A 114,885-nucleotide genomic window follows, 5' to 3' on the forward strand; every position below is an offset into this window, starting at 1 on the left:
TGCTGGATTCCGTGCGCAATCCTGATACCGATACGCTGGCGCTGCACAGCCTGCAACGATTGCCAGGCTGGTCCGCAGACGTACGCCTTGAAGTGCGCGGTCAAGATCCCCAGGGACAGCTGATCGACAGCACCGGCCCGGTCGATGCCGCCATTCAGAAGGTGCTGGTGCTCAAATCCGATGGGCTCTGGCAGCCGTACGACGAGCAGGGACTACAACTGCACGGCTCCACCGATTTCTACACTGCCGTCCTGCAAGCCCTGCCGGACGCGCAAAGAAACGCCTTGAACCTGCAGATCGGCGAGGGGGGAAAACTCAGACAAGCCATCAGTGACAATCCGCTGCCACGTACCGAACTGCGGCTGGCAATCACGCCCGATCCCGTGCCGCCTCCCGTCGTGGACACCTTGCGGTTGCTGGGCACGGACGGCTATTCACGCAACCCGCCACCGGGGCTGCGAACGCCCCGCACGCTGGACAACCGGATCAGGCAGATCTACCCGAGAATGCCTGAAGTCGAACGAATCGCTATGGCGCAGCGCCTGGCCAACCATCCGAACGGCGCGATCGCCGAACTGTCACGGCTTCAACTGGAATACGCGCAACTCGACAGCGATCTCAATCAATGGCTGTTCGACCTACCGGAGATCAACCCGGCTGATGGCCTCCGTCGAACGGATGACCAACAGATGGCCGCCATCCGTGATCGCCAGACGTTCGCCAACGACCTGCGCAGTTGCTGGCGCAGAGAGATGCATGGCCCGCATGGTTACCAGATGCGTTTTTCACAGCCGATCGTGGGTGACCTTCCCGCCCTGACGGCCGACTTTTCCCACGTCGACAATCTTGAATTGATCGGCAGCGGCGAGCCGGGTGCCCTTGACCACTTCCTCGAAAGGTTTTCGGGACTTGTACGCATGGAACTGCGCGACTTCGACCTGCACAATCTGCCGCAGCGCCTGACAACGCTCGCAGGTCTGAAACAGCTGACGCTGCAAAACTGTGGCGTCGTCCTGACACCGGAAAACCAGTCGATCATGTCGAGCCTCAACGGGCTGACCGCACTGGATCTGGAAGGCAATCCACTGGGTGTGACGTTCGACTTCACCTTCATGCCGAACCTGTCGCATCTGAACCTTTCCAGTACCGGCCTCTCCGAAATCCCCAGCGGTGTCCTGGATCACCCGCGCCTGACCAGCGCATGGCTAACCGATAACCAGATCACCACACTGCCCGATGCCTTGTTCGAACAGCCGGCCGCTTCCACCGCGGGGTACGATTTTTTCGGCAACCCGCTTTCTGCTGCAACCCGCGAAAACGTGAAGATCTACTTCAACCGGACCGGCAGCGATCTGGGCGTTCGTCCCGAGCAAACGGATATAAACCGGATCAAGGCACTGTTTACCGACCTGAATGACCGTCAATCCAGCGAACTGATTTACAGCCTGCCCGGCTCGCTCTTACAGGGTCGGCTTCAACTGGATCGCTGGGAGAGCGAAATAACCCGGCTGACCAGCGAGCTGGCCACATGGGCGCGGGACACACCCAATCGTGATCCGTCCACGGGTGAACTGCTGACCCCCAACGAACATTTCAATCAGTTTTATGAGCGAGAAATTTTCGCCGGAAGAATTGAGCGGCTGTGGCGTCACCGCTCGACGGCACACCCGCTGACGAGAGCGGATGTGTTATCGGCGCAAGCCAATTTCATCGGTGACATGCCGGAGCTGTCGGCGGATTTCAGCCACATCACCGCACTGTCGCTCAACGGGAACAAACAAATACGTGCCACCTCAACCTTTCTGCGCAGCTTTCCCCGGTTGAAACGCCTGATCCTGCATGACTTTGCACTTGAACAACTGCCACAGTCCCTGGCGGCCCTGCCCGTGCTCGATACCCTGGTTCTCAACAACTGCGGCGTGACCTTGACTGGCGAGCTGCAGCTTGCACTGGCGGGGATGCGCGAGCTTGAATCACTCGAACTGCCCAACAACCCGCTGGGCAGTGCGCCCGACGTAGGCAGTCTGCCAGCGCTCATGTATCTGGACCTCTCTCGCACAGGCATCAGCGATGTTCCTCCCGGATTGGCCGGACATCCGAGATTGAAAACGGCCATTGTCAGTGATAACCGGATCAGCGAATTGCCCGAGGCGCTCTTTGACCAGCCCGCCTTCGCCAGCGCAGGATTCGATTTCTCCGGCAATCCGTTGACCGCCGACACACTGGAACGGATCAAACGTTACTCGCGCGACACCGGTATGGATTTCGGCGTGGTCGCCAAACAGGCTGACATCGATGCCACCCAGGCGCTGTTTCCCGACCTGGACGGCGAAGAGGCCAGCGAAGTGTTTTACGGGTTACCCGGTGACCTGGAACACGGACGCCGCCAGCTCAGGCACTGGAAAGCCGAGCTCGAGCAACTCACCGCCGATCTGTCGCAATGGAAAATGGCAATACCCCACGAGCATCCTTTCAGCCATCAACCCCTCTCACCTCGGGAGTTCCTCGCCGAACATTCGGCACGAACAGCGTTTGCCGAACAGTTGCAAACACTGTGGCGCTCACGAATGCCGGAAAACCCCAGGCAGCGGGGCGATTCACTGGTAGCGCGTGTGACATTCATCGGCGAATTGCCCACCCTGACGACCGACTTCAGCCACATCCGCGAAGTCTCACTCACAGGGCATGACGCTCTCGGCAACGTCGACGGTTTCCTGCAACCCTTCAACACCTTGCGCCACCTGGAACTGCACGATTTCAACCTGGGCCAGAACCCGCTGACATCCATGCGCATGCCTTCACTGCAGCGCCTGGTTCTGGAGCATTGTGGATTGACGCTGACCCCGCAAAGCCGCGCATCCCTTTCGTCTCTTGAAGACCTTCGGTATTTGAATCTGAGCCGAAACCCGCTGGGCGCCCATCCGCCCCTCGAAGCGCTGCCGGCCTTGGTGCAACTGCGCATGATCGATACCGGGATTTCGAGCCTGCCCGACGGTTTGCTCGGTCATCCACGACTGCTCGTCGCCATGCTCGAACGTAACCGGATCCGCGATCTGCCCGACATCCTTTTCGATATTTCCGCCCGCCCACCCAAGCAACTCAGCCTCGCCGACAACCCGCTGTCATCGGCCACGCGCGAACGCATCAAGCTCTGTTACCAGCAGTTCAGGCAGCAATTCGGCGTTTCAATGCCTAGAGAAGACCTCGAGCGGATCCGTGAGCTGTTTCCATCCCTGAGCGATGATGACGCCAATCGAGTGCTGTACCTGCTGCCGGGAACTCTCGACTTCGGTCGATTACAGATCGGGCGCTGGGAGACCGAACTGCGGCAGCTTGAAGACGACCTCGAAAAATGGGTGACTGACATCCCTGATCGTTATCCGGCAAGCGGCATCGAGCTGACCGCCAGTGATCGATCCGCAGAGCATGCCAGTCGCAGGATGTTCCGACAGGAGATCGAATCGTTCTGGCGCGAAAGGTCTCGCGAACACCCCGAGAGGCGAAGCACGGTGCTCAACCTCAATCCGGCCTTCATCGGTGACCTGCCGGACTTGAGTGCCGACTTTTCTCACGTGACAACGCTATCGATCACCGGCAATGCTCAGCTACGGGCAGGCACAGGCTTCCTGCGAGGGTTCACCGGCCTCGACTCGCTCGAATTGCGAGATCTGGCATTGACCGAGGTGCCACCCGCACTGACCGCAATGCCGGATCTTCAGCAACTGGTGCTGAGCAACTGCGGGGTCGTACTGGATGACAAGGGCAGCGCCACGCTGGCGTCACTCAAACAACTGGTCAGACTCGATCTTTACAGCAATCCGCTGGGCCGGCTGCCGGATATTCGCGGCCTGCCGGAACTGGAATTTCTCGATCTGTCGAACACCGGGATTACCCGGCTGCCATCGAGTTTGCTGGATCCTCCCTGGCTGGAAACCGCCATCCTCAGCGGCAATCGCGTGACCGAACTACCCGCCGAGCTCTTCGATTTGCCGGCCTCCGCCAGCAACGGCATTGACCTGGGCGACAATCCGCTGGACGCGGCCACCCGCGAGCGCATCAAGGACTACTTCCGCCGAACCGGGGAAGACCTTGGCGTGCTGGCCGAGCCGTCGGACATCGCACGCGTCCAGACGCTCTACCCGGCCCTGAGCGATAAACAGGCCAGTGATTTCATCTATCACCTCGAAGGCACACTGGCCGATGGCCGGATCGAGCTGGCACGCCGGGAAGCCGAACTCGAGCAACTGCTGGGTGATCTTGCCGCCTGGGAAAACGACATACCCGTTCACCCGGTCACCGGGCTGCCACTCCCTCCGGACCAGCGCCTGATGCAAGAGCAAATCAGAACGGCATTGCGAGAAGCATTGCTGACTTGCTGGCGCAAACCCCCGGTGGAAGGAGCAGACGCCAGTGACCACCAGTTTGCGTTCAGGCTGCCGATCATGGGGGAGTTGCCAACACTGACCGCCGACTTCGGCCACGTTTCGGATCTCTATCTGGTCAGCACCAGTAATCACTCGCCGCGGATAGGTCGATTCCTCGAGGCCTTTACCCACCTTGAAAGCGTCGATATTCAAGGTTACGACCTGCCCTCCATCCCCGAAGCCGTGTTCCGGATGAAGCGACTCACCACCTTGAGCCTGCCGACCTGCAATCTCAGGTTATCGCCGCAGGACGTGGCCGGGCTGGCGAGTCTGGACCAACTTGATCTGCTGCATCTGCACAATAACCCGCTCGGACTGACACCTGACCTCAGCAATTTGCAGAACCTCACCGACCTGGACCTGAGCACCACCGGTATCAGGGAAATTCCCAAGGGTGTACTGGAGAATTTCAACTGGATGGAAGTGGATCTGTCGGGCAATGAAATCACTGAAATGCCCGATGCACTCATGGAGGTGCCTGCCCACGTCGGCGATCGCTACGACCTGTACGGCAATCCCTTCTCCGCCCAGGCCATGCAGCGAATTCGGGCTTACTACCAGGAAACGGGGATGACCCTGAACGTTGACGACGTCATGGAACATCCACAGGTGCAAACTCGCCCCAGTGCCGAAATCGAAGATTGAAGGACATTTGAAACGACAGCGCCATGGAGTCGATCTCCATGGCGCTGCGGCTCACCGGTCAACCGCGCTCTGGCGGCACCGACGACAGTTCGAAAGGACTGCTGCTGCGCCGCTGGTTGCGGTCTTCCCGCGGCGTGGCGCCGAAGAAGTTGCGATAGGCGCTGGAGAAATGCGGCCCCGACGAGAATCCGCACGACAGGCCGATCTGGATGATCGACTTGCTGGTTTGCATCAACATCTGCCGGGCCTTGTTCAGGCGCAGTTCCAGGTAGTACTGGCTCGGCACGCGGTTGAGGTATTGCTTGAAGATCCGCTCCAACTGGCGACGGGACACGCACACGTGCTGGGCGATTTCGTCGGTGGTCAGCGGCTCTTCGATGTTGGCTTCCATCAGCAGCACCGCCTGGGTGAGCTTCGGATGGCTGGAGCCGAGGCGGTTCTGCAATGGAATGCGCTGACGCTCGCCGCCTTCGCGGATGCGCTCGACCACCAGTTCTTCGGAGACCGCACCGGCCAGTTCAGCACCATGATCACGGGCCAGCACTGCCAGCAGCAAATCGAGCACCGACATGCCGCCGCACGCGGTCAGGCGATCGCGATCCCAGTCGAACAAATGGCTGGTGGCGATGACTTTCGGGAAGCGTTCGGCGAAATCGTCCTGCCAGCGCCAGTGCACAGCGGCGCGGTAGCCGTCGAGCAGACCGAGTTGCGCCAGCGGATACACACCGGCCGACAGACCGCCGATCACACAACCGGCACGCACCAATTGCTTGAGTGCGCTGCTGAGTGCCGGCGCCAACGTGGTCGGTGGCTCATCGGCGAGCAGGAACAGTTTCTGGAAGTTCTCGAGTTTGCCGGCCCAAGGTTCGCCGGGCAGTTGCCATTCACCTTCGGTCGGTGCTTCGGCCTGCAGGAACGACAGTTCGTAAACCACGTCCGGATGCACACGCTGGGCAACACGCAAGGCCTCCTCTGCCAGCGCCAAAGTCAGAGCTTTAGTGCTGGGCCAAATCAGGAAACCAATTCGATGGGCAGTCATGGGCGGGCGATCCGAAGCGAATAACGGTGATGAAGGCAAGGGCCAATGCTAGCCCGAAAATGAACACAAATCGCGAAACCAGCAAAGATCAATTGTGGGAGCTGGCTTGCCAGCGATAGCGGTGTGTCTGTCCCAGAAATGCAATCTGGCAGGACGCCATCGCTGGCAAGCCAGCTCCCACAAGAATCGAGACCGGCCTCAAGGCTGCGAAGCATGCACTATCTCGGTGCGCAACGGCAGCCCTGATTACTTGAGGCTGCCCGAGAGGAATTGTTGCAAACGTTCCGATTGCGGATTGACCAGCACCTCACGCGGGTTACCGCTTTCTTCGACGACGCCTTTGTGCAGGAACACCAGCTGGTTCGACACTTCACGGGCGAAGCCCATTTCGTGGGTCACCACCACCATGGTCCGGCCTTCCTGAGCGAGGGCCTGCATGACTTTCAGCACGTCGCCGACCAGTTCCGGGTCGAGGGCCGAAGTCGGTTCGTCGAACAGCATCACTTCCGGCTCCATCGCCAGCGCACGGGCGATTGCCACACGCTGCTGCTCGCCACCGGACATGTGCCCCGGGAATGCATCCTTACGATGAGCCACGCCGACCTTGTTCAGGTAGTGCTCGGCTTTCTCGCGGGCTTCGGCCTTGGACACACCCAGCACGTGAACCGGCGCTTCCATGATGTTTTCCAGCGCGGTCATGTGCGACCACAGGTTGAAGTGCTGGAACACCATCGACAGGCGCGAACGCATGCGTTGCAGCTGTTTCGGATCAGCGGCTTTCAGCGCGCCGTCCTTGTTCGCTACCAGTTTCAGCTCTTCGTTGTTGAGCAGGATCTTGCCCGCGTGCGGCTGCTCGAGCAGGTTGATGCAGCGCAGGAAAGTACTTTTGCCGGAGCCACTGGAGCCGATGATGCTGATCACATCGCCGGCGGCCGCTTTCAGGGAAACGCCCTTGAGCACTTCGTGACTGCCATAGCGTTTATGCAGGTCTTGGACTTCAAGTTTGTACATGCGGTCGGTTCTCACAAAAACAGTCAGTCGTTGAGCAAAGGGCCGTCGCGCAGCGCATCGCGCCCCGCCACTTTGGCCAGCCAGAAACCGGGTTGGGCGTAACGCAGCCGCTCAATGGCAAACAGCACCCCGGACGTACCAGCACAGACCGTGCTGACCCGATCCGACAGCGGATCGATCACTTCGAAAATCTTGTCACCGGCTTCAACCCACTCGCCGGGCTTGCGCAGAAAACTCACCACACCGGGATGCGGCGGCAGGAGCATTTCGGTGCCTTCGAACGGCATGCCTTCGCATGGTTCGTGCGCCGCGCTCGGCCACTCGCCACGGATCAGACCCTGCTCGGCGAGGAACGCCAGAATGCCTTCAGCCCAGGCTTCGGCCTGCGCCGGCGTGGTGTCAGCCTGACCGCCGAGTTCGACGGTGGTTGCCAGGCACGCCAGTGGAATTTGCGCGTCCGGGAACAGGCGCGACAGACGCAGCCACGGCAACGAACAGGCTTCATCGAACGAGCTGCCGCCGGAATCTTCCGCCAGCAAGCCGACCTTCACGTCCAGGTGCGCAGCGAGCGAACGCCACTGCGGCCAGTGCTGCGGCAACGCGTACATGTGCAGCGCGGCTTCACAGTCGCAATGCAGATCCAGCACCACATCGGCGGTGGCGGCATGTTGCAGCAGGATGCGTTGCATGCCTTGCAACTGGCTGCCGGCCTCGGGCAATGCGGCCAGGTGATCGGCCATCGCCTGACGGATCAGACGGATGTTGGCGTGCGTATCATCACCGAGTTGTCCTTCCAGCCTGGCGGCCACCGGGGCGCTGAGCTCGACGAAGTCACGGTTGAAATTCTTGCCGCTGCCGGCCTCGAAACGGCCCTGATGGTTGCCTTGCAGCAACTGGCCAAGGCCCAGCGGGTTGGCCACTGGCACCAGCTCGATGACGCCGTTGAGCAGGCCCTTGGCTTCGAGTTCGCCGAGGCGTTTTTTCAGTTCCCAGGCGGTGCGCATGCCGGGCAGTTCGTCAGCGTGGAGGCTGGCCTGGATGTAGGCCTTGCGCTCGCCGCTACCGAAGCGAAACACCGAAATCCGGCGCTCGCTGCCCAGGTGGCTCCACGGCAGAACGTGGTCGATGCGTTCCATATCAGTGCTTCCTCGGGGCCAGGTAGCTCAGCCAGCGACGCTCGGCCAGCTTGAACAGGCGCACCAGAATGAAGGTCAGGCACAGGTAGAACACGCCGGCGGTGATGTACGCCTCGAACGGCAGGTAGAACTGCGCATTGACGGTGCGGGCCGCGCCAGTGATGTCGATCAGAGTCACGATGGACGCCAGACTGGTGGTCTGCAGCATCATGATCACTTCGTTGCTGTACTGCGGCAGCGCCCGGCGCAGGGCCGATGGCAGCAGGATGCGCTTGTACATCTTGACGCGCGACATGCCCATGGCCTTGGCCGCTTCGATCTCGCCGTTCGGCGTGGCCTTGAGGCTGCCGGCGATGATTTCGGCGGTGTAGGCGCTGGTGTTGATCGCGAACGCCAGGCACGCACAGAACGTCGCGCTGGACAGCCACGGCCAGAGGAAGCTCTCGCGCACGGCTTCGAACTGGGCCAGACCGTAGTAGATCAGGAACAGCTGAACCAGCATCGGCGTGCCGCGAATCACGTAGGTGTAGAGCCAGGCTGCGCCATTGACCACAGCGTTCTTGGATACGCGCATCAGCCCCAGCGGCAGGGCCGCGAGCAGACCGAAGAACAGCGACAGCGCGAGCAGCTTGAGGGTCGTGACCAGACCGCCGAAGTACAGCGGCAGGGCCTCCCAAATGACGTTGTAGTCGAAGATCATAGATCAGCCGCCCTTACGCCTACCGAGTAGCGCTTCTCAAGGTGACGCAGCGCCAGCAACGAGACACTGGTGATCACCAGGTACATCGCCGCCACTGCGAGGAAGAAGGTGAAAGGCTCGCGGGTGGCGTCGGCCGCCTGCTTGGCCTTGAACATCATGTCTTGCAGACCGACCACGGAAATCAGCGCGGTGGCCTTGGTCAACACCAGCCAGTTGTTGGTGAAGCCCGGAATCGCCAGACGAATCATCTGCGGCACCAGCACCCGGAAGAACACCTGGAAGCTGCTCATGCCGTACGCCATGCCGGCTTCGGCCTGACCTTTGGGGATCGCCATGAACGCACCGCGGAAGGTTTCCGACAGATACGCACCGAAGATGAAACCGAGGGTGCCGATACCGGCGGCCAGCGGGTTCAGGTCGATGTAGTCGTCATAGCCGAGCATCGGTGCGACGCGGTTGAGCAGGTCCTGACCGCCGTAGAAGATCAGCAGGATCAGCACCAGGTCGGGAATCCCGCGAATCACCGTGGAATACAGATCGCCCAGCCACGCCAGCCAGCGCACCGGCGACAGGCGCAACGCGACGCCGATCAGCCCGAGAACGATGGCCAGGGCCATGGACGACAAGGCGAGCTGAAGCGTCAGCCAAGCGCCATCGAGGATGACAGCCCCGTAGCCTTTCAACATGATTCAGGTCCTCGAAAGTTGGGATGAAAAAATGGCGCAAACCGCAGAGATCCTGTTGCTTGCGCCATTTCGGACGGGTCGAGCGACGTCTTTACTTGCCGTAAATGTCGAAGTCGAAGTACTTGTCCTGGATTGCCTTGTACTTGCCGTTCTCGCGGATGGCCGCGATGGCGGTGTTTATCTTGTCTTTCAGGGCGTCGCCCTTACGCACTGCGATACCAACGCCGTCGCCGAAGTATTTGACGTCGGTGAAAGCCGGGCCGACGAACGCGAAGCCTTTGCCGGCGTCGGTTTTCAGGAAGCCGTCATTCAACAGCGTAGCGTCCGCCACGGTGCCGTCGAGGCGGCCGGCGGCCACGTCGAGGTAGATTTCGTTCTGCGAGCCGTACGGCTTGATCTCGGCACCCAGCGGGGCCAGGACTTCGCGGGCGAAACGCTCGTGGATCGAGCCACGCTGCACGCCGATGTTCTTGCCCTTGAGCTCAGCCAGACCTTCGCTGACCTGAGTGCCTTCCTTCATCACGAGGCGGGCCGGGGTGTTGTAGTACTTGTTGGTGAAGTCCACGGACTTCTTGCGGTCTTCAGTGATCGACATGGACGACAGGATCGCGTCGATCTTGCGCACTTTCAGTGCCGGGATCAGACCGTCGAACTCTTGCTCGACCCACTGGCACTTGACCTTCATTTCTTCGCACAGCGCGTTGCCGATGTCGTAGTCGAAACCGACGATGCTGCCGTCCGGCGCTTTGGAGGCGAATGGAGGGTAAGCCGCTTCGATACCGATTTTCAGAGGCTTTTCATCGGCGAATGTCGGCAGGGACAGCACGGACAGTGCCAGGGCGCCAAGCAGCACAAGTTTCTTCATCTTGGGACTCCATCGGTAAAGGGCAAAAACGGCAGAGTGAGCGACAGCCCAATATGCGAATGGGTGTAACGAAATCGGTTGCTGCGTGCGTGGGACATTTCCAGTCAAAACCGCGAAGGCTTCAACGCAAGCCACGACGAGCGAGTGATCGGCATTCTAACGACAGGCCCGAAGCCGATATTTCTTCAATGCGACAACTAATTACAGATGCACCGAGAAACCCGCCTGAGCACATTGACAGCCCTGCAATTTCATGCAAGAGCAAAAGATAGTGAACCGATCTATGCTGCAAATTGCGGGCCTATTATTCGCAAACCCTTCTAATCCGGCAAGCGCGGGGTTATGCCTTATTTTTCACAGAGCGTTTTGAGGCCCAAAAACAGGGCATTGCGTTTCCGGACGCCCCGTTGCGGAGCGGGCGGTTACACATTCAGTTACTTGAAGGTCGACGGGTAACAGTGGGAATTAGCTGACGGGGCAATTCGATAATTATTGGCTGCCGATTTTGTGTTCCATCAAAGGGTTGCACCTTTGCATGACAAACCGCTTTCGCTGGCAAGCCAGCTCCCACAGGGATCAGCGTTACTCCCGCCATCTCCCGCACACCACGAAACCTGTGGGAGTTGCGGTGCGACGATTCGACTTGCCAGCGAAGGGGTCGGCACTAGCGACCCACAAACCACAGGCAACAAAAAGCCCCGCCCGGCGCAATGCCGGACGGGGCTTTTCAGCCTTCAGACCCGCCGCTTACGCGACGTTCATGGTCTTGTGCGTATCGATCAGGTGTTGCACCACACCCGGATCGGCCAGGGTGGAGATGTCGCCCAGGCCTTCGTATTCGGCGGTAGCGATCTTGCGCAGGATGCGGCGCATGATCTTGCCCGAACGGGTCTTCGGCAGCCCTGGCGCCCACTGGATCACGTCCGGCGAAGCGATCGGTCCGATCTCCTTGCGCACCCAGTTCTTCAGCTCCAGACGCAGTTGCTCGCTCGGCTCTTCGCCGTTCTTCAGGGTGACGTAGACATAAATGCCCTGCCCCTTGATGTCGTGCGGCACACCGACCACCGCCGCTTCGGCGACTTTCGGGTGAGCGACCATCGCGCTTTCGATCTCGGCGGTGCCCATGCGGTGGCCCGATACGTTGAGCACGTCGTCCACACGACCGGTGATCCAGTAGTAACCGTCAGCATCGCGACGAGCACCGTCACCAGTGAAATACATGCCACGGAAAGTCTTGAAGTAGGTGTCGACGAAACGGTCGTGATCGCCGTACAGGGTGCGCGCCTGACCCGGCCACGAATCGAGAATCACCAGATTGCCTTCAGCCTCGCCCTCGATGATGTTGCCGAGGTTGTCCACCAGCGCCGGCACCACACCGAAGAACGGACGTGCGGCCGAACCAGGCTTGAGCGCATGGGCGCCCGGTAGCGGGCTCATCATGTTGCCGCCGGTTTCGGTCTGCCACCAGGTGTCGACGATCGGGCAACGGGATTTGCCGACGTTCTTGTAGTACCAGTCCCAGGCTTCCGGGTTGATCGGCTCGCCCACCGAACCGAGCAGACGCAGGCTGCTGCCGTCCGCGCCTTCAACAGCAGCGGTGCCGGAAGCCATCATCGCGCGGATCGCGGTCGGTGCGGTGTAGAGGATGTTGACCTTGTGCTTGTCGACGATCTTCGCCACCCGGGTGATGTCCGGGTAGTTCGGCACGCCTTCGAACAGCAGCGTGGTCGCGCCGTTGGCCAGCGGGCCGTAGACGATGTAGCTGTGACCGGTAACCCAGCCGACGTCGGCGGTGCACCAGTAGATTTCGCCCGGACGGTAGTCGAACACGCGCTCGTGGGTCATCGCTGCGTACAACAGGTAGCCGCCGGTGGTGTGCTGCACGCCCTTCGGCTTGCCGGTGGAGCCGGAGGTATAAAGGATGAACAGCGCTTCTTCGGCGCCCATCTCTTTCGGCGCGCAGACAGTGCCTGCCACTTTCATCAGGTCTTCGTACCAGATGTCGCGATGCTGGTTCCACTTGATGTCGCCGCCGGTGCGCTTGCACACGATGACTTTCTGGATGCTGCTGGTTTCCGGGTTGGTCAGGGCGTCGTCGACGTTGGCCTTGAGGGAAATCTTCTTGCCGGCGCGGATGCCTTCGTCCGCGGTGATCACCACTTTCGAGCGGCAGTCGATGATGCGACCGGCCAGGGCTTCCGGCGAGAAGCCGCCGAACACCACCGAGTGAATCGCGCCGATCCGGGTGCAGGCCAGCATGGCGACCACGGCTTCGGGGATCATCGGCATATAAATGGTCACCACGTCGCCGCGGTGCACGTCCTGACCACGCAGGGCGTTGGCGAGCTTGCACACTTGTTCGTGCAGTTCGCGGTAGGTGATGTTGCGGCTTTCGGAAGGATCGTCGCCTTCCCAGATAATGGCGACCTGATCGCCGCGCTCGGCCAGATGGCGGTCGAGGCAGTTGTAGGAAACGTTCAGGGTGCCGTCGGCAAACCACTTGATGTCGACATGGTGATCGTCGAACGAAGTCTGTTTCACCGTGGTGAAAGGCTTGATCCAGTCGAGGCGCTTGGCTTGTTCACGCCAGAAGCCGTCAGGGTTGACGACCGACTGTTGGTACATGGCTTTGTAGGTCGCCTCGTCGGTCAGCGTATTGGCCAGAACCTCGGGACGAACGGGATACAGGGAAGCCGCACTCATCTTTCCTACCTCGGTGTAATAGTTGTTTTTGTATGACCCTGTTGTAGCCGGGGCGCCCGTATAGAACCATTCGACGATGGTAGTAACAAGCCCCTACAAAATATCCAGAAATGCCCTGAACACCCCTGAAGCAAACCCCGCAACCCTTGTGGGAGCTGGCTTGCCAGCGATTCAGACGCCTCGTTTTCCCGGGAAAGCCGCAGCGCCGGCAACACGTTCTCGACGGATTGTTACCAAATCTGCCAAAGGTGTTTATCAAAACCGGGTCTGTTTACCCCCACCCCGCCTCCCTAAAATTCACCTCGCCGACAAGGCAAAGCGATTAACAAGGTTACAGCCCCCACGAAGGCCGTTAATCCAGTTCTGAAGTAACAAAGCAAAACGATGAAGTTCCACACGCAACCCCAAAAAGGTTGCGTGACCCCACTCGACCTCAAGAAGGTAAATTTCAGATGAAAGCTTTATTGGTTCTGGCCCTCAGCAGTCTGTGCGCAACCGCCATGGCAGACGAGGTTCCGACTGATGTCGCCCAGCAACAACCAGCCATCGAGGAATACACTTACTCCACTCACCTGGACATCGCCAAAGTTGTATCGATGAGCGAAGTGCCAAATGTCTGCGAAGTTGTTCCGGCGAAAATGGAGTACGACGACTCCAAAGGTCAGCGTCACATCCTGCGTTACAGCATCATGGGCAACGGCTGCACCAATTGATGCGTTGAGACTGCACCGAATCGGATCACTCAGCGCAACATCGAGGGTCGATTCCAGCCCGGCTTCGGTCGGGCTCAGTTGTGTTTGAAGCGGCGCAAAAGGGTTGCAAAACACAAGATATAGTGAAAACCCCGGTTTTTTGCTCGTTTTTTGAGCAATCAATCACACGCCAAAAAATTAATGAAAAAAATTTCTCCGGGGCCAATCCCGGCGAAAGCCCTGTAAACCCTCGCTCCGATCGAAATCACCCGCGCGCTCGACCGCCCTGCGCTGTTTCGCCCTCCCCCACGCCCGTGTTTTTTTCCCTATAATGCCGCCCTAATCGGGTCAGCAATATTCCCTTACAGGGATCAAAGCCATTCTGAAGCCCCGCAGCAGCGACAACGCTGACCTGCGCCCGTCAGAGGCTCTCGGAAACCCGAAAAAATTTTCTGTTTATTGCCTGCGTAGCACCGCTGCAAAAAACGACATCCAACGCGGCCTGTACGGCCGTGTGAAAAACAACCAATCAGTTTTCACACGGGCACAGGCCCTCACGCAGGAGACGACACGTCATGCTGAGCTGGGACGAATTCGACAAAGAAGACAGTGAAGTAGCAGCAGTGAAAGGCGCCAACGCCGGCCACGCTAGCGAAGCCAACATGGACCGCCTCGACAGCGCCGGCGGTGCCGCCGCCCTCGAAGCCCGCGCCGTGACCGCCGAAGACTCGGCCGCCGTGGCCCGCGCTAAGGCTGCACTGGATTCCCTCGACGTCGCCGAAGGCCTCGCCGAACTCGAAGGCTCCGCCGCCCGTGTCGCCGTTGACGAAAAGCGCATGATCAACTGCCGCGCCGACCTCAACCAGCTCGTGCCATTCAAGTACGACTGGGCCTGGCAAAAATACCTGGATGGCTGCGCAAACCACTGGATGCCGCAAGAAGTCAACATGACCGCCGACATCGCCCTCTGGAAAAACCCGGAAGGCCTGACCGACGACGAGCGCCGCATCGTGATGCGCAACCTCGGCTTCTTCTCCACCGCCGACTCCCTGGTTGCCAACAACCTGGCCCTGGCCGTGTACCGCCTGATCACCAACCCGGAATGCCGCCAGTACATCCTGCGCCAGGCGTTCGAAGAGGCGATCCACACCCACGCCTACCAGTACTGCATCGAATCGCTGGGCATGGATGAAGGCGAGATCTTCAACATGTACCACGAGATCCCGTCGGTCGCGAAAAAAGCCGCCTGGGGCCTGAAATACACCCGCGCCATCTCCGACCCGGAATTCAACACCGGCACCGTCGAAACCGACAAGGAACTGCTGCGCAACCTGATCGCCTACTACTGCGTGCTGGAAGGCATCTTCTTCTACTGCGGCTTCACCCAGATCCTCTCCATGGGTCGCCGCAACAAAATGACCGGCGTCGCCGAGCAGTTCCAGTACATCCTGCGCGACGAATCCATGCACCTGAACTTCGGCATCGACGTGATCAACCAGATCAAAATCGAAAACCCACACCTGTGGGATGCCGAAATGAAGGAAGAAGCCTCGCAGATGATCCTGCAAGGCACCCAGCTGGAAATCGAATACGCCCGCGACACCATGCCTCGCGGCGTACTGGGCATGAACGCAGCGATGATGGAGGACTACCTGAAGTTCATCGCTAACCGTCGTCTGTCGCAGATCGGTTTGAAGGAAGAGTACCCAGGGACCACTAACCCGTTCCCTTGGATGAGCGAGATTATGGACTTGAAGAAAGAGAAGAATTTCTTTGAGACTCGTGTGATCGAATACCAAACTGGTGGTGCTCTGAGCTGGGACTAATGGTCTCGCTCGCCACGATTTGACGATTGCTGTTTGAGTCGTCGAATTGAGAAAGCCAAAAGCCCCGATTTTATCGGGGCTTTTTTATTAGCGGCTGTTTGTACTTTTCCGTCCCTACGTTACAGCGCTCAATCTCCTACAGCACTTACAGCCGCTTCGCATTGAAGCCAACTGCAAGCACCTCTAAGCTCCGTTGCAGGTGCCTAAGAAACACCCAACGTAGAAAGTTTGGTCAGTCACACAGACGCATATGCCGTCGGTGGAGCTGCCTCGCTTGTTGGGATTTCTTAAGTCCACTCTACGTTGGGGTCAGGCCCTCCAAAAATCTAAACGTAGAGGTAATGGATATGCCCGATCCTTTTTCTGTAACTGTCTTTTCGCGTCACAACCTCGCTCTACATGCCCTTCTGCTCGAAAACCAAACGTGGTTCTGCGCTCGCGATGTCGGCCGCTTGATGGGTGTCCATCTGTGCGAACGCATGGTCAACAAGCTAGATAAGGATCAACGTCGCGTTTTGTGGATTGAGTATTTTCGACAACCCGAAAAGCAATTGATGCTCAGCGAGTCCGGTGTGTATGCGCTGCTGGTGTATCACTACGTTCCAGGTAATCGTTTGTTGCGTGAGTGGTTAACTCTTCAGGTGGTGCCGGCCTTGCGCGATGCAGAGCACTCAGGAGATTCAGAACGGCCGATGTTGAGTTTGTTGGATTGGCCGGAGATGTCATTGAGTCTGCTGCATTGGCAGGATGAAGGCTGGATTCGGCTGCGGGATATGCCTTATCTGCTGAACGATCAGACGCAACGACGGACACCGGGCAAGCCTTGGTGGAGAAAGGTTGCGCAGGTGTTTCAGGCTTCAAAGCATTCGATGGGCTAGTGATGGTGGTCGTAGGACCTCGCAAGATCCGTCGATATTTTCTGTAGGAATTTTCGTAGACAGCTGTGGTGGCCACTCAGTATCGTCCGAGGGTTTTCAACCCTCGGCGACTGTATGGACACTTCGAAAGAAAAAACTGGCTGGAGTGATGAGGAGCTAGAAGCTTCTGTAGACGCTTATCTAAAAATGCTGGTTCTTGAACAACAAAATCAGCCATTCAATAAAGCGGACGAGAATCGACTCTTGCGAAAAGGCCCGCTGAGCAAACGCAGCGCCTCTTCAGTCGAGTACCGCATGCAGAACATCTCTGCCGTGATGGATTTATTGGGGCTGCCGCGAATTACAGGCTACGTTTCGGCGAAAAATCTCGGCTCCGGTGTCATTACGCGTATCAAAGAGATCCTGACTAAAAAAGACATGGAAGCGATACGAAACGGCTCACGAAGAGGCGCTCAGCTGACTCGACTCCGGCTGATCGAACCTTCCGCACCTGAATTGAATGATGCGCCCCCGGGTGTACTCAACCCGAAGCAGACTAGCGCGACGGTAGTTAGGCTTTCGCGCAAATTAAATGTGAAAAAATGGGTTCTGAAACGTTCTCAAGGCATTTGCGAAGGGTGTGGCCAAAAAGCGCCATTCCAAGATGCTGATGGCAAACCTTTTCTTGAAGTTCATCATCTGAAACATCTCGTTAACGGGGGGACAGACCGTACGAGCAACGCAGTAGCCCTGTGCCCAAACTGCCATCGACGTTGCCATTACTCGAGCGACAAAGAAGAGTTCACTGCTAAGTTTTATAGGAGCGTCGAGGGGTTAGAGGCTGAATAGCTAGAAGGTATTTGGCAGTCAGCCAGTTAGAACGCATAACCCAGTTGTCCGTATTGGGGCAGCTTCACAACCCATCGGGGATAATTCTCCTCCCCCCACTCAAGGACCCGAGCCCTACCATGAAATTCGATCTCGCCTACTGCCTCAGCCTCGACGACAAACTGTCGATCTATGACGTTCGCGATCTCAATTTTGATGAGACGGTGGCGTTCGATTCCGCGAAGGAACACTTCCAGTGCCCCAACGACGCCTGTCGTGCGGCGTTCGATGCCTCCAACGAGTTGGGTACGTTCAACGCCAAGAACGTGAATTACGTGCGCACGCCGCACTTCAAGAATCTGCCCGGTACGCAGCATGTGGCGGGTTGTCCGTATGTGAGTTTGAAGACGTCGGCGTCGGGGGTTGAGGCGGCGGATGGGGAATCGGATGACGGGCGGGAGGAGCATTTCCCGTCGGAGTTGTTGCTGACGCGCCGTGAGTACGTGCGCAAGCCTGCCGCGCCAGCGGGGACCGCGGATGTGTTGCGGGATGATCCGGTGCGAGTGGCGACTAATCCCTCAAAAGAATCGCCGAGTCGTGAGACGACGCCGGACAAGACCAGTGTCTTCGCTCACCCCGTGGAGTGTTTTGTGTCGAACTTCGCGGACAAGGATTTGCTCAAGCGTATGCCATTGAAGATTGGCGAACACACGGCGCCGTACAGTTCGTTCTTCAAGAAGATTGAGTATTTGATGGACAACAAGGGGCTGATTTATTGGGGCCGGATCAAGAAGATCGAGGACTTTCACAGCGCCAGTTTCCGGATCGATTTCGAGGATAAGGTCTGGTTCAAGAAGCCGGATGACAGCAAGAAGAAGCCTTATCCGGTCAGTGTCTATCTCAACAAAAAGCTGATCGACAACTACCGCAAGCGCAAGGCGTTTCTGGAAGAGATCAAGCACGCCATCGACAGCGATAAGGCGTTGTTCTGCTTCTTTTATGGCGTGACGCCGGAGTTGAAGCAGGTGCCGGGCAAGAAGAACCCCGAAAAGCCTTTCGAGGTCTTCAATGCCAATATCGAGAATCTGGATCACTTCATTATTCGTGAAGCGCCGGGGCTGGCGTGATGGTCAGCCCTGGGGCAGTTGCAGTTTGACGGCGCCGGGGTGTTGTTTGATGAGGGAATACGGCAGGACTGACCAGTCTGGCCTATCGCAAGAGCGTTGTACGCGGGCGAAGTAGGCGCCCAGGTACAAACCTTTCGCGGTGAAGTACCACGGCGAAGAACCCCAAACACTTTCTTCCGTGAAGTCGCAATCGTCATCTTGCGTCGGTTTCTTCATTTCTGCGGGGTACAGGGCGGTGAATTGCTTGATCAGCCAAGGCACCAGTTCTTTGTTTTCATACTGATAACGCGCGTCACTTTCGGCTTGGCTCAAGGGTTTGTCACCCAGACTGTCTCGTTCGGCATGCAGCAGTGGCTTGCCCTCACCTACCCACAACACATCTTCGAGTGATAACGGATGGCCTGTGCTTACATCAATGTTGAGGGGTGAATCACCGAAGTCCGGATGCGCGCCACCGCAGAAATAGCTGGTCGAGATGTTCAGGCTGACCACGGCTGGCGAAATCATTTTGGGTTCTGCGTCCTGCATGAACTCGACGTATTCCCCACCATGCAGTTGGCAACCGTGATATCGGATGACCTCATTCCACAACCGTCCAAGCAACTGCTGGTTAACCCGTTGCAGATCGTCTTTTGGCAGACCGGACTCTACGCTGAACAGCGAGATCTTTGACTCCGGCTCTGTCCACCATTGCAGGGTGTAACCCATGAAGTCTTGTTTCTTCAGCGGTTTGAGCTTGAGTCCCTGTAGTCGCAAATATTCATACGGCTCGCCGTTTGGCAGCGCGGCGATGAAGGGCAGCGTAGAAGTTGTCGGCGCTGGAAGCCTGGCCTCGGAAAGTTGCACTGAAAGCTTCTTGCCCTTCGGACTTTGCCACTCGCCCTGCCAGCCAGTGGCAGTTTCTTCCAGTTTCAAAGTTGGCAGTGGCTTGTCATCGCCGTAGCGATTGTTGCCCTCGACCAGCGTCAGCGTGCTGTCCAGCAATGCGCCACTGAGGGGCAGATCACGGTGATACTTCTCGTAGAAGTAACGGCCGGTCACTTCGTCCTGCTGCTGGGTGTTGAGCTCCACCACAATCGGCGTCTTGCCCAGCGTGCCGGTGAACACACGTCTGCCGTCGTCAGCTTGAGCGATGGAAAGCAGTGAAAACAATGCGGCGGCATATGGCGCCAGGCGCAACAGTCCCTTGAGCATGGATCGATCCCTGAGTGAGTCGGAGGTCGCGCCGGGACGTGAGTACCGGCGCTGTGAATGCGGGGCGGATTATGGCGAGGGTTGCTTAAGTAATCGAGTTTCGTCGGTTGTATTCTTCCAGCCAGGCTGCGCGTTCGACTGCTGCGATCTCCCGATACACTTGCTTGCGCCGGTCCTTGGCCGCTTGAACTTCGTCCTCATCCAGAGCGCAATAACGACGAAGCCAATGAACGGTCATCTCCTCATCCGGGTAGTAGTAACCCTTGGCGCCCTTGCTGTTTCTCGGGGTGTCGTTCATCTGCGCGTCGAACACCATGGCTGCGACTTCATCAGGCGGTAAACAACCGGCCCCTGCGGCCTTGTCCCGGAAGACCCAGGCAATTTCACCGATGTGTTTTTGTGCGCTGCGATGGCTGCGGCGATAGAACTGCTGCGGTCGACACATCCACTGGAATCGCCCAATCAACGGTTCAATATCAATCCACTCGGAGAGCCCGTGATGGGTTGCATGAAGCATGACACCGTTGAACCAGCGATCAGCGAATTGCCCCACAAATGCATCCAGATCGGCCTTTTTCATGTCGGCGAAAACCATGCAATAGCGAGTCTTGATATGCATGGCGAACAGCACATGCTTTCGTTGCACGGTGATCGCATGCACCAGCCACTGTTCGACACCACTGTCCATCTCATCATCTTCGATGGTTGATGACGGCGGGGCGAAATCCACCGGGGTGATCTTTTTTCCCTGGTGGACACGACTGAAGAACTTGCTGGCAGCTTCGGTGCAATTGAAGATCAGCATCCTTGATCTCTGATAAATACTGGGGACGATGGATTATGGGTCTGTCGGTAGACGATTACTTCACCGACATTCCCAACATCACAATAACCAACAATCCAATATAGACCCAAGCATGCACCCGATCCGCTATCCGCCCGATCCACGGCGTGGCCAGTCGAATCCCCAGCATCGAGCCCAGCGTCAGCACCGCAAATGCCAGCAGATCCAGATACCCGACAAACCACGGCCCGAGGTCTGTCTCGCTGAACACTGCCATCAGCATGTACGTCAGCGTTCCCGCCAATGCCACCGGCACGCTCAACGGATTGGCCATGGACGTCGCCTGCGACATGCTCAACCCGCAACGCCGCAATAACGGCACGGTCATGACGCTTCCTCCTACGCCGAGAAAGGTTGCGATGGCGCCAATACCTACACCGCCGCCAGATGTTTCCACCGTTCCCAGTCGCCGTGGGATAACGCCTTCGGATCGCGTAAGAAAGCCGCGTCGCAGCAGGCAATCGACAATCGTCACGCCAAGGTAGGCGATGAAGGCATAACGAATGACTTCGCCGCTGACCCACACCGCTGCGATTGCACCGACGACCGCGCCCATTCCGATGAACCCGCCCAAGGGCCACAGGTAATCACGGATGAGGTTGCCGGCGCGGCGGTGTTTGTCGGTGGCGACCAGGGCGTTGACGATCATCACGCAGGTCGAGGTGGCGACGGAGATGTGCATGGCGGATTGGCTGATCAGATCGTCGGCGCCGTGACTGGCGGTGAGCATCCGATATAGCAGCGGGACGACGACGAAGCCGCCGCCGAAGCCGAAGAGCACGGCGGTGACACCGGTCAGGCAGCCGAAGAGTGTCAGCAGGAGGTAGAACATGGCGCGTCGTCCGTTATTGGGGAGCGGTCGACGATAGTGCGGTGGCGCTTGGCCTGCTTCAGCAAGTCAGCCAATAATGTTGGCGTTTACGCCAACAGCTGGGTGCCGCTCGATGCGCAATGTTTCGATCAATCTGCTGGATGACACGCCGCGCCCGGTGGTGGCGATCGGCACGGATTATTCCCACGGCCATCTGTTGCCACGTCATACACATCGGCGGGCGCAATTGTTGTACGGCGCGACCGGGGTGATGCAGGTCAGCACGCATGATGGCAACTGGGTAGTGCCGCCGCAGCGGGCGGTGTGGATTCCGCCGGGAGTGGCGCATGAGGTTTTGATGCTCGGGGTCAGTACCCGCAGTTTGTACATCGAGCCGGGGGCGGTGGATCTGGGTGAGCGTTGTCAGGTGATCAGTGTGTCGCCGTTGATGCGGCATTTGCTGATGGAAGCCGTGGAGTTGCCGCTGACTTATGACCTGACCGGGCGCGATGGCGTGCTGATCGATCTGTTGCTGCATGAATTGGTGCGCAGTGCACCGTTACCGTTGCATATCCCGCTGCCGTCTGACGGACGACTGCTCGAACTGTGTCAGACCTTTCTGCATCAACCGAATGCCCATCAATCCCCCCAGCAATGGGCCGATCACCTGCACGTAAGCTTGCGCACCTTCAACAGATTGTTTCGTCTACAGACCGGCCTGAGTTTCAGTCAATGGCGCCAGCGCGCCTGCGTGGTACTGGCGCTGGCACGGCTGGCGGCGGGTGAATCAGTGACGCGGATTGCCCTGGATTTCGGCTATGACAGCCCGGCGGCGTTCTCGACGATGTTCCGTCGAATCCTCGGTCAGGCACCGTCCGTCTGGTTGGAGGCGGCGAACTAGGGCAAATCAAAAAATGCGTTTGATCCCGGCCGAAAACAACTGTACAAAAACACAGTAAATTTTCCATCAGCACTCTCGAGCCCGGAGCACACCATGGCCTCTTCAGCGATGAACCTCATCCTCGAACGTATCGCCCTTTTCCAGTTCACCCCGACCCATTGCGTCCAGGCCAGAGGGATGTTGGGCTGGAGCGTTGAACAGTTGTCGCGAGAGGCCAAGGTTTCAGTAGACGACATTCAGCGATTCGAAGCGCAGCAGGACGTGGCGGATTCGGTGCGGCTGGCGTTGACCTATCGGTTTGAGGCGCAGGGGTTGGTGTTCTTCCCGGGGTTTGCGCCGGGGCGTGGGGGGAATGTCGGAGGTGCGATACCCACGTCGGTTGATCGCGAAACTTATGCAATGGCTGATTGAAAAGACCCGTTGAGGTCGGCCCACACGCGGAAGGAACTCGAAATTGATTGGAATCGAAGAAAGCAGAGGGAACATCTACGAGGATCTAGAGATACCAAACGCCAATGAGATGAGGATCAAATCACAGCTTTCCTCAAAGATCGGTGAAATCATCAAAGCGCGTCATCTCACTCAATCTCAAGCTTCTGAAATCTTGGGGTTATCACAACCCAAGTTATCCGAAATGCTGAGAGGAAAATTCCGCGGCATCAGTGAGGCCAAGATGATGGAATGCCTTTCCCACCTCGGCCGAGATGTGCAGATTGTGGTCAAACCGGCCCCCCGCTCTCGCAAAGAGGGCCGAATTGAGGTGGTGTTCGCTTGATACGGCAGTGCTTCAAATAATCGAAGACAACGCACGCCAACAAGGTGTTTACTCCTTGAACCCCGGATGACGCAATTCCATCGAAGCCTGTTCGTAGCTGTAAGCCATGGCAAACAACTGTGGCTCGCTCCACTGCTGGCCGTAGAAGGTCACGGAGGTCGGCGTGGCGTCATCGTTCATGCCCGAGGGCAAGGTGATTGCCGGGTAGCCTGCGGTGGCGGCGGAGAACTGGGAAAAGCCGTCCGCTTCGGCGAACAGTGCATCCAGATTGTGCTCACGCACCTGCTCATCGATAGCGTCTTTGAAGTTCTGACTGATAGTAGTAAGCAGTGTGCTCGACTCTTGGCGGGAAAGCGCCGATGCGTTGATGGCCTCAAGCGTCTGCTGGCCGAATGAATCGTCAACGGGGTTGGCTTGATTGAAATCTATCAGTGCCTGCAAGGAGTCAATCGGCAAGCCTTGGCGGCTGGCCAGATATTCGGGCAGCTCATGCTTCATCGCGCCCATCAGACCGTTAATGTAGTCATCGATGTCCGGCAGACGCACAGTCAGCGGGACCAGCGTAGCGCCTTGCTCTTCCAGCGTGGCCATTGCAGCAAGCATCTCCAGACTCGGGTTCAGTACCGTAGCGTGGGATCCGGTGTATGCAATCGGATAACCGATCCGTTTGCCTTGCAGCGCTTCACTGGAGAGCAATGCGGTGTAGTCGACGCCAGTGGGCGCGTCAGCAGTGGCGTTGTCAGAGGCATCAACGCCTTGCATGACGTTGAACAACAGCGCGGCATCCCGCACGGTTCGGGTCATTGTGCCCGGCGTGTCTTGCAAGCGGGTGATAGGCACGATGCCGGAGCGGCTGAACAATCCGAGCGTCGGTTTGACGCCAACCACACCATTGGCCGACGCCGGGCAACTGATCGAGCCGTTGGTTTCAGTGCCCAGGGCCAGTGGAGCGAGCCCTGCGGCAACCGCTGCCGCCGAACCTGAACTGGAACCACAGGTACTTTCGCTGAGGACATGAGGATTTTTCCCCTGGCCACCACGTCCGCTCCATCCCAAGGGCAGCGACAAGTCCCGCATCCCCGACCACTCGCTCATGTTGGCCTTGCCCAGCAGGATGGCGCCGGCATCGCGCAGTTGTTTAACCGTGAACGCATCTTGAGCCGCCGGTTGCCCGACCATGGCCAGTGAGCCTGCACTGGTTTGCATGGTGTCGGCGGTATTGAAGTTGTCTTTCAGCAGCACGGGAATACCGTGCAGCGGCCCACGGATCTTGCCTTGCGCACGTTCTTCGTCCATCGCGGCTGCGATGTCGAGAGCCTGGGAATTCATTTCGATAATGGCATTGACGGTCGGACCTTGCTTGTCCAGATCCGCAATGCGTGTGATGAGGTGCTGAACCAGCGCGACTGAAGTCAGTTCGTTGCTGACCATCATTGCACTCAGCTCGCTGGCGCTTGCGTACTCAAGGGGGGCGCTGGAGGGCGCCGCGAAGGCGCCGCTGCTGGTGAGCGAAAGCAGGAAGGCCTGCGCGAGCGCATTCTGTCTGCCGTTAAAGCGGAATTTCATTTTCTAATCCTTGTTTAAGCCAATCACGAGTGAGTCATTTCACTCGCGACCCAGCCTACCGAAGCCGCAGGAATCGGCTGTCAGCAACAAGAACCAGTACAGGTAGGAAAACTCACCCTGCCTTGTAGCCGCTACAAGCAATGCTCCCTTTTTCTGACATCTCTTGTTCCATTTCCAACCACCACGCGTCCCCACGCTGCGGTTGCATCAGGTTAAACGCCTCGCCCATTCTCGGCGTGGTGATCGACACGCTGCGTTCCCATGCCAGCGCAAGAATGCGGTCGAACGGCTCATGCCAGGCGTGCATCGCCAGATCGAACGTGCCGTTGTGGATCGGGAACAGCCAGCGGCCCTTGAGGTCGAGGTGAGCCTGCAATGTTTCTTCCGGTTGCATGTGCACGTGAGGCCACTCGACGTTGTAGGCGCCGGTTTCCATCAGCGTCAGGTCGAACGGTCCGTACTCTTCACCAATGCGTTTAAAACCGTCGAAGTAGCCGCTGTCGCCGCTGAAGAAGATCCGTTTGTCACCGTCGATGATGACCCAGGATGCCCACAGCGTCTGGTTGCTATCGAACAGACCCCGCCCGGAAAAGTGCTGCGACGGGGTGGCGATGAAGCGGATGCCGGCGACTTCGGTGCCCTGCCACCAGTCGAACTGGCGGATCTTGCTGCCATCGATGCCCCATTTGATCAGGGTGTCACCGACGCCCAGCGGGGTCAGGAACACATTGACCTTGTCCGCCAGTTTCAGCACCGCTTCATAGTCGAGGTGGTCGTAGTGGTTGTGCGACAGGATCACCGCTTCGATCGGCGGCAACTCATCAATGCTGATCGGCGGTTGGTGAAAGCGTTTCGGCCCGGCCCATTGCACCGGCGAGGCACGCTCGGCGAACACCGGATCGGTGATCCAGAATTTGTCTTGCAGCTTGAGCAGCAAGGTCGAATGGCCGAGGCGATAAACACTGTGGTTGGGGGCCGCGATCAGGTCAGCGCGGGTCAGTGGCTGCACCGGGATGGCCGACGCAGGACGGGTGTTGCGCGGCTTGTGGAAGATCATGTTCCACATGATGCGCAGCATCTTGCGCAAACCTTCGCGCTGCACCGGCGCGTGGTTGCGGAAAGTCCCTTCGGCCTGGCGCGAAGCTTCAGGTGCTGGACTAACCGCGGGGGAATTTGATTTGGCCATGACTGAATGACTCCGGAAACACCGCGCAATGCACGGCTTTCCACGTTGGGACGATAAATGGCCAAGGCACGCACGCATCAGCCGGACATCGGGTTTTAGATTGCACCGATTAACGCAACATTACACTGACCGGTGTACTTTCTAGGTTGCATCAAACCCGATGACAAGTAAACTGCCGAGTGTAACTTCACCCTTTTTCTGCCGAATCGAATTTATGACAGCTCCTCAGCGCCTCACTGACCGTAAACGCGAAGCCATCATCCAGGCTGCGATCACCGAATTTCGTACCAACGGTTTCGAGGTCACCAGCATGGACAAGATCGCGGCCACGGCCGGGGTGTCAAAGCGTACGGTGTACAACCATTTTCCGAGCAAGGAAGAGCTGTTCGCCGAAATTCTCAACCAATTGTGGGCACGGATCAGCACCGAGCAAACCGTCTCGTATCAGCCCGATCAGCCATTGCGCGATCAATTGCGAACCATGCTGCTGGCCAAACTGCAGATGATGGCGGACGACAATTTCATGAATCTGGCCCGTGTCGCTATCGCAGCGGCGATCCACTCGCCGGAGCGCGCGCAGAACATGGTGGCGCGCATGGGCGAACGTGAGGAAAGCGTGACTGTGTGGATTCGCGCCGCCCAGGCGGATGGTCGATTGAAACCGGTCGATCCGGCGTTTGCCGCCCATCAAGTGCAGGGGCTGCTGAAAACCTTTGCCTTCTGGCCACAGATCTCCCTGGGCCAACCCTCGCTCGACAGCACTACGCAAAATGCTGTGGTCGACTCTGCACTCGACATGTTCCTGACCTGCTATCAGCTCTAGCTCAGGCCTGCGCCATGGTAAATGGCTCACAAGGACACTGAATTTTCCCGCTGGAATAAATGACAATGCCTGTCATTGGCCGATGAACGGTCTGTCTGAAGAATTACACTGCAAAGTGTTTCAGAATGAATCTGGCGTAGAACATCATGGAAAACCAACGCGGCAAAGGTTTGTCATTCGCCAGGCGCATTTACTTGCCGCGGGCCATCGGATTAGGCATCGGCTTCTTCAGTGTGGGTGCCGCGCTGTATCCGTTGAACATGCCATCCTGGCTCTGGGCCGTGTTGCTGTTTAACGGCTTTCTCTGGCCGCATGTGGCCTATCAATGGTCGACCCGCTCGGCCTTTCCCTATCGCGCCGAACGTCGCAACCTGCTCTATGACTCGGTATTCGGCGGTTTCTGGACCGCCTGTTTCCAGTTCAATCCGCTGACCACCGTGACCATTCTGTCGATGATGACCATGAACAACGTGGCCGCCGGTGGCGTGCGCCTGTTCTGGCTGGGCGCCCTCGCCCAGGTGATCGGCGTGCTGCTGGGCTGGTCAGTGTTCGGCGTCCATTTCACCCTGACGGCCACACAGACTCAGGTCTGGGCCTGCCTGCCAATGCTGACCCTTTATCCGCTGGCTTTGGGAATGGTTTGCTACCGGTTGGCGATCAAACTCGCCGAACACAAACGCTCCCTGAGCGCCCTGAGCCGTACCGACAGCCTGACCGGCCTGCTCAACCACGGCGCCTGGAAAGACCTGCTGCACCTCAAGTTCCAGCAGTGCCGCCAGCACAATTCCCAAGCCATCCTGGCGCTGATCGACATCGATCATTTCAAGTCGATCAACGACAGTTACGGGCACATCGTCGGCGACGCGGTGCTGCGGCAGTTAAGCCATGAGCTGAAATTCGTACTCGACGAAAGCAAGCTGGCCGGGCGTTACGGTGGCGATGAATTCTGCGTGATCCTGCCCAACCTGCCCCTGAGCAAGGCTGAAGCGCTGATGGAGCAACTGCGTCAGGCACTGGATCGATACCGCCATCCCGACGTTTTCGAGCTGCGGGTCAGCCTGAGTATCGGGCTTGCTCGCTATCAAACCTCTTACGTCGATGCCCTTGAGTGGTTCGAAGATTCCGACAAGGCGCTGTACACGGCCAAGCACACGGGACGTAACACAATCAGCGTAGCGTTGAGCCGATCACCCGCCTGAAAAAACTTGTACAAAATTGAGAAAAATCGATTTCTTGTACAAGTTTATAAAGTTTTGTATAAGTTAATCCGCCAGCCAGGATGCTGGCACACTGCTTCCAGCCATCGAGATATCCGGCTGGCTGACGCGGAAACAGGGACCCCACCTTCAGCCCTATTTCCAGAGTGCCACGAGCATGATTTTCAATCGTCACAAGACCGCCCTCGTCGATCTTCAAAACACCATCAACCAACAAGCCGGCCTGTTGGAAGCGATCAACCGCTCCATGGCAGTGATCGAATTCGATGTCGACGGTGTCGTTCTGCGCGCCAACGACAACTTCCTGAAAACCATGGGTTACACCCGCGAACAGGTGGTCGGGCAGCCCCATCGCCATTTCTGTTCTCCCGAGTTTGCCCGTGGCAATCAGTACACCGAATTATGGTCGCGATTGAAAAGCGGCCAGTTCCAGTCCGGCACCTTTGAACGCATCGACAGTCAGGGCCGACCGATCTGGCTCGAAGCCAGCTATAACCCGATCAAGGATGACTCGGGCCGCGTAGTGAAAGTGGTCAAGTACGCGATGGATGTCACCGCCAAAGTGCAGCAGGAAAGCGAAGCCAATGCGAAATTGCAGGCGATCGACCGCGCCATGGCGGTGATCGAATTCGATCTCGACGGCAATATTCTCACCGCCAATCAGAATTTCCTGACGCGCATGGGTTACACCCTTGCCGAACTCAAAGGCAAACATCACCGCTTGTTCTGCCCCGCGCAACTGGTCAACAGCAGCGCCTACCAGGATTTCTGGCGCCGGTTGAATCAGGGCGAATTGTTCCAGGGCCAGTTCGAACGCGTCGACAAACGCGGGCAGACCGTGTGGCTTGAAGCCAATTACAACCCGGTCTACGACGCCGCCGGCCGCTTGTGCAAAGTGGTGAAGTTCGCGTCGGACGTGACCGCCCGGGTCGAACAGCACGAGCAGGATGCGCGCAGTGCCAGCGCCGCCTATCACATCTCGGTGGCCACCCGAAAAGTCGCCGAGCAAGGTACGCAAGTGATTCAGCAAGCCGCCAGTGAAATGCGCGAGATTGCCGACGACATTGCCGAATCCTCAACCCTCATCGCGCAGCTCGGCGAACGCTCCGAGCAGATCACTGCCATCGTCAACACCATCCGCGCGATTGCCGATCAGACCAATCTGCTGGCCCTGAACGCCGCCATCGAAGCTGCCCGTGCCGGCGAGCAGGGTCGCGGTTTTGCCGTGGTGGCCGATGAAGTGCGGCAGTTGGCGGCGCGTACCAGCGGCTCCACAGCGGAAATTTCCAACATGATCAGCCTGATCCAGACCGAAACCCGTCAGGCGATCAAGAGCATGGACGGCACCCGAGGGCGCGCGGCGCAAGGTGTGGAGCTGGCGGATCAGGCCGGTACGGTGATTCTGCAGATTCGGGACGGCGCCAGCGAGGCGGTGGAAGCGGTGAGCATGTTTGCCAACGAGCGTGCGCCGGGATAAGGCCAACACGGGCGACGCAGGGCTATAGTGACTCAACGTCCCAAGCCCTGCCGAGTCCGTCATGACCACCGAAAAAACCGAATCATCCACCGCCCTCGTCGATCACCTGCGCTTTCATCGCCCCCACGCCCACCTCAACACAACCTTCGGTAACGACAAGTTCGCCTTGCGGGCCGAGGCGTTTGCGCGTTTTTTCGGCACGCCGACCTTTCTCGGCGCGCAGACGCTGATCGTGGTGCTGTGGATCAGTCTCAATATCTTTGGCGTGACCCATTTCGACGTTTATCCGTTCATCCTCTTGAACCTGGCTTTCAGCCTCCAGTCCGCCTACGCCGCGCCGCTGATTCTGTTGGCACAGACTCGTCAGGCTGCACGCGACAAAGCGCAATCGGACGCTGACGCGCAACATCGCGAAGCCCTGGCCGTGGCCAACAGCGAACGCCAGGCGCAAGCGGCGAAGAACACCGCGCAACTGCTTGAGCTGCTGGAGCAGAACACCCGACTCACGGAGATGACCAAGAACCTGACCGAGCGCATCGAAGGCCTGACCCGCGAACTGCACGATCACATGCGCCAGACCCAGCAGGGCTGATCACGAAAACCTCAGCGCCCGCCCCAGTTCATCGAACAGCGTGACCACCGAGCGCAACGCGCGGCAGTCCGGGCGGGTCAGCAGCCACAGCGCGGTGTCGTAACCGTGCAAGGGTTCGCTCAGGGCTTGCAGCCCTTCGTTTATCAGAAAGTCCGGCAACGCCGCCACGCCAAGCCCGGCGCGCACCAGCTCCGTCACCGACAGCATGCTGTTGCAGCGATAGCCCGGCGTCACGCCAGGCAAGTGCTGGCGGCGCCAGACGACGGTCGGGTGATCGGGCAGAAAGTCGTCCGGGGCAATCCAGGTCAGCGCCGCCAGATCGGCCGATTCAACATTTTGTAGATAACGCTGACTGGCGCAGACCCGGTAGGAAATCTTCGCCAGCTCCCGTCCGACCAGATGCTCCGGTGGTGTGCGCGTCAGGCGCAAGGCGATGTCGGCATCGCGGCGGCTGAGGTTGGCGAAATCATTGGAGGTGCTCAGTTCGATGGTCAGTGCCGGATAGTTCGGCATGAACCGCGCCAGCGCCGGCAGCAGCAGACCTTGCAGCACGGAGTCGGTACAAGTCAGGCGCACCGTGCCGCTGACCACTTCGCCGCCCTGCTCCACGCCGATTCGCGCCGCCTCCAGTGCCTGCTCAGCGCGTTCGGCCTGCTCGGCCAAGGTCTGCGCGAGGCTGGTGGGCAGGTAACCGACGCGGCTTTTTTCGAACAGTTGCTGGCCGAGCGCGGCTTCCAGTCGGCGCACCGCGCGAAACACCGTCGACACATCGACCTTCAACAGCTGCGCGGCCCGAGCCAGAGAGCCGCCGCGCACCAGGGCGAGAATCAGCGCCAGATCCGGGAAGTCGAGCCGATAGTGCGTCGCTGCATTAATCACTTGGGGAAACGCCCATATTGAGTGCGTGAACGCCAATCTATAGTGAGCGTCATCCCTCAACAAGCACAGCGAACACTCATGGAATCCAGAGCCTTGCGCATCGCCCTGATCGGTGACTACGACCGGCAAGTCACTGCCCACCAGGCCATCCCGGTCGCCCTTGGAATGACGGCGGAACGCCTTCGCCGTCCGGTCGAATTCGAATGGTTGGCCACGGACGGGATTCACCCCGATACACCGCTCGACCGTTTCGACGGTTTCTGGTGCGTTCCGGCCAGCCCTTACAAGAGTGAAGCCGGCGCCCTGCGGGCCATCCGCTTTGCCCGCGAACAGCAGCGCCCTTTCCTCGGCACCTGCGGCGGTTTTCAACATGCCGTGCTGGAGTTTTCCCGCCACGTGCTGGGCTGGGCCGATGCCGAGCACGGCGAAACCTCGCCAGACGCCAGCCGCGCGGTGCTCACGCCGCTGACCTGCTCTCTGGTGGAAGCGGTGGACAGCATTCATCTGGTGCCCGGTTCGTTGATCGCCAAGGCGTACGAAACATCGGAGATTCGTGAAGGCTATCGCTGCCGCTACGGTGTGAATCCGCAGTTCGAACGGGCGTTGCTGACCCATGAACTACACGCCGTAGGTCACGATTCGTCAGGCGACTTGCGCGCCATTGAACTGAAAAACCATGTGTTCTTCGTCGCCACACTGTTCCAGCCGGAACGCACAGCGCTCAAGGGGCAATTGCCGCCACTGGTGCGGGCGTTTGTTGAAGCCTGTTCGGAGCAATCTCGATGAAACCGAACACTGAGTGTTTCGCCGTGATCTTCACTTCGACCCGCACCGAAGGCGACAACGGCTACACCGAAGCGTCCGAGCGCATGATGCAACTGGTGAAAGAGCAACCGGGGTTTCTCGGTATCGATTCGATCCGGGGCGCGGACGGAGTGGGGATAACGGTTTCGTACTGGGAAAGCGAGGCGGCGATTCTCGCCTGGCGCGAGCATCCGGAGCACCGGGTGATTCAGGCGCGCGGGCGGGCTGAATGGTACTCGGCGTTTCAGACGCGGGTGTGTCGGGTGGAGCGGGAGTATCGGTTCGGCCAGTGAGTACCAAGGTGTACTCACTGGCCCTTTCGTCGGAACGCCGCCCGGGGCAAGCCCGCTCCCACGGGTACAGTGTGATCTTCAGACAACCTATAACCTGTGGGAGGCGGCTTGCCCGCGAAGGGGCCGCAACAGTCACAGCAGAACCTCAGCCCTTCACCAGACTACGCATCGCCTCAATCTCCGGTACTTCGCGTTTATTCATGTAAACGCGCAACGGTTCGGTGATGTTGATCCGGTCATCGATGTTCTGGTCCAGCAGCAACTGGATCAGTTCGCGCTTGAGGGTCATGGTCTGTTCAGTGGCCGGGGCCCAGACAAATTCGCTGCACGGAATGATGCCGTCATCGGCCACGTCCATGCCGAACGAGTCTTCGCTGAAACGCACGAGGTACTGGCCGGTCTTGCGGTTGAGGCCGACAAAGCCCTTGAGGTCGTCGGCGGCTTGGCAGATCAGTTGCGATGTGATGCGCATGGTAAACCTCACAAAAGTGATCGAAGGTTTACACGCAGGGCATAGAGGCCAGCCCTCTGCCGGGGCGGTTGCCGTGGCCAAGCGTACTGCAAACGAACGCACAAAAGTGCGCAATTTTTCGCTTTCAGTACGTTTATGTCGGTCTCGCGATAGCACGTTTTCGTTTGAGTTGCTAAAAGGTACATCTTCGAAAATACCTGCGAAAGGACCTCGACATGCCCGCCACGTTCACCAAAAGCGCACTGCTGCTGAGCCTGCTGCTCGGCCTCGGTCAGGCCCACGCCGCCAGCCAGCCGAGCCCCGCTGCGCTCGCTGCCTCCGAGGGCATTCCGCGCCCGGCGGTGATCGCCCACCGTGGTGCCTCCTTCGATGCCCCGGAATCCACCGCCGCCTCCTACAAACTGGCCCGCGACCTGGGCGCCGATTACCTGGAAATGGACTTGCAGCGCAGCAAGGACGGCGTGCTGTTCGCCCTGCACGACGACAACCTGCAACGCACCACGGACGTCGCTACCAAGTTCCCGGAGCGCAAGGACAGCCCGGCCAATGCCTTCACCATGGCCGAACTGAAAACCCTCGACGCCGGCAGCTGGTACAACGCCAAGTACCCGGATCGCGCCCGCCCGTCCTACGTCGGCCTGAAGATTCTGACCCTGGACGAGATCATCGATATCGCCCAGGCCAACCCGCAGCACAAGCCGGGCCTGTACATCGAAACCAAGGAGCCGAAGCTGTTCCCGGGGATCGAGCATGACCTGAAGGAAAAACTCCAGGCTCGCGGCTGGTTGATTCCGGCGGACGCCAAACCGGCGAAGAACGTCGCCAGCGTCGGCGAGAGCAACGGCAAGGTGATCCTGCAAACCTTCGAGAAGAGCAGCCTGGAAATGCTGCAAAAGGAAATGCCGCAGGTGCCGAAGATCCTGTTGCTGTGGGTCGGCGAAGGCAGCATCGAGCCGAAATCCAAAGTGACCTTTGCCGACTCCGGCGAGAAGGACAAGAACGCGTTCTACGGCAAGCAAGAGCCGAAATCCGAAGCCGAGTTCAAGCAGTGGATCGACTACGCCAAGGCTCAGGGTGCGATCGGCACCGGCCCTTCGGCGAAGCTGACACACGGCGGCGATCAGAGCTATTCGGATCTGGTGCAGCCATGGATGAACAAATACACCCACGATCAGGGCCTGCTGGTGCACGTCTACACCGTGGATGAGCCGGTGGACTTCGAAAAAGTCATGGCCGCCGGCGTCGACGGCATCTTCACCAACCGCGCCAGCGAACTGCTGAAGTTCTACAAACGCCCGGCCGCCGCCAGTGTGGATCAGGTGTTGAAGAACAACGGTTTCTGATCTGTTAATCCGGGCGTCAGTATCGCGAGCAGGCTCGCTCCCTCGGGGAGTCCGGCCTGCTCGCTACGTTTTAAGGGTGAATTAAGTTGTGGCGATTAACCTGAACTCACTTAAACGAATCACCCAAAGGAATAACCGATGAAAACCCTGACTGCCCTGTTTACTGCTGCCGCCCTGACCCTCACCGCTGGCCTGGCCCAGGCTGACGTTCGCGTTGACCAGATCCCAGAACTGGTCAAGTCCGGCAAGATCAAGTCGCTGGAATCGATGAACGAACAAGCGCTGAAACTGCATCCGGGTGCGACCATTACCGATACCGACCTGGATAACCACTTCAACGGTTACGAATACGAAGTCGAGCTGAAAACCGCCGATGGCAAAGAGTTCGATGTGGACTTCGATGCGACGACTGGCAAGGTGCTGAGCAACAAGCAAGACACTTGATTGGCTGATAAAACAAAGCCGCATGATTGTTAAATCGTGCGGCTTTTTTTGTGCCCGCAATTTATGCGGAGGTACTGACCAGCGAACCAGACGTACTCGAATCCGAATCCTGCAACGCCGCCAACAACGCCGCCGTCGCCGTCTGCAACGAAGCCGACGTCGTCGCAATCTGCGATTGCGCAGCCGCGACATCCGCCGCCTTGGCATCCTGACTTTCCTGCTTGGCCTGAGCCGCTTGCAACGCCTGTTGCTGTTCCTGCAATTGCTTTTGCAACTCGGCAATCTGCTTGCGCAGTTCTTTCACTGTATCCGATTCATCGCTGCTGGAACTGCTATCCCCCGCCGGCGCCGCACCGCCGCCCGCTGCGACTTTGCTGGTGTCGGCTTTCACACCGGTGCTGGCCGCCGCTGCGGTGGAGGTGTCGTCGGCCGTATCGGCAATCGAGGTTTTGCTGGTGGGTGTGGTAACGGTCTGATTGATCGAAACAGACGTGATGCTGACCATGGGAAATCTCCAATGCCGGTTATGGGATAGCCGGGCATCGGCGGCGGTCTGCACCAATTGAGATCGACTGTGTACCGACTCGGTATCCGAACCGGTACACAATCACTGGCCGGTCAGACGCTCAGGCGAGCGGTGACGTCGTTCAGTTGGCCGGACAGGCCGTGCAGGTTCTGGCTGGCACTTTCGGTGCGCTGCACGTTGTCGAGGTTGGTGCTGGCGATCGAGGTGATCTCGGTCAGGTTGCGCGAGATGTCTTCGGCCACCGAGGTCTGCTCTTCGGCCGCCGTGGCGATCTGGCGATTCATGTCACGGATCGCTTCCACCGCATGGGTGATGCGCTCGAGCATGGCGCCGGCCTGGGTCACTTGCTCGACGCTTTCATCGCTGCGGGTCTGGCCGCTGTCGATGGCCTGGGCCGCGTCCACCGCACCGGTCTGCACGCTGTGGATGATCTGGTTGATCTCGATGATCGACTCCGCCGTACGCTGCGCGAGGTTGCGCACCTCATCGGCGACCACCGCAAAACCACGCCCGGCTTCACCCGCGCGGGCCGCTTCGATGGCGGCGTTGAGCGCCAGCAGATTGGTCTGCTCGGCGATCCCGCGAATCACTTCCAGCACCTTGCCGATGCGACCGCTGTCGGCTTCCAGACGACGGATGACCGTGGCGGTGTTGGCGATTTCACCGCGCATCTGGGTGATGCTGTGGATGGTGCTCTGCATGACCTTCTCGCCCTGCTGGGCGGACTGGTCGGCATCGTCGGCAGCACGCGCTGCATCGGCCGCGTGACGGGCGACTTCCTGGGCGGTGGCGGACATTTCGTTCATCGCCGTGGCTACCTGATCGGTGCGGCTGAACTGCTCGTTGGTGCCGCCGGCCATCACGGTGGCGATGGCGTTCAACTCGCCGCTGGCGCTGTCCAGATCCTTGGCGCTGCGTTGCAGGTGATTGAAGGTTTCGGCGAGGAAGTCGCGCAGGGTGTTGGCCGCTGCGGCCAGGTTACCCAGCTCGTCCTGGCGGTCACTCGCAACGCGCTCGACCAGACGGCCCTTGCTCAACTGGGTGACGTAGTCGATGAGTTTGCGGATCGGCTCGACCAGGTTGCGGTTGACCAGCCACAAGCTGAGCAAACCGATCAACAGACCGGACGCGAGCATCACCAGAATCCCCAGTAACACGGTGCGATCGGCACTGGCGCTGATCTGCGCCGATTGCTCGGTGCCCTGCTTTCGCAGCTCGACCACCAGTTCGCTCATCTGGTCGCTGGCGGCTCGATCCACGCCTTTTACGGCGGCATCGCCCGCAGTCGGATCGGCACCGGCGGCGACGTAGGCATCACGGCCTTTCTGGTACGCGGCGCCGAGCAGACGATGTTCTTCGCGCAGGCGTTCGATACGGGTTTTCAGCGCAGGCTCGAGGCCTTTCTGGTTGGCCAGCTCACCGAGGATGCCCTGCACATCGCGCTGACGGTCTTCGAACTGGCCCCAGTACTTGGCCAGATCCGCCGGTTGCTTGCCGCGCAGCAGGACGTTTTTCCACTCCTGGACCTGCACCTTGAATTGCAGGTTGGCTTCGTCGATCAGTTGCGAGGTGTGCAACGGACCTGCAATCAATTGGCTGTAGTTCTGCACGCCGTTGGACAGGAAATGAAAGCAGGCCAGCGCGATCAACAGCATCGCCAGCAGGCTGCCGCTCAGCAGGGCGAGAATTTGCGCTCTCAGGGATTTTTGCAGCATCACAGGTACTCAGGACAGGGATGAGGCACGCCCGGTAAGACGTGAATTGTTGCCGGACATCCGTGTCGGCGGACCTTGGCTCATGGCCGAAGGCGCGCAACCTAACTCATGCGTGATCGGCGTGCCAGCGCCCTTCTTGAGAAAAGTCCGACCGCCGGTAACGCATTGATTTGACGTCATTTTGCTGTAACACAAGCGTCATGTGAGATTGCGATGATGCGGCTCAGGTGAATCTGCAAATCCCGCGACAGACGCCTTTTCGCAGCGAGCCTTCATGAACCACAGCCTCGATATCAGCCATCGTGATCCTGACCTGTTCGGCCTGCTTTACGGCTTTCGCTTTCGCCCCGGCGAACGCGGGCGCGAGGTGGATTCGGCAACCGCCCTGCGCTGCCTGCAAGACGACAGCGAGGGCGATGAATTTCTCTGGCTGCACCTGAACCTGGCCCACGCCGCGTGCGAGCGCTGGATGAAAAGCCATCTGCAACTGCCCGAAGAGTTTTTCGAAGCGCTGCACGAAGGTTCGCGCTCGACCCGCATCGAGCATGTCGATTCGGCGTTGCTGGCGGTGGTCAACGACGTGGTGTTCAACCTCAGCAGCATGGTGTCGTCGGACGTGTCGACGCTGTGGGTTTGCGTGCGCAGCAAACTGATCGTCAGTGCACGTCTGCAACCGCTGCATTCGGTGGACAAGCTGCGTTCTTCGGTGAAGGCCGGCGAGTGCTTTCGCTCGCCGTCGGAACTGCTGGTGCACCTGCTGCGCGATCAGGGCGAAGTGCTGACGCAGATCGTGCGCAAGACCAGCATGAGCGTCGATCAGGTCGAGGACGAGTTGCTGTCTTCACGACTGTCGACCAACCGCGCCGAACTCGGTGCCAACCGGCGGGTGCTGGTGCGCCTGCAACGGCTGCTGGCGCTGGAGCCGGGTTCGCTGCTGCGCCTGCTCAACCGCCCGCCGCCATGGTTGCAGAAGGAGGACGTGAAGGAGCTGCGCAAGTCCACCGAGGAGTTCGCGCTGATCATCAACGACCTGACCGCCCTCGGCGAGCGGATCAAGCTGTTGCAGGAAGAGATCGCCGCCAACCTCAACGAACAGAGCAACCGCACGCTGTTCACCCTGACCGTGGTCACGGTGCTGGCGCTGCCGATCAACATCATTGCCGGTTTCTTCGGCATGAACGTCGGCGGCGTGCCGCTGGCCACTGATCCGGAGGGGTTCTGGATTCTGGTAGCGCTGGTGGCGACGTTTACCGTGATCGCCGGGCGCTGGGCGTTTCGCAAGCGGCGGGATTATTAAGACCGGCGGCGCGACTAATCCGCCAAACACTGATCTGTCGCAGCCTCTCTGTAATATTTAGCAACGATCATGGGCGACACTCCTTCCCCCGTTCAGGATTGTCCGCCCATGGCTACTCCCTCCCTGACCGCCAGCCTGGCCTCCACTGCCAGTGGCAGGCCGGCGCTCGACAAAAAAACCGGCCCCTTTACTTACGTGGTGTTCTTCGCCGTGCTGGCCATGGGGATGCTGTTCACCGCCTACAGTCTGATGCACGACATGCACGAACTCGGCACGGTGGTCACCACCTGGACGCCGTTCCTGCTGCTCGGCGTGGCGCTATTGATTGCACTGGGTTTTGAGTTCGTCAACGGTTTCCACGACACCGCCAACGCCGTGGCCACGGTGATCTACACCCACTCGCTACCACCGAATGTGGCCGTGGTGTGGTCGGGATTCTTCAACTTCCTCGGGGTACTGCTTTCGAGCGGTGCGGTAGCGTTCGGCATCATCGCCCTGCTGCCGGTGGAACTGATTCTGCAAGTGGGTTCGTCCGCCGGTTTCGCGATGATCTTCGCCCTGCTGATCGCGGCGATCCTGTGGAACCTCGGCACCTGGTGGCTGGGCCTGCCGGCCTCGTCGTCGCACACGCTGATCGGTTCGATCATCGGCGTCGGCGTGGCCAACGCGTTGATGCATGGTCGCGACGGCACCAGCGGTGTGGACTGGGCCCAGGCGACCAAGATCGGTTACGCCCTGCTGCTGTCGCCGCTGGTGGGTTTCGGTTGTGCAGCGCTGTTGCTGCTGGCGTTGCGCGCGTTCGTGAAGAACCGCTCGCTGTACAAGGCACCGGAAGGCAATACCCCGCCGCCGTGGTGGATTCGTGGTTTGCTGATCCTGACCTGCACCGGCGTGTCCTTCGCTCACGGTTCCAACGACGGCCAGAAAGGCATGGGCCTGATCATGCTGATTCTGGTCGGCACTCTGCCGATGGCTTATGCACTGAATCGCACCATGCCGGAAGAACAGTCGCTGCAATTCGCCGCCGTCGCCCAAGTGACCCAGCAAGCGCTGGTGAAAAGTGCGCCACTGCCGACACCGGCCGATCCACGCGCCGTGCTCTCGGATTACATGCGCAGCAAGCAAGCCACGCCGCAACTGATCCCTGCCCTCGCCTCCCTGACCGGACACATCGGTGAAGAAGTCAAAGGCTACGGCTCGCTGGCGAAAGTCCCGGCCGAGGCCATGGGCAACGTGCGTAACGACATGTACCTGGCCAGCGAAACCATTCGCCTGATGGAGAAGAACAAGGTCGGCAGCTTCGACGCCGACACCAGCGGCAAGCTGCAACTGTTCAAGCAACAGATCGACAACGCCACGCGGTTCATTCCGCTGTGGGTGAAGATCGCCGTGGCGATTGCCTTGGGTCTGGGCACCATGGTCGGCTGGAAGCGGATCGTGGTCACGGTCGGCGAGAAGATCGGCAAGACCCACCTGACCTACGCCCAGGGTGCGTCGGCGGAAACCGTGGCCATGCTGACCATCGGCGCCGCCGACATGTTCGGCCTGCCGGTGTCGACCACCCATGTGTTGTCCTCGGGCGTGGCCGGGACCATGGTCGCCAACGGTGGCGGTTTGCAGATGAAGACCATCCGCAATCTGCTGATGGCGTGGGTGCTGACCTTGCCGGCGGCGATTGTGCTGTCGGGCAGTCTGTATTGGTTGTTTACCCAGATCTTCTGATCCAGCGGAATCCCTGTGAGAGCCCTTGCTCCCACAGGGGGTTGCGGCAGTAATCACAGCGTTGAGCGAATCAAATCCCCCAGCCAATCCATGAACACCCGCACCCGCAAAGGCAAATGCCGTTGCCGGGCGTACAGCAGTGAAATGCCCATCGCCGGCGCGGTGTATTGCGGCAGCACGGTGACGATCTCGCCGCTGTCCAGATAGGTGTTCATGCCGGTACGCGGCACCTGAATCAGACCAAACCCGCCAAGGCATGCCGACTCGTAGGCATCGGTGCTGTTGACCGTCACACTGCCGGCCATCGGCAGCCGGTGGATCTGTCCGTCCTGCTCGTAAACAAACCCTTCCGAACGTGAACCCAGCACACCGACGTAATGCACCAGCCGATGCTGCCCCAGATCCTCAAGCGTTTGCGGCACACCGTAGCGCTCCAGATACGCGGGGCTGGCGCAGTTGATCATGCTGAAATCCCCCAGGTGCCGCGCCACCACCGACTGATCGGGCTGCGCGCCGATGCGCACCACGCAATCGAAACCTTCGGCGAGCAGGTCGACCCGGCGATCGGTGCTGCTGATTTCCAGTTCCAGGTTCGGATGACGGGCCATGAATTCCGGCAGCTTGGGCATGATCAGCCGCCGCGCCAGAATGTTCGGCATGTCGACCCGGATCCGCCCGGTCAGCGACGCTTCGTCCTGACGGAACAGGTTCTCGATTTCGTCCATGTGCGACAGCAGATCCTTGCTGCGCTCGTAGAGCGCGACGCCGTCCTGAGTGGCCTGCACCCGGCGCGTGGTGCGTTGCAGCAGGCGCGTGCCGAGCAGGCTTTCCAGCGCCTGCACCTGTTCAGACACCGTCGAACGCGGCAGCCCCAAACTCTCCCCCGCCATCGTAAAACTCGACAATTCGCTGACCCGGACGAAGGTGCGCAGCAGTTCCAGTTTGTTCATGGGCCACCCATTAATTGTTCGGACAATCCGACCAGTGATTCCGGTTTCAGTCTGTTTATCACCTCATGGCGGATAAATAAACTTTGCCCATCAACCGTCACCGCCATCGAGGAAGACCCATGAACCGCAAAATCGCATTGATCACCGGTGCCAGCCGTGGCCTCGGCAAGAACGCCGCCCTGCACCTCGCCGCGCAAGGCGTGGACATCATCGGCACCTACAACAGCCGCGCCGATGAAGCCCAGGCGCTGGTACAGGAACTGGAAGCACTCGGCGCCAACGCCGTGATGCTGCAACTGGATGTCGGGCGCAGCGAAGGCTTTGCCGAGTTCGCCGGGCGGGTCGAGCAGGCACTGCAACAGCTCGGACAGCCGCGCTTCGATTTCCTGATCAACAACGCCGGGATTGGCGTGCATGCCTCCTTCGCCGACACCACGCCTGCGCAGTTCGACCTGCTGATGAACGTGCAGTTGAAAGGGCCGTTCTTCCTGACTCAGCAACTGCTGCCGCTGATCAACGATGGCGGGCGAATCATCAACATTTCCAGCGGTCTGGCCCGTTTCACCCTGCCGGGTTATGCCGCTTACGCGGCGATGAAAGGCGCGATGGAAGTGCTGACCCGTTATCAGGCCAAGGAGCTGGGCGCGCGGCAGATAGCCGTGAATATTCTGGCACCGGGCGCCATCGAAACCGACTTCGGCGGCGGCGCGGTGCGCGACAACTCGGCGCTGAACGCCATGGTCGCCAGCAACACCGCCCTGGGCCGTGCCGGGCAGCCGGATGACATTGGCGGCGCGCTGGCGTTGTTGCTGTCGCCGGGGGCACAGTGGATCAACGGACAGCGGATTGAAGCGTCGGGCGGGATGTTTCTCTAAGCCCGAACAAAGTCCGGACAAAAAAATCGCAGCCCTCACAGGCTGCGATTTTTTTGTTTTCAGCTCTGGCAAGCGTTGCGCATCACCAGTCGCTCGCGCACCACGTCATAAGCCCAGTGGTAGATGTAGGTGTACGGCAGGAAGAACAGCAGCACGCCGATGTCGAGCAGGAACGCCTGCCACAGGCTGACCGACAACCACCAGGCAATCAGCGGCACGCCCATCACGATCAACCCGCCCTCGAACAGCAACGCGTGCGCCACCCGCACCCAGGCGTTGTGGGCGATGTTCCAGCGCTTGAGCATCCGGTCGAAGAAGCCGTTGAATACCACGTTCCAGCCCAGGGCGAGCAGTGCAATGGCGATAGTGACGGCGCCCATTTCCACCAGCGGTTTGCCCATGATCCACGCCAGCAACGGGGTACAGATCAGAATCGCCAGCAGTTCGAAACCGATGGCCTGCAAGATACGTTCAGTGATGGATTTGTTGGCAGTCATGGCCGAAGTCCTCTGTGAAGATGGTTGCCATGATCCAGCACCGAACCGATACTTCATAACCAATAACCATCGATCAAGGCGATAGTTCATGGCATCTCAGGAAGTGTTGCTGGCATTTGTCCAGGCAGCGACTCAAGGCTCTTTCTCGGCGGCGGCGCGCAAACTCGGGCGCAGTCAGTCGACGGTGAGCGCTGCGGTGGCGAGTCTTGAGATCGATCTGGACCTGGTGCTGTTCGACCGCAGCAGCCGCAAACCGACCCTGACCCCGGCCGGGCACGTGATGCTGCAACGGGCCGAGGCGATTCTGGCGGCCACCAGCCGCCTGGAAATGACCGCCCGGCAATTGGCTCAGGGCGTCGAGCCGAAACTCACGGTGGCGATTTCCGACACTTATCAGTCCGACCGTTTCGAAGCGGCACTGGTGGGCTTCGAACAACGTTATCCGGACCTGGAGCTGGAATGCCTGATCGCCGAATGCGATGACCTGGTCGAACTGGTGCAGCGCGGTCGGGCGCATCTGGCGTTCGCCGAGATGCAGGACAACTACCCGCCGGATCTGGCGAGCGCGACCGTCGCCGAACGCACTGAAATCGCCCTGTTCGTCGGTCGTGGACATGCGTTGGCGACTCAGGAATCCATCGATCAAACAGTCCTTGAACAACATCGCGAGCTACGCCTTGCCACCATCGTCAATCCCTATGACAGTCGCGGCAAAGGCCGGGTGTGGTCGGCGCCGAGTTATCTGATGCTGCTGGAAATGGCCGAAAAAGGTTTCGGCTGGGCGCCGCTGCCGCGCTGGCTGGTGGAGCGTTTCGGCAATGACTTGCTGGTGGAACTGAAGGTGCGCGGCTGGCCGAAACCGGTGTTCGTCGATGCGCTGTGGTCGCGGCTGTACCCGCCGGGGCCGGCGGGGAGCTGGTTGCTGAGCAAGATGCTGGAATAGCTCAGGCGGCTTCGATGGCTGCCGGGCGATTGACCTGAAAATACGCGTGCAACCCGCGCATCGTCGGCAACTCCAGCGCTTGCGCCGCGTAACACAATCCCACTCGCCGGGTCGGCGCCGGCAGGTGCAGCGCACGCACGACGATGCGCTCATGCCCGCTGACCAGCGACTGCGGCAACATGGCCACACCGACACCTGCCGCCACCATGTGCAACGCCTGTTGCAGTGAACCGGCATGCCCCGCCACCGCTTCCGGCGAACGTCCGTACAGCGCCATCAAGCGCTGATGGGACGGATGCTGCGGGCAGGTGATCCAGTCCTCGATCGGCGCCCAGCCCGCTTGCGCGTTGGCCATCGGATGATCGAGGGGCAGCGCCATCACATAGGATTCTTCCCACAGCGGCAGGAACAGTTCGTCTTCGCAGCACATTTCCTCGACGGCCAATCGACCATCGCCATGGCAGCCCTCCTCCAGGGTCAGCAGCAGATTGGGCAACGCCTGATGGGCCATGCGCACAAAGGCTTCGATGTGGCTGGCGGCGATGTCGCCCTCGATGCCGAGGGTCAGCGGCGCACGGTTTTCGCGGCCGCGAAACATCCGGCTCAGTGCCTCTGACTCGGCCACCATCCGTCGTGCCTGCGGGTAGAGAAGACGCGCTTCGTCGCTGACCTCCACACCACGGGGCTGACGTACGAACAGCGTCGCACCGAGTTCTTCTTCCAGCTGTTTGATGGTCACCGACAACGTGGGCTGACTGATGAACAGCCGTTGCGCGGCAGCGGTGATGTTGCGTTCCTCGAACACCGCGAGGAAGGCTTTGAGATGGCGGATATCCATAGGAAATTCCGATAGCAGACAGAGGAATAAGGCATTTTTCAGCCTCCAATGGGCTAAATATACTGCGGCCTGAATCTGGTTATTTGTTTTTCTTATCTCAGGAGTTCAACCATGAGCAAGCCATTGATCATCATCACCGGCGCCAGCTCGGGCATCGGCGAAGCCACCGCCCGCCGCTTGAGCGCGGCCGGCCATCCGCTGCTGTTGCTGGCCCGGCGCATCGAACGCCTGGAAGCACTGGCACTGCCGAACACCCTCAGCCGCCGCGTCGACATCACCGACCGCGCCGCGTTGTTGGCCGCTGTGGCCGAGGCGGAAGCGCAGTTCGGCCCGGCCGATGCGCTGATCAACAACGCCGGGGTGATGCTGCTGGGCGAGATGAGCAAGCAGGACCCGGCGCAGTGGGACCAGATGCTCGACGTCAACGTGAAGGGTCTGCTCAACGGCGTGCACGCGGTGGTCGCCGGGATGATCGAGCGCAAGCATGGCACCATCATCAACGTCAGCTCGGTGGCCGGGCGCAAGACGTTCCCGAACCATGTGGCGTATGTCGGCACCAAGTTTGCGGTGCATGGATTGTCGGAAAACCTGCGTGAAGAGCTGTCGCCGCATAACGTGCGGGTGACCACGATTGCGCCGGGGGCGGTGGAGACCGAGTTGCTGAGCCACACCACGGATGAGGCGATCAAGACCGGGTATCAGGCGTGGAAGCAGGACATGGGCGGCACGGTGTTGAATGCCGAGGATGTGGCGACGGCGATTGCCTATGCGTATGGGCAGCCGCAGGGGGTTTGTATTCGCGAGATTGTGATGGCGGCTACGCGCCAGCAGGCTTGATCACTAGTCGCCAGCCTTACTGGCCCCATCGCTGGCAAGCCAGCTCCCACGGTATCTTCGCCGTGCACCATATTTGTGTGCGCTGCTAAACCTGTGGGAGCTGGCTTGCCAGCGATGGGGCCAATATTGCCAACGACCCGTTCGGGTCACTCCAACTCCCTAAGCCGCCCCTCGATAAACCGCCGCTCCGGCTCCTGCCGAGTCAATTCCAAGGCTCGCCGGTAAGCCGCCCGCGCCTCTTCAACCCGCCCCAACTGCCGACAAAACTCCGCCCGCGCCGAATGCGCCAGGTGGTAATCCTGCAACTCCCCGCGCTCCAGAATCCCCTCGATCAAGGTCAACCCCGCCAGCGCCCCGTCACGCTTGGCGACCGCCACCGCCCGGTTCAACTCGATCACCGGCGACGGCACCGCCCGCAGCAACACGTCATACAGCCCGACGATCTGTTCCCAGTCCGTCTCCCCCGCCGTTGGCGCTTCGGCATGCACCGCCGCAATCGCTGCCTGCAGGCAGTACGGCCCGAAGCGTCCGGTGGTCAGCGCCCGCTCCACCAGGTCGCAGCCTTCGGCAATCAGCTCGGCATTCCACAATCCGCGATCCTGATCATCCAGCAGAATCAGTTCACCGCTTGGGGTCGAGCGCGCCGACCGCCGCGATTCATGCAGCAGCATCAACGCCAGCAACCCCATGACCTCCGGATCCGGCAACAACTCCAGCAACAACCGCCCGAGACGAATCGCCTCACGAGTCAAATCCTCGCGGGTCACCTGGGCGCCGCCGGATGCCGAATAGCCTTCGTTGAACACCAGATAAATCACCCGCAACACGCTGTCGAGGCGCTCGGGCAATTCGCTGAGGGCTGGAACTTGATAAGGGATTTTCGCATCGCGAATCTTCGCCTTGGCGCGCACGATGCGCTGGGCAATCGCCGCCGGGGCCGAGAGGAACGCCCGGGCGATTTCCTCGGTGGTGAGGTCGCAGACTTCACGCAGGGTCAGCGGCACTTGCGCATCCGCCGCCAGCGCCGGGTGGCAGCAGGTGAAGATCAGGCGCAGGCGATCGTCTTCCACGTCTTCGGCGTCCCATTCGGACTGTTCCAGTTCTTCCAGTTGCGCCAGCAATAGCGGCTGCGAGGCCTTGAACCGTGCGCGACGGCGCAACACGTCGATCGCCTTGAAGCGCCCGGTGGACACCAGCCAGGTTCGCGGATTGTCCGGCACACCGTCGCGCTGCCAGCGCTCGACCGCGACGAAGAACGCCTCGTGCAAGGCTTCTTCGGCGAGGTCGAAATCGCCGAGCAGGCGGATCAGGGTCGCGAGGATCCGCCGCGAGTCTTCGCGATAGACCTGCTCGACCCGCGCCCTGACCTCAGACATTCAACTGCCGCACGGGACGCACTTCGACACTGCCGACCCTGGCCGCCGGAATGTTGCCGGCGACCTGGATCGCTTCGTTGAGGTCCCGCGCATCGATCAGGTAGAAGCCGGCCAACTGTTCCTTGGTCTCGGCGAACGGGCCGTCGGTGATCGACAGCTTGCCGTTGCGCATGCGCACCGTGGTGGCGGTCTGCACCGACTCCAGTGCTTCGGCGGCGACCATCCGGCCACTGCCCTGGATCGACTCGGCGTAGGCCCAGCATTCGGCGTCCTCCGGGCTGTCGGGTGACGAATGCAGCAGGCGTTCATCGCTGTAGACCAGGCATAAATACTTCATGGCGTTCTCCTGAATCGGACGGATCAACTATGGCTGAAGATCAGGGTTTCGCATCGAACAGGGTCGAGCCAGTCATCGGATCGAACGGCGCTGACCAGTGCTCGTGGGCAATTTTCCAGACCCCGCCGACCAGCCGGTAGCAGGCGGTGGCGCGCATCCAGCAACTCTGGGTTTCACCCTGTTCATTGGTGCCGCCGCAGTTGGCGACCCAGTGGGCGAAGGCGATGTTGTCGCCAGTCTCGATGGCGATTTCGTGGAACTCGAAAACGTGCGGGCCGGGGCACATTTCCATGCAGGCGATCCAGTGGGCGCGGTAGGCCTCCTTGCCCTTGAATTGCAGGGCCTTGATCGCATCGAACGAGAGGATGTCGTCGGCGTACAGCGCCATGACTTTCTCGACGTCCTTGGTCATGACGGCTTCTCGGTAGGTGTTGATTAGGATCTGGATATCGCTTTGTGCGCTCATGGTGTTCTCCGTGGTTTTTGTTGTGAAGACACCCTTGGTCGTTTGGCGATTGGCCGGATCGACAGCTGAAACAAAAAAATTCCGGAGAAGACAAAATCGCTAGAATCCGAGGCTCATCTTTGTAGGAAAAAGGAAATTCCCGTGTCAGCCAAACTCGTGCCATACGAGAGCCTTAACGCCTTGCAGCGTCAGCAAGTCGAAGCGATTGAAATCCACGCCGAGCAGATCAAGTTCTCCGGCGATATCCACGGCGCCCTGCACACACTGCTGTCGAAACCCGGCCCTGGCGTGAAGGGTTTTGCCCTGCTGGCTGAAGATGAGCCGGTGGCGTTCCTGCTGCTCAAGCGCCCGCCGGTTCTGCCGGAATGGGCCGATGAACACAGCGCCACCCTGCATGCCTTGCAGGTCGATCACCGCGCACAAGGCAAAGGTTACGGCAAGGCTTGCCTGCTGGCGTTGCCGGAAGTTGCGCGCCAGGCCTGGCCGGAAATCAAAGGACTGGAACTGTCGGTGGACGCCGACAATGACGCCGCGATTGCGCTGTACGCCAAGTACGGCTTCGTCGACAGCGGCGAAGCGTACAAGGGCCGTATCGGTTACGAGCGGCGGATGGGATTGTTCTTCTAATTGTCGGGGGAGCAACGATGATCGATTCAATCGAAGCGCTGGAAGCCATCTACGGCTTGCCCCACGAACGGGCGGTGCGCAAACAGATCGGTTTTCTCAACGAGGACTATCAGGCGATGGTCCGGGTCTCGCCGCTGGTGATTGTCAGCTCGGTCGGCGCCGATGGCATCGACGGTTCTCCGCGCGGCGATGCGCCAGGGTTTGTGCGGATCATTGACGAGCGCACGCTTGCCCTGCCGGATCGTCCGGGCAACAACCGCATCGATACCTTGCGCAACGTGTTGCACGATCCGCGGGTATCGCTGCTGTTCATTATTCCGGGGATCGGCGAGACGTTGCGGGTCAACGGCACGGCGACCATCAGCGCTGACCCCGAGTTACTGGAAAGCTTCGCGGTGAACGGCAAACCGGCGCGCACGGTGTTGCTGGTGGCGGTGGAGGCGGCGTTCTTTCATTGCTCGAAAGCGTTCGTGCGTTCGGATGCGTGGAATCCGCAAACTCATCTGCCACGCTCGGCGCTGCCGACGGCGGGTGCGTTTCACAAGCGGCTGAATGATGGGCAGTTTGATGCCGAGGCTTATGATCGCGAGGCCCCGATCAGAGTGCGCGATAGTCTCTATTAAGAAAACATCTTAGCCAAAGCTCCTACAGATTCTGTGGAAACCATCTGTAGGAGCTAACTTATATAAAAAGATTTTTCCTTCACCAAAATCACTTCGCCCTTCAATAACTTGTAGGGCTCTTCTGATTTTGGATCCAAATATTGACGGAAGACCCAAGTAAAAACTAGGGTTTCCTCATGAGCGAGGTTTACAGAAAATTCAAGCACACGGGACATATAAAATGGAAACCTTAATAAAAATTTCAAAATCCTCAATTTCGGAGAATAACGTAACAATATTGGATGGAAAATTATCATTACCAAAAAGCTATTTACTCGATAAGGCATACTTGGAGCACACAAGCACACTGATTGTTTCAGGTTCTTTAATTGAGGGGATCGGAACAATTCATTCTGATATCGACTGCATCGTCATTTGCGAAAAACGTCCGAAAGCGAAAAACATGGAACACATCGGACATGCATTCGTTACCGACATTAATTATCGCCACATCACTAAAGATGAAGAAGTCCACAATACAACAGACTTCTACGGTGATACCAGCATTCACATTGATGCCGACTATGTAACATACTCAGAAATAGAAAATATATTTTTCAAAATCGAACAAGCATTTGAAGAAATCGCCTCCGACCAGCGTTTTCTTTACGCTCCTGTTTTGACGAATACAGAAAACAACGTAATCCATAGACTAATAATCGGGCATGCTCTGAATAACGACGAAAAATTCCTTAAACTTAAATCAAGAATTCCCGTGGAGAAACATATTTACTTAGCTCACCGAGAAAAACTTCCAGTATTTTATGCCTTCCAGGATGTTCAAGGCTGCTGGCAATCAGAAAATCTATGGATGGGTTGCGAGATAGCTCGAGACATGATGTTTAAAACTACAATGAGCTTCACCTATCTTACGGGCACAACAAACAAACATTATAAGTGGATATACTCAAACATGTACCGCATCGAAGGATTTGATGAGATCAAGAGCAAATTCTTCGCACTAGCCAGACAAGGTGCCAGCACAAGAGACGAATGCAGATGGTACATTCAAGAAACCCTCAAATATATTGACCTGCTATTTTTAGAAATTGAAAAAATTCTAAACAGCTCAAAAATCTACCCAACTGCAGAACAGTCTCTTGCCGCCCTCGACAATGAATTCAATGAGCGTAAGCAGACCACGCACAAAGTTTCAATGTGCGAATACTATTTCAGAAAAAAATACTTTGCCGCAAAGAACACTCCGACGCTTTTGAGTTTACTGAAAGAGTGGGAATAAAGCGTCTCTACAACGCCATACTTGTTAATTGGTGCTTCTCGCTGGCGGCCCGATTATGGAAATTTACAAAATAGCAATTCCGCTCATATTCTCTAGATTGGGCGACATGGCAGCTTCACTGATCTACTTTTCCTTCGCTGGCCACTTTATTGTTGACTCACTTGATTCCGCTTCATTCGCCTTGGCATCAATATCGTTTATTACTGTCATCGGTATCGGATTTTTTTCCCCAACACTAATTAAGATAGCAGGATCAAACAACCTAAATACCAACAACATAAAATCCGAAATAACAATATCACTCAGGCTTTCGATTTTATTTGGAGTCCTGCTAATAATTATGATTTCTTTTGCGCACACAATCGCGCTTACGCGAATGACAAACCTAACCAACACGGAAGACATCCGAGCACTGCTGTTAATATCCCTATCAATTCCAGCCATATATCTACAGGTTACAATATTCAATTTTTTTAACGGAGTTCAAAAAACACACTATGAAGTAATCTATACGTGGACATTTAACATTTGCCTCAGTTCCGCCTGCATAATCTTGATTAACACGAACTCGGCAATCACGCTACCTGACTTCATACTCATATATTCTTGCTTACGATGTGCTTTCGCTACTCTCGCACTCTTCTACTTAAACTCTAAAATCCACCTGTACATCAACAACTTTCAAAAAGCCATACAAATACCGAAAGAACAGTATCTCAAGTATATAGCTCGAGGCTTGCCAATGGCCTTATGCTTTGGAGGTGAAAGCTTTCTATTTTTCATCTTATCATTCATTTCGAAAAACTTAGGTGAAAACAATTTATCCGCCTACCAAGCCTCACTACACTTTATAAGCATCATATATATGGTATCAATTGGAATAGGAAATGCGACGGGGCTTATCGCCGCCCGTCACTTTACCAAGAGGGATTTAGGATCACTAAAAAAAACGTATATCCAAGGCCTAAGAGCAGGCCTATTAGCACTAACGCCCTTTTTGCTAGCCAGTGCCCTTTGGAAAGAAAACATTTCAATGACCTATACATCAGATTCAACGATCAGAAAACTAATTGAAACCAATACTCTTTACTCGATTCCGTTTTTAGCTTTTGAGTTCGTCTATGTTTTAACCAGGACGATTTTGAGGAGCATGGACGATTTCTGGGCTCCCACACTTCTAACCATTCTGACGTTGAACATTTTTGGCATTACCCTTTGCGCGATTCTTCTAAACCTTTACCGCAACATACATTCTATATTTATAACCTTAATAATCTGCTCATTCATTCTGATGCTGACAATGTGTTGGCGATTGATATTTTTATTGAAAACACATAGCAGCCAACCAATAGGTAAACCTTAGATACTTGATCACGCCCTTACCAATTGACAACGCAAGTTAAAACACCTAACCGATTGCATTTTCGTGAGACTCCAAACATGAATCATGCCAGCGCGTTACCTTTGCTCTACAACTCGCACTTAAATTCCACAACCATTATTAGCGAGCATCACGCATGGAGAACTTTGACCGGTTTACAGACCAGTGATTATTACGCTTACCGCAAAGCGCTAATGAGCGGGTGCCATCTCCAGAGAGCTTCCTTTGAACTCCGCCACCCGGAAGTCATGGTTTGCGACTTGAGTAACCTCGACCCAATTTATGATGGTATGTCAGACGAAGAGATAATACGAATATGGGAGTACTTAAACTCTAGGACAACCCAATTACAATCATCTGACATTTGCAAGATAAAGGGAGATGGTCTCTCACCAGAACTAGCCGTGTCAGGACCTTCCAAGGCCAAATTATTGGATTTCAAGAGCGCTCTGATTAAAGAAGCACTCGCGACATCCCATCAGCCTTTCCCCTGCGTAAAGCCAAAGAATAGAGGCCTTACAAAAACCAGACTGCTAATAGATACTGATAATGAAACCTTGGATTTCCACAATAAATTCTGCGCTTTCTACAGCAAATACATCTCTCATGAACACTGGGATAGCAGTCTTGCTCTCAATACCAGATACATCTATGACGACCACTCCATCTGGCTAAAAATCAAAAACATATCAAAAAACAAGCTTTTTTTATTATCAGCCGGTCTACCACTTGCACTTGGATATCTGGCAGCTACCAATGATACAGATATATTTTTCTCTGAAATCCATCGCCAAAATGACCCGAGCCTTCTAGCTAGAGATGAAAATTTTTTAGACATATTCCCTCATATAACTTCGTCGAATGATTCATGGCTGGTTATAGACAAGGCCTATACCGGCGGAAGCCTCAGACAAGCGGCGAATATGATCAGAAAGAAACTCGGTTATAACTTCGAAGTTAAAACACTAGCACTTTTCCCCAAAACCTTCAGCGCCTTTATGAGTGCAGACTATGCCGTATACGCAGGAAAACTATTCGACGTAAAAGTCTACGCTTCTAAACTCAATCGGGAAAACTGGCACACGCAATTAATATCTGAGAAATCGCTATGAGAGCACTATTCAAACGCGAATACATTCCAGAACTGGAAGTAAGTCTTTATGAAGCCAGAAAGCAGTTACGGTGCTATTGGGCCGGCACATTGTCCAGTCTTCCAGATTTTAACAAAACCAATGCAGACCAGCATTTCAACCAAACACAATACGACCTAGATTGCCAGAACATACTCTTTAGTTGCCTGTCAAAATCTCGTATCAAAATGACAATTTACTCAGAAGAAAGCACTTCACCAATAAAACTTGGAGACCAAGGTGACCTTTACGCTCTTATTGACCCCCTAGATGGCACACACAATGCGCTTATGGGTTTCCCGAACTACACATCTAGTGTTGCCATCTATCATGGTAATGAGTACGTATTTGGATGGATTTACGACATCTCTAGAGATTTAGTCTATACCGCTTCACTTGGTGAAGGAGCGTATCTTCAGTCCGCAATAATTGTAAAACGGTTAAACACACGAAAAACCGAATCATTAGAACAAATGCGACTTTCATTTCACCGTCCTCGTGGCAGTAAAGAAAGACATAAAATAGAACGGCTTTTATGGTCAGCGGACAAAGTGCGTATTTACTCTTGCTCTTCGTTGGAAATCTGCCTGATTGCTGCTGGGGTTCTTGATGCGTTTATTGATATCGGTTCACCTGGACATGAGAGAAGCTGTGATATTGCGGCGGCAAAAATTATTTTGACAGAGTCAGGCGGAGCATTATTCGATGACAAAGGTCACTTAAGACATTGCTTACCGCCATCCGCAGAAGCTCTCAAGGATAATGGAACATTGATTGCACTATCTTCAGAAAGTCTAATAACAATATTCTTGTAGCGCAATTAACTGGAAGCCAAATCATGCTATTCGATACAGTAAAATTGAAACTATCCATACTGGCCAATGGCGTTAATTTCAGCCGGGATTTCTTAGAGAATTTTCAAACAGAGGTGAATCATATTGAAAAAAGACGTGCATACGGAACAGGCGACAGCGTCATAATCGACCCAACGATCCGAACCCCACAAGAAATTATTCTTGATGGAGATATCATTACTGCCGTCAACTACAACCCACACTCAGAATACAAAATCATCTTAGAACAAAATACTCCCGCATTAAGCTACAACAAAAACACCATTAACATTACGTTTCCAGCCAGGCCTAAATCTTACGGAAAAATTTTAAGCAATGGCGAGTTCTTTGAAAAACATCTGACGATATACGGAAACTCTACGCTTGGAATCTTCTCCCCCGGCCATTGCTATTACTTCAATGACGGTCATGAGTGTAAATTTTGCTCTCTGGGTTCAGCTCGAGAAAGTCTGTCAGATCATAGAATGCGAATTAAAGGCGACATTGCTGGAGAAGCAGTAGCGATGGCTGTCAAAGATGAGAGCAGCCGATACCGTAGGGTATTATTGAACGGAGGTACAATCCCTAACTACGACAAAGGGTATGAGATGCATATCGATTTGCTGAATAAAGTAAAAGAAAAGAATGCACATAACCACTTGGACTACCACTTGATTTTTATGCCACCCAAAGATTTCCGCCTTTTCGAAAAATTCAAGGCTGTCGGCAATAATATGTCAATGAGCCTTGAAGTATTCAACCCTGGCCTTTTTTCAGAAGTATGCCCAGGCAAATCTCGTGACTACACTCGAGATCGTTTCCTCGAAGCTTTTGAAGCCGCTGTAGAAATTCTCGGACGCGGCAACGTATATGCCGGATTCGTTGCCGGAATGGAGCCACTAGAGTCAATCATAGAAGGTATCGAATACTTTGGTCAGATGGGCGTAGTTCCAGCAGTGGCAGCGTTTCACCCAGACGCTGGCTCGCAATACAGTGCGAGAGAACGACCTTCCGTAGAGTTTCTTAGTGCAATTGGTAAAAAGATGTCAGAAATTTATCAAAGAGAAGGATTTCGACCATTGATAGAGGGTAGCGGTAGAAACTCTCTAGATACTGAGGCCTACCTAGGAGCGTTCGCATGAACTACACATCTGAGCAAGGAATATTTATCGCATTTGAAGGAACGGATGGTGCAGGAAAGTCTACTATCGCAAGAGCAACATACGAAATCCTCTCCCAATCTAATATGGATTTGCACTACGTCGACAAAAACCGCCCACCCGTTTCTTCAGGATATACCGAATTCCACATGTCACGACTCCGGGAGATCCTTTGGGATTATCCGGACGATGCCCCTCTTGAGCAATTAGGCGACAAACACTGGATGAGCCTGATAACTGCATGGTTTCAAGCGACAGACCATGCAGCTATAACTCCGATAGTTAGCTCTGGAAAAAGTTGCATCGCAGATGGCTGGTACCACAAATACCTAGCGCGCTTCTTGCTTAAAAGTACAGATTTAGCAGAAGAAGCCTTAGCAGTATTTTCAACAATTAGAAAGCCAGACTTCGTGATTTTTCTCGATGTTGATCCGGCTCTCGCGGCACAAAGAAAGGGATCGTTCCGTCTTAGCGAGAGCGGAGCTTATGACGGTGGCAATGAGGATCGTCTTAAAAGTTTCATTGCATATCAAAACCGAGTCCGATCCAGTTATGAGCGCTGTGGTTTGGCAAATTGGGTGGCGATTGACACCACCGATTTAAGTGAAGAGGCAGTACTTGATAGAGCGGTAGGCGCGGTACAAAAAATCCTTATTAAAAACTAGAAACCCGCCTGCCAGGGTGAGTGGCATGACACGTACAAATGAGTAACCAATCTCCAATAGGGGTTTAGTGTTGGCTCACAGAGTGAGAAGCATCTCGTGCCACGCCATCCCGCCGTGGTCGGACTCGGACGGTTTGATGTAGGCAAAACCGAATCCGGCGTACAACGGGATGTGCCGCTCTTTGCACATCAGGTGAATCGTCGCTTTGCCCTGCTCGCGCATGCGTTCGATGAATTCACCCAGCAGGCGCTTGGCCAGACCCTGGCCTTGATAGTCCGGGTGCACCACCACCGACATGATCACCACGTTCGGCCCGGCCGGGTCGTGGCCGATCAGTTCCTTGAACGCCTCGTCGGACATCTGCACGTCAAACGCTGCGCCGGAGTTGATAAAGCCGGCCACCTGCCCGTCCACCTCGGCGACGATGAAACCGTCTGGCCAGGTGGCGATGCGCGTGGCGATCTTTTCGCGGGTCGCGGCTTCGTCGCCCTCATAGGCGAGGGTTTCGATGGCGTAGCAGCGATCCAGGTCGGCGGCGGTGACGTGGCGGATGAGGGTGATCATGGCGGCTCGAAATCAGAGGAAACAAGGCGGCCAAGGATAAAGGAATAAGGTGTTCATATCGATCCGCACGGGCAGCGTAAAGCCTGCGTATAAGCGCTTTTCTTCGGATTCGGGACGGACTATTTCTGAGACCTGACTCTGATCACCCGAGGAGGGAACCGTTTATGAGCAGCGTGGAAATCGGTTTGTTGATGGTGTTGGGCATCAGCTTCTTCGGCTTTATTACTCTGGGCATCGACCTGTTGCGGGCACGACGGATCAAGGGCAAATAAAGCCTGATCGGCAGCGCGAAGCGGGTTCGCGCTGCCGGTCAGCAATCAGGTTTTCTTTTCAACCGGGACGCAAATTTCCAGCTTGCCGGTATTGAGTTTCGGGTTGAAATCGGCGCTGTAGCGTTCCAGCTCCGGGGCGTTTAGGCCCTTGTATTCGGAGGCTGGCAGCCAGGTTTTGTAGATGTACTCAATGGTCTGCGGCAACTGATCCAGCGAACCCTTGTGTTCGAACACCGCGTACTGGCGCGGGAGAATTTCGATCCACGGATACTTTTCCTGTGGAAACTCATCGAGCTTGCTGATCTCGACCCCGGCCATGTAGTCAAAACCGCCGTTACCGTCGAAATTGCTGCAGACACCGTAAGTCACTTCACTCTTTTGCCCCGGAATATGCCCGATGTGCGGGATGAGTTTTTCCCACAGTGCAGAGATGTCCTGAACGGTCTCTTTGGTGAAGCGATCGCGAAATCCTGCAATCAGCAGGAAGTGTCCATGTTCGAAGCGAGGTTCAGCCACTTCGACGCGTTTTTGCTCATCCATGACTCGACTCCTTGAACGAAAAAAGTGGGTTCGGCTGGGAGTATAGAAGCCAAACCCGATTCGCACATTTACAGTGTATGCAGGGCCTCGGCGGCGCCCGAACCGACGAACTCGCTATAACCGGATACGATCACGTAGACCGCGAAATAGCAGAAGATCGCTGCAGATGCCATGTAGGAATAGCGCAGCAGTTTGTCGCCCAGCAACTTGCCGCCATGGCTCGCGGCGAAGCACAGGCCAGCCGACCACAGCAGACCCGCGCACAGGAAGCCGCCGAGGAACAGCGCCGAGCTCAAAGGACCGCCGCCACCGGAACGGGCGATCAACGTACCGCCCACCGCCGCGAACCAGAGAATGGCGCTCGGCGACGACATGGCCAGAAAAATCCCACGGAAGAATTCCTTGCGATGGGAGTTCTGGCAGACCTCGGCGGTCGCCGCCAATTGCGCTTCGTGGTGGATCGCCGAATAAATCATCTTCGCCGCGAAGTAGATCAACAGCACCGAACCGCCGATCCACAACACCCAGCGCACGGTTTCGTACTGCAGCAGAACGGTCATTCCGGCCAGCGCCAGCACCGCGTAGATCAGGTCGCCGACGCAGGTGCCGAGACCCAGTGCGAAGCCCTGAAAATAGCCGCGCTGCATCGCCAGGGTGATCATCGCGATGTTGGCCACGCCGATGTCCAGGCACAGCGAAAGGCTCAGCAAGAAGCCGCTGGTGAATTCCATTAACCGATTTCCTTGGGAAAAATTTGTTTACGAAGGCGCTGGACAGTCTGCCATCGCTGCCCTTATCGTCCGCCACAGGTCACCGCAGTGACCAGCGTCGCTCGGACGGTTCCGGGCGCTTACGTTATCCGAGGCAACAATGGCTGAACAAGGTTCGCCGCGCCGCTTTGCGCGCATAGATCGACTCCCCCCTTACGTTTTCAACATCACCGCCGAGCTGAAGATGGCCGCCCGACGTCGCGGCGAAGACATCATCGACTTGAGCATGGGCAACCCCGACGGCGCCACGCCGCCGCACATCGTTGAAAAACTGGTGCAGGTTGCACAACGCGAAGACACCCACGGTTACTCCACGTCCAAGGGCATTCCGCGCCTGCGCCGGGCGATTTCCAACTGGTACAAGGAGCGCTACGAGGTCGAGATCGACCCGGAAAGCGAAGCCATCGTCACCATTGGTTCCAAGGAAGGCCTGGCGCACCTGATGCTGGCGACCCTGGATCAGGGCGACACCGTGCTGGTGCCGAACCCGAGCTACCCGATTCACATCTACGGTGCCGTGATTGCCGGCGCCCAGGTGCGGTCGGTGCCACTGGTGCCGGGCGTGGATTTCTTCGCCGAGCTGGAGCGGGCGATTCGCGGCTCGATCCCGAAACCGAAGATGATGATCCTCGGTTTCCCGTCGAACCCGACCGCGCAGTGCGTGGAGCTGGACTTCTTCGAACGGGTGATTGCCCTCGCCAAACAGTACGACGTGCTGGTGGTGCACGACCTGGCCTACGCCGACATCGTCTACGACGGCTGGAAAGCCCCGTCGATCATGCAAGTGCCGGGCGCCAAGGACATCGCGGTGGAGTTTTTCACCCTGTCCAAGAGCTACAACATGGCGGGCTGGCGCATCGGCTTCATGGTCGGCAACCCGGAACTGGTCAGCGCCCTGGCGCGGATCAAGAGCTACCACGACTACGGCACCTTTACCCCGCTGCAGGTGGCCGCGATTGCTGCGCTGGAAGGCGATCAGCAATGCGTGCGCGACATCGCCGAGCAATATCGCCAGCGCCGCAACGTGCTGGTCAAAGGCCTGCATGAACTGGGCTGGATGGTCGAGAACCCGAAAGCTTCGATGTACGTCTGGGCAAAGATTCCCGAAGCCTACGCGCACCTCGGTTCGCTGGAGTTCGCCAAGAAGCTGTTGGCCGAGGCCAAGGTCTGCGTCTCGCCGGGTGTCGGCTTTGGTGAGTACGGCGACGATCACGTGCGCTTTGCGCTGATCGAAAACCAGGACCGGATTCGTCAGGCAGTACGCGGGATTCGCGGGATGTTCCGGGCGGATGGCTTGGCACCGAAAACAAGCGGTTGACGCAAAACCTGTGGGAGCGAGCTTGCTCGCGATGAGGCCGTCACTGCAACAAAGATGTCGACTGGACCACCGCTATCGCGAGCAAGCTCGCTCCCACAACGTTTTGTGGATTCCGTGAAAAGTCATCACCCACAAAAAAACCGCATCGCTGCGGTTTTTTTGTGTCTTGCGTTCGACGTTAAACGAACAGCGACAACAACAGAATAAAGCCCAGCCCCACCACCGACAGGATGGTTTCCATCGCTGTCCAGGTCTTGAAGGTCTCGGCCACGGTCATGTTGAAGTACTGCTTCACCAGCCAGAAACCGGCGTCGTTGACGTGGGACAGGATCAGCGAACCGGCACCGGTGGCCAGCACCAGCAGCTCACGGTTCACACCCGGGATCATCCCCACCACCGGCACCACGATGCCCGCGCCAGTGATGGTGGCCACGGTGGCCGAACCGGTCGCGATGCGGATCACCGCCGCCACCAGCCACGCCAGCAGGATCGGCGAGATCTGCGCGCTGACCGCCATGTGGCCGATCACGTCGCCCACGCCGCTGGTCACCAGCATCTGCTTGAAGCCACCGCCGGCGCCGATGATCAGAATGATTGCCGCGGTCGGCGCCAGGCTCGCGTCCAGCCATTTGAGCATCTGCTGAGAACCGATGCCCTGCTTGTGACCGAAGGTGTACAGCGACAGCAGCAATGCCAGCAGCAGTGCCGAGATCGGGTGACCGATCATGTCCATCCAGGTGCGGAAGAAATGACCGTCCGGCAGGGCCACGTCAGCGAAGGTTTTCAGCAGCATCAGGAACACCGGCAGCAGCACGGTGACCAGGGTGATGCTGAAGCTCGGCAGGTTGGCCGAATCGTTTTCACGGGCCAGTTGATCGACCAGTTCCTGGTTCGGCGTGCCGGGAATGTGCTTGGCGATGAACGTACCGAAGATCGGGCCGGCGATGATGGCGGTCGGCAGCGCGACGATCAGACCGTACAGAATGGTCTTGCCGATATCGGCACCGAACACGCCGATGGCCAGCAGCGGACCCGGGTGCGGCGGCACCAGGCCGTGCACGGCGGACAGGCCGGCGAGCAGCGGGATACCGATCTTGATGATCGACACACCGGTGCGGCGAGCGACGATGAACACCAGCGGAATCAGCAGCACGAAGCCGATTTCGAAGAACAGCGGAATGCCCACCAGAAACGCGGCGAACATCATCGCCCACTGGACCTTGTCCTTGCCGAACGCGCGGATCAGGGTCTGGGCGATCTGATCGGCACCGCCGGATTCGGCCATCATCTTGCCGAGCATCGTGCCCAGGGCGAGGATGATGCCGACGAAACCGAGCACGCCACCGAAGCCGTCCTGGAACGCCTTGATGATGGTGCCGATCGGCATGCCGGACGTCAGGCCGAGGAACGCGGCGGCGATGGTCAGGGCAATGAAGGGGTGAATCTTGAACTTGGTGATCAGGACGATGAGTCCGATCACCGTAACCACTGCATCGAGCAGCAGGTAGGCGTCATGGGACATGCCAAACATGAGGGGGTGTCTCCTGGTTTGTTGTTGTTATTAAAGCGGGTTAATCAGAAGTCGAAAGGACAGCGCTGTCTTCACAATCACACTCATACCGCCTGTTTCAGGCCATGGGCCTGCCACCAGACGTGGGCTTGCGCCGCCAGTTCTTCAACGCTGTGGATCGAAGCATTCAGGGCCAGGGTCAACGGCTCGCCCTTGGGCGACTCAAGGGTGGCGAACTGGCTTTCGATCAGGGTGGCCGGCATGAAGTGGCCCGGACGGTGGGACACACGTTCGGCGGCCACTTCCGGCGTCAATTCGAGGAACACGAAGCCCAGGCCCGGCAAGGCGCTGCGCAGCACTTCGCGATAACTGTGTTTGAGGGCCGAGCAGGTCAGCACCGGGCGTTCGCCCAGGGCATCGACGCGACGCAGTTCATCGCACAGGCTGTCGAGCCAGCCGGCACGGTCTTCGTCGTTCAGGGGGATCCCCGCGCTCATCTTTTCGATGTTCGCGGCCGGATGGAAAGTATCGCCTTCAATGGCAGTGGCGCCGCTCAATTGGCACAGGGCCTCGCTGACGCACGTCTTGCCGCAACCGGCAACGCCCATGATGACCAGGGCGGTGATGGGATGATTCATGTAACACCTCAGCGCGCAGACAGCGCTACCTTTGCTAGCTATGACTCTAGTGCACAGGCAGAAGTTGCCGACGCCTTCTTGTCGTTTTTTTGGGTTGCAGCAGGTTTTGTCCGTACGCCAAGAAGCGAGGATCAGGCAGGACCTCGCTTACGCATTTGCAGCTGCATAAGGACAGCGCTACCTTAGTGCCTTGATTTTTGTTTGGCAAGCCGCCCGATGACCACCCCTAAAAACGATAAAAACACCCGCACCACCGGCCGTCCCACCCTCAATGAAGTCGCCCGTCTGGCCGGCGTCAGCCCGATTACCGCCTCCCGCGCTCTGCGTGGGGTCAGCACGGTCGCCACCGAGCTTGTGGGAAAAGTGCAGAAAGCCGCGCTGGAACTCAACTATGTGGTCAACCCCGCCGCCCGCGCCCTGGCCTCGGCCCAGAGCCATTCGGTGGTGGTTCTGGTGCCTTCGCTGTCCAACCTTTTGTTCATCGACACCCTGGAAGCCATTCATCGGGTACTGACGCCCAAAGGCTTCGAAGTGCTGATCGGCAACTTCCACTATTCCCGCGATGAAGAAGAAAACCTGCTGCGCAACTACATGGCCTATCAGCCACGCGGTTTGCTGCTGACCGGCTTCGACCGCACCGAAAGCTCGCGACGGATGATCGAGGCCAGCAATATTCCCTGCGTGTACATGATGGAACTGGACAGCGCCGCCGGGGTGAACTGCGTCGGTTTCTCCCAGCTCAGCGCCGGGGAAACGGCTGCCGAACATTTGCTGTCCCGTGGCCGCAAGCGTCTGGCGTACATCGGCGCGCAGCTCGATCAGCGCACCCTGCTGCGCGGTGAAGGCTTTCGCAAAGCGCTACAGAAGGCCGGCCGTTACGACCCGGATCTGGAAGTGCTGACCCCGCGCTCATCGTCCGTGGGCCTGGGCGGCGAGTTGTTCCTGCAATTGCTGGCGGCGCATCCGGACGTCGATGCGATCTTCTTCGGCAACGATGACCTTGCTCAGGGCGCTCTCCTGGAAGCGCTTCGCAACGGGATCAGAATCCCCGAGCAAGTGGCGATCCTCGGCTTCAACGACCTGCCGATGTCGGAGCACATGGTGCCGCGCCTGAGCAGCATCAATACGCCCCGCGAAGCGATCGGCAAGCGTGCGGCGGAGCAGATGCTGACGCTGATGGCTGGCAACAGCGTGGCGCGGCCGGTCGAGGACATGGGCTTCGAATTGAAAATCCGCGAAAGTACATAATCCCGAAATCCCTGTGGGAGCTGGCTTGCCAGCGATGGCGTCAGGTCAGTCAATAAATTTTGGACTGGACCACCGCTATCGCTGGCAAGCCAGCGCCCACAAATTTTGTGCTACTCCCCTGTTCAAGGTTCGGCCTTTACCCCGCCGAGGAGTTCAACCAATGCCAGCGCGCCCTTCTGCAGCGGCTGGCTCTTGAGCCACACCGCGTGCACCGGCAGCACCAGGCCGTTTTCGATGTTGCGGAAATTCAGCCGTTTCAGTCGTCCGCTATCGAGCCACGGCTGCACCACCGACAGCGGAAAATTGCCCCAGCCCAACCCTGCCTCGACCATTTCCAGCGCCGTCTCCAGGTTGTCGGTGCGCCAGTGGGATTCGGCCACCAGCGGCCGGGTTTCGCTGATCGGCAAATCGCGACTGCCGACCACGATCTGCCGGATATGCACCAGATCCTCGAGAAACACATCCTGCCCCTGCAACAACGGGCTGTCCGCCGCCAGCGTGGCGATCATCCGTTCGCTGCCGACAAACTGAAAGCGCTCCAGCACATTCACGCTCAACCCGGCAAACGCCAGACACACGCTGACCCGGCCGCTGTGAAGCATCGCCAGTACATCGTCCTGCGGCGCGGTCAGCACTTCGATGTCGAGCAGCGGATGGCGCTCACTGATGTCCTTGATCGCCGCCAGCAACCGTCGCCGGTCGATATCCGCCGCCACGCCGATCGACAACCTGCTCTCCAGGCCCAGCGATAACTGCACTGCGTGCACCTGCAATTGCTTGAGCTGATCGGCGATCAGCCGCGCGTGTGGCACCAGCGACAGCGCCATCGCCGTGGGTTGCGGTTCGCGGTGGCTGCGGTCGAACAACGCATAACCGAGTTCGGCCTCGAGATTGCCGATCGCCATGCTCACCGCCGACGGGACTTTGCCCAACGCCCTGGCAGCGGCGGAAAACGAACCGCGCTCGATCACGGCGAGAAACAGCTCGATGCTTTCGCTGTTGAAATTCACTTCATATACCTATCAATAAAACTGAAAGCTTCTGACTTTTTCTGTCACCTCCATTGAAGCTATCTTTCGTCGCCTTCGCCAGCCCCGCTGGCCACAAGTCGCAAGAAAGAGGCAATTCCCATGCAAGGCGTCAAACGCAAACTGGTCTATGTGTCGCTCTACGAAGTGATCGGCATGACCTTCTCGGCCCTCGGCCTCGCCCTTTTGTCCGGCACCTCGCCCGGCAGCACCGGCCCGCTGGCGGTGATCATCACCACCATCGCCGTGACCTGGAACTTCATCTACACCTCGCTGTTCGAGCGTTGGGAAAGCCGCCAGGTGTCACGCACCCGTACGGTGAAACGGCGCATCGCCCACGCCGTCGGCTTTCAACTGACGCTGATCGTGTTCCTGATTCCGCTGATCGCGTGGTGGATGAACATCAGTCTGGTGCAGGCCTTTTTGCTGGATCTGGCGCTGATTGTGTTCATCCCTTGCTACACCTTCGCATTCAACTGGCTGTTCGACCGGGTATTCGGCTTGCCAGCGTCGGCGCTGCCCGATCCGACGCCCGCGACATAAATCGTTAATTGGTAAGCGGATACTGCAAGAAATCGTCGGTTTTACCTCGCCAACCGCCGATATAAACAATCCTTGATTTCCGATAGCAGGCTAAGCTTTTCCATCAATAAAAAATGGATCAGCCCATGACTGCACACGCCCCCGCCGCGCAACGCGACGGCATCGACCCCATACGCGCCGCCGAGATTTCCGCCCGCATCGACCGCCTTCCGGCCGTCGCCACGATCTGGCGGCTGGTGGCGCTGCTGTCGATCGGTGGTTTCTTCGAACTCTATGACCTGTTCCAGACCGCCTATATCAGCCCCGGCCTGATCCGCGACGGCATCTTCGCCACCGGCAATCAGGGTGTGTTCGGTTTCTCCGATCAGGCCGCGTTCGCCTCGGCGACGTTCCTCGGCCTGTTTCTCGGTGCCAGCCTGCTCAGTCCGATGGCGGATCGGTTCGGGCGGCGGGCGATCTTCACCTTCGCGCTGGTCTGGTACACCGTCGCCACAGTTTTAATGGGCGTGCAGAGTTCAGCGCTGGGGATCATCTGCATGCGTTTTCTGGTGGGTATCGGCCTCGGCATCGAACTGGTGACCATCGACGCCTACCTCTCGGAACTGGTGCCCAAACGCATGCGCAGTTCGGCGTTTGCCTTCGCGTTTTTCGTGCAGTTCCTGTCGGTGCCGGCGGTGGCGCTGATGTCCTGGTGGCTGGTACCGCAGGCGCCGTTCGGGATGTCCGGCTGGCGTTGGGTGGTGTTGGCGAGCGCGGTGTTTGCGTTGTTCATCTGGTGGCTGCGCAAACGCCTGCCGGAGTCGCCGCGCTGGCTGGCCCAGCATGGCCGCTTCGATGAGGCGAACCGGATTCTTGACGGTATCGAGGCGCGTTGTGAGAAGGATCACCGCCAGCCACTGGACGCGCCGGAAGCAGTAGCCGTCGATGTCGAGGGCAAGGGCCGTTTCGCCGACATCTGGCAACCGCCGTATCGCCGCCGCGCGTTGATGCTGATCGTCTTCCACATCTTCCAGGCCATCGGCTTTTTCGGCTTCGGCAACTGGTTGCCGGCGCTGCTCTCCGGGCAGGGCGTCAGCGTCACTCACAGCCTGATGTACGCGTTTATCATCACCCTCGCCTACCCGCTCGGGCCGTTGCTGTTCGTCAAATTCGCCAACCGTTTCGAGAACAAGTGGCAAATCGTCGGTTCAGCCCTCGGTGCCATGACTTTCGGTACCTTGTTCGCGTTGCAGACCAGCGCCTTCGGCCTGATCTTCTGCGGGGTGATGATCACCTTCTGCAACGCCTGGCTGAGCTTCAGTTATCACTCCTATCAGAGCGAACTGTTCCCCACCAACATCCGCGCTCGGGCGGTGGGCTTCTGCTACTCGTTCAGCCGTTTGTCGACGGTGTTCAGCAGCCTGCTGATCGGTCTGTTCCTCGACCACTTCGGCACACCGGGTGTGTTGGCGTTCATCGTCGCCAGCATGCTGATCGTGATGCTGACCATCGGCTACTTCGGCCCTCGCACCCGTAACCTGGCGCTGGAAAACATCGCCCATCGCTGACGGAAGGCGGTCATCCTCTGCCGCCCTCCGGCAAGGGATGACCGCTTTGCCCGTCCACGAAAAATCATAACTCATTGAAATAAAAGAACTTACTCAACAGGCACGGTAATTGCTGCTTAGGGCTGACAGTCATTACCTACAGGTTCATTCATCATGTTGGTCAGTGCAAAACAACAGCAAATCATTCATCTACCCAAGCAGTTGAATGATGACGCCACCTCCACCGCCGCAGCCGGCCTGCAAGGCGGTTTGCACGGTGCGATGCTGCAGACCCTGCAAAACCAGGCCCAGGCGCAAACCGCCGAAGCCACCGCCAAAGTGCAGGAATCGGCTACCCAACTGGCGACCCAGCAAGTCAGCGAAGCCACGCGCATCAGCGACAACGTCGACGAAGCGTTCGCCAAGACCCGCGTCGCCCTGCAAACCTCCGATACTGCGCCGAGCAAATCCACAGGCTCATCGGCCCTGGATGAATTCAAGGACTACATGAGCAAAACGCCGGAACAGCGTCTGCGCGACAGTATCCTCAAGGAAATGGGCCTGACAGAAGACGACATCAAAGCGATGCCGCCGGAGAAACAACTGGCAATCGGCAAAGAGATCGCCGAGCGTCTACAGGACAAGATCAAGCTGGCCGAAGCCGAAAAACAGAACAAGCAAGACGCCAACTCGACGAAGATCAGCGACCAGTCGGCGGACAAGTTCCTCGCCTCACTTTAATACCCGTAGACAGTGCTCAATTGAGTACTGTCTGTTCTGTTTCCCGGTATTTATCTCGCAAACCACCGTGACCACTCATCCGAAAGAACGACTTACCTGTCAGATATGACAGTAGCCATCGTCAGATCAGATCCGTTTAATCAAGCAGGTAGCTGCCATGCATCTACACAAAGATTAATGACGCTGAGCAGGAGTTCATCATGAGAAGGGATGGTTTCGTTGGTCATTTAAAAGCAAAGAGTTTCTTCAACAACGTGGACTTGGGAAAGGACTACGATTCGAAGAGTATCGGATTCACCGTTGAGCAGTTTCTTGCCTACGCACCAGAAGGCAATGTGGTTATCGTTTATGGCGTCCCGATCTCGGAGGGCCTCAACACCATCCGGGTTGGTACAGGCCACAATGGCCTCATGACATATCTGGGATACCATTGCGACGGGGAAGTAAAGTTGACAGTTGATCCTACTTTCTCTCGTCACACTGGGACATTCACTGTGTACTTTCACGATGCTATAAACCGGCTCATAAAGTTAGAGGGAGAGTTTGACGGAAAGTATGACCTACTGTAACGAGCATCAAGGGCTCTGAATGTTGCCAGAGCCCTTGATTCTAATCGTGGCTTACTGAACGAGCGGCATTACCATCAATCGAAGACTGAATTAATTTAGCTGCAATGTCTCATTGAACTGACTGATCGCATCCACCACATGCCGCGAGCCCTGCTGAATCTCGCGGATCGCATCCCCTGCCTCGTTCGCCAGTTCCACCCCGAGCCCGGTGCGGCTCAGGCTCGACTGCATGCTCGACACCGCGCTCAATGACAACTCATGGTTCTTGCGCACCACGTCGACGATCTCCACGGTCGCCTGGCTGGTTCGCGCCGCGAGGCTGCGCACCTCGTCCGCCACCACCGCAAAACCACGTCCGTGCTCACCCGCCCTTGCCGCTTCGATCGCCGCGTTGAGCGCCAGCAGGTTGGTCTGGTCGGCAATCCCGCGAATGGTCTGGACGATGGTGCCGATGATGTCCGACTGTTTGCTCACCGCATCGATGCTCAGCGCCGCCTCGTTGAGGTCGCGGGAAATGTCCTGAATGATCTGCACCGTTTGCTGCACGACCTGTGAGCCTTTTTGCGCACAAGCGTCGTTTTGTACCGAGGTGCTGTGGGCCGATTCCGCAGCGGTCTGCAAGGTGGTCATCTGGTGGGTGATGTCGCTGGCGAACTTCACCACTTTGTACAACCGGCCCTTGGCGTCGAACAACGGGTTGTACGAGGCTTCGAGGTACACGGTCTGCCCCGACTTGTTCTTGCGCTCGAAACGATGCGAGTGATATTCGCCGCGATTGAGCGAGGCCCAGAATGCCTTGTACTGCGCGGACTCGGCCTCGACCCGGTGACAGAACAGACTGTGATGATGGCCGACGACTTCATTGAGCGAGTACTGCATGGTCTTGAGGAAGTTGTCGTTGGCCGTAATCACATTGCCTTCCGGGGTGAACTCGATCACCGCCATCGAACGGCCTATCGCAGCGAGCATGCTTTCCTCTTCATGCTCCTTGTTCACCCGCGCAGTAATATCCGACGCCACTTTGATCACACTTCGAACCTGTTTGTCCGGGCCATACACCGGCATGTAACTGGCCTCAAGCCAGATTTCCCGACCGCTCTTGTTCAAACGCAGGAAAGTCCCGCTGATGGGTTCGCCACGGGCCAGGTCACGCCACAACCTGGCGTATTCCTCGCTGCGATAGAACGCCTCTTCACAAAAGATCCGGTGATGTTTGCCACGCACTTCTTCGGCGCTGTAGCCCATGGTCTTGCAGAAGTTGTCATTGGCATCCAGCACGATGCCCTCCGGGGTGAATTCGATCATTGCCATCGAACGGCTGATCGCCTCCAGCTTGGCGTTGGCTTCGGTCAGGGCACAGCTGAAACGTTCGATTTCCTGCAGGTCAGCCTTGTGATGTAGGTTGAACATGTCTCGATCACCTTCCGCGCGTTCTTTTGATTTGATGAAAGTTCAGGTCTTTCAGAATCCACCACTACGTTCCACAGAACAGGCACACGCCTTCCTCCACGGGAGGAAGTTGTCAGGTGATAAACGATGATTAATCGGAGAGTCCATGCGACGACGCTCTAATCAAGGCATCCTTTTCTTGATAGCCCGCAGGCGGGCCATTCCTAACGTGTAGAAGAACTTCCATTTAAAAACATGCTCCTTGTCGGTTCAGTGTCCGGTGCCTTCGGTTGCGCACTCTGGCAGCTTTGTTCACGGCTAACCGATTGCCGTCTGAGCGCTTTGAATGGCGGCCGACATAGTTAGTTATGAATGAGCATAGACAGCGCGAATGCTTGCGCAAGGCCACTAGTCGGCCAGCAATGAGGGAATTCGGACAGGAAACGGACAAGAAACGGTTCAGCGCAAAAAGGTGTTGTCTGGTCGAACGCCATCGCGGGCAAGCCACGCTCCCACAGGTACCACGCAGGCTTGAACCTTGCGCAGAACCTTGCGGCAGCGGGCTTGCCCGCGATGGCGTCGGTGCAGCACTACAGAAATATCAGAAAAAAACTACAGACTGCTGCTCACCTTGTTCGCCACATCACCCGGTACCCAGGGCTTCCACACTTGCGGTTGATCGCGCAGGAACGCCTCGGCCACCTGACGTGGCTGCTGGCGCTTCTCGCTCATCCCGGCCAGGGTCTGGTTCAGCAGATCGATCGGCAAGTCGACTTTCTCAAAGAACGTCACCAGCTCCGGATACTGGGCCTTGAACGGCGCCGACACGCCAATCGCCAGGCTCGCCGGCATCGAGCGGGTGCCTTTCGGATTCGGGTTGTTGGCATCGGCCAGGGTTTTCCAGGCTTCGGCATCGAACGGCGGTTCTTCCAGCTTCACCAGTTTGAAGCGACCGAGCAGCGGCGTTGGCGACCAGTAGTAGAACAGCACCGGTTTGCCGCGCTTGATCGACGACGCCACCTCGGCATCCAGCGCCGCGCCGGAGCCGGTGCGGAAGTTGACGTAACTGTCGTTCAACGCATACGCCTTGAGCTTCTGGCTGTTGACGATCTCCGAGGTCCAGCCGGCCGGGCTGTTGAGGAAACGCCCACGGCTCGGGTCTTCCGGATCCTTGAACACATCCTTGTAGCGCGGCAGGTCGGCCACCGATTTCAGCTCCGGCGCCAGCGGCTTGATCCCACGCTCGGGGTCGCCCTTGATCACGTATTCCGGCACCCACCAGCCTTCGGTGGCGCCTTTGACCGTGTCACCAAGGCCGAATACCTTGCCTTCGGCGGCAGCCTTGACCCACGCCGGACTGCGCCCGGCCCACTCTTCGCCGATCACTTGAATGTCGTTTTTCGCCAGCGCCGCCTCCAGGCTGACGGTGCTGCCCGGCAGCGTGTCGGTCGGGTAGCCGTAGCCTTTCTCGACAATCAGGCGCAGCACTTCGGTGATGAAACTGCCGCTTTCCCAGGTGATGTCGCCGAAGTGGATCGGCGCGGTTTTTTCCGCTGCCACCACGTGGCCGGCCGTCAGGGTCAGGGCCAGCAGCGAACTGCCGAGCAGGGTTTTGAGCGATCTCATGCGGACCTCTTGTTCTGGGAGAAAATCAGGGTTTGGTTGGCGCTGTGGCGATTGCACAGGGCCTGGGAACGAGTCACGTACAGGCTCACCGATCGCTGGGATATGCCCAGTTCGGCAGCGATTTGCGGGTAGGTCAGGCCGTCGATGCGCGCCAGCAGAAAGGTCGAGCGCACCTTGCCCGGCAGGCGCTGGAGCGTCCGGTCCAGGTGCTTGAGGCTCTGCGACAGGTCGGCGAGTTGTTCGGGAGATGGCGCGTGATCCAGATCCACTTGTTGCAGTTGATTCAGATGCCGACGCTCCAGGTCGCCCCGCCGCCAGCGCTCATACAGCAGGCGTTGGGCGATGGTGGTGAGCAAGGCGCGGGGTTCGCGGATGGCGGTCAGGCCCGGCGCTTCGAGCAGTTGCGCAAAGGTTTCGGCGGCGATGTCTTCAGCGGTGGCCGCATCATTCGATTGCCGACGCAGACGTGTGCACAACCACTGGTAATGGTCGCGAAACAAGGTGTTCACATGATTGCGATGGGATGAGTCGGCGCCGGACATGGGGGCTCCTTGGTCAAGGGTCGCTGAATGTCCGGTCGTCCGGTGGCGCGATCCTAGCAAGGTGCCTTATGCGTTAAAAATACTTAAAAAGAATTCTTATATTCCATTAGTGAATTACAAGAAGCCGCTAGCGCAAGCGGCCATAACCCAGCTCTTCGGCCTCGCGCTGATAATCCAGCAGGACGAGGTAATCGCTTTCGCTGGCGGGCAGGACTTCGGGCAAACCGAGGATGCGAGCCACATCGGGCAGGTCTTGAAGGCTGCTATTCATGGCCCGGCGCAGGTGTTCAATCTGCTCGTCCGTCGTGCTGGCGGCGGTGATAAAGGGCAAGGTCGGGCTGAACGCACTGCGCGCCACCACCCGCAAGCCGCTGACCTCTGCGGCGGCGTATTGCGCCAGGTACGCAAAGGTCACGCTGTCGATGGCCGCCAGATCGGCGCGATCTTCGCGCAACCAGCGCAGGCTTTCGCGGTGGCCGACACTGATGCCCACCGAAGCGAAAAACCGGCCGTCCCGATGCAACGGGGCAAGCCGCTGACGCAACAGGTTCATGCCGCTGTTGGAGTCCTCGCTGTTGATCACCCCGCGACTGTCAAAGAATTCCGCCAGGCTGCGGCGCGGATCATCGGCGCGGGCGAGGATCAGGCTGCAATGGTTGCCGGCGCTGGCGTCCGGCAATTCGTAGCGCGGACGACCGACAATCCTCACCTGACCACGCAGCGCGGTCATCAGCGGATAGCCGCAGGTCTGGGTCAGCAGCAACTCGGGCGAGCGCCAGAGTTCCAGCAGCGACAGGCCGTCGGCATCGAGCCGCGAACGGCCCAGGTGTTCGAGAATCCGCGCCAGCCACTGCTCGTTCGCCGCGCGGATCGGCTCGGGGGCGATGTACATCAACAGCTCTGCGTAACCTGACGTCATGGTCGCCTCAAATAAACGGATGTTGCGGGCTGTCGATCGGCTTGATGCCGTGCCGGCGCCACAATTGCCCATAACCCTGCACCAGAAATCCGCCGCTGCGCGCCACCCATTGCTCCCGGCGCATGCGGTAGGCCTCGGGCAAGTCGTACCACGAAAGCTTCGGCAAGTCGTGATGCACCAGATGGAAATTCAGGTTCAGGAACAGCCAGCGCCACGGCCATCCGGCTTCGTTGAGCACCGTACGCTGCTCCGGTTGCGTATGCGGCCGATGTTCATAGTAGGAGCGAACCATCGCGATCGACAGCGCCGGCACGCTGATCAAAAACAGGTAATGCCACACCGACAACACGCTGTAGCGGGCAATGAAAAACAGCATCAGCACGGTCAGGGCGCCGTGGGTCAGCCACATCAGCCAGGCCTGGCGCTCGGCATTTTTCAGACGTTGCAGTTCTTCACCGGCCAGCGCCAGCAACGCCAGCGGTGCGCCAAGAATGAAGCGGCCCAATACGGTTTTGTTCAGCCAGCACAGGCTGCGCTCGAACAGCGAACTGCCCTGCCAGCGTTCGGCACTCAGGTAACGGCTTTCGGGATCGACGCCGGGGATCGTCAGATCTTCATCGCGATGGTGCTGCAAATGGCTGTCGCGATAGAGCGTGTAGGGATACCACACCGCGAAGGGTGCATAACCGAGGAGTTTGTTGACGAAGCGCCAGCGCGTCGGATGACCGTGAAGCAATTCGTGCTGCACCGACAGCCACAGCACCAGCAACGGAATCATCAACAGCGTGCTCCACCAGAGTCCGAGCCGTTCGCTGCCCAGCACAATCGCGAACCAGCCGCCGTACACGCCGATCAGCAGCAGCCAGGTCGGCCACTCGGTGCGCGCGGTGAAGCGCTGACGCAGGGTTTCGATCTGTTGGCGATGGGCATCGTCAAAATAGTGAGGCATGGCGTGGCTCGGAACGAGGGTCTGATCGTTCTGTGCAACACCAACGGGAAATCTTGCAGATTATTTTTGCGAGCTGTTTTCAAGGACAAGACAGGAGCCCGGATCCGGGCTCCCGAGAGGCGTGATCAATGGCCAAAAATGTCGACTTTTTTCGCCCTCTTTTCGTGGCGTTTTTCGATGGCGGTCTTGGCCGGTTTCTTCTTCGCGGCTTTTTTCGAATCCATACCTTTGGACATGATGCGTACTCCACTCAGAGGGGATGTGAGATCAGGTATACACCTATCCCGGCGGGCAGGTTGTTTTATAATTCGCAGCTTTTGCACCGGCAGTCCGATTCATGACCGACATCCGTTACAGCCAGCTCGACGACCTGTCCTGGCCCTTGATGAACAAGTTCTACCGCCAGCATCAATCGTCGATGAAAGCGGTGCGCGAGGCGCAATTGTGGGTGGCGCGGCGGGAGGAAATCGTGGCGGCGCTGTGCCTGCGGCCGGTGTTCGGCGGGCATTGGCTGACCGGGTTGTTTGTTGACCCGGCCTGCCGCGAGCAAGGCATAGCTGCGCAATTGATTGCCGAAGCGGTGAAGCACGTCGAGGGGCCGGTGTGGTTGTTCTGCCATCCAGACTTGCGTGGATTCTACGAGCGGCGCGGCTTCACCTTCGACCCCGCCCTGCCCCAGGCCATGGCCGAACGTTTGAGCCGCTATGCGCGGAGCAAGCCGATGATTGCCATGGAGCTCGCACCGCGCGTGTTTTAGTCAGTCGTCCGCGTTGGGATCGAGGTCCGGAAACATCACTTCGGTGAAACCGAATTTGCTGAAATCGGTAATGCGCGACGGGTACAGGCGCCCGATCAGGTGATCGCATTCATGCTGCACTACCCGCGCATGGAAACCAGAGGCCACGCGCACGATCGGCTCACCCTTGGGATCGACACCTTCGTAGCGGATCTGCTGGTAGCGGTCCACCGCGCCCCTCAGGCCGGGCACCGACAGGCAACCTTCGAAGCCCTCTTCCATCAGCGGGCTGAGCGGCGTGATCAGCGGGTTGATCAGGATCGTCTGCGGCACCGCTTCGGCGTCCGGGTAGCGTTCGCTGTGCTCGAAGCCGAAGATCACCAGTTGCAGGTCGACGCCGATCTGCGGCGCGGCCAGGCCAACCCCGCCGACGCTTTCCATGGTCTGGAACATGTCGTCGATCAATTGCCACAGCTCGGGACTGTCGAGCATTTCAGCGGGCACTGGCGGGGCGATGCGCAGCAGGCGTTCGTCGCCCATCTTCAGGATTTCACGGATCATGGTCAGGCTTCGTCAGTGTTCGGCTTGAGCGAATGATCGCGCCCGAGGCCGGAAACGTGTTGTTTGGGATGTTCATCGAGTTCGCCGGGGACTTTCTCGCCCGAATCCTTGCCCTCGCTGGACATATGTTCGATGACCGCATTCATCTCCGCGCCGAGCAACAACACGGCGGAGGAAATATAGAAATACAGCAACAGCACGATGATCGCACCGATGCTGCCATACATGGCGTTGTAGTTGGCGAACGTCTTGACGTAGAACGCGAAGCCCAGAGACGCGATGATCCAAACCACCACCGCCAACACCGAGCCGGGGGTGATGAAGCGGAATTCCTGTTTGACGTCGGGCATCACGTAGTAGATCAGCGCCACGGCCACCATCATCAGGATCACGATCACCGGCCAGCGGGCGATGGTCCACAGGGTGACGATGACTTCTTCCAGCCCGACCTGCGCGGCGATCCAGCCCATCACCTGCGGCCCGAGCACCATCAGCGCCGCAGCCACCAGCAGCATGCCGGCGATGCCGACGGTGTAAATGATCGACAGCGGGAAGCGCTTCCAAAGGGGCCGGCCCTCGACCACGTCGTAGGCGGCGTTCATCGCGCTCATCATCAAGCGCACGCCGGCAGACGCGGTGTACAGGGCGATGACGATACCCACCGAAAGCAGGCCGCCCTTGGATTGCTGCAGTTGATCGATCACCGGGTTGACCTGCTCCAGCGCCTGGGGCGGCAACACCAGCTCCGATTGCAGGCGCAGCCAGGAGAAGAAGTCCGGCAGATGCAGAAAACCGATCAGGGCAATCAGGAACAGAATGAACGGGAACAGCGAGAACAGCATCTGGTAGGCCAGTGCCGAGGCATAGGTCGACATCTCGTCGTCGACGAATTCGGTGACCGTGCGCACCATCACCCGGTGCAGGGGCAGACCTTTCATGTCGGGAAAAATCATTCGCGTCTCCTTTCGCCGCAAAACAGGTTGAAGTCGTGGCGACTCAGGGGCCGTTTTTCTCTCATCAAAGTAGCTTAATTGGCGACTTTGAAACACTGTGATCCGTGACCGCATGTGAGCGGGATACGAAAACGGCCATCCTTGGATGGCCGCTTCGCTGTTTCGTTCAAGGCCTGATCAGGCCTTGTCGACGCCTTTCTTGATCGCGTCCTTGGCTTTGCCCACCGCTTGCTGGGCCTCGCCTTTCTTCTCTTGCAGTTTGCCTTCGGCTTGCAGTTTGGTGTTGTCGGTGGCTTTGCCGACACCCTGCTTGATGTTGCCGACCGCTTCGTTGGCCATGCCTTTCACTTTATCGCTCGTGCTACCCATGGTGATTCTCCTTGGAACATTAACGGGGAAAGTCAGTACGTAATGATTGACTGGCCCGGTTTGCGCCAAGTTTCATTTATTTTCAGGGATTCATTTCGTCGCGACGTGCAGGTTGGGCTTTATGTTTGCGAGCGTTGCCCCGAGAATGCCCACCACAAGGGCGCCAGGCGCCACAGAACCGATCCCGCAGGAATGTTATGAAACTCGATAAAAAGCAGGCCATCGCCCGTCGCAACCAGGAACTGGGCGGTGCCGTGCTCGGCACCAACAACTGCCACTTCGCCGAACTGAACCGCAACCGCAACATCTGGTGGTTCGACTTGCCGGTTTCGCGTCTGGCGATCGGTCAGTACGAGTGGATTCACCTGTTGATGCACACCCCGGCCACCGACGAACTGCTGCACCTCAAGGTGCCGACCGTTTTTCTGCGCGAGAAGCTCGAAGGCCTGGTGATCCGCAATGAAGGCAAACGCAAGGCCGCCCTGAGCCTGGAGCTGAGCGCCGACAAGGACTCGTACCTGCAGGACATGCGTCCGGCGGGGACCAATGTGAACTTCGCGCCGTTTCGCCAGTAAGCAGACCCCGCTCTAACAAAAAGCCCCGCATCTGCGGGGCTTTTTGTATTACGCGGCGCTCTTCGCCTTGATCTTCTTCAGCTCTTCGTCGCGCAGTTCGCGGCGCAGGATCTTGCCGACGTTGGTGGTCGGCAGCGCATCGCGGAATTCCACCGATCGCGGCACCTTGTAGCCGGTGACGTTGGCGCGCATGTGCTCCATCACCTGCTCCTTGGTCAGCGTGACGCCCGGTTTGGCGACGATGAAGATTTTGATCGCCTCGCCGGATTTTTCGTCCGGAACGCCGATGGCCGCACACTGCAACACGCCCGGCAAGGTCGCCAGTACATCTTCCAGCTCGTTCGGGTACACGTTGAAACCGGAGACCAGAATCATGTCTTTCTTGCGATCGACAATGCGCATGTAGCCGTCCGGCTGGATCAACGCGATGTCACCGGTTTTCAACCAGCCTTCGCTGTCGAGCATTTCATCGGTGGCTTCCTGACGCTGCCAGTAGCCTTTCATCACCTGCGGACCCTTGACGCACAGCTCGCCGATTTCGCCCAGCGGCTGCTCGACACCGGCATCGTCGATGACTTTGCACAGGGTCGACGGCACCGGAATGCCAATGGTGCCGATCTGGATGTTCTGGATCGGGTTGACCGTGGCCACCGGGCTGGTTTCGGTCATGCCGTAACCTTCGCAGATCGGGCAACCGGTGACCGCTTTCCAGCGCTCGGCCGCGGCCAGTTGCAGGGCCATGCCGCCGGACAGAGTGACTTTCAGCGCCGAGAAATCCAGCTTGCGGAAACCTTCGTTGTTGCACAGGGCCACGAACAGGGTGTTGAGGCCGACGAAACCGCTGAACTTCCACTTCGACAGCTCCTTGACCATCGCCGGCAGATCGCGCGGGTTACTGATCAGGATGTTGTGGTTGCCGATCAGCATCATCGCCATGCAATGAAAGGTGAACGCATAGATATGGTAGAGCGGCAGCGGGGTAATCAGGACCTCGCACCCTTCGTTGAGGTTAGAGCCCATCAGCGCCTTGCACTGCAGCATGTTGGCGACGAGGTTGCGATGGGTGAGCATCGCGCCCTTGGCCACGCCGGTGGTGCCGCCGGTGTATTGCAGTACCGCAACATCGCCGCTGTCCGGGTTGGCTTCAGCCACCGGCTGGCCCTGGCCCTTGCTCAGCACGTCGTTGAACTTGACGGCTTTTGGCAGGTGATAGGCCGGCACCATCTTCTTCACGTACTTGATGACGCTGTTGATCAGCAGACGCTTGATCGGCGGCAGCAGGTCGGCGACTTCGGTGACGATGACGTGTTTGACGCCGGTTTTCGGCACCACGGCTTCGGCCAGGTGCGCCATGTTCGCCAGGCACACCAGCGCCTTGGCACCGGAGTCGTTGAATTGGTGTTCCATTTCCCGCGCGGTGTACAGCGGGTTGGTGTTGACCACGATCAGCCCGGCACGGATGGCACCGAAGACGGCGACCGGGTACTGCAACACGTTGGGCAGTTGCACGGCGATTCGATCACCGGGCTGCAAATCGGTATGCTGTTGCAGATAAGCGGCAAACGCACCGGACAATTCGTACAGTTCACCGTAGGTGAGGGTCTTGCCCAGGTTGCTGAACGCCGGTTTGTCGGCGAAGCGTTGGCAGGATTGCTTCAACACTGCCTGAATATTCGGGTACTCGTCTGGATTGATGTCGGCAGCAATTCCAGCGGGGTACTTATCCTTCCAAAAGTCTTCGATCATGGAAGCCCACTCCTCAGCAACGCGAATTCAGCACCGCATTTGATGCGATTATTATTGGTGTTTGTTTATTGGTGAGTCTGGCTTTTTACAACGCCGAGAAGTCACAAAGCGCGCCGAGAGTAGCAGCTTTGCCAAGGGTCGACTAGAGCCAAAAGCGGCCCACATGGTCACTTTAATGACTCAAGAACCATTGGCAGTCATTTTAGAGCAAAAATCCTATAACACCTTGAAAGTCCCGATTTTCGGGGGCCAGAAACGCGAGCGGGCTCGCTCCCCCAGGGTCACCAGTGAACCTGGGGGGAGCGAGCCCGCTTCGGGCGGCGATCCGACGATTGCGCTTGGCGCAGTCTGTTTATGCGATATCACGCAACTCCCGCCGCAGAATTTTCCCGACAGGCGTCATCGGCAACGACTCACGCAGCACGATGTGTTTCGGCACCTTGTACGCCGTGAAATTCTCTTTGCAGTAAGCTTTCAGTTCTTCCAGGCTGACCCCGGTTTCCCGCGCGACAACAAACAGCTTCACCGCCTCGCCGGAACGCTCGTCCGGCACCCCGATCACCGCGCAGTTGGCGACTTTCGGGTGGGCCATCACCACATCTTCAATCTCGTTCGGGTACACGTTGAAACCGGAGACAATGATCATGTCTTTCTTGCGGTCGACGATGCGCACGAACCCGTCCGGGTCGATCACCGCAATGTCGCCGGACTTGAACCAGCCTTCGCCATCCAGCACTTCAGCGGTGGCCTCGGGCTTGTTCCAGTAGCCCTTCATGATCTGCGGGCCCTTGATGCATAACTCGCCGCGCTCGCCCAGCGGCTGCTCGACGCCGTCGTCGTTGATGACTTTCAACAAGGTGCCCGGCACCGGCAGGCCGACCGTTCCGATCCGCGACAGCTCGCCGTACGGATTGGTGCAGGCCACCGGCGAGGTTTCGGTCAGGCCGTAACCTTCGGTGATCCGGCAACCGGTGAGCTGTTCCCAGCGTTCGGCCGTGGCCTTGACCAGCGCGGTGCCGCCGGAGTTGGTGAGCTTGAGGGTGGAGAAATCCAGGGTCTTGAAGTCCGGATGATCCATCAGCGCGACGAACAGGGTGTTGAGCCCGAGCAGCGCCGAGAATTTCCAGTTCTTCAGCTCCTTGATGAAGCCGCCGATGTCACGCGGGTTGGTGATCAGCACGTTGTGGTTGCCCGACACCATCATGCACATGCAATTCGCGGTGAAGGCATAGATGTGGTACAGCGGCAACGGCGCGATCATCACCTCCTGCCCTTCGCGCAACAGTGGCTGGCCGTCGCTGCCGAACTGACCGAGACAGGCGCGCACCTGCTGCATGTTCGCTACCAGATTGCCATGAGTGAGCATTGCGCCCTTGGCCAGACCCGTGGTGCCGCCGGTGTATTGCAGGACGGCGATGTCATCGAGGCCGACCTTCAGCGGCTTGATGCCCAGACCCCGGCCCATGCGCAACGCGCTCTTGAAGGAAATCGCCTGGGGCAGCGAATACGCCGGCACCATCTTCTTCACTTTGCTGACCACAGTGTTGACCAGCCAACCTTTGGCGGTGGGCATCAGATCGCCCATTTTCGCTTCGATCAGATACTGAATGTCGGTGTCCGCCAGCACTTCCTGAACCTTCTGGCCGAACATGTTCAGGTACACCAGCGCCCGGGCACCGGAGTCCTTGAACTGGTGACGCATCTCCCGCGCGGTGTACAGCGGGTTGGTGTTGACCACGATCAGCCCGGCGCGCAACGCGCCGAACACGGCGATCGGATAATGCAGGACGTTGGGCATCTGCACCGCGATGCGATCCCCCGGCGCCAGATCGGTGTGGGCTTGCAGATAACCGGCGAACGCGGCGCTCTGGCGCTCCAGCTCGGCGTAGGTCAGGGTCACGCCCATGTTGCTGAACGCCGGGCGATCAGCGAATTTCTTGCAGGAACGCTCGAACACCTCGATCACCGACTTGAACTCACCCGCATCGATGTCCAGGGGTACGCCCGCCGGGCGTTTGTCATTCCAGAAATCAGGTTGCATTGTTCTTGTCCTCTTTACCTGAGCCGATCCGGGGCCGCTTCGCTGTCATTTCTTTCTGTCCCTGAAAAAGCCGAGAGCAAAAAGCGGGGCTTCACGGACACTAGCAGCTATGGTCAATCAGGCAAATATGGGCAAGGTCCTCATTGATCGTGTGAATCTTCCTGCCGTGGCGTGAGCTGATCGGACGCGCTATACAATGCAACCTCTGCACGACGCTTGAGCAAAAACAGGCCGCAAAAGGAATCGCCATGATCCACGACACCTTCTGGCTGGACGCGAGTGACCGCAGCCGCCTCTTCGTCAACCAGTGGCTGCCGAACGCGCCGCTGAAAGCGGTGATTCTGCTGGCCCATGGCATGGCCGAACACAGCGGTCGCTACGCAAGGCTGGCAGAGGCGTTCTGCGCCGAAGGTTACGGTGTGTACGCGCCCGATCAGCGCGGCCACGGCAAAACCGCCGATCATGGGACGCTGGGGCATTTCGCCGATGACGATGGCTGGTGCAAGGTGGTCGGCGATCTGGCCAGTCTCAATCAGCACATCGGCCAGCGCCATCCGGGCGTGCCGATTGTGCTGCTCGGGCACAGTATGGGCAGTTACATTGCTCAGGCTTATTTACTGCATCACAGCGCCAGCCTGCACGGCGCGATTCTCAGCGGCTCGAATTTCCAGCCGGTCGCGCTGTACCGCGCGGCCCGGCAGATCGCCCGTTTCGAAAAGCTGCGCCAGGGCGCCAAGGGCCGCAGCGCACTGATCGAGTGGCTGTCATTTGGCTCGTTCAACAATAAATTCAAACCGGCGCGCACCGCGTTTGACTGGCTCAGTCGCGACCCGGTCGAGGTCGACAAGTACGCCACCGACCCGCTGTGTGGCTTTCGTTGCACCAATCAGTTGTGGATCGACCTGCTCGGCGGGTTGCAGCAAATCAGCAAAGCGTCCAATCTCGCCCAGATTGATCCGGGCCTGCCGCTGCTGGTGATTGGCGGCGAATGTGATCCGGTGAGCGAAGGCAAGCGTCTGACTGATCTGGCCAACGCCTTGCGCGCAGCCGGCAGCCAGAACCTGCAACTCAAGATCTACCCGCAAGCGCGGCACGAATTGTTCAACGAGAGCAACCGCGACGAAGTGACCGCCGATGTGCTGGCCTGGATCGAACAGGCCCTGAGCCATCGCCGGCCACACCGCAGCGAATAATTTTTTTTGTGGATTCATTTCATCCGTCACAGGAATTCAGACCCATGACCCAGGTTACCAACATCCCTTACGAAGCCCTTGAAGTGGGCCAGACCGCGAGCTACAGCAAGACTGTCGAAGAACGCGACATTCAGCTGTTCGCCGCGATGTCCGGTGACCATAACCCGGTGCACCTGGACGCCGAGTTCGCCGCCGCCAGCATGTTCAAGGAGCGCATCGCCCACGGCATGTTCAGCGGCGCGCTGATCAGTGCGGCGGTAGCTTGCGAGCTGCCTGGGCCGGGCACCATTTACATCGGCCAGCAGATGAGTTTCCAGAAGCCGGTGAAGATCGGCGACACCCTGACCGTACGCCTGGAAATCCTCGAGAAACTGCCGAAATTCCGCGTGCGCATCGCCACTCGCGTATTCAACCAGCGCGATGAGCTGGTGGTGGACGGCGAGGCCGAGATCCTGGCGCCGCGCAAGCAACAGACCGTTACCCTGCCGACGTTGCCGGCCATCAGCATTGGCTGAGGGATTGCACAAAGCAAAAGTGGGAGCGGGCTTGCTCGCGAACGCGGTATATCAGCAAGATTATCGTTGCCTGATACACCTCATTCGCGGGCAAGCCCGCTCCCACATTGTGTTTCAGTGAAGCTTACGAGCGTGCACGAGCCTGGTTACGCAGCGCTTTCACCTGGTCGTGATTGCGTTGCACACCGTGGTACTGGCGTTCGACCAGATCACGAATGCCGACCAGGTTGTGTTTGTTGATCTTCTCGATCGCTTCACGATAAGCCTTCAGGGCGTGGTCTTCACCGCGCTCGGCTTCATTGAGCACCGCTTCTTCGTCCTTGCCGGTGAACATCGCTTTGACGTCGACCCAGCGACGGTGCAGATCACCGCTCACACTGGTCGAAGTTTCCGGATCGCCACCCATCGAACGCACTGCTGCCTGCAGCTCGGCCGCTGCCGTGGCGCAATCGGCAGAACGCTGGGTGAACAAGGTTTTCAGCTCAGGGTGCTTGATGTCTTCAGCACAGGTCTTGAAGCCTTCCTGACCATCCTTGCTGGTTTCGATCAGGTCGTTGAGGACGGAGATGGCTTCTTTATTCATGTCAGTCATTTTTCAATTCCTTGCGTGGGTGAAAGATGCAAGGAGTGTTGCAGTGGTCGTGCCAGCTTTTCGAAAAGAAATTAATCGTTAATATTCAATAACTTATAAATAAAACGAAAATCTGTATGCCTGTTATTTGCATGATCTGTCATTTGGCCTGCATGCAGAATGCCTGTATTTTCCAACGTGTTTTCAAAGCCAGACGATTCCAACGATGAACCCTGAAAAGCTCGAACTGCTGATCACCCGCGAAATGCCCTTCGGCAAATACAAGGGCCGGATCATCGCCGACCTGCCAGGTCCCTACCTGAACTGGTTTGCCCGGGAGGGTTTCCCTAACGGAGAACTCGGCGGCCTGCTGGCGCTGATGCAGGAAATTGATCACAACGGCCTGTCGGAACTGCTCGAACCGCTGCGCGCCAAACACGGCAAACCTGCCCCGCGCCATTGAGGCGTTCTCCTGACCCGAGTCCAGTCGACCATGCCCGATAACACCCGCCGCGCCCGAGACGAAGCCTTCTGGCAAACATTCGCCGACCGTTACGACCCCCACCCCGGCCCGGTGAACCTGGAAAATGGCTACTTCGGGCGCATGTCGCGCACGGTGGTCGAGGAGTACCAGCGCAACATCGAGTTGATCAACAACAGCAACTCGATCTACGTGCGCCAGCGTTTCGAACAGCACGACAGCCTCGACATCCGCGCGCAACTGGCCGAGCTGATCGGCGTGCGCGCACAAAGTGTGGCCTTCACCCACAACGCCACTGCCGGCCTGCAATCACTGATCCGCAACTACAACCGCCTGCAGCCTGGCGACCAGGTGCTGATCTGCGATCTGGAGTACGACACGGTCAAGGGCGCCATGCGCTGGCTGGCAAAGCATCGCGGGGTCGAGGTGATCGAGATCGAGCACGCCCACCCGGCGAGCTTCGACAGCCTGCTGGCGACTTACCGCGAAGCCTTCATCCAGTATCCGAAGCTCAAGCTGATGGCTCTGACTCACGTCACCCATCGCACCGGGCTGGTGATGCCGGTGCAGGCCATTGCCTCGCTGGCCAAAGAGCACGGCGTCGATATCATCCTCGATGGCGCCCATGCACTCGGGCAGATCGAGTTCGATCTCGAAGCGCTGGGCATCGCCTTCGCCGGTTACAACCTGCACAAGTGGATCGGCTCGCCGCTGACCCTCGGCTTTATCTACATCGCTCCACAGCGCCTGGCCGACATCGACCCGGACATGGGCGAGATGCATTTTTCGGCTGGCGATATCCGTTCGCGCACGCCTTACAGCACGCCGAACATTCCGGCGTTGATGACCTTGCCATTGGTGTTCGAGGAACACCGCGCACTGGGTGGCGCAGCCGCCAAAGGCGCGCGGGTGAATTACCTGCGCAACCTGTGGGTGAGCGCCGTGCGCAACCTGCCGGGCATTGAAGTCATGACCCCGGACGATCCGCGTCTGTATTGCGGCATCACCTCGCTACGCTTTACCCGCCATGCCGACCAGCAGGCGATGGTCGAACGCCTGCTCAACGACTACAACCTGTTCACTGTCGTGCGCAACGGCGCGGCCTGCGGGCCGTGCATCCGTGTCACGCCGTCGCTGACCACGACGGCGGCGGAGATTCAGTCGCTGATACTGGCGCTGAATGAACTGCGTTAAACCGTGTACTTGTCGAAGTCCTCGGGCTTGATCTGCGACGACACCGCAAAGGTGTCGATGCCGATCGTGAGTTGGCCGAAGTAACCGTCTTCGTGCGAGTCGCGGCCGATCGGCCACACGGTCAGGGTCGAGGCTTCACCGCCCATGCTGGTGTAGTAGGTATCGTCGGCGTTGCACACCGGCACCGAGCTGCGCCCGCGGTAAGCCTTGGCATTGAGCACGCTGCGGGAAACCACTTCCGGAAAATACAGCTGCCCGACCCAGGCCACGTTGCGCTCCTCCAGGTATTCATTACCGGCGACGATGCGCACCGCCACGTGAATATGCAGGGCGCGGCCGGCATAAAAACCCGGATAAATCGTGGTAAACCGCACCGTCCCCTTATGGTCGCTGAACTGCCCCCCGCGCAGGTAGGTGTCATCGTCGGTTCGCGGGATCGAGCCGATGTCCTCGACGCCGACTTCCAGATCAGGGTTCACCCGGCTCCAGCCGGAATAGGCGCCACGGGCATTGCAGTGCCAGATATCCACCAGTGCACCGCTGACCGGCTCGGCGGTCATGGCATCGACGATGGTCAGGCGCAGCAGCAACGGCAGGCCTTCGGCACCCTCGCTGATGTTGCGGCGCAGCAGTCTGGGATTGCGGAAATAAGGCCCGGCGACTTGCTCGGGGGCCAGTTGATAAATCGATGGGGCTGAAGGCTGGTTATCCATGACACGTTCTCTCTTCCATAAGATGAACGCAGGTTAGCGCCACAGGCAAAGCCAGGTGCGGTAACTATGTATCTCGAAATAACGTATCTCGATATAACGAAGGTTGTCCCGGGCAAAAAAAAACGGTGCGCCGACCAAGCGCACCGTTAAAGCCGTAGAACACACAACGAAGTGTAGGGTTGCAACTAATTGAAGAGCATCAGTCCAGCAGCGCCAACGCCTCGGCGGTGCATTCCTGAATGCGGGCCCAGTCGCCGTTCTTGATCCACTCGGGATCGAGCATCCAGCTACCGCCCACGCACATGACGTTTTTCAGCGCCATGTAGCTTTTGATGTTGGCTGGACCCACGCCGCCGGTCGGGCAGAATTTCACTTCGCCAAACGGGCCGCCGAGGGCCTTGATCGCTGCCACGCCGCCGCTCACTTCCGCCGGGAACAGCTTGAAGCGGCGATAACCCAGGCCATAGCCTTCCATGATGCCGGAGGCATTGCTGATGCCCGGCAGCAGCGGGATCGGGCTCTCGACGCTCGCTTCCAGCAGGTCACGGGTGATGCCCGGGGTGACAATGAATTGCGAACCGGCAGCTTCAGCCGCGGCCAGCATGTTGCGGTCGAGCACGGTGCCGGCACCGGTCACCAGCTCCGGGCGCTGTTCGCGCAGGATCTGGATCGCCTTGAGGCCGAACTGCGAACGCAGGGTCACTTCCAGCGCGGTCAGACCGCCGGCCGCCAGGGCGTCGGCCAGCGGCAGCACGTCCTGTTCGCGGGCGATGGTGATCACCGGCAGGATCCGCGCCTTGGCGCAGAGGCTGTCGATCAGGGCAACTTTGTCCGCCATGGAAACGGTCGGGGATGGGGTTTTCATAGCGGCTGTTCCTTGGCTCATGGGCACCAGTAAATCTCTAACGTAGGTTGCAGAAACGCGCGAACCGGCATGGCGGCGACGTCGTTGGATGCCAGTGCGGCATTCAGGGTGGTCAGTTTCGACTGACCGGAAATCGACAGAATCTTGTGCCTCGCCGACGCCAGCAGTGCACGGCTCATGGTCAGGCGCTGACGCGGCACACTCGGCGCGAGCATCGGCCAGCAGCGACGGGTGCCGTCGGCTTGCAGGGCTTCGGCCAGGTTCGGGCTGTCCGGGAACAGCGAGGCGGTGTGACCGTCATCGCCCATGCCCAGTACCAGCACGTCGATGGGCGGCAACTCGGCGAGCAAACGATCGGCCTGCTCCGCAGCCTGCTCGACGTTGGCCGCCGCGCTGTAAAGGCTGAGGAACTGCACCTTGGCCGCCGGGCCCTTGAGCAGATATTGCTTGAGCAGACCGGCGTTGCTGTCGGCGTGTTCGACCGGCACCCAGCGTTCGTCGGCCAGGGTCACGACGACCTTCGACCAGTCCAGTTCCTGCTTGGCCAGGTGCTGGAAAAACGCCACCGGGCTACGGCCGCCGGACACCACCAACACGGCGTTGCCGCGTGCTGCCAGCGCTTCGCTCAATTGCTTGGCGACATTCAGCGCCAGGCCTTCGGCGAGCAGCACCGGGCTCTTGAATTCATGGGCATTCACGCCCTCGGGCAGTTTCACATCAGATATCGCCATACCACGACCTCCCGTCCCGCGTGATCAATGCAATGGAGCTCATCGGCCCCCACGACCCGGCCGCATACGGCTTGGGCGCGTCACCGGATTTTTTCCACCCGGCGATCAGCTGGTCACACCACTTCCACGCGGCTTCGATTTCATCTTTACGGACAAACAGGTTCTGATTGCCGTTCATCACTTCCAGCAACAACCGCTCGTAGGCGTCGGGGATCCGCGCGCTGCGCCAGGTGTCGGAGAAATTCAGTTGCAGCGGACCGCTGCGCAGTTGCATGCCTTTGTCCAGACCTTGTTCCTTGGTCATCACGCGCAAGGAAATGCCTTCGTCCGGTTGCAGACGGATGATCAGTTTGTTGCTGATCTGCAGGCGTTGCTCCGGCGCAAAGATGTAGTGCGACGGTTCCTTGAAGTGGATGACGATCTGCGACAGTTTCTGCGGCATGCGCTTGCCGGTCCGCAGGTAGAACGGAACACCGGCCCAGCGCCAGTTGCGGATATCGGCCCGCAGGGCGACGAAGGTTTCGGTGTCGCTCTGGGTGTTGGAATTGGGTTCTTCCAGGTAGCCCGGGACGGACTTGCCTTCGCTGTGACCGGCGATGTACTGGCCGCGCACCACTTGCGTGGTCAGGCCTTCCGGACTGATCGGCGCCAGGGCCTTGAGCACCTTGACCTTCTCGTCGCGGATGCTGTCGGCGGACAGGTCGGCCGGCGGGTCCATGGCAATCAGGCAGAGCAGTTGCAGCAGGTGGTTCTGGATCATGTCCCGCAGCTGGCCGGCCTTGTCGAAGTAACCCCAGCGGCCTTCGATACCGACCTTCTCGGCCACGGTGATTTCCACGTGGGAGATGTAGTTCTGGTTCCACTGGGTTTCGAACAGGCTGTTGGCGAAACGCAGGGCGATCAGGTTCTGAACAGTCTCTTTGCCCAGGTAGTGGTCGATGCGGTAGGTGCGATTCTCCGGGAAGAACTGCGCCACGGCGTCGTTGACCTTGCGCGAGGATTCGAGATCCGAGCCGATCGGTTTTTCCAGCACCACGCGGGTGTTTTCCGCCAGGCCGACGTTCGCCAGGTTCTCGCAGATCGCGCCGTACACCGCCGCCGGCGTGGCGAAGTAGGCAATCATGCGTTGCGTGCTGCCGGCCAGTTCGGCCAGCGCCACATAATCTTCAGCCTTGAGGAAGTCGACGTGCAGGTAGGTCAGGCGCGCCAGAAAGCGCTCGGCCACGGCCTCGTCCAGTTCCTTGCCCACGTAACGGCGCAGCTCGGCGGCGATGAACGCCAGGTGCTGCTGCTCGGTGCCCGCCTCACGGGCCAGTGCGATAATGCGCGTGTCCTCGTGCAGCAGGCCGGCACCATCGAGGTGATAAAGGGCAGGAAACAGCTTGCGCAGGGCCAGATCGCCCAAGGCGCCGAACAAGGCGAAGGTGCACGGTTCAACCGTAATCGAAGGCATGATGTTTGTTCTTTTATCAAGTTAAGCTACAAATACCTTTTTTCAAGGCATCACTCAAGGGAAAATGTAGTAATAACCACAACATTTTCGCAAAATACAGATTCCGAGTGGTGGTCGGTCGGAGCCATCAGTAGGATAGGCCACCGTCACGGGCCACATCAAAGGCCCAATTTGCATAGCCGCGCGCTTATCGGCGCCGGTGAATCTAGGAATTCTTATGGACCGCGTGCGAAATTTACTGGAACAGATCCAGAGTCGCCTTGAAGAGCTGAACAAGGCCGAACGCAAAGTCGCCGAAGTGATCCTGCTCAACCCACAGCAGGCCACCCGCTTCAGCATCGCCGCCCTCGCCCAGGCGGCGTCGGTCAGTGAACCGACGGTCAACCGTTTCTGCCGTTCGTTCGGCGTCAGTGGTTACCCCGAACTCAAGCTGCAACTGGCGCAGAGCCTGGCCAGCGGCGCGGCCTATGTCAGCCGCGCAGTGGAAGCCGACGACAATCCCGAGGCCTACACGCAGAAGATTTTCGGCAGTGCGATCGCGTCTTTGGACAGCGCTTGCCAGGCGCTGGACCCGAACCTGATCAGCCGCGCCGTCGACCTGTTGATCCAGGCCCGGCAGATCCACTTCTTCGGCCTCGGCGCTTCGGCTCCGGTGGCTTTGGATGCGCAGCACAAGTTCTTCCGCTTCAACCTGGCGGTCACCGCCCACGCCGATGTGCTGATGCAACGGATGATTGCTTCGGTGGCGCACACTGGCGAGCTGTTCGTGATCATTTCCTACACCGGGCGCACCCGCGAACTGGTGGAAGTGGCGCGCATCGCCCGGGAGAACGGCGCTTCGGTGCTCGGCCTGACCGCCGAGAACTCACCGCTGGCCAAGGCCAGTACCCTGAGCCTGAATATTCCGCTGCCGGAAGACACTGACATCTATATGCCGATGACTTCGCGGATCATTCAGTTGACCGTGCTGGATGTGCTGGCGACGGGGATGACGTTGCGTCGCGGGGTGGATTTCCAGCCGCATCTGCGCAAGATCAAAGAGAGCCTGAATGCGAGCCGGTATCCGGTGGGTGACGAGTTCAACTGAGACCTGATGAATCTTTATTGAATGATCCGGCCTCATCGCTGGCAAGCCAGCTCCCACAGTGTCCGCGCCGAACATTAAACTCGCGAACACCCATAAAACCTGTGGGAGCTGGCTTGCCAGCGATAGGGCCAGCAGCCACAACGCACAACTAGGCCCCAGCCCAGGCCTGCAAACTCAAATGCGCCTTCTCCCCCGGCGCCAGATGCAGGCTGTCGGTGCCGCCCGCCGCCGCTTCAACGCAGACAAACTCTGAGATCTCATCCCAGCTCACACCCAACAGCGGCCGCGCCCCCGGATGCCACACCACGGTGTCCGCGCTGTCACCGGTATCGATGCACAACTCGCGCTGCCAGGCGTGATCCTTGAGCTGCAACTCGCCGTCGTGCTGGAACACTCGCTGACAGCCGCCATCAACCCGCAACTCGCCTTCCTGCTGGCAAACCTCGCGGTTCAACTGGTCGTAACCCTGCGCCCCTTCGAGCCCAGACAGCGCTATCTCACTCACATCGCCAATACGCCAGTAAGCGTGCAAAGCCTGGCTCAACTGGCACGGCATGTCGTCCTGATGCTCGGTGCTCAGGCGCAATTCCATGCGTTCGCCCAAGTGCGCGTGCAGGTCCACCTGCCAGTCGCACAGCTGCAATTGCCAATGCAGGCGCACGCCATCATCGCTGGTGCTGCTGTCGAGCAGTTTCCAGTCCAGCAATCGCGCCCAGCCATGGGACGGCCACGCGTTTTCGCTCGGGTGACGGCCATACCACGGCCAGCACACCGGCACGCCGCCACGGATTGCGCCGACATGCGGCCATTTCGCTGCGCACCACAACCACGGCTTCTGCCCGCGCGGCTGAAAGTGCAGCAACTGCGCCCCCTGGCGACTGAACACCGCCTGACACAGCGGATGATCGATCACCAGCACATCGCGCATCTGATAGCGCTCCCAGGCGAACACCGGTCGTTCGCGCAGGGATTTGAAGAAGCGTTGCAGCGGATGCTCATGCATGGGCCACGGTTCCAGATTCAACTTTCATGGGCTGCGACACCCCTGTCCAAAAAAAAGCGGACAGCCTTGGCTGTCCGCAAATATGCGCACATAGAGAGGAGCTTATCGCAGACGCGTCAGAACGTAGACTGAATTTTCAGGCCAGCGACCAAAGCGTTATCCACTTCATCCACACCGCCCGGATGAGTGATGTATTGCAGGTTCGGGCGCACGGTCAGCCAGTTGGTCACGTGGAAGCCGTAGTTGATCTCGTAGTTGTATTCGGTTTCACGAATCGGCGAGAACACCGGATTGTCGTAGTCCGAAACACCGTTGGCGACGTTGAGCAGTTCGGCGTTTTTCTTCACGTCATTGTTCACGTGAATACGTGCCGCACCGATACCGACGTCATCTTTCGGACGCGCGTCGAACGGGCCTTTGTACACAAACATCACGGACTGGTAGTTGTCGATGAAGTTAGTGTCCTTGTCATGGAACGTGGCGTTGGCAGCGATGTTCAGACCACGGCTCTTGTCACCGTTGTGGCTGGTGAGTTGCTGTTGCGCAACGAACCAGTAACCGTGCTTGCTGCTGTGGGTACGGTAGGCATCACCGGTGGTCGCCGCGTCGAAACCGTTGACGTCTTCGCGAACGTCGTTGGCATCGGCCGTGCTCTTGTAGTAACCGACACGGTATTCGCCCGGCAGGCCGTTCGGGTTTGGCAACCAGACCAGCTCTACTGGCAACACGGTGCCTTTGGTGCCGCTGCCGCTCAACTTGAAGCCGTTGCCGTGTTCCAGCTGCGACGGGTTCTGGTTGTACGCACCGATCTGCGCGTAGAGCTCGTCGTTGATGTTGTACTTGACGCGAATCGCCGCCTGGCTGACCGGCCAGTTGTACCAGATGTTGGTCGCCCAGTTGCCCACTTGCGAACCGCAGAACGCCAGGTTCTGGAACTCGCACGGGAAGGTGTTGAAGTCTTCGCCTTCGCCGAAGTAACCGGCCTTGACGTCGAGTTTGTTGTCGAAGAACTGGTGTTTGATCCACAACTGGGTCAGACGCACCATGTGGCCACGACCGTAGACTTCCTGCGAGGAGCTGAGTGTGCCGGCACGCGGATCTCCAACACGGTCGTTGGAAATGTTTTCGCCATTACGGTTGGTCAGCTGGATCTTGGCCTGGGTGTTGTCCCAGCCCCACAGTTTCTGCAGGTCCAGCGCCACGCCCAGACCGAACTGGTCGGAGTAACGCGCCGTCTTGTCGTTGTTGTAGCCGCCGTGAAGGTTGCCGCCCACTTCACCGACGTAGTCCATCTTGATGTCGATACCCTGCTCGATCAGCTTGGTACGTTCGCCACCCCAGTCCCCGGTCATCCACTCCGAATCGGAGCTGAACGCGTCAGCCGCGTGGACGCTGCCGGCCAGCATCATTGCCGCAACCGCTGACAACTGGCCGATTCGCTGAGCGTTGTTGTTCTTCTTCATCCCTACATCCTCGTTTTATTGTTATTAACTGTTCTTCTTATTTAACGCGGTTTACATCTGATGCGGCGCGCGACAGGCCACGCACCGCGTGCTCCCTGCGGAAACGGGCGAGCCCGCTCCCGCATTGGTTGATCAGCGCCCCTTGAACTGGGCCACGTTGGCGCTGTGCGACTCGGTTTTCGGCAGGCCCGCAACCCCCAGGCGCTCGCCGGACTTGGCATCGAACAGCAGCACTTTCGACGGATCGAATTGCAGGGTCAGGGTCTCACCCACCTGCGGCGCCACATCCGGCGCCAGACGGCAGCAGACCTTGGTGTCGTTGAGGTTGACGAACACCAGAGTGTCCGGACCGGTCGGCTCGGTGACCTGCACTTCAGCCTTGATGCTCGGCAAGCCATTGCCCTCGCCATTGGCCAGGACAATCTGCTCCGGGCGCAGGCCGAGGATCACCTCGCGGTCTTCGAGTCCGGCGTCCTGCATCGCCATGGGCAATTCGCAACGGGCCTGGCCGCTGTCGAGCAGCGCCAGCAGACGGCCGTCCTTGCGTTGCAGGCGCAGCGGAATGAAGTTCATCGGCGGCGAACCGATGAAGCTCGCCACGAACAGGTTGGCCGGGTCGTTGTAGATCTCTTTCGGCGTACCGAACTGCTGGATGATCCCGTCCTTCATCACCGCCACTTTGTCGCCCAGGGTCATCGCTTCGATCTGGTCGTGGGTCACGTAGACCGTGGTGGTTTTCAGGCGCTGGTGCATCAGTTTCATTTCGGTACGCATCTCGACGCGCAGCTTGGCATCGAGGTTGGACAGCGGTTCGTCGAACAGGTAGATCTTCGGACGACGCGCCAGCGCACGGCCCATCGCCACGCGCTGTTGCTGACCGCCGGAGAGCTGGCCCGGTTTGCGATTGAGCAGGTGCTCGATCTGCAACAGCTTGGCCACGCGGGCGACTTCTTCGTCGATGGCCGACTGGCTCATCTTGCGGATCTTCAGGCCGAACTCGATGTTCTCGCGCACGCTCATGGTCGGGTACAGCGCGTAGGACTGGAACACCATGGCGATGTCGCGATCCTTGGGGCTCATGCCGCTGACGTCCTGGTCGCCGATCATGATTGCGCCGCCGGTGATGGTTTCCAGGCCGGCGATGCAGTTCATCAGGGTCGACTTGCCGCAGCCCGAAGGCCCGACGAGGATCAGGAACTCACCGTCCTTGATCGACAGTTCGATGTTCTTCAGGGTGTCCGGCAGGCCGGCACCGTAGGTCTTGTTTACATTGCGAAGTTCGAGCGTAGCCATGATTACCCCTTGACTGCGCCGGCCGTCAGCCCGCGCACGAAATACTTGCCTGCGACCACATAGACCAGCAGGGTCGGCAGCCCGGCGATCATCGCCGCCGCCATGTCCACGTTGTATTCCTTGGCCCCGGTGCTGGTGTTGACCAGGTTGTTAAGCGCCACCGTGATCGGTTGCGAATCACCGCTGGAGAACACCACGCCGAACAGGAAGTCGTTCCAGATCTGGGTGAACTGCCAGATCAGGCAGACCATGATGATCGGCGTCGACATCGGCAGGATGATCTGGCGGAAGATCGTGAAGAACCCCGCGCCATCGAGGCGCGCCGCTTTGATCAGCGCATCCGGAATGCTCACGTAGTAGTTACGGAAGAACAGCGTGGTGAACGCCAGACCGTAGACCACATGGATGAACACAAGGCCCGTGGTGGTGCTCGCCAGGCCCATCTTGCCGAGGGTGAACGAGGCCGGCAGCAGCACGGTCTGGAACGGCAGGAAGCAGCCGAACAGCAACAGGCCGAAAAACAGCTGCGAACCGCGGAAGCGCCAGAACGACAACACATAACCGTTCAACGCACCGATGGCGGTGGAGATGATCACGGCCGGAACGGTGATTTTGATCGAGTTCCAGAAGTAGCCGTCAACGGTCGCCCAGGCTTTCACCCAGCCGATGCCGCTGACCACGGTCGGCCAGCTCAGCAGGTTGCCGGTGGAGATGTCTTCCGGGGTCTTGAAGCTGGTCAGCAGCATGACCACCAGCGGTACCAGATACAGCAGGACCGCGAGGATCAGCACCGCGTAGATCGCGATGCGACTCAGGCTGATGGCGGGTTTCGCAGCGAGACTAGTCATGACGCTTGGTCCTCAGCTCGGAGTACAGGTAAGGCACGATGATCGCGAGGATCGCACCGAGCATCAGGATTGCACTGGCCGAACCCATGCCCATTTGTCCACGGCTGAAGGTGAACGAGTACATGAACATCGCCGGCAAATCGGAGGAATAACCCGGACCACCGGCCGTCATGGCCGCCACCAGGTCGAAGCTCTTGATCGCGATGTGCGCCAGGATCATCACTGCACTGAAGAACACCGGACGCAGACTTGGCAGCACCACTTTCCAGTAGATGCGCGGCATGCTCGCGCCGTCGATCTGGGCGGCACGGATGATCGACTGATCAACGCCACGCAGACCGGCGAGGAACATCGCCATGATGAAGCCCGAGGCTTGCCAGACCGCCGCGATCACCAGGCAATACACCACGCGATCCGGGTCGATCAGCCAGTCGAGACGGAAGCCTTCCCAGCCCCAGTCCCGCAGCAATTTGTCCAGGCCCATGCCCGGGTTGAGCAGCCATTTCCACGCGGTACCGGTGACGATCATCGAGAGCGCCATCGGGTACAGGTAAATGGTGCGGATAAAGCCTTCGCGACGGATGCGCTGGTCGAGGAACACTGCCAGCAATACGCCGATCACCAGGGTGATACCGATGAACATGCCGCCGAACACGGCCAGGTTCTTGCTCGCCACCCACCAGCGGTCGTTGTCGAACAGGCGCTCGTATTGCGCCAGGCCTGCCCACTTGTAGTTCGGCAGGAAGGTCGACGTGGTGAACGACAGGACAAACGTCCAGAGGATATAGCCATAGAAGCCCACCAGAACGATGAACATGCTCGGCGCCAGCACCAGTTTCGGTAGCCAGCGCTGCAATGCGTCGAACGGCGAGGCCTTGCTGAACACAGCAACAGAACTCATGGGAAGATCCAATAGAAAAAGAGAAGAGCAGCTGCGAGTTGAGAGCTGCAAGACCAGCAGAGCAGCGCTCTTGTCTCGCAGCTTGTAGCTCGCAGCTCGTCGCTACCGCTTACTTGGCAGCCTTGATGGCAGTGCCGAGTTTCTTCGCAGCGTCGGCCGGGTCGGCTTTCGGGTCGTTGATATAGTTGGTCACGACATCAAAGAACGCACCCTGCACGGCCAGCGTGGTCGCCATGTTGTGCGCCATGCTTGGCTGCAGGCCGCCGCTCTTGGCGTCTGCCAGGAAGTCCTTGGCAGCGGTCTGGGCGCAGGAGTCGAAACCGTACTTGCCCATGTCGGCGAGCATGTCGTTACGCACCGGGATCGAGCCCTTGTTGATGCTGAAGACTTTCTGGAAGTTTTCACCCAGCACGACTTTGGCGATGTCCTGCTGACCGGCCGCAGTGCCTGCGTCCTTCTGCTTGAACACGGCCAGCGAGTCGATGTTGTAGGTGAACGCCTTGTCGGTGCCCGGGAACGCTACGCACTCGTAGTCCTTGCCGGCGACTTTCTTGGCGGCGGTCCATTCGGACTTGGCCCAGTCACCCATGATCTGCATGCCGGCCTTGCCGTTGATGACCTTGGCCGCTTCCAGGTTCCAGTCCTGGCCTTTGCCGTCCTGGTCCATGTAGGTCGCGACTTTCTTCAGCTCGGTCAGGGCCTTGACCATTTCCGGGCCGGTCAGGGCAGCGTTGTCCAGGTCGACCAGGGCTTTCTTGTAACCATCAACGCCCATCACCGACAGCACGACCGCTTCGAACACGGTGCTGTCCTGCCAAGGCTGACCGCCGTGGGCCAGCGGAATGAAGCCCGCCGCTTTCAGCTTGTCGCCGGCGGCGTAGAATTCTTCGAGGGTGGTCGGGGCTTTTTCGATACCGGCTTTCTTGAACACTTCCGGGTTGATCCACAGCCAGTTCACGCGGTGAATGTTCACCGGCACGGCCACGTAATCACCTTCGAACTTCACGGTGTCGGAGACTTTCTTGTCGAGCAGGCTGTCCCACTTCTCGGACTTGGAAACGTCCTTCAGCACGTCAGTGTCGAGCAGACCGGTCGACGCCCATTCCTGGATGTCCGGGCCCTTGATCTGGGCAACGCCCGGCGGGTTGCCGGCTACTGCGCGGCTCTTCAGCACGGTCATGGCAGTCGCACCGCCACCGCCGGCGACAGCGCCGTCTTTCCAGGTGAAACCGTCTTTCTCGACTTGTGCCTTGAGCACATCGACGGCAGCTTTTTCGCCACCGGACGTCCACCAATGCACGACTTCCACCGAACCTTTGGATTCGGCAGCGGAAACACTCAGGGGCAGCACAGCGAGCGGGAACAGGGAGGCGACAGAAATGACAGTAGCGAGGCGAGAAATCGCATTCATCTGAGATGTACCTTTCTTGTTGTTATGCATGCAAGTCTGGTGCTTGCGCTGCACACGAGTTTAAACAGAGCGTTTCCCCTCGCAGGTAACGAAGGGACGCGCGAATGTCACCACATGGTTACACAGGAACGCTTCGAGACAGGTGTGCCAGAGCACTGGCCATGCTCGGTGCCAGCGGCAGACGCGGGATCAGAACGGCCTGCCAGGCGTGGTACAGATCCGGTTTGCCCGCCCAGATATCGGCACTTGGACGGTTTTTCGGGTCGAGTTCGTGGTGCCAGCTGCCGTCGCAGCGGTCGATGAAATGCGTTTCGCAAAATTCCCAGAACAGGCGATACCAGGTTTCGTACTGCGCATCGCCGGTGCGTTTGAGCAAGGCACTGGCGGCAGCGCTGGCCTCGGCGTGGGTCCAGTGCAGGCGATGGCGCACCACGGCTTTGTTGTTCCAGTCGAGGGTGTAGACGATGCCCGGCGCACCATCGACGTCCCAGCCATGGCGGCAGTTTTGTTCGAACAGCTTTTGCGCGTCGGTGGCCAGCCAGCCGGGCGTCAGCATGCCGGCCTGAACCCGCGCCGCTTCGAGGTGCAGCAACAGCCGCGCCCACTCGAAACCGTGGCCCGGCGTGGTCCCGTAGGGGCGGAAACCGTCGGCGGGATTGTCATGGTTATACTCGCGCAGCGGTTGCCAGTCGCGGTCGAAATGCTCGATCACCAGGTAATCGTTGGCAGCGGCATGCCCGTGAATCACCCGCTCGACGATGCGTTGCGCACGCACCAGCCAGCGCGGGTCTTCAGTGACATCGGCCAGCGCAAGGAAGGCTTCGGTGGCGTGCATGTTGCTGTTGGCGCCGCGATAGGCTTCTTCTTCGCGCCAGTCGCGATTGAAGAATTCGCGCATGGCGCCCTCTTCTTCGCTCCAGAAATACGTGTCGATGATGTCGATGGCGTCATCCAGCAACGCCTGCGCGCCGGGGCGTTGCGCGACCACCGCGGAACTCGCCGCCAGCGCGACGAAAGCATGCAGATAAGCGTTCTTGCCGGTGTTGCCATCACGGTGCTCGGCGACAGCGAACCAACCGCCGTGCAGCGCATCGCGCAACGGACCGCGCAGGGCCGCAATGCCGTGATCGACCAGCTCGGCGAATCCCGGCAGGCCCTGAATGTGGGCCATGGCGAAGCTGTGGGTCATGCGCGCGGTGTTCATGGTTTCGGCTTGCGCGCCGGCCTGGAGCTGGCCGCGCTCATCGAGATTGCCGAAGCCTTCGGGCAATCGGGAAGCCTTGGCAAATGCCAGCAGACGCAGGCCTTCGTCGGCGAGCCATTGCTGGTGGGCAGGGGCGCTCAGCCAACTGCTGAAGCCCGGATTGAAGTGATCCATGGGTGGCCTTTTTTGTTGTTATGACTGCGGGCAGTCTAAACAACGGGCCGGGAGGGTCTTGTAACGAAGGGGGCGGGTTTTGTCACCGAGCGGTGACAATCAGATCAATCCACCGAACGCGGCAATTGCAGGGTCACGCGCAATCCACCCTCACGCAGATTCTGCAACGTCACCTCCCCTCCATGGCTATGGGCAATGTTGCGGGCGATCCCCAAACCGAGACCGTAACCCTGCTGCTGCCCCGCCAACCGGAAGTGCGGCTCGAACACCTGCTCCAGCCGCTGCTCCGGCACGCCCGGCCCTTCATCGTCGACATGCAGCACGAATGCGCTTTCGTCGTCATCGATGTGCAAGTGCGCGTTCTGCCCGTACTTCAACGCGTTGTCGATCAGGTTGCCGATGCAGCGCTTGAGCGCCAGTGGCTTGCCCGGATACGCCGCCAGCGCCCGCCCCTGCTGGGTCACGCGGCCGTTGCCGTTGGGCGCCAGATAGGGCTCCACCAGGCAGTCGAGTACATGATTGAGATCCACCGGCTCGATGTTTTCGTGGATGTCGGTGTCTTTCACGCATTGCAGCGCGCCTTTGACCAGCAACTCCAGTTCATCCAGATCACGGCCGAACTTGGTTTGCAGCGTTTCGTCTTCCAGCAGTTCGACCCGCAGACGCAAACGGGTTATCGGCGTGCGCAGGTCATGGGAAATCGCGCTGAACAACTGACTACGCTCGGTCAGATAACGGCTGATCCGCTCGCGCATGGTGTTGAAGGCGCGGCCCACTTCGACCACTTCACTGCCGCCGCCCTCGGCCACCGGCTCGACGTCGGCGCCCAGCGACAAATCCCGCGCGGCTCGCGCCAGACGCTTGAGCGGCCGGCTCTGCCAGTGCACCAGCAGACCGATGAACAACAACAGAAAACCGCTGGTGAAGACGATGAACCACACCTGCTGAGTCGGCAGACCCTGTTCTTCAAGACTGGTGTAGGGCTCGGGCAGCAGCGAGGCGATGTACAGCCATTCACCCGGCGCCAATTGAATCTGGGTCACCAGCACCGGTGGATTCACCGGTTCCAGCGTCAAGGCGTAATGCGCCCAGGAGCGCGGCAACTCATCGAGTTTCAACCCGGCATTGAAGATCCGCAGGTCATCGGGGCTGACGAAGGTCACCAGGATGTCGGTGTCCTGGCCCAGCGACTGACGCAGCACTTCATCCACCGCTTTCAACACCGCGGCCTTGCGCGGCGTGACCGGCAACACCTCCATGCCCAACGGTTTGTCATTCAGTGTCACCACAAAACGCGTGCCGCCCATGCTGCGCAATTGGTCGAGCACCAGCGGCCGATAAGCCACCGGCAACGAGCGGAAATAACTGACGCTGGCGGTCATCGAATGGGCGAGGCTGCGGGCACTGGTGACCAGGCCTTCGAGCTGGGTCGCACGCAATTGGGACACCCAGATCACGCTGGACAGGGTCTGGGCGAACAACACCGCGAGCAACGTCAGCAGCAGCATCCGCCCGAGCAGCGAACGCGGCATCGGCACTTTGCGCGCGGTGGTGCGCAGGAACTCAGTGACCATTGCCGGCAACCACATTGGCTGCCAGCTGGTAGCCGCTGCCGCGCACGGTGCGAATCAGGCGCGGCGGTTTTTCGGTATCGCGCAGACGCTGGCGCAAGCGGCTGACGGCCATGTCGACGATGCGGTCGAGGGGCATCAGGTCGCGACCTCGGGTGGCGTTGCCGATAGTATCGCGGTCGAGAATTTCCTGGGGGTGATCGAGGAACAGCTTCAACAGGGCGAAGTCGGCGCCAGACAGAATCACTTCCTCGCCGTCGGTGTGAAACAGCCGATGGCTGACCATGTCCAGCCGCCACTCATCGAACGCCAGCACTTCACTGCCCCCGCGTTCCTGGCCGAACTGGGCGCGGCGCAGCAGGGCCTTGATCCGGGCCTGCAGTTCGCGGGGGCTGAAAGGTTTGCCGAGGTAATCGTCGGCGCCGAGCTCCAGGCCGATGACCCGGTCGGCTTCGTCGGAACTGGCGGTGAGCATGATGATCGGCACCTGGGCCTGACGCGGATGCTGGCGCACCCAGCGGCACAGACTGAAACCGTCCTCATCGGGCAGCATCACATCGAGGATCACCAGATCGCTCGGCGCTTCATTGAGCGCCTGACGAAAACCGGCGCCATCCGCCGTGGCCCGTACCTGAAAACCCGCGCGGGTCAGGTAGGTTTCCAGCAACTCGCGTATCTCCTGGTCGTCATCGACCAACAAAATCGACTTGTTGACTGAGCTCACTTCGAAGGCATCCTTGTTGTTGGAATTGGGCGGATTATGCCTGATGAACCTTGGAGATTTGTTGTCTGTTATGGCCTCATCGCTGGCAAGCCAGCGATGAAAGCGACTCGGTTTCAAGCCTGTTCGAGCGCCACGCCTGCACCGACGAGCCCCGAGTACGGCGCCGTCACCAGCCACACCGGAATCCCCTTGAAGTAATCGCTCATGCAGCCCTTGTCGGCGAAGCTGCGGGCGAAACCGCTTTCGAGGAAGAAATCGGCAAAACGCGGAATCACACCACCCACGATGTACACCCCGCCCCGGCCGCCCGTGGTCAGCACGTTGTTGCCGGCCACGCGACCGAGCCAGCAGCAGAACTGCTCCAGCACTTCCAGGGCAATCGGGTCGCCTGCAAGTCCCGCCGCAGTGATGGCTTCCGGCGTATCGAGTTTCGGTTCATGACCATCCACCGCGCAGATCGCACGGTAGACCCGCGGCAAGCCGCCGCCGCTCAACGCGGTTTCCGCGCTGACGTGGCCGATTTCGTTGTGGATGTGCTGCCAGAGCTGGGTTTCACGCAGGCTGCTCAGCGGCAGATCGACGTGACCGCCCTCTCCCGGCAACGCAGCAAACCGCCCTTCGCCGAGATCAAGCAAGGTGCCGACGCCCAGGCCAGTGCCCGGGCCGATCACTACCGCCGGGCGCAATGGCTCCGGCGTGCCTTCGCAGACCACGCGGAATTCGCCGGGCTGCAAACGGGTCATGCCCAGCGCCATCGCCGAGAAATCGTTGATCAGCAACAACTGATCGACCTGCAAGGTCTGGCAGAACGCCTTGCGACTCAGGCGCCAGTGGTTGTTGGTGAACTTGAATTCATCACCGCTCACCGGCCCCGCCACCGACAGGCACACCGAACCGATGGCGCCCGGCGCCAGACCGAGCTTGCTCAGGTAGAGGCCGATCGCCTCTTCCGGGCTGGCATGGTCGGCCGTGGCCAGCACCTGAACCGATTCGAGCTGCTGATCTTTCCACAACGCGAACCGCGCGTTGGTGCCTCCGATGTCACCGACCAAAGCCAGTTTCAATTAAGCGTCTCCAGGGCAGAAGTGAAGGCGCTGGCGCCCTGCTCCGCCGAGCTGAAGGCCAAACGCATGAAGCCAAACAGTTCGCGACCGCTGCCGATGTTGTTGCCCAACAGGCCTTTGGCGGGTTCGCGCGCTGCGAATTCGACGGCGTCCACCTTGAGCTCCAAAGTGCCTTTGACGCCATCGACGCGGATGATATCGCCCTCTTGCACACGTGCCAAAGCGCCGCCTACATAAGCCTCGGGACTGACGTGGATGGCCGCCGGGATTTTCCCCGACGCGCCGGACATGCGCCCGTCCGTCACCAGCGCAACCTTGAAGCCGCGATCCTGCAGCACGCCGAGGAACGGCGTCATCTTGTGCAGTTCCGGCATGCCGTTGGAACGCGGGCCCTGGAAGCGCATCACCGCGACAAAATCCTTCTCCAGCAGACCGGCCTTGAAGGCGTCGGCCAGATCCTGCTGATCCTGGAACACCATGGCCGGCGCTTCGACGATCTGGTTTTCCAGCGCGACGGCGGACACCTTCATCACACCGCGACCGAGGTTGCCCTCCATCACGCGCAAGCCGCCCTCCGCCGAGAACGCACGGGCCACCGGGCGCAGGATATTTTCGTCGAGGCTGTCGGTCGGGCCTTCGCGCCACACCAGCTTGCCGTTATCGAGGAACGGCTCCTTGGTGTACCGGCTCAGGCCGTGGCCGAGCACGGTGTTGACGTCTTCGTGCAGCAGGCCGGCTTCGAGCAGTTCGCGGATCAGGAACGACATGCCGCCCGCTGCCTGGAAGTGGTTGATGTCAGCCTTGCCGTTTGGATAAACGTGGCTCAGGGTCGGCACGACTTCGGAGAGGTCGGCCATGTCCTGCCAGGTCAGTTGAATGCCCGCCGCCATGGCGATGGCCGGCATGTGCAGGGTGTGGTTGGTCGAGCCGCCGGTGGCGTGCAGCGCGACGATCGAGTTGACCAGCGCCTTCTCGTCGACGATTTCGCCGATCGGCAGGAAGTTGCCATTTTGTTTGGTCAGGCGCGTGACCTGATGCGCCGCTTCGCGAGTCAGGGCCTCACGCAGCGGCGTGTTCGGGTTGACGAACGATGCGCCCGGCAGGTGCAGGCCCATGACTTCCATCAACAACTGGTTGGTGTTGGCGGTGCCGTAGAACGTGCAAGTGCCGGGGCTGTGGTAGGACTTCATTTCCGATTCCAGCAGCTCTTCGCGGGTGGCCTTGCCTTCGGCGTACTTCTGCCGCACGTCGGCTTTTTCCTTGTTGGAAATCCCCGAGACCATCGGCCCGCCCGGGACGAAAATCGTCGGCAGGTGACCGAAACGCAGGGAGCCCATCATCAGGCCCGGCACGATCTTGTCGCAGATGCCGAGCATCAGCGCGCCGTCGAACATGTTGTGTGACAGCGCCACGGCCGTCGACATCGCGATCACTTCGCGGCTCGGCAGGCTGAGTTCCATGCCCGGCTCGCCCTGGGTCACGCCGTCGCACATGGCAGGCGTACCGCCGGCGAACTGGCCGACCGAACCGATTTCGCGCAGGGCGTTCTTGATCTGTTCCGGGAAGACTTCGTACGGCTGGTGCGCCGAGAGCATGTCGTTATATGACGAAACAATTGCGATGTTCGCCGAGTTCATCATCCGCAGGCTGTGCTTGTCTTCGCTGCCACACCCGGCCACGCCGTGGGCGAAATTGGCGCATTGCAGTTTGCCGCGCATCGGCCCGTCAGTTGCAGCGCCGCGAATCAGCGCAAGGTAAGCCTGACGCGTGGCGCGGCTGCGGGCGATAAGCCGTTCGGTGACCTCAAGAACGCGGGGATGCATGTGTAGAACTCCAGGCTAACGGATGTGGCGACCTGATTGTCTATGCTGATCAAAGAGCCCGCACGCATGGGATGACGGGCGGTTTTCTTGATCATTCGGACCAGTTGATTCAGGTCACTCGTTGTAGATAAAACAAAATATTGCCACTAAAAAGGCTTGTTTTCTATTTTTATGCGAATAATCTTGTAATTCCAACAACAAAACGACGGCGGCGCTGTTCAATGACTCTTCGAATCGCAATCAATGGTTTTGGCCGCATCGGCCGTAATGTCCTGCGCGCACTGTATACCCAAGGCTATCGTCAGGATTTGCAGATCGTCGCCATCAACGATCTGGGAGACAGCGCGATCAATGCGCATCTGCTCAAGTACGACACCGTTCATGGCACATTCGACGCCGAAGTGGCTCATGACAACGAGAGCCTGACCGTCAACGGCGACCGCATTTCGGTCAGCGCCATCCGCAACCCGGCCGACCTGCCATGGGCCGCGGAAAAGATTGATGTGGTGTTCGAATGCACCGGTCTGTTCACCGACCGGGCCAAAGCCGCCGCGCATATTACCGCCGGCGCACGCAAAGTGATTATCTCGGCCCCGGCCAAAGGCGCCGATGCCACCGTCGTTTATGGTGTGAACCACGACATCCTGCGCCAGTCGCACCAGATCATTTCCAACGCGTCGTGCACTACCAACTGCCTGGCCCCGGTGGCCCAGGTGCTGCACCGCGAGCTGGGCATCGAAAGCGGTCTGATGACCACGATTCACGCCTACACCAACGACCAGAACCTGACCGACGTCTACCACACCGACCCGTACCGCGCCCGCTCCGCCACCCAGAACATGATCCCGAGCAAGACCGGCGCTGCCGAAGCCGTGGGCCTGGTGCTGCCGGAACTGGCGGGCAAGCTGACCGGCATGGCCGTGCGTGTACCGGTGATCAATGTGTCGCTGGTTGACCTGACCGTGCAGTTGAAGCGCGAAGCCTCGGCCGATGAAGTGAACGCCCTGATGAAAGCCGCGAGCCAGCATTCGAAAATCCTCGGCTACAACACTCTGCCGCTGGTTTCGAGCGACTTCAACCACAACCCGCTGTCGTCGATCTTCGACGCCAACCACACCAAAGCCAGCGGCAAACTGCTGAAAGTACTTGCCTGGTACGACAACGAGTGGGGCTTCTCCAACCGCATGCTCGATAACTGCCTGGCGCTGTGCAACGCGGAATAATCCCCCGCCCCTGATTCCTGTGGGAGCTGGAAAGCCAGCTCCCACAAGGTCAATTATTCCAATTTGAAATCAAGGCTTGACCACTTGAGCGGATGATAAGCATTATCATTCACCCAAAATGGATCAGGTCTTCCCGTGAGTCAATCACACTTCAACCACGTCTTCCTTGCCCAACGCACATCGCTGCTGCGGACCCTGGAACGGATGGTCAACAACCACAGCACCGCCGAAGACCTGTTGCAGGAAACCTACCTGCGCGTCACCCGGGCCCTGAGCGAACGGGCCATCGATCACCTTGAACCTTTTGTCTTCCAGACCGCGCGCAACCTGGCGCTGGACCATTTGCGTGCGCGCAAGATTCACTCACGCACCATGGTCGACGACGTGCCGCAGGACGTGGTGCACAGCGTCGCCGCCCCCGCCAGCAGCGCCGAAGACGCCGCCCATGCCGAACAATTGCTGGAGCGCCTGAACGTGAGCCTCGCTGAACTCAGCCCTCGCCAACAGCAGATTTTCATCCTCAGCCGCCTGCACGGGCACAGCTATCAGGAAATCGCCGAAGAACTGAGCGTCTCTCTCAGCACGGTGCAGAAAGAACTCAAACTGATCATGACCATCTGCATCGGTGTCGCCGAGCGTTTGAACAACGACTGATGCGGTAGAGCCTTTCTGTAAACCTCAAGATCGACAGCACTGATCATCGGGCTTTGTTACCCTTGCCCGACTTTTACGCTTCACTAAAAAAACAGCCGTGCACAGACACTGCCGAGGAAACACCGTGACGGACACCCCCCGCTCCCCTTCGCCTTCATCGGCGCAGGACGCCGCCAGCGCAATGGACCAGGCTCTGGACTGGCTCATCGTGCTCGGCAGTCCGGACGAGGAGCAGACCCGGCAATTCCATGCCTGGCTGGCAGCCGATCCGTTGAATGCCGAGGCGTTCGCCAAGGCCCAGGCAATCTGGGACGGCCCGCAGATCGCCCAGTGCGCGCAGAACCTCGCGGCCAAACCGAAGAAAGTCACCGTCCTCACTCGCCTGCGCCCGCACTGGAAACCGCTGGCCACCGCCGCCGTGCTGCTGCTCGGGCTGTTCAGTTTCAGCAACCTGCCGATGCGTCTGCAGGCCGATCACCTGACCGTGGTCGGCGAACGTCAGCGCTTGCAGCTCGAGGACGGTTCGAAGGTCCTGCTCAACACCAACTCCGCCTTCTCCAGCACAATCAACGAACAGCAGCGAGTTGCGCGGCTGTATCAGGGCGAAGCGTTTTTCGAGATCCCGGCCAGCCGCAGCCAGCCGCTGGAAATCGACGCCGGGCCGGTGAAAGCCAGCGTGCGCGACACCGCGTTTGCCGTGCGTTATCTGGACGGCGTGGCGCAGGTGCGGGTGCAGCGTGGCGATGTCGACTTGCGGGCGACCCGCGATGATGCGCGGGTGCGCCTGTCCGCCGGGGAAAGCATCCGCATCGGCCCCAACGGTTTCGACCGCCCGGCCAAGGTCGACGCCGCCACCGATCTGGCGTGGGTACAGGGTCGGCTGATCTTCGAGAACTGCCCGCTGAAACAGGTACTGGCGGAACTGCGCCGCTACTATCCGGGCTTCATCATCAACACCAACGAACAGTTGGCCGACGTCGCCGTCACTGGCAATTACCGTCTCGACCAGCCGCTGGACGTGGTGCGTTCGCTCGCGCACATCACCTCGGCCAAGCTTCGGGAATTCCCGGCGCTGGTGATTCTGAACTAAATGAGAATTATTTTTACTCGATAGCCAAAGCTCGTTCGTCTCGTTATAGCCAATGCAATTGATTCGCATCTCGCGAGATCAATCAGCACCTATAAAGATTCGTGCGACACGGAGCGCTATCGATGTCCTCTCGCCTTACCCGCCAGACTTCTTCCCCTTCCCGCGTGCTGTCGCTGCTGACCGCCGCCATCCTGATGGCCGGCACCGCGCCGCTGATGGCCGCGAACGAACAGCCGACGCGCAACATGGGCGATTACTCGTTCGCCATCGCCCAGCAGCCGCTGGTGTCGGCGCTCAATGCGTTCACCGCCGTCACGGGCTGGCAGGTCGGTTTGCCGGCACAACTGGGTCAGGACGTGTCGTCACCGGGTGTGCGCGGTTCGCTGCCACCGGAAAAAGCCCTGGAGCGCCTGTTGGTGGGGACCAACCTGAGCTTCCGTAAACTGAGCAACAACAACAACGTCGTGCTGGAAAAACGCGCCAGCAGCGGCGCACTCAATCTGGATCAGGTGACCATCAGCGCCACCCGTCAGGAACAGTCAATCAACAGCGTGCCGGCCACCGTCACCGTACAGACCCGTCAGGATCTGGACCGCAACAACGTCAACACCATCAAGGATCTCGTGCGCTACGAGCCGGGCGTGTCCGTCGGCGGCGCCGGCCAGCGCGGCGGGATCAGCGGCTACAACATTCGCGGCATCGACGGTGATCGCATCCTGACTCAGGTCGACGGCGTCGAAGTGCCGGACGGTTTCTTCAATGGTCCGTACGCCAAGACCCAGCGCAATTACGTCGACCCGGAAATCGTCAAGCGCGTCGAAATCCTCCGTGGCCCGGCCTCGGTGCTGTACGGCAGCAATGCCATCGGCGGCGCGGTCAACTACTACACCCTCGACCCGGACGACATCATCAAGCCCGGCAAAGACGTCGGCGCCCGCCTGAAAACCGGCTACAGCTCCGCCGACGAGAGCTGGCTGAAATCCGCCACCGTCGCCGGTCGCGCTGACCAGTTCGACGGCTTGCTGCACTACAGCCAGCGCGACGGCCACGAAACCGACTCCTACGGCAGCAACAACGGCACGGGCCTTGAGCGCACCGCCGCCAACCCGGAAGACGTGAAAGCCACCAACGTGCTGGCCAAGATCGGCTGGAACTACAACGAAGGTTCGCGCCTGGGCCTGACCTACGAAAAATACAAGGATGATCGCGACACCGATCAGAAAAGCGCTTACGGCGGCCCGTACTTCAACGGTGCCCCGACGATCCCCAACAGCGTGCTGCCCGGCGGCATGTACCAGTGGCGTACCGGCAACGACACCATCACCCGCGAGCGTTTCGGCCTGGAGCACAGCTTCGAGTTGAACAGCCTGCTGGCGGACAACGTGAAGTGGAGCCTCAACCACCAGACCGCCAAGACCGACCAGAGCACCGACGAGTTCTACTACCCGATCACCCGTAAAGTGCTGCGCACTCGCGACACGATCTACGAAGAGAAACAGTGGGTCTTCGACGCGCAACTGGACAAGGCATTCGCCATCGGTGACACCGATCACGTTCTGACTTACGGCACCACCATCAAGCAGCAGAAAGTCACCGGATCGCGCAGCGGCGACGGCAAGTGCCTGGCGGTCGGTCGCGGCTGCACCGCCATCGGCGCTACCAGCGCGGCTGACGTACTGAAGAAGTCCAGCGACTTCCCGGACCCGACCATCAACACCTACAGCCTGTTCGCCCAGGATCAGATCAGCTGGAACAACTGGACCTTCCTGCCGGGCCTGCGCTACGACTACACCCAGCTCAAGCCGCACATCACCCAGGAATTCCTCAACACCGTGGCCGCCGACGGCAACGGCACGGTCAGCGACGAGAACAAGACCTGGCATAAAGTCTCGCCGAAATTCGGCCTGACCTACGCCCTGACCGAAAACTACACCTGGTACGGCCAGTACGCCGAAGGCTTCCGCACCCCGACCGCGAAAGCCCTGTATGGCCGCTTCGAAAACAGCACCACGGGCTACAACGTGGCACCGAACCCGGACCTGGAACCGGAGAAGAGCAAAAGCTATGAAACCGGCCTGCGCGGCAACTTCGAGCAAGGCTCGTTCGACGTGGCGGTGTTCTATAACAAATACCGCGACTTCATCAACGAAGACGCTGTCACCCCGGGCTACAGCGAGCTGACCTTCCAGTCCAGCAACATCAAGCACGCCACCATCAAGGGTGCCGAAGTCAAAGGTCGCCTGAACCTGGATTCGTTCGGCGCACCGCAAGGCCTGTACACCCAGGGCTCGATCTCCTACGCCTATGGACGCAACAACGACAACGGCGAGCCGTTGAACAGCGTCAACCCGCTGACCGGCGTGTTCGGCCTCGGTTACGACCAGGACAACTACGGCGGCCTGCTGAGCTGGACCGTGGTCAAGAAGAAGGATCGCGTCGACGACAGCAACTTCAAATCGCCGGATGGCGTCAGCAGTCAGTTCAAGACTCCGGGTTTCGGCATTCTCGATCTGGCCGGGTACTACAAAGTCACCGACGACGTCACCGTCAGCGGCGGCATCTACAACCTGACCGACAAGAAGTACTGGCTGTGGGATGACGTGCGCGGTTACGACAGCGTCGGCGAAGCTTCGGTGACGCAACCGGCCAACCTCGATCGCCTGACCCAGCCGGGTCGTAATTTCGCGATCAATCTGGTCTGGGACATCTGATCCGGATGACCTCACGGCGCGCACATGGCCGCGCCTTGAGGTTTTTTTACTGTCCGGCGCTTGCCCGTACGTCTCGTTATCAAGCGCCTCTTCTTTTCAAGGACATCTCATGAGCACCCCGGAAAAAGCCCTGCGTTCGCAACGCCTGAACCAGATCACCCACGAGCCGCACAGCAAGCTCGATGCGCTGGTCAAGGCCCACGCGCCGTTCGAAACCCGCGCCAATTTCGCCCGCTTCGTGGTTGCGCAATACCTGTTCCAGTCGGAACTGGTGTCGCTGTACAACGACGCAGAACTGACCGCCATCGTCCCTGACCTGCCGGCCCGCTGCCGCGCCGAAGCCGCCAGGGCCGACCTCGCGGACCTCGACACCGAAGTACCTGGCCCTGTGGCCGGTGCGGTGAAAAACCCGAGCAAGGCCCGCGCCCTCGGCTGGATTTTCGTGTCCGAGGGTTCAAAGCTTGGCGCTGCGTTCCTGATCAAACGCGCGGTGGCGCTGGACCTGAGCGAAACCTTTGGCGCCCGTCACCTGGGCGAACCTGAAGGCGGTCGTGCAGAAGGCTGGAAGAGCTTTGTGCGCACCCTCGATTCGCTGCAATTCAGTGCTGAAGAAGAAGCGGAAGTGGAGCAAGGCGCGATCGATGCGTTCAACCGCTTCACCGTGCTGCTGGAACAGGCTTACGCCAAAGAAGCCGAACCGGCCTGATCCCAGCCACACCGTAAACCCTGTGGGAGCTGGCTTGCCAGCGATGACGGCGTGTCAGACAACATCCCTGTCGACTGACCGGTCGCTATCGCTGGAAGCCAGCCCCCACAAGGAATTGCGTAAGTCTGTAAGATTCCCACCCTGACACATAAGTCTCTCGCTGAGCCCATGCCCCAACCCGCCGCCTCCCGACTCGCCCGCCTGCTGTTCGGCCTGCTCGCCTATGTCAGCCTCGGCATCGGCCTGATCGCCATCGTCGTGCCCGGCCTGCCGACCACCGAGTTCATCCTGCTCGCCGCCTGGGCTGCGACCCGCAGTTCGCCGCGCCTGAGTGCCTGGCTGGAAAACCATCGGCTGTTCGGCCCAATCCTGAGCAACTGGCGCAACGGCAAGATCATCGCCCGCAAGGCCAAGGTCAGCGCCACCGTCAGCATGCTGCTGTGCGCCACGCTGATGCTGGTGATGCTCGATCACGGCTGGCCGATTTATCTGGCGATTGCAGGGATGACGATGGGCAACCTGTGGATCTGGTCACGACCGGAAGCGTTGCCGAAGATTTCCTGATTTTCCCCTTGTTTTCAGGGTATTTACCCGCGCAAACGTTTAGCCGCGACCGCTCGTCGGCTTGTGATTCATGCCTGTGCGCCCCGCGCCGATGAGCATTGAATGGCGCTGAATGGATTTGGCGAACCGGGCACCTTCCTGCCTCTTAGCCAACAGCTCATCCATTCGCGAGAACGTCCCATGTTCGACTCTCTGTCCATTCGCCTGAAAATCGTCCTGCTCTCCGGCCTGTGCCTGCTCGGCGTGGTTGCGCTGATCGTCGGCATCAACATCTACCAGACCAACCAGAACGACGAACTGGTCAGTGCCTCCAGCAGCAAGATGCTCACCGCCAGTGTGCAGGACCTGCTGCAGGCCAAGGCTGCCGAACAGGCGGTGCAAGTGCAGAAAACTTTCGGCGAGAGCCTGCTGGTGATCACCGCCCTGGCCGACCAGGTCAAGGACATGCGCGTCATGGCTGCCAAGCGTTCACTGGACGCCGGCGCCCTGCGTGAAGAGTTGAACCTGAGCCTGAAAACCGCCTTCGAGCGCAACAGCAAGGTGCTTGGCATCTGGCTGGCCTTTGAACCGAACGGGCTGGATGGCAAGGACAGCGAGTTCGTCAATGACGCCGCACGCCAGTCCAACGAAGCCGGGCGCTTCGCCACCTACTGGAGCCGTGCCGCCGGGTCTGCGCTGAACACGATCATGGTCGAAGAGGATATGACCAAGACCACCCTCAGCCTCAGCGGCACGCCGTACAACAGCTGGTACACCTGCCCTCGCGACAACAAGCGCACCTGCCTGCTCGATCCTTACGCCGACACCGTGGGCGGCAAGGAAATGCTCATGACCACCATTTCCGTACCGTTGATGGTGGACGGCAAGGCCATCGGCGTGGTCGGCATCGACATTGCCCTGGATGCGCTGCAAGCGGCGGCCGTGAATTCCCAGCGTGAACTGTTCAACGGTGCCGGGCACATGCTGATCGTCTCCGGCAGCGGCGTGCTGGGCGCCTACAGCACCGACGCGACCAAAGTCGGCAAAGGCATCGCCGAAACCCTCGGTGCCGAAGGCAAGGACATCCTGCAACTGCTGAGCGCCGGCACGCCGAAAATTCTCGAACAGGGTGACCTGATCCGCGCCGTGTACCCGGTCGATCCGATTGGCAATTCCCGGGCCTGGGGCGTGGTCATCGACCTGCCGAAACAAGTGTTGCTGGCCGACTCGGTCAAGCTGCAGGCAGTGCTCGACGATGCCCAGCAAACCGGCATCATTACCGCGTTGTCGGTGGCCGTGATCGCTGGCCTGATGGGTCTGGTGCTGATCTGGCTCACCGCGTCTGGCGTGACCCGTCCGATCAACAGCGTTGCCGAGATGCTGAAGAACATCGCCAGCGGCGAAGGTGATCTGACCCAACGACTGAACTACACCAAAAAGGATGAACTGGGCGAACTGGTGAACTGGTTCAACCGCTTCCTCGACAAGCTGCAACCGACCATCGCCCAGATCAAACAGAGCATCACCGAGGCCCGTGGCACCGCCGATCAATCGTCGGAAATCGCCCGCCAGACCAGTGAAGGCATGCAGGTGCAGTTCCGCGAGATCGATCAGGTGGCGACCGCCTCCAACGAGATGAGCGCCACCGCCCACGACGTGGCCAACAGCGCCTCGAATGCGGCCAACGCGGCGAAAGGCGCCGACCAGTCGGCCAAGGACGGGATGTCGATCATCGAACGCAGCACCCGCGACATCAATCAACTGGCTGAAGAGGTCAGCAAAGCGGTGACCGAAGTCGAGGAACTGGCGGTCAACAGCGAGCAGATCGGTTCGGTGCTGGAAGTGATCCGCAGCATCGCCGAACAGACCAACCTGCTGGCGTTGAACGCCGCGATCGAAGCGGCCCGAGCCGGTGAAAGCGGTCGTGGTTTTGCCGTGGTGGCCGACGAAGTGCGTAACCTCGCCAAACGTACTCAGGATTCGGTGGAAGAAATCCGCGTGGTGATTGAACGCATCCAGACCGGCACCCGTGGCGTGGTCGCGACCATGCATTCGAGCCAGACCCAGGCCCACAACAACGCCGGGCAGATCCGTCAGGCCGTGGACGCCCTCGGCAAGATCAGCGACGCGGTCACCGTGATCAGCGACATGAACCTGCAAATCGCCAGCGCCGCCGAACAACAAAGCGCGGTGGCCGAAGAGGTCAACCGCAACGTTTCGGCGATCCGCACCGTCACCGAGACCCTGACCGAACAGGCCACCGAATCGGCGGCAATCAGCAGCCAGCTCAACGCCCTCGCCAGCCAGCAGATGAAGTTGATGGATCAGTTCCGCGTGTAATCGCAGTCGACCTGAATCCCTGTGGGAGCTGGCTTGCCAGCGATGGCGGTAGATCAGTCGATACATTGTTGACTGGCACTCCGTAATCGCTGGCAAGCCAGCTCCCACGGGGACCGGTGATGTCCGGTCAATCGGGGATTTCATCTAAGCCAACAGCGTTTTGCACTATTCTGCCCTCTCGTTCCGGAGGGCCTTCGATGACTGATCTGCTCACGTCCATTCAAGCCGCGCTCGGCTTGTCCCGCACGCCGATTCCGTTCACTGGCGAGGGCGCCCTGCCCTCGGCGTTTGCCGTCACCGACCTTGCCTGCGCGAGCATTGCCGCGGCCGGGCAAGCCGTCGCCGAACTTCTTCAGCAACAAACCGGCCACTTGCCCACTGTAGAAGTCGACCGTCGCCTCGCCTCGTTCTGGTTCGCCACCTCGCTGCGGCCGATCGGCTGGGAAGTGCCGCCGCTGTGGGATCCGGTGGCCGGCGACTACGCAACCAAAGACGGCTGGATCCGCCTGCACACCAACGCCCCGCATCACCGCGCCGCCGCTGAAAGGGTGCTCGGTGCCTGTGCCGACCGCGCGGCGATGGCAGCAAAAGTCGCGCAATGGGCCAGTGCCGATCTGGAGCGAGCGGTGGTCGAGGCCAAGGGATGCGCCGCCGAAATGCGCAGCTGGGAACAGTGGCAGAAACATCCGCAAGGGTTGGCGGTGAATGCCGAGCCCTTGGTGCATTTCAGTGACGGGAAAGAAGAAAGTCATCAACCCTGGCAAGGCTCGGTGGCGCAACCATTGGCCGGGCTCAAGGTGCTCGATCTGACCCGCGTCCTCGCCGGCCCGACCGCCAGCCGCTTCCTCGCGGGGCTCGGCGCCAACGTGCTGCGCATCGACCCGCCGACCTGGAATGAACCCGGTGTGGTGCCGGAAGTGACCCTTGGCAAACGTTGTGCGCGACTGGATCTGCATGCTCCGGCAGATCGCGCGGTGTTCGAAAGCCTGCTCAAGGACGCCGACATTCTTCTGCACGGCTATCGCGCCGACGCCCTTGAACATCTGGGCTTCGGCGTCGAACGTCGTCGGCAACTGGCGCCGGGGCTGATCGACGTCTGCCTCAACGCCTACGGCTGGAGCGGCCCGTGGAAGAACCGCCGGGGGTTCGACAGTCTGGTGCAGATGAGCAGCGGAATCGCCGAGGCCGGGCAACGCTGGAAGCAGGCGGACAAACCGACACCGCTGCCGGTGCAGGCGCTGGATCATGCGACGGGGTATCTGATGGCGGCGAGTGCGATTCGGTTGCTGGCGGACAGGTTTCGCAGTGGTCGAGGTGGATCGGCGCGGTTGTCGCTGGCGCGCACCGCGAAGCTGTTGATCGAGCATGGACCGGGGACTGACCAGGCGTTGCTTCCGGAAAATCCACAGGATCAAAGCTTGAGCGTGGAGCAGACACCATGGGGGCCGGCACATCGGCTTCAGGCGCCGCTGCGTATTGCTGGAACGCCGTTGCAGTGGACTTTGCCGGCAACTGAATTGGGTTCACATCGGGCGCAGTGGTGACCTCTCCACCGTTTTCGCGAGGAACCCGAGCATCGTCGGCCAGTCGTAAGGCCCCTGAAAGTCGAGCCGCAACCTCACAAGGACAACACGCCGCTGTACAACCCATACGCCGCGAGCCCGGCCCCGGCGATGACGCAGGTGAAAATCCCCTTCTCGAGCGTGGTGAACAGCGGCTCGCCCTGCTCATGCTTGGCCTTGGCGAACAGGATCACCCCCGGCGCATACAACAGCGCCGACAGCAGCAGGTATTTCACCCCGCCGGCATACAACAGCCACACCGCGTAACACAGTGCGATACCACCGATCAGCAGATCCTTGGTGCGCTCGGCGGAGGCATGTTCATAGGTTTCCCCCCGTCCGCTGAGTAATACGGCATAGGCTGCCGACCACAGATACGGCACCAGAATCATCGACGACGCGAGGTAAATCAGACTGGTGTAAGTGCCGGCGGAAAACAGCGTGATCAGCAGGAAAATCTGGATCATCACGTTGGTCAGCCACAACGCGTTGACCGGCACATGGTTGGCGTTTTCCTTTTTCAGGAACGCCGGCATCGTATTGTCCCTGGCGGTGGCGAACAGGATCTCCGCGCACAACAGCGCCCACGACAACAACGCACCGAGCAACGAAATGGCCAGGCCCACACTGATCAGCAGCGCGCCCCAGGGCCCGACAATGTGTTCCAGCACAGCGGCCAGTGACGGGTTCTGCAAGGTCGCCAGTTCCGGCTGGCTCATGATCCCCAGCGACAACACATTGACCAGCACCAGCAGCGCCAGCACACCGATGAAACCGATCACCGTGGCCCGGCCCACGTCGGTGCGCTTCTCCGCCCGGGCCGAGTAAACGCTGGCGCCTTCGATACCGATGAACACGAACACCGTGACCAGCATCATGTTGCGCACCTGATCCATCACACCGCCGAAATTAGGGTTGCTGCGGCCCCAGATGTCGCGGGTAAACACGTCAGCCTTGAACGCCACGGCGGCGATGACCACGAACATGATCAACGGAATGATCTTGGCCACGGTGGTCAACTGATTGATCAGCGCCGCCTCCTTGATCCCGCGCATCACCAGAAAGTGCACGGCCCACAGCAACACCGAAGCGCAGCCAATCGCAATCGGCGTATTGCCCTGACCGAACACCGGAAAGAAGTAGCCGAGGGTGCTGAACAGCAACACGAAATACCCGACGTTGCCCAGCCAGGCACTGATCCAGTAACCCCAGGCGGAAGAAAACCCCATGTAGTCGCCGAACCCGGCCTTGGCGTAGGCATACACGCCGGAATCGAGTTCCGGTTTGCGATTGGCCAGGGTCTGGAACACGAAGGCCAGGGTGAGCATACCGATCGCCGTGATGCCCCAGCCGATCAGGATGGCGCCGGCATCGGCCCGGGCTGCCATGTTTTGCGGCAAGGAAAAAATCCCCCCGCCAATCATCGAACCCACCACCAGGGCGATCAGTGCGCCAAGGCGCAGCTTTTGAGTCGGTTGCGACATTCCAGCGTCTCCAGGTTCCCAAGGCGGCATGGGCCGCGAAACCGTTATACAACCGGCTTTTAACTAAATGGATAAAGCGTATGACGTTTATTGAATAACGCCAACTTACAACCGTTATATATAGCCATCGGCACTAACGCATAGCACGTTAAGACGAATTTTGTGCGCGAATCCTGATAAATAAATTCTGTACTGAAAACAGCGGTGAAAAATTTGCCAAAACCTGAAAAGGAACTAGCGTGATAATTCCAAAGTAATAGGATCCATTCTTAATCATTTCCCCAAAAACCCTCTAGGACGGGCCTTACAGACAATAGCGTTATGCCTTCATCCGGTTCATAAGTCATTCATTAACAATGGAATGTGACCATGCACTGATCTAAGTCAGCTGTTTGAAAAGCCAACAGAACTACGCTGTGAACTCTTCTCTCCTGCAATGGAGTCATGCAATGTCTGAAGTTCCCGGAAAACTAAGACTAGGTGCACTGGTCGCGTTAGTAGTCGGCTCAATGATCGGTGGCGGGATATTCTCTTTGCCACAAAACATGGCCGCCAGTGCCGACGTCGGCGCGGTACTGATTGGCTGGGCCATCACCGCTGTCGGCATGCTCACCCTCGCTTTCGTCTTTCAAACCCTCGCCAATCGCAAGCCTGACCTGGACGGCGGTGTCTACGCCTACGCCAAGGCCGGTTTCGGCGATTACATGGGTTTCTCCTCGGCCTGGGGTTACTGGATCAGTGCCTGGCTGGGCAACGTCGGTTACTTCGTTTTGCTGTTCAGCACCTTGGGCTATTTCTTCCCGGTTTTCGGTGAAGGCAACACCGTTGCAGCCGTGATCGGCGCCTCTGTCCTGCTGTGGGGCGTGCACTTCCTGGTGCTGCGCGGGATCAAGGAAGCGGCGTTCATCAACCTCGTGACTACCGTCGCCAAGGTCGTGCCGCTGCTGCTGTTCGTGCTGATCGCGATCTTCGCCTTCAAACTGGACATCTTCACCGCCGACATCTGGGGCGTGAAAAACCCGGATCTGGGCAGCGTGATGAACCAGGTGCGCAACATGATGCTGGTCACCGTGTGGGTGTTCATCGGCATCGAAGGCGCGAGCATCTTCTCGGCCCGGGCGGAAAAACGTTCGGATGTCGGCAAGGCGACCGTGATCGGTTTCATCACCGTGCTGCTGTTCCTGGTGCTGGTGAACGTGCTGTCGCTGGGCATCATGACTCAGCCGGAACTGGCCAAACTGCAGAACCCGTCGATGGCCGCCGTGCTGGAGCACGTGGTCGGTCACTGGGGCGCGGTGCTGATCAGCCTCGGTCTGATCATCTCGCTGCTGGGGGCGTTGCTGTCGTGGGTGCTGCTGTGTGCGGAAATCATGTTCGCCGCCGCCAAGGACCACACCATGCCGGAGTTCCTGCGCAAGGAAAACGCCAACCACGTGCCGGTCAACGCCCTGTGGCTGACCAACGCGATGGTGCAGCTGTTCCTGATCATCACTCTGTTTTCGGCCAGCACTTACCTGTCGCTGATCTACCTCGCCACTTCGATGATTCTGGTGCCGTACCTGTGGTCGGCGGCCTACGCCCTGCTGTTGGCGGTGCGCGGCGAAAGCTACGAAGGCTTCGCGGCCGAACGGCGCAAGGACCTGATCATCGGCGCCATCGCCCTGATCTACGCGGTGTGGCTGCTCTACGCCGGTGGTGTGAAGTACCTGCTGCTCTCGGCCCTGCTCTATGCCCCCGGCGCGATCCTGTTCGCCAAGGCCAAGCTCGAACTCAAACAACCGGTTTTCACCAACGTCGAGAAGCTGATTTTCGCCGCAGTGGTCGTGGGTGCCCTGGTGGCCGCCTACGGACTGTACGACGGCTTCCTGACTCTGTAATTGCCAAACGTTTTATCTCTGGAGGATCACTGAAATGACCACGGAAAAAGTTAAGTACGGCGTCCATTCCGAAGCCGGCAAACTGCGCAAAGTCATGGTTTGTTCCCCAGGCCTGGCCCATCAGCGGCTGACCCCGAGCAACTGCGACGAGCTGCTGTTCGACGATGTGATCTGGGTCAATCAGGCCAAGCGCGACCACTTCGACTTCGTCACCAAAATGCGCGAGCGCGGGATCGAAGTGCTGGAAATGCACAACCTGCTGACCGACATCGTCGGCAACCCCGAAGCGCTGAAATGGATTCTGGATCGCAAGATCACCCCCGACACCGTCGGCGTCGGCCTGACCAACGAAGTGCGCAGCTGGCTCGAAGGCCTGGAGCCACGCAAGCTCGCGGAGTTCCTGATCGGTGGCGTGGCCGGTGAAGACCTGCCGGACAGCGAAGGCGCGAGCGTGATCAAGATGTACCGCGACTACCTGGGCCACTCCAGCTTCCTGCTGCCAC

Annotated in this window: 109 protein-coding genes (2 of these 109 running past the window's edge); 53 read left to right on the forward strand and 56 right to left on the reverse strand. The window is 59.0% G+C overall.

Features of this window, described 5'->3' with window-relative positions:
• Positions 1-5,069, forward strand: partial view of a DUF6543 domain-containing protein gene (locus tag QLG12_RS00275; RefSeq protein WP_282473686.1) — the 3' portion only. 2,674 nt of this gene lie to the left of the window's left edge; only the last 5,069 of its 7,743 coding nucleotides appear in the window; its start codon lies off the left edge, out of view; its stop codon occupies positions 5,067-5,069.
• A 58-nt stretch (positions 5,070-5,127) separates the two neighbouring features.
• On the opposite strand, the gene argR is transcribed toward QLG12_RS00275, so the two are convergent.
• The 7 genes from argR to acs all read right to left on the reverse strand — a co-directional run bounded on the left by argR (position 5,128) and on the right by acs (position 13,209).
• The gene (gene argR / locus QLG12_RS00280; protein WP_085709719.1) at positions 5,128-6,108 is read right to left on the reverse strand and encodes a transcriptional regulator ArgR; all 981 of its coding nucleotides are present in this window, start codon (positions 6,106-6,108) and stop codon (positions 5,128-5,130) included.
• A gap of 246 nt (positions 6,109-6,354) precedes the next feature.
• Positions 6,355-7,119 (reverse strand): ATP-binding cassette domain-containing protein, encoded by a 765-nt coding sequence (locus tag QLG12_RS00285; RefSeq protein WP_003227281.1) that lies wholly within the window; start codon positions 7,117-7,119, stop codon positions 6,355-6,357.
• Positions 7,120-7,142: 23 nt separating this feature from the next.
• Positions 7,143-8,255, reverse strand: a complete 1,113-nt coding sequence (locus QLG12_RS00290) for a succinylglutamate desuccinylase/aspartoacylase family protein (RefSeq protein ID WP_282473687.1) — start codon at positions 8,253-8,255, stop codon at positions 7,143-7,145.
• A 1-nt stretch (position 8,256) separates the two neighbouring features.
• Positions 8,257-8,955: an ABC transporter permease gene (locus QLG12_RS00295; RefSeq protein ID WP_011335540.1), complete on the reverse strand. Its 699-nt coding sequence runs from the start codon at positions 8,953-8,955 to the stop codon at positions 8,257-8,259.
• Positions 8,952-9,641, reverse strand: a complete 690-nt coding sequence (locus QLG12_RS00300; RefSeq protein WP_007951063.1) for an ABC transporter permease — start codon at positions 9,639-9,641, stop codon at positions 8,952-8,954. The genes QLG12_RS00295 and QLG12_RS00300 overlap by 4 nt, the downstream gene beginning before the upstream one ends.
• 91 nt (positions 9,642-9,732) lie before the next feature.
• The gene (locus QLG12_RS00305; RefSeq protein WP_064383630.1) at positions 9,733-10,506 is read right to left on the reverse strand and encodes an ABC transporter substrate-binding protein; all 774 of its coding nucleotides are present in this window, start codon (positions 10,504-10,506) and stop codon (positions 9,733-9,735) included.
• A gap of 747 nt (positions 10,507-11,253) precedes the next feature.
• Positions 11,254-13,209 (reverse strand): acetate--CoA ligase, encoded by a 1,956-nt coding sequence (gene acs, locus QLG12_RS00310; RefSeq protein ID WP_007951065.1) that lies wholly within the window; start codon positions 13,207-13,209, stop codon positions 11,254-11,256.
• A gap of 452 nt (positions 13,210-13,661) precedes the next feature.
• On the opposite strand from acs, the gene QLG12_RS00315 reads away from it, so the two are divergent.
• From QLG12_RS00315 to QLG12_RS00335, 5 genes are all read left to right on the forward strand, one after another.
• Entirely contained in the window at positions 13,662-13,922 is a 261-nt protein-coding gene (locus QLG12_RS00315; RefSeq protein WP_011335542.1) for a DUF2790 domain-containing protein, read from the forward strand.
• A 554-nt stretch (positions 13,923-14,476) separates the two neighbouring features.
• Positions 14,477-15,727, forward strand: coding sequence for a ribonucleotide-diphosphate reductase subunit beta (locus tag QLG12_RS00320; RefSeq protein ID WP_007951068.1), 1,251 nt, complete (start codon positions 14,477-14,479; stop codon positions 15,725-15,727).
• A 347-nt stretch (positions 15,728-16,074) separates the two neighbouring features.
• Positions 16,075-16,605, forward strand: coding sequence for a Bro-N domain-containing protein (locus tag QLG12_RS00325; RefSeq protein WP_236194877.1), 531 nt, complete (start codon positions 16,075-16,077; stop codon positions 16,603-16,605).
• A 114-nt stretch (positions 16,606-16,719) separates the two neighbouring features.
• On the forward strand, positions 16,720-17,433 hold the full coding sequence (locus QLG12_RS00330) for an HNH endonuclease (RefSeq protein ID WP_236194841.1): 714 nt from the start codon (positions 16,720-16,722) through the stop codon (positions 17,431-17,433).
• A gap of 119 nt (positions 17,434-17,552) precedes the next feature.
• Positions 17,553-18,539, forward strand: coding sequence for a hypothetical protein (locus QLG12_RS00335; RefSeq protein WP_282473817.1), 987 nt, complete (start codon positions 17,553-17,555; stop codon positions 18,537-18,539).
• A 3-nt stretch (positions 18,540-18,542) separates the two neighbouring features.
• Here QLG12_RS00335 and QLG12_RS00340 read toward each other — a convergent pair whose 3' ends face one another.
• The 3 genes from QLG12_RS00340 to QLG12_RS00350 all read right to left on the reverse strand — a co-directional run bounded on the left by QLG12_RS00340 (position 18,543) and on the right by QLG12_RS00350 (position 21,409).
• A complete protein-coding gene (locus tag QLG12_RS00340) occupies positions 18,543-19,733 on the reverse strand; it encodes a hypothetical protein (protein WP_282473688.1) in 1,191 nt (396 codons plus the stop codon).
• Between the two features lie 85 nt (positions 19,734-19,818).
• Entirely contained in the window at positions 19,819-20,538 is a 720-nt protein-coding gene (locus QLG12_RS00345; protein WP_282473689.1) for a hypothetical protein, read from the reverse strand.
• Between the two features lie 55 nt (positions 20,539-20,593).
• Entirely contained in the window at positions 20,594-21,409 is an 816-nt protein-coding gene (locus tag QLG12_RS00350; protein ID WP_282473690.1) for a sulfite exporter TauE/SafE family protein, read from the reverse strand.
• Positions 21,410-21,521: 112 nt separating this feature from the next.
• Here QLG12_RS00350 and QLG12_RS00355 point away from each other — a divergent pair, with 112 nt between their 5' ends.
• From QLG12_RS00355 to QLG12_RS00365, 3 genes are all read left to right on the forward strand, one after another.
• Positions 21,522-22,289, forward strand: coding sequence for a helix-turn-helix transcriptional regulator (locus QLG12_RS00355; RefSeq protein WP_282473691.1), 768 nt, complete (start codon positions 21,522-21,524; stop codon positions 22,287-22,289).
• Between the two features lie 93 nt (positions 22,290-22,382).
• A complete protein-coding gene (locus QLG12_RS00360; RefSeq protein WP_282473692.1) occupies positions 22,383-22,700 on the forward strand; it encodes an XRE family transcriptional regulator in 318 nt (105 codons plus the stop codon).
• A gap of 43 nt (positions 22,701-22,743) precedes the next feature.
• Complete coding sequence (locus QLG12_RS00365) at positions 22,744-23,064, forward strand: helix-turn-helix transcriptional regulator (protein ID WP_011335550.1); 321 nt, start codon at positions 22,744-22,746, stop codon at positions 23,062-23,064.
• 48 nt (positions 23,065-23,112) lie between these two features.
• On the opposite strand, the gene QLG12_RS00370 is transcribed toward QLG12_RS00365, so the two are convergent.
• Positions 23,113-24,630, reverse strand: coding sequence for an amidase family protein (locus tag QLG12_RS00370; RefSeq protein WP_282473693.1), 1,518 nt, complete (start codon positions 24,628-24,630; stop codon positions 23,113-23,115).
• A 112-nt stretch (positions 24,631-24,742) separates the two neighbouring features.
• Entirely contained in the window at positions 24,743-25,816 is a 1,074-nt protein-coding gene (locus tag QLG12_RS00375) for an MBL fold metallo-hydrolase (protein ID WP_197871235.1), read from the reverse strand.
• A gap of 214 nt (positions 25,817-26,030) precedes the next feature.
• Here QLG12_RS00375 and QLG12_RS00380 point away from each other — a divergent pair, with 214 nt between their 5' ends.
• From QLG12_RS00380 to QLG12_RS00395, 4 genes are all read left to right on the forward strand, one after another.
• Positions 26,031-26,639, forward strand: coding sequence for a TetR/AcrR family transcriptional regulator (locus QLG12_RS00380; RefSeq protein WP_064383649.1), 609 nt, complete (start codon positions 26,031-26,033; stop codon positions 26,637-26,639).
• A 146-nt stretch (positions 26,640-26,785) separates the two neighbouring features.
• Complete coding sequence (locus QLG12_RS00385) at positions 26,786-27,838, forward strand: diguanylate cyclase (protein WP_282473694.1); 1,053 nt, start codon at positions 26,786-26,788, stop codon at positions 27,836-27,838.
• A gap of 175 nt (positions 27,839-28,013) precedes the next feature.
• Positions 28,014-29,333, forward strand: a complete 1,320-nt coding sequence (locus QLG12_RS00390; RefSeq protein ID WP_064383655.1) for a PAS domain-containing methyl-accepting chemotaxis protein — start codon at positions 28,014-28,016, stop codon at positions 29,331-29,333.
• Between the two features lie 61 nt (positions 29,334-29,394).
• Complete coding sequence (locus QLG12_RS00395) at positions 29,395-29,925, forward strand: DUF1003 domain-containing protein (protein WP_197871229.1); 531 nt, start codon at positions 29,395-29,397, stop codon at positions 29,923-29,925.
• On the opposite strand, the gene QLG12_RS00400 is transcribed toward QLG12_RS00395, so the two are convergent.
• Positions 29,926-30,867 (reverse strand): LysR family transcriptional regulator, encoded by a 942-nt coding sequence (locus QLG12_RS00400; RefSeq protein ID WP_282473695.1) that lies wholly within the window; start codon positions 30,865-30,867, stop codon positions 29,926-29,928.
• A 15-nt stretch (positions 30,868-30,882) separates the two neighbouring features.
• Here QLG12_RS00400 and QLG12_RS00405 point away from each other — a divergent pair, with 15 nt between their 5' ends.
• Both QLG12_RS00405 and QLG12_RS00410 read left to right on the forward strand, forming a co-directional pair.
• On the forward strand, positions 30,883-31,590 hold the full coding sequence (locus tag QLG12_RS00405; protein WP_282473696.1) for a CTP synthase: 708 nt from the start codon (positions 30,883-30,885) through the stop codon (positions 31,588-31,590).
• Positions 31,587-31,901, forward strand: coding sequence for an antibiotic biosynthesis monooxygenase (locus QLG12_RS00410; protein WP_282473697.1), 315 nt, complete (start codon positions 31,587-31,589; stop codon positions 31,899-31,901). The genes QLG12_RS00405 and QLG12_RS00410 overlap by 4 nt, the downstream gene beginning before the upstream one ends.
• Before the next feature lie 145 nt (positions 31,902-32,046).
• Here the strand turns inward: QLG12_RS00410 and QLG12_RS00415 are convergent, their stop codons facing one another.
• On the reverse strand, positions 32,047-32,373 hold the full coding sequence (locus QLG12_RS00415) for a DUF2025 family protein (protein ID WP_197871221.1): 327 nt from the start codon (positions 32,371-32,373) through the stop codon (positions 32,047-32,049).
• A gap of 215 nt (positions 32,374-32,588) precedes the next feature.
• Here QLG12_RS00415 and QLG12_RS00420 point away from each other — a divergent pair, with 215 nt between their 5' ends.
• Together QLG12_RS00420 and QLG12_RS00425 are read left to right on the forward strand one after the other, a co-directional pair.
• Positions 32,589-33,716: a glycerophosphodiester phosphodiesterase gene (locus QLG12_RS00420; RefSeq protein WP_236194853.1), complete on the forward strand. Its 1,128-nt coding sequence runs from the start codon at positions 32,589-32,591 to the stop codon at positions 33,714-33,716.
• A gap of 138 nt (positions 33,717-33,854) precedes the next feature.
• Positions 33,855-34,160, forward strand: a complete 306-nt coding sequence (locus tag QLG12_RS00425) for a PepSY domain-containing protein (protein WP_197871217.1) — start codon at positions 33,855-33,857, stop codon at positions 34,158-34,160.
• A gap of 61 nt (positions 34,161-34,221) precedes the next feature.
• On the opposite strand, the gene QLG12_RS00430 is transcribed toward QLG12_RS00425, so the two are convergent.
• Both QLG12_RS00430 and QLG12_RS00435 read right to left on the reverse strand, forming a co-directional pair.
• Positions 34,222-34,665, reverse strand: a complete 444-nt coding sequence (locus QLG12_RS00430) for a hypothetical protein (RefSeq protein ID WP_236194854.1) — start codon at positions 34,663-34,665, stop codon at positions 34,222-34,224.
• Positions 34,666-34,778: 113 nt separating this feature from the next.
• Positions 34,779-36,404 (reverse strand): methyl-accepting chemotaxis protein, encoded by a 1,626-nt coding sequence (locus tag QLG12_RS00435; protein ID WP_197871213.1) that lies wholly within the window; start codon positions 36,402-36,404, stop codon positions 34,779-34,781.
• Between the two features lie 271 nt (positions 36,405-36,675).
• Between QLG12_RS00435 and QLG12_RS00440 the strand changes: the two genes are divergently transcribed.
• Both QLG12_RS00440 and QLG12_RS00445 read left to right on the forward strand, forming a co-directional pair.
• Positions 36,676-37,698: a transporter gene (locus tag QLG12_RS00440; protein ID WP_011335565.1), complete on the forward strand. Its 1,023-nt coding sequence runs from the start codon at positions 36,676-36,678 to the stop codon at positions 37,696-37,698.
• Positions 37,699-37,806: 108 nt separating this feature from the next.
• The gene (locus tag QLG12_RS00445; protein WP_197871211.1) at positions 37,807-39,420 is read left to right on the forward strand and encodes an inorganic phosphate transporter; all 1,614 of its coding nucleotides are present in this window, start codon (positions 37,807-37,809) and stop codon (positions 39,418-39,420) included.
• Between the two features lie 53 nt (positions 39,421-39,473).
• Here QLG12_RS00445 and QLG12_RS00450 read toward each other — a convergent pair whose 3' ends face one another.
• Positions 39,474-40,370, reverse strand: coding sequence for a LysR family transcriptional regulator (locus QLG12_RS00450; RefSeq protein WP_282473698.1), 897 nt, complete (start codon positions 40,368-40,370; stop codon positions 39,474-39,476).
• Between the two features lie 119 nt (positions 40,371-40,489).
• On the opposite strand from QLG12_RS00450, the gene QLG12_RS00455 reads away from it, so the two are divergent.
• Complete coding sequence (locus QLG12_RS00455; RefSeq protein WP_197871207.1) at positions 40,490-41,245, forward strand: SDR family oxidoreductase; 756 nt, start codon at positions 40,490-40,492, stop codon at positions 41,243-41,245.
• A 59-nt stretch (positions 41,246-41,304) separates the two neighbouring features.
• Here QLG12_RS00455 and QLG12_RS00460 read toward each other — a convergent pair whose 3' ends face one another.
• Positions 41,305-41,742, reverse strand: coding sequence for a multidrug/biocide efflux PACE transporter (locus QLG12_RS00460; protein ID WP_282473699.1), 438 nt, complete (start codon positions 41,740-41,742; stop codon positions 41,305-41,307).
• An 88-nt stretch (positions 41,743-41,830) separates the two neighbouring features.
• Between QLG12_RS00460 and QLG12_RS00465 the strand changes: the two genes are divergently transcribed.
• Positions 41,831-42,685, forward strand: a complete 855-nt coding sequence (locus QLG12_RS00465) for a LysR family transcriptional regulator (RefSeq protein ID WP_236194859.1) — start codon at positions 41,831-41,833, stop codon at positions 42,683-42,685.
• A gap of 1 nt (position 42,686) precedes the next feature.
• Here QLG12_RS00465 and QLG12_RS00470 read toward each other — a convergent pair whose 3' ends face one another.
• A complete protein-coding gene (locus QLG12_RS00470) occupies positions 42,687-43,523 on the reverse strand; it encodes a LysR family transcriptional regulator (RefSeq protein ID WP_085745157.1) in 837 nt (278 codons plus the stop codon).
• Between the two features lie 111 nt (positions 43,524-43,634).
• Between QLG12_RS00470 and QLG12_RS00475 the strand changes: the two genes are divergently transcribed.
• Complete coding sequence (locus tag QLG12_RS00475; protein WP_197871201.1) at positions 43,635-44,360, forward strand: SDR family oxidoreductase; 726 nt, start codon at positions 43,635-43,637, stop codon at positions 44,358-44,360.
• Between the two features lie 146 nt (positions 44,361-44,506).
• Here QLG12_RS00475 and QLG12_RS00480 read toward each other — a convergent pair whose 3' ends face one another.
• The 3 genes from QLG12_RS00480 to QLG12_RS00490 are packed head-to-tail and all read right to left on the reverse strand — an operon-like array spanning position 44,507 to position 46,539.
• Positions 44,507-45,736: an RNA polymerase sigma factor gene (locus QLG12_RS00480; RefSeq protein ID WP_282473700.1), complete on the reverse strand. Its 1,230-nt coding sequence runs from the start codon at positions 45,734-45,736 to the stop codon at positions 44,507-44,509.
• Positions 45,729-46,073 carry a YciI family protein gene (locus QLG12_RS00485; protein WP_007951101.1) on the reverse strand — a complete coding sequence of 115 codons (345 nt, stop codon included), beginning with the start codon at positions 46,071-46,073 and terminating at the stop codon, positions 45,729-45,731. The genes QLG12_RS00480 and QLG12_RS00485 overlap by 8 nt, the downstream gene beginning before the upstream one ends.
• A 40-nt stretch (positions 46,074-46,113) precedes the next feature.
• Positions 46,114-46,539, reverse strand: a complete 426-nt coding sequence (locus QLG12_RS00490) for a nuclear transport factor 2 family protein (protein ID WP_282473701.1) — start codon at positions 46,537-46,539, stop codon at positions 46,114-46,116.
• Between the two features lie 141 nt (positions 46,540-46,680).
• On the opposite strand from QLG12_RS00490, the gene QLG12_RS00495 reads away from it, so the two are divergent.
• The 3 genes from QLG12_RS00495 to QLG12_RS00505 all read left to right on the forward strand — a co-directional run bounded on the left by QLG12_RS00495 (position 46,681) and on the right by QLG12_RS00505 (position 49,068).
• Positions 46,681-47,166 carry a GNAT family N-acetyltransferase gene (locus tag QLG12_RS00495; RefSeq protein WP_085745160.1) on the forward strand — a complete coding sequence of 162 codons (486 nt, stop codon included), beginning with the start codon at positions 46,681-46,683 and terminating at the stop codon, positions 47,164-47,166.
• A 17-nt stretch (positions 47,167-47,183) separates the two neighbouring features.
• A complete protein-coding gene (locus tag QLG12_RS00500; RefSeq protein ID WP_197870480.1) occupies positions 47,184-47,789 on the forward strand; it encodes a pyridoxamine 5'-phosphate oxidase family protein in 606 nt (201 codons plus the stop codon).
• 220 nt (positions 47,790-48,009) lie between these two features.
• Complete coding sequence (locus QLG12_RS00505) at positions 48,010-49,068, forward strand: hypothetical protein (protein ID WP_282473702.1); 1,059 nt, start codon at positions 48,010-48,012, stop codon at positions 49,066-49,068.
• A gap of 123 nt (positions 49,069-49,191) precedes the next feature.
• Here the strand turns inward: QLG12_RS00505 and QLG12_RS00510 are convergent, their stop codons facing one another.
• Complete coding sequence (locus QLG12_RS00510) at positions 49,192-49,473, reverse strand: hypothetical protein (RefSeq protein WP_232253899.1); 282 nt, start codon at positions 49,471-49,473, stop codon at positions 49,192-49,194.
• Between the two features lie 337 nt (positions 49,474-49,810).
• Between QLG12_RS00510 and QLG12_RS00515 the strand changes: the two genes are divergently transcribed.
• From QLG12_RS00515 to QLG12_RS00535, 5 genes are all read left to right on the forward strand, one after another.
• Positions 49,811-50,431, forward strand: coding sequence for an MATE family efflux transporter (locus tag QLG12_RS00515; RefSeq protein ID WP_232253898.1), 621 nt, complete (start codon positions 49,811-49,813; stop codon positions 50,429-50,431).
• Positions 50,432-50,508: 77 nt separating this feature from the next.
• Complete coding sequence (locus QLG12_RS00520) at positions 50,509-51,561, forward strand: hypothetical protein (protein WP_282473703.1); 1,053 nt, start codon at positions 50,509-50,511, stop codon at positions 51,559-51,561.
• Entirely contained in the window at positions 51,558-52,394 is an 837-nt protein-coding gene (locus QLG12_RS00525; RefSeq protein WP_282473704.1) for an inositol monophosphatase family protein, read from the forward strand. The genes QLG12_RS00520 and QLG12_RS00525 overlap by 4 nt, the downstream gene beginning before the upstream one ends.
• Before the next feature lie 23 nt (positions 52,395-52,417).
• Entirely contained in the window at positions 52,418-53,554 is a 1,137-nt protein-coding gene (locus tag QLG12_RS00530) for a radical SAM protein (RefSeq protein WP_282473705.1), read from the forward strand.
• Positions 53,551-54,237 (forward strand): thymidylate kinase, encoded by a 687-nt coding sequence (locus QLG12_RS00535; RefSeq protein WP_197870470.1) that lies wholly within the window; start codon positions 53,551-53,553, stop codon positions 54,235-54,237. Before QLG12_RS00530 ends, QLG12_RS00535 begins: the two co-directional genes overlap by 4 nt.
• Positions 54,238-54,312: 75 nt before the next feature.
• On the opposite strand, the gene QLG12_RS00540 is transcribed toward QLG12_RS00535, so the two are convergent.
• The 3 genes from QLG12_RS00540 to QLG12_RS00550 form a co-directional block, all read right to left on the reverse strand.
• Complete coding sequence (locus QLG12_RS00540) at positions 54,313-54,801, reverse strand: GNAT family N-acetyltransferase (RefSeq protein ID WP_197870468.1); 489 nt, start codon at positions 54,799-54,801, stop codon at positions 54,313-54,315.
• 317 nt (positions 54,802-55,118) lie between these two features.
• Positions 55,119-55,613, reverse strand: coding sequence for a GyrI-like domain-containing protein (locus QLG12_RS00545; protein ID WP_282473706.1), 495 nt, complete (start codon positions 55,611-55,613; stop codon positions 55,119-55,121).
• A 68-nt stretch (positions 55,614-55,681) separates the two neighbouring features.
• The gene (locus QLG12_RS00550; protein WP_282473707.1) at positions 55,682-56,344 is read right to left on the reverse strand and encodes a LysE family transporter; all 663 of its coding nucleotides are present in this window, start codon (positions 56,342-56,344) and stop codon (positions 55,682-55,684) included.
• 139 nt (positions 56,345-56,483) lie between these two features.
• On the opposite strand from QLG12_RS00550, the gene alaC reads away from it, so the two are divergent.
• On the forward strand, positions 56,484-57,701 hold the full coding sequence (alaC, locus tag QLG12_RS00555) for an alanine transaminase (RefSeq protein WP_085683645.1): 1,218 nt from the start codon (positions 56,484-56,486) through the stop codon (positions 57,699-57,701).
• 178 nt (positions 57,702-57,879) lie between these two features.
• On the opposite strand, the gene QLG12_RS00560 is transcribed toward alaC, so the two are convergent.
• On the reverse strand, positions 57,880-59,232 hold the full coding sequence (locus QLG12_RS00560) for a GntP family permease (protein ID WP_011335581.1): 1,353 nt from the start codon (positions 59,230-59,232) through the stop codon (positions 57,880-57,882).
• An 83-nt stretch (positions 59,233-59,315) separates the two neighbouring features.
• Entirely contained in the window at positions 59,316-59,849 is a 534-nt protein-coding gene (locus QLG12_RS00565) for a gluconokinase (RefSeq protein WP_011335582.1), read from the reverse strand.
• A 216-nt stretch (positions 59,850-60,065) separates the two neighbouring features.
• Here QLG12_RS00565 and QLG12_RS00570 point away from each other — a divergent pair, with 216 nt between their 5' ends.
• The gene (locus QLG12_RS00570) at positions 60,066-61,097 is read left to right on the forward strand and encodes a LacI family DNA-binding transcriptional regulator (protein ID WP_282473708.1); all 1,032 of its coding nucleotides are present in this window, start codon (positions 60,066-60,068) and stop codon (positions 61,095-61,097) included.
• Between the two features lie 122 nt (positions 61,098-61,219).
• Here QLG12_RS00570 and QLG12_RS00575 read toward each other — a convergent pair whose 3' ends face one another.
• Positions 61,220-62,107 (reverse strand): LysR family transcriptional regulator, encoded by an 888-nt coding sequence (locus QLG12_RS00575; RefSeq protein WP_197870462.1) that lies wholly within the window; start codon positions 62,105-62,107, stop codon positions 61,220-61,222.
• Between the two features lie 120 nt (positions 62,108-62,227).
• Between QLG12_RS00575 and QLG12_RS00580 the strand changes: the two genes are divergently transcribed.
• The 4 genes from QLG12_RS00580 to QLG12_RS00595 all read left to right on the forward strand — a co-directional run bounded on the left by QLG12_RS00580 (position 62,228) and on the right by QLG12_RS00595 (position 65,504).
• Positions 62,228-62,668, forward strand: a complete 441-nt coding sequence (locus QLG12_RS00580) for a PACE efflux transporter (protein ID WP_011335585.1) — start codon at positions 62,228-62,230, stop codon at positions 62,666-62,668.
• Between the two features lie 125 nt (positions 62,669-62,793).
• On the forward strand, positions 62,794-64,215 hold the full coding sequence (locus QLG12_RS00585) for an MFS transporter (RefSeq protein WP_282473709.1): 1,422 nt from the start codon (positions 62,794-62,796) through the stop codon (positions 64,213-64,215).
• Between the two features lie 153 nt (positions 64,216-64,368).
• Positions 64,369-64,935, forward strand: coding sequence for a hypothetical protein (locus tag QLG12_RS00590; protein ID WP_282473710.1), 567 nt, complete (start codon positions 64,369-64,371; stop codon positions 64,933-64,935).
• Between the two features lie 200 nt (positions 64,936-65,135).
• Positions 65,136-65,504: a hypothetical protein gene (locus QLG12_RS00595; RefSeq protein ID WP_236194869.1), complete on the forward strand. Its 369-nt coding sequence runs from the start codon at positions 65,136-65,138 to the stop codon at positions 65,502-65,504.
• 90 nt (positions 65,505-65,594) lie between these two features.
• Here the strand turns inward: QLG12_RS00595 and QLG12_RS00600 are convergent, their stop codons facing one another.
• From QLG12_RS00600 to QLG12_RS00620, 5 genes are all read right to left on the reverse strand, one after another.
• The gene (locus QLG12_RS00600; RefSeq protein ID WP_282473711.1) at positions 65,595-66,914 is read right to left on the reverse strand and encodes a PAS domain-containing methyl-accepting chemotaxis protein; all 1,320 of its coding nucleotides are present in this window, start codon (positions 66,912-66,914) and stop codon (positions 65,595-65,597) included.
• Positions 66,915-67,505: 591 nt separating this feature from the next.
• Complete coding sequence (locus tag QLG12_RS00605) at positions 67,506-68,519, reverse strand: ABC transporter substrate-binding protein (RefSeq protein WP_282473712.1); 1,014 nt, start codon at positions 68,517-68,519, stop codon at positions 67,506-67,508.
• Positions 68,516-69,061, reverse strand: a complete 546-nt coding sequence (locus QLG12_RS00610) for a sigma-70 family RNA polymerase sigma factor (protein ID WP_282473713.1) — start codon at positions 69,059-69,061, stop codon at positions 68,516-68,518. Before QLG12_RS00610 ends, QLG12_RS00605 begins: the two co-directional genes overlap by 4 nt.
• Positions 69,062-69,188: 127 nt before the next feature.
• The gene (locus tag QLG12_RS00615; protein WP_282473714.1) at positions 69,189-69,980 is read right to left on the reverse strand and encodes a PhnD/SsuA/transferrin family substrate-binding protein; all 792 of its coding nucleotides are present in this window, start codon (positions 69,978-69,980) and stop codon (positions 69,189-69,191) included.
• Between the two features lie 7 nt (positions 69,981-69,987).
• On the reverse strand, positions 69,988-70,929 hold the full coding sequence (locus QLG12_RS00620; RefSeq protein ID WP_282473715.1) for a fatty acid desaturase: 942 nt from the start codon (positions 70,927-70,929) through the stop codon (positions 69,988-69,990).
• A gap of 337 nt (positions 70,930-71,266) precedes the next feature.
• On the opposite strand from QLG12_RS00620, the gene QLG12_RS00625 reads away from it, so the two are divergent.
• A complete protein-coding gene (locus QLG12_RS00625; RefSeq protein WP_197870443.1) occupies positions 71,267-71,686 on the forward strand; it encodes a GNAT family N-acetyltransferase in 420 nt (139 codons plus the stop codon).
• Here the strand turns inward: QLG12_RS00625 and def are convergent, their stop codons facing one another.
• From def to QLG12_RS00640, 3 genes are all read right to left on the reverse strand, one after another.
• Positions 71,687-72,226: a peptide deformylase gene (def, locus tag QLG12_RS00630; protein WP_007951144.1), complete on the reverse strand. Its 540-nt coding sequence runs from the start codon at positions 72,224-72,226 to the stop codon at positions 71,687-71,689.
• Between the two features lie 2 nt (positions 72,227-72,228).
• Entirely contained in the window at positions 72,229-73,179 is a 951-nt protein-coding gene (locus QLG12_RS00635; RefSeq protein ID WP_064383717.1) for a YihY/virulence factor BrkB family protein, read from the reverse strand.
• A gap of 177 nt (positions 73,180-73,356) precedes the next feature.
• The gene (locus QLG12_RS00640; protein WP_197870441.1) at positions 73,357-73,548 is read right to left on the reverse strand and encodes a CsbD family protein; all 192 of its coding nucleotides are present in this window, start codon (positions 73,546-73,548) and stop codon (positions 73,357-73,359) included.
• 197 nt (positions 73,549-73,745) lie between these two features.
• Between QLG12_RS00640 and QLG12_RS00645 the strand changes: the two genes are divergently transcribed.
• Positions 73,746-74,123 (forward strand): hypothetical protein, encoded by a 378-nt coding sequence (locus tag QLG12_RS00645; RefSeq protein WP_007951149.1) that lies wholly within the window; start codon positions 73,746-73,748, stop codon positions 74,121-74,123.
• A gap of 48 nt (positions 74,124-74,171) precedes the next feature.
• Here QLG12_RS00645 and fadD1 read toward each other — a convergent pair whose 3' ends face one another.
• Positions 74,172-75,869: a long-chain-fatty-acid--CoA ligase FadD1 gene (gene fadD1, locus QLG12_RS00650; RefSeq protein ID WP_197870439.1), complete on the reverse strand. Its 1,698-nt coding sequence runs from the start codon at positions 75,867-75,869 to the stop codon at positions 74,172-74,174.
• Between the two features lie 352 nt (positions 75,870-76,221).
• Positions 76,222-77,910 carry a long-chain-fatty-acid--CoA ligase FadD2 gene (fadD2, locus tag QLG12_RS00655; protein WP_064383719.1) on the reverse strand — a complete coding sequence of 563 codons (1,689 nt, stop codon included), beginning with the start codon at positions 77,908-77,910 and terminating at the stop codon, positions 76,222-76,224.
• A 248-nt stretch (positions 77,911-78,158) separates the two neighbouring features.
• Between fadD2 and QLG12_RS00660 the strand changes: the two genes are divergently transcribed.
• Entirely contained in the window at positions 78,159-79,103 is a 945-nt protein-coding gene (locus QLG12_RS00660; protein ID WP_197870437.1) for an alpha/beta hydrolase, read from the forward strand.
• Between the two features lie 44 nt (positions 79,104-79,147).
• Positions 79,148-79,618 (forward strand): MaoC family dehydratase, encoded by a 471-nt coding sequence (locus QLG12_RS00665; protein WP_003227420.1) that lies wholly within the window; start codon positions 79,148-79,150, stop codon positions 79,616-79,618.
• Between the two features lie 124 nt (positions 79,619-79,742).
• On the opposite strand, the gene QLG12_RS00670 is transcribed toward QLG12_RS00665, so the two are convergent.
• Entirely contained in the window at positions 79,743-80,210 is a 468-nt protein-coding gene (locus tag QLG12_RS00670) for a PA2169 family four-helix-bundle protein (protein WP_039766107.1), read from the reverse strand.
• Positions 80,211-80,415: 205 nt separating this feature from the next.
• Here QLG12_RS00670 and QLG12_RS00675 point away from each other — a divergent pair, with 205 nt between their 5' ends.
• Together QLG12_RS00675 and QLG12_RS00680 are read left to right on the forward strand one after the other, a co-directional pair.
• The gene (locus QLG12_RS00675) at positions 80,416-80,652 is read left to right on the forward strand and encodes a DUF3820 family protein (RefSeq protein WP_064383721.1); all 237 of its coding nucleotides are present in this window, start codon (positions 80,416-80,418) and stop codon (positions 80,650-80,652) included.
• Between the two features lie 30 nt (positions 80,653-80,682).
• Entirely contained in the window at positions 80,683-81,864 is a 1,182-nt protein-coding gene (locus QLG12_RS00680; protein ID WP_236193691.1) for an aminotransferase class V-fold PLP-dependent enzyme, read from the forward strand.
• Here the strand turns inward: QLG12_RS00680 and QLG12_RS00685 are convergent.
• The 4 genes from QLG12_RS00685 to zwf form a co-directional block, all read right to left on the reverse strand.
• The gene (locus QLG12_RS00685) at positions 81,861-82,577 is read right to left on the reverse strand and encodes an intradiol ring-cleavage dioxygenase (protein ID WP_282473716.1); all 717 of its coding nucleotides are present in this window, start codon (positions 82,575-82,577) and stop codon (positions 81,861-81,863) included. The genes QLG12_RS00680 and QLG12_RS00685 overlap by 4 nt on opposite strands.
• A 199-nt stretch (positions 82,578-82,776) precedes the next feature.
• A complete protein-coding gene (locus QLG12_RS00690) occupies positions 82,777-83,442 on the reverse strand; it encodes a bifunctional 4-hydroxy-2-oxoglutarate aldolase/2-dehydro-3-deoxy-phosphogluconate aldolase (RefSeq protein ID WP_064383724.1) in 666 nt (221 codons plus the stop codon).
• Between the two features lie 17 nt (positions 83,443-83,459).
• Positions 83,460-84,173: a 6-phosphogluconolactonase gene (pgl, locus tag QLG12_RS00695; protein WP_282473717.1), complete on the reverse strand. Its 714-nt coding sequence runs from the start codon at positions 84,171-84,173 to the stop codon at positions 83,460-83,462.
• Complete coding sequence (zwf, locus tag QLG12_RS00700) at positions 84,160-85,626, reverse strand: glucose-6-phosphate dehydrogenase (protein WP_282473718.1); 1,467 nt, start codon at positions 85,624-85,626, stop codon at positions 84,160-84,162. Before zwf ends, pgl begins: the two co-directional genes overlap by 14 nt.
• A 226-nt stretch (positions 85,627-85,852) precedes the next feature.
• On the opposite strand from zwf, the gene QLG12_RS00705 reads away from it, so the two are divergent.
• Positions 85,853-86,713, forward strand: coding sequence for a MurR/RpiR family transcriptional regulator (locus QLG12_RS00705; RefSeq protein WP_169842436.1), 861 nt, complete (start codon positions 85,853-85,855; stop codon positions 86,711-86,713).
• Between the two features lie 148 nt (positions 86,714-86,861).
• Here QLG12_RS00705 and QLG12_RS00710 read toward each other — a convergent pair whose 3' ends face one another.
• The 11 genes from QLG12_RS00710 to edd form a co-directional block, all read right to left on the reverse strand.
• Positions 86,862-87,716: a D-hexose-6-phosphate mutarotase gene (locus tag QLG12_RS00710; RefSeq protein WP_064383726.1), complete on the reverse strand. Its 855-nt coding sequence runs from the start codon at positions 87,714-87,716 to the stop codon at positions 86,862-86,864.
• A 116-nt stretch (positions 87,717-87,832) separates the two neighbouring features.
• Entirely contained in the window at positions 87,833-89,179 is a 1,347-nt protein-coding gene (locus QLG12_RS00715; RefSeq protein ID WP_064383727.1) for a carbohydrate porin, read from the reverse strand.
• Between the two features lie 132 nt (positions 89,180-89,311).
• Complete coding sequence (gene ugpC / locus QLG12_RS00720; protein WP_011335607.1) at positions 89,312-90,472, reverse strand: sn-glycerol-3-phosphate ABC transporter ATP-binding protein UgpC; 1,161 nt, start codon at positions 90,470-90,472, stop codon at positions 89,312-89,314.
• A gap of 2 nt (positions 90,473-90,474) precedes the next feature.
• Entirely contained in the window at positions 90,475-91,320 is an 846-nt protein-coding gene (locus QLG12_RS00725; RefSeq protein WP_236193684.1) for a carbohydrate ABC transporter permease, read from the reverse strand.
• Positions 91,313-92,221: a sugar ABC transporter permease gene (locus tag QLG12_RS00730; protein WP_011335609.1), complete on the reverse strand. Its 909-nt coding sequence runs from the start codon at positions 92,219-92,221 to the stop codon at positions 91,313-91,315. The genes QLG12_RS00725 and QLG12_RS00730 overlap by 8 nt, the downstream gene beginning before the upstream one ends.
• A gap of 109 nt (positions 92,222-92,330) precedes the next feature.
• Complete coding sequence (locus QLG12_RS00735) at positions 92,331-93,632, reverse strand: ABC transporter substrate-binding protein (protein ID WP_064598941.1); 1,302 nt, start codon at positions 93,630-93,632, stop codon at positions 92,331-92,333.
• 118 nt (positions 93,633-93,750) lie between these two features.
• On the reverse strand, positions 93,751-95,010 hold the full coding sequence (locus QLG12_RS00740) for an AGE family epimerase/isomerase (RefSeq protein ID WP_197870427.1): 1,260 nt from the start codon (positions 95,008-95,010) through the stop codon (positions 93,751-93,753).
• 104 nt (positions 95,011-95,114) lie between these two features.
• The gene (locus tag QLG12_RS00745; protein ID WP_134022914.1) at positions 95,115-96,584 is read right to left on the reverse strand and encodes an ATP-binding protein; all 1,470 of its coding nucleotides are present in this window, start codon (positions 96,582-96,584) and stop codon (positions 95,115-95,117) included.
• Positions 96,574-97,305 (reverse strand): response regulator transcription factor, encoded by a 732-nt coding sequence (locus QLG12_RS00750; RefSeq protein ID WP_085697149.1) that lies wholly within the window; start codon positions 97,303-97,305, stop codon positions 96,574-96,576. Before QLG12_RS00750 ends, QLG12_RS00745 begins: the two co-directional genes overlap by 11 nt.
• A 113-nt stretch (positions 97,306-97,418) precedes the next feature.
• Positions 97,419-98,369, reverse strand: a complete 951-nt coding sequence (locus QLG12_RS00755) for a glucokinase (RefSeq protein ID WP_197870425.1) — start codon at positions 98,367-98,369, stop codon at positions 97,419-97,421.
• Entirely contained in the window at positions 98,366-100,192 is a 1,827-nt protein-coding gene (gene edd, locus QLG12_RS00760; RefSeq protein WP_197870423.1) for a phosphogluconate dehydratase, read from the reverse strand. Before edd ends, QLG12_RS00755 begins: the two co-directional genes overlap by 4 nt.
• Before the next feature lie 221 nt (positions 100,193-100,413).
• On the opposite strand from edd, the gene gap reads away from it, so the two are divergent.
• From gap to QLG12_RS00800, 8 genes are all read left to right on the forward strand, one after another.
• Positions 100,414-101,415, forward strand: coding sequence for a type I glyceraldehyde-3-phosphate dehydrogenase (gene gap / locus QLG12_RS00765; protein ID WP_085689348.1), 1,002 nt, complete (start codon positions 100,414-100,416; stop codon positions 101,413-101,415).
• A gap of 135 nt (positions 101,416-101,550) precedes the next feature.
• The gene (locus QLG12_RS00770; RefSeq protein ID WP_197870419.1) at positions 101,551-102,069 is read left to right on the forward strand and encodes an RNA polymerase sigma factor; all 519 of its coding nucleotides are present in this window, start codon (positions 101,551-101,553) and stop codon (positions 102,067-102,069) included.
• Between the two features lie 124 nt (positions 102,070-102,193).
• Complete coding sequence (locus tag QLG12_RS00775) at positions 102,194-103,159, forward strand: FecR domain-containing protein (RefSeq protein WP_282473719.1); 966 nt, start codon at positions 102,194-102,196, stop codon at positions 103,157-103,159.
• Between the two features lie 122 nt (positions 103,160-103,281).
• Positions 103,282-105,870, forward strand: coding sequence for a TonB-dependent receptor (locus QLG12_RS00780; protein ID WP_282473720.1), 2,589 nt, complete (start codon positions 103,282-103,284; stop codon positions 105,868-105,870).
• 109 nt (positions 105,871-105,979) lie between these two features.
• Positions 105,980-106,576 carry a biliverdin-producing heme oxygenase gene (locus QLG12_RS00785; protein WP_282473721.1) on the forward strand — a complete coding sequence of 199 codons (597 nt, stop codon included), beginning with the start codon at positions 105,980-105,982 and terminating at the stop codon, positions 106,574-106,576.
• Positions 106,577-106,744: 168 nt separating this feature from the next.
• Positions 106,745-107,140 carry a YbaN family protein gene (locus QLG12_RS00790; RefSeq protein ID WP_108563072.1) on the forward strand — a complete coding sequence of 132 codons (396 nt, stop codon included), beginning with the start codon at positions 106,745-106,747 and terminating at the stop codon, positions 107,138-107,140.
• A 180-nt stretch (positions 107,141-107,320) separates the two neighbouring features.
• A complete protein-coding gene (locus tag QLG12_RS00795; protein WP_282473722.1) occupies positions 107,321-109,459 on the forward strand; it encodes a methyl-accepting chemotaxis protein in 2,139 nt (712 codons plus the stop codon).
• Positions 109,460-109,656: 197 nt separating this feature from the next.
• A complete protein-coding gene (locus QLG12_RS00800; RefSeq protein WP_282473723.1) occupies positions 109,657-111,003 on the forward strand; it encodes a CoA transferase in 1,347 nt (448 codons plus the stop codon).
• 74 nt (positions 111,004-111,077) lie between these two features.
• Here QLG12_RS00800 and arcD (QLG12_RS00805) read toward each other — a convergent pair whose 3' ends face one another.
• Positions 111,078-112,505 (reverse strand): arginine-ornithine antiporter, encoded by a 1,428-nt coding sequence (gene arcD, locus QLG12_RS00805; RefSeq protein ID WP_282473724.1) that lies wholly within the window; start codon positions 112,503-112,505, stop codon positions 111,078-111,080.
• Between the two features lie 449 nt (positions 112,506-112,954).
• On the opposite strand from arcD (QLG12_RS00805), the gene arcD (QLG12_RS00810) reads away from it, so the two are divergent.
• Both arcD (QLG12_RS00810) and arcA read left to right on the forward strand, forming a co-directional pair.
• Positions 112,955-114,382 (forward strand): arginine-ornithine antiporter, encoded by a 1,428-nt coding sequence (arcD, locus tag QLG12_RS00810; protein WP_282473725.1) that lies wholly within the window; start codon positions 112,955-112,957, stop codon positions 114,380-114,382.
• Between the two features lie 34 nt (positions 114,383-114,416).
• Positions 114,417-114,885 carry the start of an arginine deiminase gene (arcA, locus tag QLG12_RS00815; protein ID WP_197870405.1) on the forward strand. 788 nt of this gene lie beyond the right edge of the window, so 469 of the gene's 1,257 nt are visible here — the first part of the coding sequence; its start codon is at positions 114,417-114,419; its stop codon lies off the right edge, out of view.

It is taken from the genome of Pseudomonas sp. V88_4 (assembly GCF_029967985.1).
GTDB classification, from domain to species: domain Bacteria; phylum Pseudomonadota; class Gammaproteobacteria; order Pseudomonadales; family Pseudomonadaceae; genus Aquipseudomonas; species Aquipseudomonas glycinae.

Coding starts and splice junctions, on each gene's coding strand:
- argR (WP_085709719.1), bottom strand. CDS start 6,108: ATGACTGCCCATCGAATTGGTTTCCTGATTTGGCCCAGCACTAAAGCT.
- QLG12_RS00285 (WP_003227281.1), bottom strand. CDS start 7,119: ATGTACAAACTTGAAGTCCAAGACCTGCATAAACGCTATGGCAGTCAC.
- QLG12_RS00290 (WP_282473687.1), bottom strand. CDS start 8,255: ATGGAACGCATCGACCACGTTCTGCCGTGGAGCCACCTGGGCAGCGAG.
- QLG12_RS00295 (WP_011335540.1), bottom strand. CDS start 8,955: ATGATCTTCGACTACAACGTCATTTGGGAGGCCCTGCCGCTGTACTTC.
- QLG12_RS00300 (WP_007951063.1), bottom strand. CDS start 9,641: ATGTTGAAAGGCTACGGGGCTGTCATCCTCGATGGCGCTTGGCTGACG.
- QLG12_RS00305 (WP_064383630.1), bottom strand. CDS start 10,506: ATGAAGAAACTTGTGCTGCTTGGCGCCCTGGCACTGTCCGTGCTGTCC.
- acs (WP_007951065.1), bottom strand. CDS start 13,209: ATGAGTGCGGCTTCCCTGTATCCCGTTCGTCCCGAGGTTCTGGCCAAT.
- QLG12_RS00315 (WP_011335542.1), top strand. CDS start 13,662: ATGAAAGCTTTATTGGTTCTGGCCCTCAGCAGTCTGTGCGCAACCGCC.
- QLG12_RS00320 (WP_007951068.1), top strand. CDS start 14,477: ATGCTGAGCTGGGACGAATTCGACAAAGAAGACAGTGAAGTAGCAGCA.
- QLG12_RS00325 (WP_236194877.1), top strand. CDS start 16,075: ATGCCCGATCCTTTTTCTGTAACTGTCTTTTCGCGTCACAACCTCGCT.
- QLG12_RS00330 (WP_236194841.1), top strand. CDS start 16,720: ATGGACACTTCGAAAGAAAAAACTGGCTGGAGTGATGAGGAGCTAGAA.
- QLG12_RS00335 (WP_282473817.1), top strand. CDS start 17,553: ATGAAATTCGATCTCGCCTACTGCCTCAGCCTCGACGACAAACTGTCG.
- QLG12_RS00340 (WP_282473688.1), bottom strand. CDS start 19,733: ATGCTCAAGGGACTGTTGCGCCTGGCGCCATATGCCGCCGCATTGTTT.
- QLG12_RS00345 (WP_282473689.1), bottom strand. CDS start 20,538: ATGCTGATCTTCAATTGCACCGAAGCTGCCAGCAAGTTCTTCAGTCGT.
- QLG12_RS00350 (WP_282473690.1), bottom strand. CDS start 21,409: ATGTTCTACCTCCTGCTGACACTCTTCGGCTGCCTGACCGGTGTCACC.
- QLG12_RS00355 (WP_282473691.1), top strand. CDS start 21,522: ATGCGCAATGTTTCGATCAATCTGCTGGATGACACGCCGCGCCCGGTG.
- QLG12_RS00360 (WP_282473692.1), top strand. CDS start 22,383: ATGGCCTCTTCAGCGATGAACCTCATCCTCGAACGTATCGCCCTTTTC.
- QLG12_RS00370 (WP_282473693.1), bottom strand. CDS start 24,630: ATGAAATTCCGCTTTAACGGCAGACAGAATGCGCTCGCGCAGGCCTTC.
- QLG12_RS00375 (WP_197871235.1), bottom strand. CDS start 25,816: ATGGCCAAATCAAATTCCCCCGCGGTTAGTCCAGCACCTGAAGCTTCG.
- QLG12_RS00380 (WP_064383649.1), top strand. CDS start 26,031: ATGACAGCTCCTCAGCGCCTCACTGACCGTAAACGCGAAGCCATCATC.
- QLG12_RS00385 (WP_282473694.1), top strand. CDS start 26,786: ATGGAAAACCAACGCGGCAAAGGTTTGTCATTCGCCAGGCGCATTTAC.
- QLG12_RS00390 (WP_064383655.1), top strand. CDS start 28,014: ATGATTTTCAATCGTCACAAGACCGCCCTCGTCGATCTTCAAAACACC.
- QLG12_RS00395 (WP_197871229.1), top strand. CDS start 29,395: ATGACCACCGAAAAAACCGAATCATCCACCGCCCTCGTCGATCACCTG.
- QLG12_RS00405 (WP_282473696.1), top strand. CDS start 30,883: ATGGAATCCAGAGCCTTGCGCATCGCCCTGATCGGTGACTACGACCGG.
- QLG12_RS00410 (WP_282473697.1), top strand. CDS start 31,587: ATGAAACCGAACACTGAGTGTTTCGCCGTGATCTTCACTTCGACCCGC.
- QLG12_RS00415 (WP_197871221.1), bottom strand. CDS start 32,373: ATGCGCATCACATCGCAACTGATCTGCCAAGCCGCCGACGACCTCAAG.
- QLG12_RS00420 (WP_236194853.1), top strand. CDS start 32,589: ATGCCCGCCACGTTCACCAAAAGCGCACTGCTGCTGAGCCTGCTGCTC.
- QLG12_RS00425 (WP_197871217.1), top strand. CDS start 33,855: ATGAAAACCCTGACTGCCCTGTTTACTGCTGCCGCCCTGACCCTCACC.
- QLG12_RS00430 (WP_236194854.1), bottom strand. CDS start 34,665: ATGGTCAGCATCACGTCTGTTTCGATCAATCAGACCGTTACCACACCC.
- QLG12_RS00440 (WP_011335565.1), top strand. CDS start 36,676: ATGAACCACAGCCTCGATATCAGCCATCGTGATCCTGACCTGTTCGGC.
- QLG12_RS00445 (WP_197871211.1), top strand. CDS start 37,807: ATGGCTACTCCCTCCCTGACCGCCAGCCTGGCCTCCACTGCCAGTGGC.
- QLG12_RS00450 (WP_282473698.1), bottom strand. CDS start 40,370: ATGAACAAACTGGAACTGCTGCGCACCTTCGTCCGGGTCAGCGAATTG.
- QLG12_RS00455 (WP_197871207.1), top strand. CDS start 40,490: ATGAACCGCAAAATCGCATTGATCACCGGTGCCAGCCGTGGCCTCGGC.
- QLG12_RS00460 (WP_282473699.1), bottom strand. CDS start 41,742: ATGACTGCCAACAAATCCATCACTGAACGTATCTTGCAGGCCATCGGT.
- QLG12_RS00465 (WP_236194859.1), top strand. CDS start 41,831: ATGGCATCTCAGGAAGTGTTGCTGGCATTTGTCCAGGCAGCGACTCAA.
- QLG12_RS00470 (WP_085745157.1), bottom strand. CDS start 43,523: ATGGATATCCGCCATCTCAAAGCCTTCCTCGCGGTGTTCGAGGAACGC.
- QLG12_RS00475 (WP_197871201.1), top strand. CDS start 43,635: ATGAGCAAGCCATTGATCATCATCACCGGCGCCAGCTCGGGCATCGGC.
- QLG12_RS00480 (WP_282473700.1), bottom strand. CDS start 45,736: ATGTCTGAGGTCAGGGCGCGGGTCGAGCAGGTCTATCGCGAAGACTCG.
- QLG12_RS00485 (WP_007951101.1), bottom strand. CDS start 46,073: ATGAAGTATTTATGCCTGGTCTACAGCGATGAACGCCTGCTGCATTCG.
- QLG12_RS00490 (WP_282473701.1), bottom strand. CDS start 46,539: ATGAGCGCACAAAGCGATATCCAGATCCTAATCAACACCTACCGAGAA.
- QLG12_RS00500 (WP_197870480.1), top strand. CDS start 47,184: ATGATCGATTCAATCGAAGCGCTGGAAGCCATCTACGGCTTGCCCCAC.
- QLG12_RS00505 (WP_282473702.1), top strand. CDS start 48,010: ATGGAAACCTTAATAAAAATTTCAAAATCCTCAATTTCGGAGAATAAC.
- QLG12_RS00510 (WP_232253899.1), bottom strand. CDS start 49,473: ATGTCTTCCGTGTTGGTTAGGTTTGTCATTCGCGTAAGCGCGATTGTG.
- QLG12_RS00515 (WP_232253898.1), top strand. CDS start 49,811: ATGGCCTTATGCTTTGGAGGTGAAAGCTTTCTATTTTTCATCTTATCA.
- QLG12_RS00520 (WP_282473703.1), top strand. CDS start 50,509: ATGAATCATGCCAGCGCGTTACCTTTGCTCTACAACTCGCACTTAAAT.
- QLG12_RS00525 (WP_282473704.1), top strand. CDS start 51,558: ATGAGAGCACTATTCAAACGCGAATACATTCCAGAACTGGAAGTAAGT.
- QLG12_RS00530 (WP_282473705.1), top strand. CDS start 52,418: ATGCTATTCGATACAGTAAAATTGAAACTATCCATACTGGCCAATGGC.
- QLG12_RS00535 (WP_197870470.1), top strand. CDS start 53,551: ATGAACTACACATCTGAGCAAGGAATATTTATCGCATTTGAAGGAACG.
- QLG12_RS00540 (WP_197870468.1), bottom strand. CDS start 54,801: ATGATCACCCTCATCCGCCACGTCACCGCCGCCGACCTGGATCGCTGC.
- QLG12_RS00545 (WP_282473706.1), bottom strand. CDS start 55,613: ATGGATGAGCAAAAACGCGTCGAAGTGGCTGAACCTCGCTTCGAACAT.
- QLG12_RS00550 (WP_282473707.1), bottom strand. CDS start 56,344: ATGGAATTCACCAGCGGCTTCTTGCTGAGCCTTTCGCTGTGCCTGGAC.
- alaC (WP_085683645.1), top strand. CDS start 56,484: ATGGCTGAACAAGGTTCGCCGCGCCGCTTTGCGCGCATAGATCGACTC.
- QLG12_RS00560 (WP_011335581.1), bottom strand. CDS start 59,232: ATGTTTGGCATGTCCCATGACGCCTACCTGCTGCTCGATGCAGTGGTT.
- QLG12_RS00565 (WP_011335582.1), bottom strand. CDS start 59,849: ATGAATCATCCCATCACCGCCCTGGTCATCATGGGCGTTGCCGGTTGC.
- QLG12_RS00570 (WP_282473708.1), top strand. CDS start 60,066: ATGACCACCCCTAAAAACGATAAAAACACCCGCACCACCGGCCGTCCC.
- QLG12_RS00580 (WP_011335585.1), top strand. CDS start 62,228: ATGCAAGGCGTCAAACGCAAACTGGTCTATGTGTCGCTCTACGAAGTG.
- QLG12_RS00585 (WP_282473709.1), top strand. CDS start 62,794: ATGACTGCACACGCCCCCGCCGCGCAACGCGACGGCATCGACCCCATA.
- QLG12_RS00590 (WP_282473710.1), top strand. CDS start 64,369: ATGTTGGTCAGTGCAAAACAACAGCAAATCATTCATCTACCCAAGCAG.
- QLG12_RS00595 (WP_236194869.1), top strand. CDS start 65,136: ATGAGAAGGGATGGTTTCGTTGGTCATTTAAAAGCAAAGAGTTTCTTC.
- QLG12_RS00600 (WP_282473711.1), bottom strand. CDS start 66,914: ATGTTCAACCTACATCACAAGGCTGACCTGCAGGAAATCGAACGTTTC.
- QLG12_RS00605 (WP_282473712.1), bottom strand. CDS start 68,519: ATGAGATCGCTCAAAACCCTGCTCGGCAGTTCGCTGCTGGCCCTGACC.
- QLG12_RS00610 (WP_282473713.1), bottom strand. CDS start 69,061: ATGTCCGGCGCCGACTCATCCCATCGCAATCATGTGAACACCTTGTTT.
- QLG12_RS00615 (WP_282473714.1), bottom strand. CDS start 69,980: ATGACGTCAGGTTACGCAGAGCTGTTGATGTACATCGCCCCCGAGCCG.
- QLG12_RS00620 (WP_282473715.1), bottom strand. CDS start 70,929: ATGCCTCACTATTTTGACGATGCCCATCGCCAACAGATCGAAACCCTG.
- QLG12_RS00625 (WP_197870443.1), top strand. CDS start 71,267: ATGACCGACATCCGTTACAGCCAGCTCGACGACCTGTCCTGGCCCTTG.
- def (WP_007951144.1), bottom strand. CDS start 72,226: ATGATCCGTGAAATCCTGAAGATGGGCGACGAACGCCTGCTGCGCATC.
- QLG12_RS00635 (WP_064383717.1), bottom strand. CDS start 73,179: ATGATTTTTCCCGACATGAAAGGTCTGCCCCTGCACCGGGTGATGGTG.
- QLG12_RS00640 (WP_197870441.1), bottom strand. CDS start 73,548: ATGGGTAGCACGAGCGATAAAGTGAAAGGCATGGCCAACGAAGCGGTC.
- QLG12_RS00645 (WP_007951149.1), top strand. CDS start 73,746: ATGAAACTCGATAAAAAGCAGGCCATCGCCCGTCGCAACCAGGAACTG.
- fadD1 (WP_197870439.1), bottom strand. CDS start 75,869: ATGATCGAAGACTTTTGGAAGGATAAGTACCCCGCTGGAATTGCTGCC.
- fadD2 (WP_064383719.1), bottom strand. CDS start 77,910: ATGCAACCTGATTTCTGGAATGACAAACGCCCGGCGGGCGTACCCCTG.
- QLG12_RS00660 (WP_197870437.1), top strand. CDS start 78,159: ATGATCCACGACACCTTCTGGCTGGACGCGAGTGACCGCAGCCGCCTC.
- QLG12_RS00665 (WP_003227420.1), top strand. CDS start 79,148: ATGACCCAGGTTACCAACATCCCTTACGAAGCCCTTGAAGTGGGCCAG.
- QLG12_RS00670 (WP_039766107.1), bottom strand. CDS start 80,210: ATGACTGACATGAATAAAGAAGCCATCTCCGTCCTCAACGACCTGATC.
- QLG12_RS00675 (WP_064383721.1), top strand. CDS start 80,416: ATGAACCCTGAAAAGCTCGAACTGCTGATCACCCGCGAAATGCCCTTC.
- QLG12_RS00680 (WP_236193691.1), top strand. CDS start 80,683: ATGCCCGATAACACCCGCCGCGCCCGAGACGAAGCCTTCTGGCAAACA.
- QLG12_RS00685 (WP_282473716.1), bottom strand. CDS start 82,577: ATGGATAACCAGCCTTCAGCCCCATCGATTTATCAACTGGCCCCCGAG.
- QLG12_RS00690 (WP_064383724.1), bottom strand. CDS start 83,442: ATGAAAACCCCATCCCCGACCGTTTCCATGGCGGACAAAGTTGCCCTG.
- pgl (WP_282473717.1), bottom strand. CDS start 84,173: ATGGCGATATCTGATGTGAAACTGCCCGAGGGCGTGAATGCCCATGAA.
- zwf (WP_282473718.1), bottom strand. CDS start 85,626: ATGCCTTCGATTACGGTTGAACCGTGCACCTTCGCCTTGTTCGGCGCC.
- QLG12_RS00710 (WP_064383726.1), bottom strand. CDS start 87,716: ATGCATGAGCATCCGCTGCAACGCTTCTTCAAATCCCTGCGCGAACGA.
- QLG12_RS00715 (WP_064383727.1), bottom strand. CDS start 89,179: ATGAAGAAGAACAACAACGCTCAGCGAATCGGCCAGTTGTCAGCGGTT.
- ugpC (WP_011335607.1), bottom strand. CDS start 90,472: ATGGCTACGCTCGAACTTCGCAATGTAAACAAGACCTACGGTGCCGGC.
- QLG12_RS00725 (WP_236193684.1), bottom strand. CDS start 91,320: ATGACTAGTCTCGCTGCGAAACCCGCCATCAGCCTGAGTCGCATCGCG.
- QLG12_RS00730 (WP_011335609.1), bottom strand. CDS start 92,221: ATGAGTTCTGTTGCTGTGTTCAGCAAGGCCTCGCCGTTCGACGCATTG.
- QLG12_RS00735 (WP_064598941.1), bottom strand. CDS start 93,632: ATGAATGCGATTTCTCGCCTCGCTACTGTCATTTCTGTCGCCTCCCTG.
- QLG12_RS00740 (WP_197870427.1), bottom strand. CDS start 95,010: ATGGATCACTTCAATCCGGGCTTCAGCAGTTGGCTGAGCGCCCCTGCC.
- QLG12_RS00745 (WP_134022914.1), bottom strand. CDS start 96,584: ATGGTCACTGAGTTCCTGCGCACCACCGCGCGCAAAGTGCCGATGCCG.
- edd (WP_197870423.1), bottom strand. CDS start 100,192: ATGCATCCCCGCGTTCTTGAGGTCACCGAACGGCTTATCGCCCGCAGC.
- gap (WP_085689348.1), top strand. CDS start 100,414: ATGACTCTTCGAATCGCAATCAATGGTTTTGGCCGCATCGGCCGTAAT.
- QLG12_RS00780 (WP_282473720.1), top strand. CDS start 103,282: ATGTCCTCTCGCCTTACCCGCCAGACTTCTTCCCCTTCCCGCGTGCTG.
- QLG12_RS00785 (WP_282473721.1), top strand. CDS start 105,980: ATGAGCACCCCGGAAAAAGCCCTGCGTTCGCAACGCCTGAACCAGATC.
- QLG12_RS00790 (WP_108563072.1), top strand. CDS start 106,745: ATGCCCCAACCCGCCGCCTCCCGACTCGCCCGCCTGCTGTTCGGCCTG.
- QLG12_RS00795 (WP_282473722.1), top strand. CDS start 107,321: ATGTTCGACTCTCTGTCCATTCGCCTGAAAATCGTCCTGCTCTCCGGC.
- QLG12_RS00800 (WP_282473723.1), top strand. CDS start 109,657: ATGACTGATCTGCTCACGTCCATTCAAGCCGCGCTCGGCTTGTCCCGC.
- arcD (WP_282473724.1), bottom strand. CDS start 112,505: ATGTCGCAACCGACTCAAAAGCTGCGCCTTGGCGCACTGATCGCCCTG.
- arcD (WP_282473725.1), top strand. CDS start 112,955: ATGTCTGAAGTTCCCGGAAAACTAAGACTAGGTGCACTGGTCGCGTTA.